We start from the raw sequence: 90721 nt of genomic DNA, 5'->3' as shown, positions 1-90721 counted from the left end.
CCTATCTCTAGGACGGTCAGGGGCATGTCAAGCCCTGGTAAGGTTCTTCGCGTTGCTTCGAATTAAACCACATGCTCCGCTGCTTGTGCGGGTCCCCGTCAATTCCTTTGAGTTTCATACTTGCGTACGTACTCCCCAGGCGGAGTGCTTAATGCGTTAGCTGCGGCACCGAGGTTTGACCCCCAACACCTAGCACTCATCGTTTACGGCGTGGACTACCAGGGTATCTAATCCTGTTCGCTCCCCACGCTTTCGTGCCTCAGCGTCAGTATAAGTCCAGAAAGTCGCCTTCGCCACTGGTATTCCTCCTAATATCTACGCATTTCACCGCTACACTAGGAATTCCACTTTCCTCTCCTTAACTCAAGCCTTTCAGTTTCAAATGCTTACCACGGTTGAGCCGTGATCTTTCACATCTGACTTAAATGGCCGCCTACGCACCCTTTACGCCCAATAAATCCGGACAACGCTTGCCCCCTACGTATTACCGCGGCTGCTGGCACGTAGTTAGCCGGGGCTTCCTCCTTGGGTACCGTCATTATCGTCCCCAAGGACAGAACTTTACGACCCGAAAGCCTTCATCGTTCACGCGGCGTCGCTGCATCAGAGTTTCCTCCATTGTGCAATATTCCCCACTGCTGCCTCCCGTAGGAGTCTGGACCGTGTCTCAGTTCCAGTGTGGCCGTTCACCCTCTCAGGCCGGCTACCCATCGCAGTCTTGGTGAGCTATTACCTCACCAACTAACTAATGGGACGCGAGACCATCTTTCACCGCTTTACGCTTTGACTTAAAAGTCATGCGACTCTTAAGTGTCATAAGGTATTAATCCCAGTTTCCCGAGGCTATCCCTTTGTGAAAGGCAGGTTTCTCACGCGTTACTCACCCGTCCGCCGCTAAGATAATCAAAGTTTCATTCCGAAGAAATCTACTTTGAAAACTTCGCTCGACTTGCATGTGTTAGGCACGCCGCCAGCGTTCGTCCTGAGCCAGGATCAAACTCTCATTTAAAAGTCTGATTAGCTCAAATTTGCTGACTGTTGTTTCATGTGTTACTTTTTATAATTCAAAGTTTCTCACACTGTTTAGTTTTCTAGGTTCTCGTTCCTCTCTCGAGGGAACTTTCTTATAATAACATTTTTGTTTATTACTGTCAACGGTTTTTTATAAGTTTTTTATTTTATTTCAAAACTTAATTTCCATCAACTTTCCAGCCATTTTTGACTGGATATTTAGTATACCATGGTTTTTTATGATTTGCAAACAAATTTTTAAAAATATTCAAGGTATATTTATCCATATATGTCCATGGACATATATTGGGAATATTTTTTATCATATAGGCAGAGAATAAATATATTGAAATTTCATATATGGAGGATAATATAATGATTAATAATAAAAAGTATTTTAAAAATACACCTGCTTCCTATTGGATTCTATCTACTTCATTGGCTGAATACCCTATTTTAAATGAAGATATTAATGTAGATGTAGTCATTATAGGTGGGGGGCTGACAGGTATTCAATGTGCTTATCAACTACATAAAGAGGGACTAAGCACCGCTGTTTTAGAAGCAAATCATATAGGTCACGGTACCTCTGGCCACACAACAGGAAAAATCACTTCACAGCATCACCTTATTTATAATAAATTACAATCGCAGGTAGGAAAGGAACTAGCTCAACAATATGCTACTGCAAATGAAACTGCTATTCATGAGATTAAAAGAATTGCTAATGAATATAATATAGATTGTAATTATATTTCTCAATCATCTTTTATATATACCCAGCAAGATGAATATATCGAAAAAATTCATGATGAAGTTAAAGCAGCATTAGAACTAGGAATTAAAGCTTCTTACGTACAAGATATTCCATTTTCAATACCTATTAAGGGAGCAATTAAATTCAATAACCAAGCACAGTTTCATCCTCTTAAATATTTGTATTCTTTAACAAAGAATATAAATAAAAAAGGAGTTCATATATATGAACAGACCATGGCAGTGGACATTGAAGAAAATAATGATAATTACATTATTACGACTATAAATGGGAGTAAAGTAAATGCAGAGAAAGTTATTATCGCATCTCACTATCCCTTTTATAATAAGCATGGAATGTATTTTACTCGAATCTACCCATCAAGAACTTATATTACTGGAATTAAAGCAAAAGAGAAATATCCAGGTGGAATGTATATAAATGCAGAAGAGCCTTCTCGTTCAATCAGATGTGAAAATACAGAAAATGGCGAACTTATACTTATAGTAGGAGAGGGTCATAAAACTGGTCAGGGAGAAGATATGAATAAACACTATGAAGTATTAATGAATTTTGCAAATGATTTATTCACTGTGGAAGATATACCTTTTAGGTGGTCTACTCAAGATTGTATGACCTTAGATAGTATTCCCTATATAGGAAACTTTACTTCAAATACACCAAATCTTTATATCGCTACTGGTTTTCAAAAATGGGGTATGACAAACAGTACTGTTGCTTCTATCATTATTAGAGATTTAGTTATAAAAGGTGAAAGTCCCTGGGCAGATGTATACAATCCGTCTCGTAAAACAATTGCAGCATCTTCAAAAAACTTTATAGTGGAAAATACCGATGTTGCAAAACATCTTTTAAAAGGAAAATTATCATCCTCAGATAATGATATTAATTTACAAAATGGAGAATCTAAGATATTTGAATTTCAGGGTAAAAGAGCAGGAGCCTATAGAGATTACCAAGGGAAACTCCATATAGTAAATACTACTTGTACCCATATGGGATGCGAATTAAATTGGAATTCCGCAGAAAATTCCTGGGACTGTCCTTGCCATGGTTCAAGATTTTCCTATGAAGGAAAAGTATTAGAGGGACCCGCAACAAAACCTTTAAAACTTGAACATGATGTAAATACTATTGAAAAACTATTTAAAGACGATTTTTAAATATAAAAGAAGCTTAGATATATCTAAGCTTCTTTTATATTGCAATTTTATGACTCCATTTTCCACATCTATCTCCAAAGCAACCAATATCATTATTATTTTCATTGATTTTAACAACTTCACATCTATTTGTACAATCATTACATTCAAAGCTTGTAGATGTAAACTTACTTTCTGCAAGGTTAAGCCCTTTAAATTTTGTCATACCTAATTTTTCTGCAGATTCTCTTCCAATAATTGCAGCACCTATTGAACCCATTACATTATAATGCTCTGGGACAAACACTTCATAACCCAGTGCATTTTCAAAGGCCTTCTTTATTCCCCTATTGGCAGCTACTCCCCCTTGGAAAAATATCTTAGGTATAATTTCTTTTCCTTTACCTATATTATTAAGATAATTTCTAACTAAGGCATCACATAGACCCCTTATAATATCAGATTTATTATACCCTAGTTGTTGTTTATGTATCATATCAGATTCTGCAAAAACTGCACATCTTCCAGCAATCCTTACTGTAGTATTGGATTCTAAGGCATAATCTCCAAACTCTTCAATGGGAATATCAAGCCTTTCTGCTTGTCTATCAATAAATGAGCCTGTACCTGCTGCACATACTGTATTCATTCCAAAATCAGATACTACTCCATTTCTCAAAATTATTATCTTTGAATCCTGTCCCCCTATTTCAATTATAGTCTTTACGTCTTTATCAATTTCAAGAGCTGCAACTGCATGGGCAGTTATTTCATTTTTTACTGCATCTGCACCTATTAGTGTAGACGCTATATGCCTACCACTTCCAGTAGTTCCAACTCCACCAATTTTCATATCATTATAATTAGCCTTTAATATTTTAAACCCATCTTGAACTGCTTTAATGGGACTTCCCTTAGTTCTTAAATATATTTTCTCTACAACATCCATTTCTTCATCTAAAAGTACAATATTTGTACTTACTGAACCTACATCAACTCCAAGATAATGCATCTACCTTTCTCCTTTCAAGCAAATCTACAAATGCTTCAATCCTAGTAACATATCCTGCCTCACCTGTCATTTCATCAACAATAAGAGACATTATGGGGAAATCTCTATCCTTTGAAATAGTTGGTAAAATTGCCTTTGATACAATTTCAGGCATACAACCCATGGGAAATATTTGAATAGCTCCATCAAATCCATTTTCATGGGCCAATACAGCCTCTCCGATACACTCTCTTCCATGACCTCCAACCCCTATGGATAAATATTCTTTTCCTGCATTTTTTATATCCAATGAATTTAATTTAACAGGGGATAATGCCATATTTTTTACCCACCAGCTAGGAGTTAATTTTTTTTGAGTTGACACCCCATAATCCATAAGCTTATCTTCTATATATAGATTTGAAAATGGTTCTATTATGGTGTATATTTCTCCAATTATGGCAATCTTCACAGGATTTTTACTTTTATCTAATTTGATATTATTTAATTCCATCTCATATTCCTTCAATACTTGTATCATTTCTTGAGGATTATTACATTTCAATGCTTCTCTTATACAACTATTTAATATTTTTTTACACTTACCTTTTTCTTCCTCGTATCCCGTAAGGTATCTAGCCTCTCCTTCTATTTTATCAATTAAATTCATAATCTTTATAGCATCAGATAAGACCTTTATTTTTTGACGTCCCGATTTATTGCTTTTTGTAGATATTCTATCGATTCGATTGAATAATTCTTTAATTCCGATATCTCCTGGAGAATCTATCAATATAAATTCTAAATCATATCCTAATTTATTCAATAGATTCATTTGCATTTCTCCGTATTCTCCAAACCTACAGGGTCCGCAGCTTCCAGGAATTATTACTGTATCTGCCCCTTTTTCGATCGCCTGTATATAATTCCCCACCATTATCTTAAAAGGTAGACATATTTCTTCTGGAGAATACAAAGACCCTATTTCTATAGCTGACTTATTACTTAAGGGAGGCATAATATAATCTATTTCAAGTCCATCAAATAACGCCTTAGCTGCTAAATATACATTTCCCAAATGTGGTGCTGTTATTTTCATCCTAGCAACTCCTTTCTAACATATCAGCAAATGCCTCTACCCTTGTATCAAGACCTGCTTCACCAGTATGTTCATCTATCTTTAATATCATGAAAGGAAATTCATCTATTTTATCTTTAATAAGTTCAACTACAACAGAATCTATACCACAGGCAAATGATGATATATATATAATTCCATTTACTTGCTTTTCCTTAGAAATATGAGATGCAAATCCATAAGAGTTTCTTGCAAAAGTCCAAAATGGTCTTTTGTATAAATCGTCAACTTCTTTATTTATTAAATCTTCACTTAGACACTCTTCAGTTATAACTCCTATACCTAATTTATTAAGTTTTTTTACTATATTCATATTTATAAAATCATCATATATATTATATGGATGTCCCACTAAGGCAATATTTAATCTATAATTCTCATCTTTTATTCCTGAATCATAACCTTTTTGCTCTATTAAAGCTCTGTTAAATGCCTTTTTAATCTTTGATTTATCTTTAGTTATAATACTCCCTGCATTTTCTGCCCAATTATAAAGTTTTCTCTTTGATATGGCGTAAATAGGTTCTGTAATTGTTTTAGGCATATCTGGAATACTATTTATAATCATTTCAGGAAGTCCGCAAAATTTTGGACATATATATTCTCTTTTTTTAACCTGCATTATTCTTGGAATTACAATAATATCACTTTTATCCCTCAATGAAAAAACGTGTCCATGAAACACCTTTATTGGAAGACAAGCTTCATCCACCGAATATTTAATACCTTCGTTTAGTATTTTTTTATTAGTGTCTTCAGAGGTAATTACTTCAGCTCCAAGTTCACTAAAAAATGTTTGTAAAAAAGGATTATATTTGTAATATAAAAGCCCTTTTGGAATTCCTACTATCATTTTATCCTCCTTATGTAAATTAATATCACATTTATGGAGTATCACCTATGTATATCAAAAATATTCCAATTTAAGCTTTTTTATTTTTTAACCATTAGTACTTACACTAAATTCTCTAACATAAACTGGAATATAAGTTAGTTTTCCATTTATTCTTGTACTTTCCATTATTGACACTTTATCTACAGATATTATTCCATCGATGATTTTAGCCTTCATTTCTAATTCTTTAAACTCCTCTGCAATAACTACTTCTCTGCCCATGGTAATATGGGGAACAAAACCTCTTCCCTCTTTTTCATAACCTTGTTTTTCTAATTCATTCTCTAATTTAAAATATAATTTATCCATCATTTGATTTGCTTCTATTCCTAACCATATTATTCTCTTTTCACCTCTAGGAAATTCTCCTAATCTGCTGAAATTCAATTCAAACTCCTCTTGATTTAAAGCTACATTATCAATAGCCTTCTTTAGATTATTTAACTGCACTTCTGTAATTTCTCCTATGAACCTAATAGTTAAATGAAAATTATCCTTATCAGTAAATTTTCCTGAGATACTATTTTTCTTTACTATCTCCTGTATATTGTGTAAATATTTTTTTATCTCATTTGAAAATTCTACTGCTATAAATATACGCATTATTATCCACTCCAATTCTAGTTATATACCTTATGTTTTATTAAATTCATTTATAATACCAACAGAAAAACCCAATGTCAATTTATATATATTCCCCATAATCCACAAATTATCACTTACTTAGATTTAAAAAGATATTATATTTCATACTTATTTATAATATTTGTAAAAATACCAATACTAAAATTAATAAAACATAGGAGTGATAAAAATGGATTTCTTAGAAACCACTTACGATAAAGCATTAAAGACAGTTTTTGACATGGCTAATCCTATTAAAAAATCTATTATAAATACTCATTGTAGGGTTCATAAATTTATTAATATAAGGGCTTTGAAAATTCTTAAGAATGATGAATATGTTAAAGAATATGAATTCTTTACAAGTTATATTTATCATATTAACGAAGGAGCTGTATGGGCAGACCAAGATTTTAAAAGCTCAAATCATTTCTATAATCCAACTACAAAGAAAGGATTATATGGAAGAAAAAGTGCTATGGATTTAGGAGTTGATTATTATAATGAATCCATTAACCTATGGAAACAAGGAGACTTTAACAAATCATTATTCTATTTTGGTGCATCTTTACACATTATTCAAGATATGACTATTCCTCAACATGCTAATATTCGTTTACTAGATAACCATCATCAGTATGAAAATTATGTTAAACGTACTCATGAATATATGAAAGATTTTCAGGTAGAAACAGGTGCCTATTTACTTGACTCCATAAGAGATTATATAAGATTCAATGCTAGAGTAGCCATTAGAGTATATAAGAAATTTAAAAATATTTCTGATGATGAAACTAGATTTTATCGGACTAGCAGATGCACCCTCCCCTTAGCCAAAAGAACTACAGCTGGTGCCATGATTTTATTCTATAAAGATATATTCACTAAAGAATTAAATCAACTTAATTAGATATAAAGTTGATTTAACAAATAAATAAAGGTATTATATTAATATGATACTGGAAGGAGGGTGACTATGAAGGCATTGATTACTTTTAAATATGCTGAAGAAGAAATAAAAAAACTAGAAAAACTAGGTTATGATATAATTTTTAGAGATGAAAGAGATCTAATTTTTTCTGATAATATAAAAGATATAGATTTAATGGTATGTTTTAATCCATTTAATAAAATAGATATATCTTTATTTCCAAATCTTAAATGGATCCAACTTTCAAGTGCAGGTATTAACCATGTGCCAATAGATAAAATATTATCGCAAAATATTATACTTACAAATAATCGAGGTGGATACAGTATTCCAATAGCCGAATGGATTGTTCTTAAAATATTGGAGATGATTAAAAATACTAAGGAATTCTATAATAAACAAAATAAGAAAACATGGAAAATAGATACTTCTCTTATGGAGCTTCAAGGAAAAACCATAGGATTTATAGGAACTGGCTCCATTGCCAGTGAAGCTGCTAAAAGATTAGAACCCTTCGATGTAAACATAATTGGTATCAATTCCAGCGGAAAAGAAGCAGAACATTTTCATCAAACCTTTAGTATTGAGAAAATTTATGATGTAGTACCTAAATGTGATTTCTTAGTAATTGCTACTCCATATACAGAAAAGACCCACCATCTCATGGATGAATCGGTATTTTCTCATATAAAGGATGGAACATATTTAATCAATATTGCTAGAGGTAGTATTATAGATGAAAAAGTTCTTATAGAGAATTTAAAATCTGGTAAAATAAAAAAAGCTGCTTTAGATGTATTTGAAGTAGAACCTTTACCTGAAAACAATCCATTATGGGAAATGGAAAATGTAATTATATCTCCCCACAATTCTTGGGTATCAGAAATGAATAATAATAAAAGATATGAAATAGTTTATAAAAATATGGAAAAGTATATAAATGGCGAAAAATTAATTAATATTGTTGATTTAAAAAGAGGATATTAATATCCTCTTTGAATACATATTAAGATATTTTGAAGAAAGGAAGAACTTATGAAAAAAAGAGTAATTTTAGGTATGAGTGGTGGAGTAGATTCATCTGTTGCTGCTTTACTGCTTAAAGAAGCTGGATATGAAGTGATTGGACTTTTTATGAAAAATTGGGATGAAAAAGATGAGGATGGCGTTTGTACTGCTACAATTGATTCCGAAGATGCAAGACAAGTTGCTGACCAACTAGAAATTCCTTTTTATACTATAAATTTTGAAAAGGAATATTGGGACAGAGTATTTACTTATTTTCTTGATGAATATAAAAAAGGTAGAACACCAAATCCTGATGTAATGTGTAACCAAGAAATAAAGTTTAACGCTTTTTTAGATTATGCTCTTAAATTAGACGCTGACTATATAGCCATGGGACATTATGCGCAAGTAGAGAAAAGAGATGGTAAATCTTATTTGATTAGAGGAAATGATAATAATAAGGACCAAAGTTATTTTTTATCTCGAATAGATCAAAGTGCTCTTTCTAAGACTTTGTTCCCAATAGGGCATTTGGAAAAGAAACAGGTTCGTGAGCTAGCAGAGAAACACAATTTAACTACAGCCTCAAAAAAAGATTCTACTGGAATATGCTTTATAGGTGAAAGAGATTTTGATGAATTTCTAGACAAATATCTTCTAACTAAAGAAGGAGATATAATAGATATAGAAGGTAATAAAATAGGAAAACACAGTGGACTCATACATTATACCTTAGGTCAAAGAAAAGGTATTGGTATTGGAGGAGTAGGAACTGGAGAGCCTTGGTTTGTAGCTGGAAAGGATTTAAAGAAAAACATCTTATATGTAGCTCAAGGTGAAAAAAATCCTGCTCTTTATTCTACTTCATTGATTGGAGAAACACCTAAATGGATATTAGGAACTGCTCCTTCTATGCCTTTAAAATGTACTGCTAAATTTAGATATAGACAAGGAGATATACCTGTAACAGTAAATATATTAGAAGATGGAAATCTTTATATTAAATATGATTATCCTGTAAAAGCAGTAACTCCTGGGCAAGTAGCAGTATTATATCAAGATGAAGTATGCCTTGGTGGTTGTATAATCAAGTCTATAGAACCTTTAGAACAAAAGTATTTATATTTAAATACAATATAATCTAATATTTTTTATAAAGAACACCTTTAAAGCCTAAGCTTTAAAGGTGTTCTTTATTTTATAATAATTATATATAAATCTATCATACTTCTTCTAACATCCTGTACCCTACTCCCATTTCTGTTAAAATATACTGAGGATCTGCCGTATCTTTTTCAATTTTTCTCCTTAGATTTGCAACATTAACTCTCAGTGCCTTACTTTTGTTCACATAAGGTCCCCAAAGTTCACGGCATAAGAATTCATGAGTCAATACAGTACCTGCATTCAGAGATAATAAAACAATAATCCGATATTCTATAGGAGTTAAATGTACCACTTCTCCATCTACAGTTACTATTCTCTTATCATAATCAATATATAAATCGCCTAAAATAAAAAATTGGTTCACCTTGCTGCTTTTTATTTTTGATATATGTCCCTTTCTTAAAGCTGTTCTAATTCTTGCCATTAGAATAGCATTGTTAAAGGGCTTTGTAATATAGTCATCTGCACCACTGTCAAGGGCTGATATAATAAATTTTTCTTCATTTCTTGCCGATACAATAATCACAGGAACCAAACTCCAACTCCTAATGGATTTAAGTACTTCCATTCCATCCATATCTGGCAATCCCAAATCCAGTAAAATTAAATCTGGACAATGAGATGAGGCAAGAGAAATTGCTTCTTGTCCATTGACAGCTTTCAGTGTCCTATAACCTTGTAGTTCTAATTTTATAGAAATGAATTCGATGATTGCCTCCTCATCCTCCACTATCATAATAACAGGTTTATTTTTCATATCAATACCTTTCTATTAATCTGTTTAATCTTGTTCTTTGCAAATGGGTATTGTAAACATAAATTCTGCTCCACCTTCTGGTAGATTATTTGCATATATCTCTCCTCCATGGGCTTTGATTATGGTTTTACAAATGGAAAGTCCGATTCCCAAATCTCGGGTTGAATCTTTACATGGATTCTCAGATGTAACTGCAAAGTTAAAGAGTATGGGAAGAATCTTTGGATCTATTCCCGGACCAGTATCTGTTATAATAAAGCCTACAAAACCATCCATTTCTCTTACTTCTATTACTACATCTGACTTTTGTCCTTGGGCATGTTTTTGTGTATTTTCCAAAAGATTAGCGAGAACTTGAGAAATCAACATCATATCTATAGGAAGTAAAATTACATTTTTAGGCTGTTTTACAGTAATTTCAGTATTAGGAAAACGTTTTCGGAAGGTTAATACGGCACTTTCTATAACTTCTTCTACAATTTCTTCTGATTTATCAATTATCATATCATTTTTCTGAACCCTTGTAATGGATAATATATTTTCAATCATATTTAAAAGCCATTGGGAATCATTTTGTATGCCCTCTATTAATTTTTTCTGTACTTTATAAGGTATTTTTTCTCCTTCTTCCAGTAAAGTAGAGCTGGCACCTATTATACCAGTAAGCGGAGTTCTTAAATCGTGAGATATACTTCTTAAAAAGTCATTCTTTACCTTTTCTGCTTCAATCATTACCTTAACTTTCTGCTGCTCTACTGTAAGATGATACATTCTAAGTGCTTGCCCCATTTGCTCTGCTATTAATTCTAAAAACATCTTTTGCTTTTTGCTCAAATCTTTCTCTCTAAAAGAAAAAGCAAATACTCCGTAAGTAATATTCTGTGTAACTATGGGTAAAAAATAGCCATAGTCCTTATTATCTAAGATTTCTTGCCTATCTGCAGCAATCCTTACTAAGTGAAATATTTCATCTTTGGTAAAATACTCAATACTTACATCATCTTTTACATATCTAAAATATGGATTCAGTTCTCCTTTTGGCCTTATATCTTCAAAAAAAGCTATGGAATGTATTAATTCATCTTTCAAGTATTCCATAGCATACCTTACTATCGTATTCAAATCCCTTGTAGAAAGAAACTTCCTATTTATACTATATAGCAATTCAGCATGTTGATGTTTTTGTCTAGCCTGTTTTGCCTGTGTCTTAATCCTAGCAGTAATAGTACTGCTAGTAAAAACTACAATCAACAGTATAATAAGAGTTACTGGAAAATCCACAGTAAAACTAAAACCGAATCTTGGTGAAGTTATTAGAAAATCATAAGTAAATACTCCTATGACTGCTGACAGGATCCCATAAATATATCCTTCTGTGACTGCTGTAATAATAAATATTGCCATAGACATTACAATATTTATATTTTGATGTCCTAAATCATAACGATAAAGAATTTCACAGATAAGCAATGTACTACAAAGAATACAAATAGAGAAAGTAATATTTTTAGCTATTTTCTTATTCAAATTAATCCACCTTACACTTTTTATAATTATAACTGATAGATGAACGCTTTCATCTTCATATACTATAATCTATTATATCATAGTTTTCAAAATAGCTTCTACATTAGTATTTTACTATCCAAACATGGTAATAAAAATTCCTGCTATAATTGCTGAACCTATGGTACTTGCTACAATAGGTCCCATTGCGTGCATTAAAAGATAGTTTGAAGGATTATATTCTTGTCCTAGCTTTTGAGATATTCTAGCAGCCATAGGCATAGCAGATACTCCTGCATTTCCAATTAGAGGATTCACTTTTCCTCCTGTTAATTTGCATAAAATTTTTGCTACTATTACTCCCCCAGCTGTTCCCATGGCAAATGCAAAAAGTCCTAAAACAATAATCAAAAGTGTTTTAATATTTAATACTCTATCAGCTGTTGCACTTCCTCCAATAGACAAACCAATTAATAAAGTAAGTAAATTCAATAAATCTCCTTGAAGCATTCTAGATAATCTTTCTGTTACACCACTCTCTCTAATAAGATTGCCAAGCATTAACATTGCAATCAATGTGGCTGCAGAAGGTACTAAAATTAAAACTACCAAAGTTGTTACAATAGGAAAAAGAATTTTCTTGGTTTTAGACACCTTTTTAGGAATAGGCATAACTATCATTCTTTCCTTTTTAGTAGTAAGTGCTCTCATTATAGGTGGCTGAATAAGAGGTACTAAAGCCATATATGAATACGCTGCAATGGTAATTGTTGGAAGCAAATGACTTGCCAACTGTTTTGTTATATAAATTGATGTTGGTCCATCTGAACTTCCTATAACTCCAATTGCTGCTGCTTCCTGCATAGTGAAATTTTCAAATCCAGGAATAAAATATGAAAATACATATCCTAAACCTAATGCTCCAAACATCGCTGCAAAAATACCAAGCTGACCTCCAAGACCAATTAATGCTGTCTTAGGTGATGAAATTAATGGACTAAAATCTGTCATTGCACCAATACAGATAAAAATCATAGGAGGATAAATCCCAAGCTCAATTCCCTTATATAAATAATAAATTAATCCACCTTCATCATAAGAAGACAAACCTGCAATAGGTATATTAGCAATAAGCATTCCAAATGCCAATGGAAGAAGAAGTAATGGTTCATACTTTCTTTCCACAGCCATATATGCAAGAGCAAGTGATAAAACTACCATTATTATCTGAGATAGGGTTAAACTGTCTATTATATTAGTTATGTAATTAATTTACATCATCTCCTAATCTTTTGTATATTACACCATTGTGTATCCATCGTGATTAACAATTGCATCTATCTTTTGTTTGTCTTTACACATTTTACATTCCGATGGTTTTGACACTTCATAATTTGGTATATCATCAGTACTGAAAATGGCATTGATTTCTTGACCTGCTATTTTAGCTCTTGCAGAAAAAATAGCAGATATTCCCTCTAGATTTCCTCCATAATAGCTGATACACTCCAATGCCTTTAAAATTGTTTTTCCAGTAGAAGCAGAGCTTATAAGTAGAACAATGTGTTTATTGTAAACAAATTTTTGAGTACTTTGCATAAAAATCAATTGTCCACCTATAGAAACTGTAGGACGTACCACATGAATATCTCTATCACTATTGACTACCATGGAGCCATTTTCCAGAAGTTCTTCAGCCATATATGCACCAATAACCTCAGTATCTTCCATACAAATAATAGTATCTACAAGGCTTTTTGATAAATAAGGAATAGCCATTTCTCTTGCTACATCTCTTGCTACTAGTGCATTTGCTTTTATTCGGCTCATATTCAAGTAATAATTTAAATGTGCATTTCCTGTAGTAAAGTGACCTGGAATTACATCTAGGGTTATCAACTTATTCTTCGGAGACTCAATAGTAAAAACGCGTTCTTCTAACATATATTCCTCCTTTTTCATTCTAATATTTTACTAGTCACACTAATTATAAAAGAAATATGTATAAAGAAGTTGTTAAGAAAATCAAAAAGTCGAGAAAATTGATTAATTCTCTCGACTTTCCATGACTACTTATTTAAATTTAGATAAAACATAATAATTAACTATTCTTTTGTTAAATAGACAGTCATACATTTAAAATATTCTTCATTTTCAGTATCCATCATCTTTTCAACAAGAAACTCTGCTTCTTTTAACTCTCTTTTATGTTCTTCCCAATTAACAGCTCTATAGGAAGTACTTGCTACCTTAAATGTTCTTCCCGTCAACGTATGATTTCTCTCTTGCAATACAAATGCAGCTGAGACATCCGTTTTTCTTTGTATTTTCCCGTCTCCCATACTAACTAACAAAAATTTCCCTTTAGGTCTAAGTAGTGAATTTATTGTCTTTAAAAATTCTTTTCTATCCTCGTCTTCTACTAACATATGTAGAGTTCCTATTGAATAAATCCAATCAAATTGTCTATTAAGCTTTTCTCTTAAATCTAAAGCATCTGAAACCATCCACTCTGCCAAAACTTTTCTTTCTTTAGATAACTCTTTACATTTTTTTATAGCTTCTTCTGAAATATCTACACCAGTGATGTTATACTTTTGTTCTGCAAGATATAGAGCATCTCTGCCTTCTCCACATCCTATTTCGCATATATCATCATTTATAGGAATATTGTAGTGCTGTATCCAATTAATTAATTCCATAGTAGGTTCCTTAGAAAACCACAACAATCCTTCTTCATGTATTTTCTTATATCTTTGTTCATATGCTTGATAATATTTTTTCAAATTAACCACCTCCAAAAAGCTTTTATTTGTATAGAAATCTTAGAAAAATTACTTAGAAAAGATACTATTGTAACCCAGCACCCTTTCATCAATCCTTCTAGTATAGCCATAGGTATAACTATCAAAATATTTACTCCAAAACCTAAGAGCAGTAGGATTTAACGTTTCACAATCAACCCCTAGATACTCTTTTCCTTCCTTCTCAGAAATTTCGCAGATGTATTCTAATAATTGCTGTGCTACACCCTCACTCCTATACTCTTCATCAACATATGCTCCGCAAATATTATAAATATTATCACTTTCAGAAACAAAAGTTTCTACCTCTGTATCTAATTCCATATATCCAATAACTCTATTTTCTTGTTTTACTGCAAATACTCGAGTTCTATGATTTTCAAACCAATTATCATCTTGAGCCATGCTGGTAGGAAAAAATATTGGTGCACTGGCTAAATGCTTTATTAATTCTTTCCTTAGACTTGATATTTCTCTTTTATCACCCTTCACTAACTCTTGAAATCTAATATCTTTATTAAATTCACTTATTTTTGTACGAGTATTAAGTTTCATAATAGCATCACTACACCTAATGCCAAATCCATTCATTATAAAAGATCTACCGACTTCTTCATCATGAGCATATCTGCTTAATGAAAAACTACATATTCCATCAGTAACCAAGCTTTCTGTAACTTTTTGTAGTAATTTTGAAGCAAGAATATTTCTATTCTCACCTGCAAATGCACTTCCTCCTAATGGGGAAAATACCCCTTTTACATTCCCATGAAATCCATCTCTAGGCTCTTGAAATCCTAAATATCCTATAACTTTTCCATTTTCAACAGCCACTTTTCCATACTTATTTTTAAATAATCGTTGAATAAGAACTTCCAATTCTTTTTCAAAATTTACCCTCATTAACTGAGGACATTTTGTACACTCATTACTGTATTCTTCAAGTGCTAATTCAAGTGCTTCTTTTACATATTTTGGTTCCATATTATAGAATTTCATTTTTTATTTTCCCCTTTTTATCTTATTCTCTAACTTTCCTTTTTTAGTATATATGGATTTATTCTTGCCCCATTGATTTTCATTAGACAACTGGCAATATGTTTTCCATCTCTCTATGGAAAGTATATTATTTTCAATAGCTTGATTTACTGCACATCCTGTCTCCTTGCTGTGACTGCAATTACGATATTTACATTTATCAAAGAGTTCAATTATATCTGAAAATGTATGGTTTATACCATTCTCAGCATCCCACATTCCAAGTTCCCTAATTCCTGGAGTATCAATAATTATTACTCCTGATGTAAGTTCAATTAACTGCCTATGAGTTGTAGTATGTCTACCTTTAGAATCATTTTCACGTATATCATTTACCATCATGATTTCTTTTCCTGCAATTGCATTTACAAGTGTGGATTTCCCTACCCCAGAAGATCCTATAAAAACTATAGTTTTTCCTGCCTCCATATATATATCTAATTGTTTCATTCCATATCCTGTTTTGGCACTAATAGCAAAGACATCAATCTGTTTTGATATGCTTTTTACCTGTGTTACATAAGTATCTGGGTTGTGACATTCATCTGCTTTTGTCAAAATCACTATGGGTTTTCCACCACTTTGTAAAGCCACACTAATATATCTTGTTATTCTGTTTAAGTTAAAATCATGGTTCAGAGATGAAAGAATAAATATATAGTCAAAATTGGCTACGATTACCTGCTCTTTCACTGTTTTTACATACCCAGCACCATGTCCTGAAAAATCTGTTCTAGAAAAAATACTTTTCCGCTCACATATTTCTTCAATTAAAGAATTTCCATTTTCATTATATTGCATAAGAACATAATCTCCAACTACAGGATATTCTTTATTATTTTTATATTTATAAAAAGTACCTTTTAACTTTGCATTGGTTTCTCCATATTTACATATTACTTTGAATAATTCTCTCTGTACCTCGCTAACACGTGCCATAATTAAATTACCTTTTTCTATCTTATAAATCTCTTCAAATCTCACCGTATTACCTCCAATTTTTTGCACAAAAAAACTTGCCCATTGGCAAGTTATGTTTATACATTATTTACAAAGGGTTGTTTTTATAGAGTATACGAAAAGCCTCTGCTCTAACGTACACCCAAATATTAAATTATTGATTCATCACCATATTCATGTTTGCCATAATTTAATCAACTCCCCTCGAAATAAAATTGAAAGCTATATTACCTTTGATTATACTAGAATAAAATAAAGAATACAACTGTAATTTTAAATTATATAAATATAATTCTATCATCACAAACTAACTAATTCCCCGCCTAAAGGACCAAACTATTAATCTTATTAACAGCTATAATAAATAGTAAAATTGAAAGAACCAATACACTGGCCAAAGGAACAATAGTATCTACTAAACTTCCTCCTTTTTGTAATGTTTCTATAGCCAAGATAATCCATCTTTGCGGTAAAAGTGCTCCTATTGTCTGCATTGTTTTAGGCATCGCATCATATGGAAATAAAGCTCCAGATAATATGGAACTGGGAAGTAAAACTAAAACTGAAAAGTTCCAAACATGATTCTCATCATTGATAAATGCAGATAAAACTAAACCAAAGGCAATGGTGAAGATTGCTAATACAGAAAAAACAACTATTAAATTAAAAGGATTTTTCATTGCAAAATCAAATTTAAATATCTTTGATGTAATAAAATAAACAAAAATAAATAAGACTAAATTCATAAAAAATGCACTACCACGTCCAAACAGATAGGCGGACATTTTTGTTTTGCTCATATAAATTCTATTTAGAATCCCATTCCTTTTTTCTGCAATAATCAATCCAGCAAGCAAAGAGCAGGAACCAATCATTTTAAAAATTACCATACCTAAAGCATTATTTATAGGCACTCCCTTTTTGGGTACTTCATTTTTTCGTATTTCAAAATCATGAACACGATTATTGCATTTAGCATTTATATTGTTATTTAATATAGTTTCCATGTAATCGGCTAATTTAGAATCTTTTGCCTTTATTATTTCAATGGGTTTCTCTTTTGTTAAATCTATACTTTCTCCATTGCTTTTAATTACAACGGCAAATTCAATTTTATTATGAATAATGCTTTGATTTACTTCATCTAAATCCATAGCAATTATATGAAACAAATCCGTATTATTAAGAGTATGTTCCACCATAGACCCTATTTCACTATGGTCTTGATTAATTATTGCAATATTAACCTTTGATTGAAAAGAAAGGATAAAAGAGAAAACTAAAAGCATAATAACAGGAGCAACTACTATTGTTGAAATATACTCCTTATTTCTTATGAAAATCATCCAAGTATTTTTGAAAATATTATTCATAAATGGTCACCCCTTTTCTCTGCTCTTCTCTCTTTTTCAATAAGTAAATAATCCAAAGAGAAAGAATGATGATAAAGCACATAGCTAAAGATACGAAAAAGTTGTTGGTAAGCATACCCCCTGATAAATCCAATGCGGAATTTGTTACCCAATATAATGGACTTATTTTACTCAATATAGACACTATTTTTATGGATTCTAAGTATGATAAAGGAGTAAGCCCTCCACCCATGAGAACTAATATAATAGAAATCATTAAAATATTGTCATTTAAGGCTGTTCTCTGTTTTGTAAATAGACCCATTATTCCACCTAGGGTAGAACTAAATAAAGCCAAGACTAGATAAAGTGCAAAAATAAATGGAAAATATTTTCCCCAATGTACATCTAATAAAATAGTAGACATAAGATAAACAAGCACGATTTGAATTGCACCAATTGTAGTACCAAATAAAACTTTGCTTAACATCAGTTTATTTATGCCTATTTTAGAAATATAAATTCTCTCAAAAGCCTTTATTTCTTTTTCACTGAATACACTCTGCCCAACAATTAAAGCAATATACATTATAATTAAACCTAATTCTGCAAAAGTGAAATAAGTATAAGAATCAATAGTTGTTTTTTCTACTTGTTTAGATGTAATATAATCATCAGAAGATATACTTATATTTCCTAATAAATTTTCATAAGAAGCTCTTATTAATTTACTTAAACTTGTTTCATTATAAGGGGAGCGATAATAATAGAAACCATTGTTAGATAGCTTAATAAGTGCTATGGACTTATGTTTATCCACCTTTTCACAACCATTTTCATAATCATTTACTTTTTTAAAGGTCACATTAAGTTTGTCTTCTACTGCTACTTGAAACTGTTGAAATTCTCTATCATATCTTGAATGGTAATTATCTTCTAAGTAATAGAGAATGCTTTCTTCGGATTTTGTTTCCATTTTTATTCCTGTTACTCCTATTATGTTAGACATGGCATATCCCATAATCAGAATAAGAATCATTGGGACTACTAACATAAATACAACATTAAATGGTTTTCTAAAGAATTGTTTTAGTTCCTTGGTATACATATTTCTTATCATCAATCTCTAAGCTCCTTTCCTGTTAAAGATAAAAAGATTTCTTCAAGGGTAGGAACTGTATGCTCAATACTAATTATAGAGATATGGAATTGCTTTAGTATATTAAAAACAGTATCATAGTCATTCATATCTTTCCTACAATGGATATTAAAGCGTTGGTTTTTCATATTTACCTCTGTTACCCCTGTTATGTTCAATATACTCTCTCTTACTTTTGCAAAATCTAGGGTTTCTGCTTGAAATGATACCGTCAGTATTCTGTTATTTTTATACAATGCTTTTATCTCATCTGTAGCTCCAGATAAAATAATTTGTCCATGATCTATGATTAGGAGCTTGTTGCAAATTTCTTCCACTTCTTCCATGTAATGTGAAGTATAAATTATGGTTGTTCCTTGATTTTGAAGTTTTTTAATACTTTCTAAAATAAAGTTTCTTGATTGTGGATCAATTCCTACAGTTGGTTCATCCATAATAATTAATTTTGGCTTATGAGTAATTGCACAAGCAATATTGAGTCTTCTTTTCATTCCTCCAGAGAAGTACTTTGCTTTTTTATCTTTTTGTTCATGTAACCCAACAGAAGTAAGTGACTCATTAACTTGCTTTTTTAAATTTTCCCCATTTAAACCATATAGAGAAGCAAAGAATCTTACATTTTCCTCAGCAGATAAATCAGGATAGATTGCTAAATCTTGAGGTACTAATCCTAAGTTAAAATGCCAATTTTTAAAACTTTTATTTTCTTCAAATAAAATCACTCCTTTATCAGGTATTAGTAATCCTGAAATCATTTGAATAGTAGTACTTTTACCAGCACCATTTGGTCCAACTAATCCTAAAATGTCACCTTTTTTTACTTCAAAACTTACATTATCTACAGCAGTAATATCTTTGTATTTTTTAGTTAAATTTTTTACCCTTACTATATTCATGTAATTCCCCTTTCAGCACTTCATAGTTAGATATAACTAACTCAAAAGTACATTTTTATTTTTATTTAAATATATACAAAGATTAGATATGACACGCTTGTGCCACAAGTATAAGTTTAGTATAATATTACTGAATGTATAAGACAATAGATTCTCAAGAAGTGATACATAATATTGGTTTTGTGCCATTAATATATAGAGGTGATATTTTATGAAAGCCACGGAAGTAAATCAAACTAAAGACTGGGTAGTTGAAGCTATTTTAAAGTTATTAGAAAAAAAGGAGTATCGAGATATAACAATTTCTCAGATTGTTAATAAAGCAGATATCGGTCGAAGAACTTTCTATCGATACTTTAAATCAAAGGACGATATTTTCAATTATATTGGTCTAAATTTAGCAAATGATTTTGCACAGACAATTTTAAATGATAAAGCAGATTCATTATTTACTATTTCAACATCCTACTTTAAGTTTTGGGAAAACCATATAGATACATTACTTTTAATGAAAAAAGCTCATCTTCTATATTTTATTGAGGATAATCTATTTGAAATTATTTATAAAGTAGCAATTAAAATAGGGCATATTGAAGAGCAAGATGTAGATGAAAATTTCATGAATAAATATAAATACGAATTCGAATTTAAGCTTGCTGGCTTCTGGAAACTAACTTTACTCTGGTGTATAGAGATGCCTAGAAAGACTCCAGAAGAAATAGCTAAAATTATTCTTTCTATACTAAAATAAAGATTATCTTCTCTTCCTATCATTCAAACCCAGTAATATGAGTTCATTTTTTATTTCATAATTCTTTAATGATTGCATAGTGTAAATAGGAGTCATTAGCTCCATCTTACCAGTTACTTTTAAAGCATTATTGCTTACATTCCATAGTTTTATTAAAGTTTACTGCTATCGAAACTCTTTAGAAAGGCGAATTTAAGTTCTAGAGAATTATTTAGGTAAAAATTTATAAGTCTTATGTCTTTAGTATAAAGAAGAGACCAAGTCTATAGATCATCTAATTTGACCTAAGGCTTAGTCTCTTTAAAATTCTTTATTTAATTTTATATCAAATTTCATATACACAATCTAATTTATCTATAATTTCATTATGCAGATTATGAGTAATTAATATTATTGTCAAGTTTTTATCATCCATAAGATTCCTCTCAATTTCTAAAGCACTTTCTTTATCAATTGCAGAAGTTCCTTCATCTATGATTATAAACTGAACTTTTCGTATAATTGCCCTTGCTAAAGCTAAACGCTGTCTTTGACCACCTGATAAATTCTTCCCATTTTCTTCAATTATAGTGTCTAAACCTTGAGGCAAGTTATTAATAAAATCTAGTAAACTACTTTTTTTCAAAGCTTCATATATTTCATTATCAGAAAAATCTTCACCAAGATTAATATTATTTCTAATCGTTCCATTAAACAAATAAGTATTTTGATCAATATAAGTAATTTGTCGATAAATACTTGATTGTAATACTTCTTTTAGTTCATTATTATCAAACAAAACCTTACCAGAGTAATTTGATAGAAATCCTAACAAAATTTTTGCTAATGTTGATTTTCCCTTTCCACTTGCTCCTACTAAAGCATATTTCTTACCTCTTTCGAATTTAATATTTATATTTTTCAAAACAGGAGTATCAGAATAAGAAAAAGATATATCTTCTAATGTAATACTTTCAAGTGTATTTAAATCAACTTTTGAAGTTATTCCATTTTTCTTTAATTTAAATTTTTCAAAAACTATTTTTGATGCTTTTAATGAAATAATTGAATTTACACTAGCTCCTACACCTGAGAAAAATGATCCTGCCAAGTTCCCAACTGATAAAACTGCTCCGACAGGCGTTAAATTTTCAATAGCTAAATAAAGTGTCACAACAATTAAAACAACCTGTCCTATTAAATTAACTCCTGCAACAAAAGTCTCTACAAGTGACTGTTTTCGACTATATTGGAAATTTATATTTTCAATTGTATCCGAGCTGTGGTTAACTCGTTCAACAAAAGCTGAAAATAAATTATATAATTTAAATATAGTATATCCCATAACTGTTTCTTTTGTTTTTTCAACAAATTTTTCTTGCCCTATTGATAACTCTTTTGAAACTTTAGTCATTAATTTTCCTAAAAGCTGTGGTATTACAGATATAAAAACAAATAATCCAATAGCTGTTAATCCAATAAACAAATTTAATTTTATCATTGCAATTAAGGAAAAAATTGTTGTAGCAATATTCTCTACAATAGTAAAAAATGGAATAAATGCCTGTTGTGTAATTTGCTGAACATCGCTTGTTAACCAAGAAACATAATTCCCAGAATCTTTTTTATGAAATTCTTCATAATTTAATTCTACAATCTTTAAGGCTATATTATTTCTTAAGTTTTTTCGAATTTTTCGTATCATATTAGCTTTAGCTATATTTTTTATATATAGTAAAATTAATGCTATAATCCAAATTATAGTAACATTCAATGCATCGTTTAATAGTTTATTTAGAGCATTTCCCGAATAGTTTATAGCTCTGAACAAAAAAGAAAGTGAATAACCTGCATATACCATCATAAGAGATGATAGAATTATACACAGTGAAGTAAATAAAACCCACCATTTGTTTTTATATAAAATACTCCTTAACATTACTTATGCCCCCTTTTTTAAATTATATTAGTAATTCATCTAAAAAGAAACAAAAATTTTGGGATTTATCTTTAACTAATCGTTCAAAAAACATCAATATACCTATAGTTCCATATCCAAAGTCAGTGGATAACTTATTAATATATAAATCGGGAAATAAAATTCCATTCTCGTACTTAATTTGATGCAATAAACATCCTCTCGAAAAATCATATGCCTGCTTCTTATATTTATCATCACCCAATATATAGTAACTATCTAGCAAAACATTTCCCATTCCTGATAAACCACTATATAAAGTTGGTGATATTGAATATTTAGATATAAAAGAATTTGCTAATTCTACAGATTTCTCAAGCAAATAAGGCTCCTTCAATATTTTGTAATATCTTAGCAATACTGATAATATTCCACTAGTTCCTTCTATAAAATAAGGAGAAGCTATATTTGAGCCTATAAAACCTGGAAAATCAATTGTTGCATATATATTTGAGCTAACTTGATAATTGAGTTCTAATAACAAACTATCTTTTCCATATAAAATATATCTATTATCTCCACTGACTATATATAAATATAATAAAAATAAAGATATTCCACTAAGCCCTTTTTTATATCCTATATTTTTAATTTGATCTATTTCTAGATCTTTGATTATATTATCTCCAATTTTGACGGCTAGCTCTAAATACATCTTATCTTGTGTAATTATATAAAACTTCAAGCATAATAATCCGATTCCACTTTTACCCGAAAAAATACTGTAATCCTGACCTAATTTATAAATGTCTATATGCTGATCGAATAACATCTCTGCTTTCTCCAACTCTTTAATATCCAATAATGTCCATAAGACTCCAGCTATACCAACATATAACCCCATTGGTTCATTTTGGGGAAATTTTAGATGTGAATTTATGAATTCCTTATTAAAAGCTTTAACTCCCAAATAATTCAATCCTCTTATAATTCCAAAAAGACCTGTAGATACATTTAGTTTGCTATTCAATAATGGAGTATTTGGGAATATACATAGTGATGTCTTATTTTTAGATGATAAAATCCCTTTAATTCCTAATTTAATACTTTCAGCCAAACTATCTTGAATTTGTACATTTTTAAAATTTATATCTTGCCTTTCTATTTGTTTGTTTTCAAGTTGATATAAAATATCTTTTAGCTTATAAATTACCTCTTCAATACATGGACGTTGATTATATTCAGAACTTGTCATATTTAAAATCAATAACTTTAATTCAACTGGCACATTATATTCTTCTAAAACACTATCTAGAAAAACTTCAAAAGTATCTTTTTTAATATCAATCATATTATTCTTTTTAAGAATACAACTAAATAATAGGCATCCCAGCGAATATATATCCGATTCATATAAGTTTTGATGACGCATTGTTTCAAAGAAACCTTTTGTTCCAGCTCTTTGTGTTAATGAACCTTCTCTATTACATCCCTCCAAATCTATAGCTTTAATATCTAAATCTAGAGTTATCATAAAATTATCTAAAGCAAAATCACCAAAAATATATTTATTCTTGTGGAGAATACTTATAAAATCAGATAATTTAATAAAAATTTTAATAATCTTTTTCAAATAATCCTGTACTTGCACCCCTGTACCCATTCTATAAATCGGGTTATTTCTTATTACAAACTCGTCTAATACTTCTCCATCAATATACTCTACGATAGTAAAAAAGTGCTCCCAATCATAAAAATAGTCAATAACTTTCGGTACATATCCTGTTAGTTCGAATTCCTTTAATCTCTTCACTTCTTCTTTTCTTATGTAAATTGCATCTTTACCATCACCTATTAAAACAGTATGAGGCCGAGCTTCTTTTATAACAACTAATTCTTTTGTTTTTATATCCTCTCCTAAATATACTCCCCCAGCATTGGTAAATCTAATAGCTTTAATAACTTTATACCTTTCTGTTAGTTGAGATTTAGAATTGTTTTCAAAATTAGTAAAAACATCATTTATACCTGGTGGTAATTTAAAATATGGTACTCTTAGATCTTCTATTTTTCTATTATAACCATCTATAATACATGGTTTAGAGTTACCCTCATTATCATATTCATAGTTTGATAAAAATCCTCCATATCTATAATAAATAACTTTACAATCCTTATATCGTTTATCTGACAAAATATATGGACCCTCAAATTGTCTTAATCTTATATATAATAAATCAATAACTTGTTTAAATTCATTTAAATTTTTAGGATAAATAGTTATAAACTTACCATATGATTGTCTAGGAAATGATTTTTGAGAAGTTACTTTTAAAGTTTCTATATCTAATAAAACTTTAAAAGCTATTTTTTTGGGGATTAAAATAGAAGCTACAATATCTAAAATATCTTCAGCATTTTCCAACGTAGCTGAAATATGTATCTTCCAACCTTGTGAAGGTAATTCTAAGTTCTGATATATGATATGATAGATTCCTCTTTTTTCTATCTTCCAATCACAATCTATTTTATGAAGAAGAATATCAATAAATTCTTTATTGATATTCTTTTTTGAAAAATCCTCATAAAACTTATTATTTTCTATAGAATATAAAAGTAAATCAGTTATCATAAATATTCCTCCTAGTATAATAATGTCATAGTCATTAGTGACTATGCAGTTAATACATTTCTATAAAAAAATATTTCTATTATCTAGCAACAGAAGAAGGAGTTCTTCCTTCATCAGATGTTACTTCTATATTTAAGATGTCTGACGGTTCCCAGTAGACTCCAGACTTTTCATAATGTATAATCCTTAAGGATAGGACAAAGAATGTTTGCATCCTTGGGAAGTCAGTTTCTACTGACCTATACCTACTAAAAAGTCAATTAGTCCATTCAATGAAGTTTTTTTGATTAGGCTGGTTGGGAGCCTCAGGCTATACCCGTATCTCATGCTAGGTTGTGTACTCATTAGATGGAAATGGATTACTATCGGAAAGGAGCCTTAGCTTATGTCAAACTTTATCTTTGAAAGTTTATTTTTATCGGTTGATATTTATATAGGTGCTGATTTTAGCTGGATGTCTATAGCTCTACTAACCAAACCTTTGTAGGAAAGCCTTTTAAAATGATACATTCTTATCTTAATTCCCTTGCACTTGCTGTTTCTAAAATAAAAGAAGCAGAAGAGCTGTATTCTTTGGAAAGCCATATTTTCCTCGAATCAACGGGAATTTATCATTACTCACTCTTCTGCTATCTTCCTGATAAAGGATTTCATGTCTCCGTGATTAATCCTATCACCACTAAGAATAGAACAAGCATTAACATTAGAAAAGTACATAATGATAGATTTGATTCAAAAAAAGCTACTTTAATCAGTTTGAAACCCGATTTGAAGGTTTCTCTTATTCCATCAGATCTTGCTCTTAATTTAAGAAATCTTTCAAGAAAATATTATTATCCGATGGATAATTGTTTTGCTTATGTGAATAAGCTTCAGGATGAACTGCGTATGGTATTTCCTCAGTATTTAATTTTTTTTCTAAAGTAACTACGAATACATAAATGACATTACTAGAAAAATATACTTCTCCAGATGCATTTTTAAGTGCTGCCAAGAATGAATTTATTGCTTCCATACGCCCTACTGCACGTTTTGGTCTTACTTATGCTCAGAACAAGTATACTTCTATTATTCAAGCCGCAAATGATGCAAAAGCTTTTGGTCATGCTGTAAGCAGTAACTTTAAACGAATTCTTCTATACATCCGTTTTATTCGTCAGTTTGATAATGAAATATCATCTATACTTTCTGATATGCATGAACTTGTGGATGAAATCGGAGATTTCTCTGCTTTTCGTTCACCAAAACAGCTTTTTGTCTATTTTGGCTTGGATCCTGTAGTAAAGCAATCTGGTAAATTCAACAGTACGAAAATAAGTATGTCAAAACGAGGTTCCAGGATTACACGAAGAGTCATTCACACTATGGCTTTAATCAGTATCAGCAAGAACAAAGATGGTTCTTCCAAGAATTCTGTGCTTCGTTGATTACTACATTAAAAAATATCAGAGCAAACCTAAAATGGTGGCTCTTAGAGCTATTATGCATAAAGTATGCAACATTGTATTTGCTATTTTGCGTGATTAAAAAGAATTCGAAATCATCACACCGGAAGTACACCAAAAGAATTACCTGAAAGCGAAATGCGACGTCGCCACGTAGTGTAATTCCATAATCCAACCGTTGTTTTTTGATGAGTAGTCAAAAGGATTATTAAGGTTACCCATTTTAAATTTCAAAAAACAGAAATTTTTTTTTATTTCCTATTGACATTTCTTAATTGGACTTATTACTAGAGCCCCTTCATAGCTAATATAATTAAATTATCGGTGAAAATAGGTTGCTTTTACATAACACAAAACTGTACATTAGTAAAGAAAGTGTGAAAATTTCACACTTTCTTTACTAAGCTTTATGAAATATTTTTAGCTAACCTCATCTGCCTTACAAAAAACACTAAGTAAACTAGCCCAACTTGTTGGTGTAACCTCTATATCTAATTTTTGTAGTTCCAATACTGACATTCTATACCCCCCTTTCTTTGTAATGCTTATAGCTCGTTGCAAAACTCTACAACTCACATTAGTATTACATTTTTATATATTGAAATGGCTGGATTCCCCCCATTTTGGGTATATATTCATTGACAAAATGTATATAACTCAAAATAAATTTAGAAAGTAGAATCCTATGCCAGTTTCAGCTAAACAATTAAACCTTTGTGATATTTCTACTAGTTTTGATAAATTTTATAATCAAAATCAAGGTAACTTACTTGATTTGCTAAACCTATCCATTAATATTAGTGATTTTATTCCCTTTTCTTTCTACCAAAAATATTATTCTCATTTTGGCAGAAATAGAGATTACTCCCTTGAATCTATGTTATCTGCTTTTACTCTTAAAAAAATTCTATCTATACCTTTTAATCATGCACCATTATTTCAATAACTCGAACTTTGCACTTGATTTATCTAATCAAACCTTATAATTTCAATAACTGACTAAACTTAACTTCAAGTTTATAGATAAACAAGCTTATTTTAATCTATACAGGATTTATATATCTTAAGCAATGAAATTTGGAATTACTTAGTAAACCTATAAGTTTATTTAACATAAACTTTAACATATGGTAATAGTAAAATCTACTTATTTCGTTTGACAAATACCGCAGAAATGCAAGTTTTGTCGAACTACTTGTTTTTGTTCTGGAAAGGGTTGCCTTTCCATTCTCTTACTTTGTAGTGATTGCATCCATAAAAACAAAAGGATAGATTTGACTTAATGGCCTATTTTGCTATTTTTTTTATATGGGATTATACTGTCTGTCATTTTACTTAGCATTTCTGCTGATATTTCTATTCCATATATTTCTTTTACCTGCTCATGAATATCTCTAGTCGACATACTTCTTCCATAAAGAGCTATTACTTTCTCTTCAATACTAGATATATCTCCTTTATTTTTAGTTATTACAATTGGCTCAAATTCACTATTTCTATCTCTTGGTACTTCTAGTGGTATCTCACCAAATTGAGTTTTTACAATTTTTTGAGTATATCCATTTCTTCTATTATCTGTTTGTTTATTCTTCTTATCTCCCTCGGAATATCCTAGTTCTGCTTCTAGCATCTCCTGGAGTACATCTTTAAACATATCTTTTAAATATGAATGAAGATCTCCTGCTGTTATTAATTTTCCATCACTTATCATATTTCTTAAAACTTCTTTTGGTAATGTTGACATAAAAAATTCTCCTTTCTAGTTTAAATCATATTTTGATTCTTTCCAGAAAAGAGAATTTTATTTCGTAAAAACACAGATTATTTTATACTACCTTCAGTTGACAAATACATTATCTTTTTTGTTTGTATTTATTTTAAAAAATCTTCTGCACACTTAATAAGCACTTTTCCTATTCCTCTATTTCTATGATGGATAGAAGCAAAAAACAATTACAAAGAACGTATCTTTATCAGATTCTATTTGCACTAATCCAACTACTTCTTTCTCCAAATAAGCAACCATAAGCATCTCTGATTCTAAGTCTAAGTCCCTTGAAAAGTACTCACTTACATCTTTATTTTCAGCTATCATCGTCATTATTGTATCATACTCATTTTATATTGTAATTCCATATATAGGCTCATCATCAGCTACATACCTTCTCTATCTTATTTGCAGCTGCACTGGGTCCTCCTCCTTGCTGCAAGGTTTTTGAAATTATTTCTGCATTTTTTTTATAGGATATGTCATTCAACATTTCTAAAACGATTTCCCTAATACTATTCGAAGTACATGAATTTAATCTTTTTCCAGCATTTAATTCTGCTACTCGATTTGCCACCATGAGCTGTTCACTATGCAATGGGAACAAAATAGATGGAACGCCAAAATATAAACTTTCACTTATACTATTCATTCCACAGTGAGTAATAAACAAATCCGTCTGCTGTAGAACTTTTAATTGTTCAACTTTAGTATAAACTTTAAAATGGTCTGGCAACTTACCAAATCTAGAAATATCCGTCTTGTCTCCAACAGACATAATAACTTCACAATCAACATCAGATAATGCCTGAATACAATTTTGATAAAAATCTCTGTTTTGGTTTAGCACCGTCCCTAATGAAATATAAATCAGTGGATATTTCTTTTGAGTTTCTTTAATTTCTGGAACTTGAAAAGAAGGTCCTACAAAAGCATACTTCTCTGAAAATGTTTCTACCATAGGCTGAAATTCTCTAGATGTATAGACAATTGTATCTGTATCATTATCATTTTGAATAATATTTATAATATTTTTTACCTTATATCCTTTTTTCTGAAGTAGCTTTATCTTTCTATTGATTCTTGGAATGCCCATAAACATACGGAATATTTCTTTTGGACTTTGCTTCATCAGTTTCGCAGTGTATTTATTCATTGCAAAGGTCGTAGTAGAACAGATATAAGGTATATCTAATTTTATTGCAAATAATTTCCCCCATATACATATGGAGTCAGATACAATACAGTCTGGATTAAATTCTTTAAGTTCTCTACATACCTTTTCATCTAAATTCATTGTTGTATCTGCTGTCATCTCAATAAGGGCCGCAAAATCCTTTCCAATTTTCCGTTCTATATCTGGAGTAAATTCTGGCAAATAGTCATCACATGGTATAAATTTTGCCCCTACATTTTCAATTTTCTCCTGAAATTCATAAAACGAATAATACCAAACTTCATGACCACGTTTTACCAATTCATCTACTACTGATATAGTAGGATTAGTATGTCCATAAGCTGGGATATTGAAAAATACCATTTTACTCATTATCTTTTTCTCCAGACTCAGTTAATTTTCTTATTTCTTTAGCAAAAATAAGCGAATCTTCTTCTGATTCTGTTGGATAAATTTCCTGTGACTTACCTGCAAAAATTGCATCAGCAATCTTAGAAAATACATCATACCTTTCTATTGCAATACCTTTTTGGGCATCTGCAAGTAGAATTAGCGTATCTCCTGATGAAATATTAAACATATCTCTAACTTCCTTCGGAATAACAATCTGTCCCTTTGAACCTACCTTCACAGAACCCATATATTTATCTTCCAGATTTTTATTATTCATAGTTCACTTCCTTTCAGTATTACTTTTCATACTTGTTATACTAATTATATTCTTGTATTGAATTTTTGTCAATGTAATAAAAACGTTTTAAAAAGAGACTAAGTCTATTTGGTCTTTTAAGTCGACCTAAAAACTTAGTCTCTTTTGGTTTCTATATCATTAGTATAGTTAGGTATTTTGTAATACCTTTGATATTTCCTTGAATCGCTTATCAGATATACCTAGTTTTTTCTTGAACTTTTCATCATTCATTCTTTCAACAATTATATTGTCTGGAGATAATTCGCTAATAATACTTTTTATCTTGTCAATAGATTCCTCTGTATCGTTATATCCCTTAATAATTGTTACTTCTAAAATAAATTTTCCTTTATATTGCTTGTTAAATGAAGTCATATTTGAAATATATTCCTTTAGTGTATATCCTTCAATTGGTCTTTGTATTTTTTGAAAATCTTCTTCTTTTATTGCTTTTATCTCACCAATAACTTCATCACATTTATTGGCTATTTGTATATATTCATCCCTACCTAACAAATAGCCATTAGATAGTAGCCTTACAGATACACCCTTACTTTTAATTAGTTCAATTATAGTACTAATTTTGCTGTTTATAAGGGCTTCTCCCTTTGAATTTATATACACTAATTCTACTTTATGGTTTTCTATCATATTTTCTAACTCTTTTAATGAATTGTCTATTTCATCAAAGGGCCGTTGTATATCTACTTTATTATATGACCTTCCAATAGGACAGAATATACAATCAAAATTACAATACTTTTCAGGCAATATATTTACTTCCAGTACTTTTTTACCATCTTCATTATAAATCTCTTTATAACTAAAACTCATTTAACTACCCCCTTAAATCACTATATCACTACTTCCTTATTATTAATATCTAAAATTGAAATTTTATTTATTCCACCTAAATTCTCTTGTACTTCTTGTGACAAGTCTTTTAGGGCATTCTCAAACTCTTCTAATCTACTTTCATCAACTAATTCAATACATAAAAAGGCATTGGTTGTACTTTCAGTAAGCATTGTCCTTACTGCTTCCCTCCAGTTCCAACATCTGCAAATTGCACCTTTATCATCTTTATAAACTATTTCACCTTCATATGGAGGTGAGTCTTCATCTGCTCCAAGAGGAATAAATTTCTCATCTCCAATAGCTGTAGTCAATCTTATATCACCTATAAATTCGTCTATATCCTCACCACCACAGGGCAATGCGTATCTTAATGAAATAGAGTTATAAATATCAACTAGTGGGTTAATAGTTCCTATATGATTACCATTATTAATTCTCTTTAATAATGCTTCTATGGATGCTCTTGCACCTTTCTTCGTTTTAAATTTTTGGAATGCTTCTCTCCATACTTTTATTACGGAATTCTTGCTAAATTCTGCATTTTGAAGATACTTTAATGCCTCCTTTTCTGCCTCTAAAATTAGCTCTGCATATTTCTCATTATGTTTTACTGTATTATCAATACCATTACAAATAATAACTCCAATTTTTGCGTTAGGAAATATATTCCAGAACGAATCTTCAATAATGAATTTTTGCATTAGATTACCTCCTTGATTTAAATTAATAAACTTATATAAATATTATTAATTATCTATAAACATTTTATCCTTATTTAGATATGGATGACTGTGCCATTACACTATTCTTTGGATTACACAATATATAAGCTATAGGTAATGTTAATATTTCTGCAAATGGCACTGATACCCATATACCATTATCTCCTAAAACCTTAGGTAATACTAGCAATAATGGAAGCAATAAAATTAAGGACCTACATAGAGATATTGATACAGACTCCTTCCAATGTCCTATGGATTGCATATAGGATGCTAACAGAATGTTTATACCTGATACAAATAAAGCTGGGAAATAGTAAATGGTTGCAGTGGTAGCAGCTTTAACGAGCTCAATATCATTATCGGCAAATATAGATACTGGAACTTCTGTATATTTAAACAATAGTAAGTATGCTATTATTCCTATAGCTATTGATATACGCAAACTAATTTTTAAAATTACTTTCATATTCTTATCTTCATTGGCTCCATGGTAAAAGCTTATTAATGGCTGTGAACCTTCTGCCATACCTAAAAATAATGATAAAATTATTAAAGCTATATATCCTACTATACCGAATGCGGCAAACCCTAAAGCTCCCATGTGTATTCCAATTGCAATATTAACACATAATGTTGTTATACCCAAAGCAAATTCCATAGCAAATGATGGTATACCCTTTAATAACATATCAGAAATGATTTTAAAATCCATTTTTATTTTTTCAAAATATAAATTACCTTTCTTTGATATAAAATGTGGCAACATTATTGTCATACTGAATACAGGACCCAAGCCAGTAGCTAATGCTGCTCCACCTATTCCCATTTTTAAAGGTCCCATGAAATACCAATCAAGAAACACATTTGATAATGCTCCAACAATCTGAGCAAACATTGCAAGTTTCGGTTGTGAATCATTTCTTAACCATGTACACATGGCATAGCTAAACATGAAAGCAGGGCTGAATGCAAAGAAATATTTCATATATTCAACTACCAAATCCATTATATCAGGAGTAGCCCCCAGCATCTTTGCAATAGGACGTATAAATATCAATGCACCTACTGCTATTAATATAGACACTATAGCTAATAGTCTAACGGATATATTAAAAATACCTCTTGCTTCTTTATATTCTCCTTTACCATTTTTACTAGAAATCAGTACACCTGCTCCTACTGATATAAGCATACTTAAAGCTAACAGTATTTCTACAACAGGAACACCAACAGTTACTGCCGCCAATGGTTCTCTTCCAAGCATCCTTGCCACGAAAAGACCATCAACAACAATATATAGGGAATTAAATAGAAGCCCTGCTATTCCAGGTACAATATAGGACAGTAATAACCTAAACATGTTCTTTGATTGATTTTTAACTGCTACTTCATTATTTTTCATACTTTCTCCTCCTCTTAGAATATAAATAAAAAAAATAAATAAAAAAGGTAGACCTGACGCAACCTCAGGCCTACCGATGCGATTCTTTTATCTCTTTATAGATGTATTATTCTCCGGCGAGAATAATACTATGAGATCTATTCATTTTCCTTGTATAATATCAAAGTGGAATTTCTTTGTCAAGCTATTTACAATAATAAATTCTTATTGTCTATTTGTTTGTATTAGTAAATACTATACCATACTTAATTTTTTAATGGCTTCTTTTTCATCAGATAAGAAAAATATATCCTTTCCTTTGTTACATTCATAGATAAAATCCCTCAAGCTCTTACTTGTATATTCAGAAAAATCTCCTACAATAGCCATTTTTACTTGATAAGTAACAAATTTTTGTAGTATTTCACCAGCAATTTTTGTACTTAAATTAAAAAATTCTTCACATATTGCCGATTTGTTCAAAACTATACGATTACAGTTAGTTTTATACTGTATCGTCATCATAAAATCCAATGCTGACTGAACATCTGTTATTAATATATCCTTACTATTTACAACAGCAATGTCAATATTATTTTCTTTTATAGTATTTATTTTCATAACTATCCTCCATCTAAATAAATAATTCTTATACACTATAATATAAATAATTCTTAATTTATATAGATTATATCATATAATTCATCTATTAATCTATCAACATATAAAGTAAAACTTTCAAATCAATATTTATTTGAAGGCATTGTATGTTCCTGTTTAAATTCCAAAGTGAATAATATATTTATTTTTTCTTTTGGCTTGCTCAAATAATTCAATTATCTCATTATACTGTTCTGAAGGCTGACTGTTAAAAACAGATATAAAGTTACCCATAGATTCAGGGGGTATTAGTGTTATACCATAATATGCAAGGTTAGTTTCTGGGTGTTTTAATGTATGCCAATAACAAGGGATACTCTGAAATTCAGCCAACAATGGCTCAATGAAATCATCATCTATTTTAATATGCTTATATTTTTTTGGATCATATTCATCAAACCTTTGGTTCTCTTTAGGAGTAGTTTCCATAATTCCAAATTCATGATTTGCCATTTCATTCTCCTTTTCTAATATAATAGGTTTGCCTTAACCGTAAACCCCAAACATCCAATGGTCATAATTAGTTTTAATTTTCATTTTCAAACTTCCTTTCTTTATTTTGGCTATAAAATGCCCAAAGTAAATAAGTGACCATTAAAATTATATAACCTATGATTAAAATCACAGGAAGTATACGGAAAATAAGAGCAAATGGTAGTTCAAATAAATATGCTTTCCAAAATTCCATGCCACTTTTCTCCCAGAGACCAGGTGTAAGAAAAGCATATCTAGGTTCCATAATCATTCTTATATCAAAATATCCATATAGTATTGCTACAACCAAGTAAGTTAATAGATACCCTATTCCTTGAATACTATTTATCATCTTCTTTTTATAACGATACTGGGAAGACTCTCTATCTGAAAAGATGGATACATCTTTGTCTTCATTTAATAAGGAAATAAAATACTGCTCTCCAGATAAACGGCTTCCCGCTACATGTATCCAACCAGAATCTTGAAAAAGATTGAGATAGTCTTGATAACTATCTTTGTTTTTAAAAATACGATAATCAACTGCATATACTGATGAATTTTGTGTGTTTTTATGAAAAGTATAAAATAACTTTTTTTTCACCAATTTCCAACCTAAATTGGATTGTTCATTTAACCATTTTTCTTCTGCTGAATAACTTGAAAATAACTTAAATTTTTTCATCTTCTTTTCCTCCTGCTTCTAAAGCCTGCTTTGTAACAGTTATCATATGTTCCATACGACTCATATCCATCAACAAAATTTCTTTACCTTTCTCTGTAATTTGATAAACCTTTCTCCTTTTATCCTCAGAAAAAACTGGCTGTATATATTTAAGCTTTAGTAGATTTTCAATAGCACCATACAGTGTTCCCGCTGCCATACGGACCTGTCCATTACTCATGTCTTCAATTTTTTGCATAATCATGTACCCATGCAATGGTTCAAATAATGAAAGTAAAATATAATATACTGTTTCCGTAAGTGGTAAATTTTTATCACGCTTCATAACTAACCTCCTTAATATTTTGATATCGTATACTTAACTGAATTCCTCAATAAAATTAAACTTTAATAGTATTCAGTCTAAATATATAGTATAACTGTATATCGTTATTATATATAGTTCAACTGTATATGTCAAGATTTTTTTTACTATACTTTAATTTCTAATGTAAGCTTATATACAAAAAATTAAAAAGTGTTGCAAACTTGTATCAAGTGCAACACTTTTTTATAAAATTAAAACTCTGATACTATCCATTCCCTTCGCAACTCCCATAGAGCAGCTTGATTTGGCTTTGATAAGTCTATATTATCCTCAAATAAAAAATCCCAGCTTTTTCTTACCTTTTGTTTCAAATGAGGATAAAAATTAGTCATATAAATACTAGCTTCATTTTTAATTCCTTGTTTTTCTAGAGAGTCATTATATTCCGCCCAATCCTTTTCATCTTTCGGTATATAAGCTAAATTTAATATTCTATTCCATTTGAATGGATCAAATAGAATTACATTTTCAATATCAACCTCTATCTCTAAAACTTTACTATCCTCATGGTTTTCAACATATCTTAAATCCGTAAATAGCCATATGGGATATTCTGCCCCCTCTGGCTTAGGTACTATATTTACTGCTTTTCTAATAAACCAATTATAAGGTTCTAAAAAGACATTAGCTACATTTTCATATTTTTTAATTATGAATTCTTTTTTAACATGGTATATCCCTTTTTCTCTAATAGTATCTAAGACTATTTCCCTCTGAGATGTATATAACTTTATCTTTTTATTCAATTGAGACATCTACCCCCATCTTTTAAATTTACCATTTATCCATGTATAATATCTACTACCCATTCCTTTTTTATTTCCCATATAGTTGCTTGTACTAGTGTGCTTTCCTCACCTAACGGTTCAAATAGTCTTTCCCAACTTTTGATTATCTTATTTTTAAGTAATGGATAGAAATTACCTTTATCACCTGTAATTAGAGCAGACTCATCACTTATACCAAATTTTTTTAGCTCTTCATTATGTCTTTCTTCATCCTCTGGATCAATAGGTAAATAAAAATAGTTCACTACATATCCCCATTTATCTACATCAGTATAAATAACATTTTTTCTATCTACTTCTATTTCCAAAATAATAGTATCCTCTGTAGGCTGCAGCATCATATCTGAAGATATAGAAAGCCAAATAGGATATATTACACCTTCTGGTTTAGGCACTACTTTAGCTGCATTTCTTCCATACCATTCATATAGATTTAAGTAATAATCTGATATGGTATCCATCTTTTCTAGAATATACTCCTTCTTAACTCTATAAACTCCATATTTTTCTAACTCTTTAAGAACATTTTTATGCTGTCTTGTCCAAAGTTTTACTTTATCACTAAGATTATATAAATCAGTTGTCATATCTCTACGCCTCCTCTTTTGACTTTCTTATTCTGTATTAATTTATTATGATATGAAAATTATTAGAATATTTTTCTTCTAACTGGAGATTTAACTCCAAATTTTTCAAGATCAGTTATATAAGTCTTTAATTTATTAATATTAAAATGTTTAACTTTGTTAATTTATATAATATCATAACCATGATTGTAATACAATCATGGTTATGATCGCTTGCCACTTACGTTATTCTTAATTATTTCAATTAATGTTTTAAAACTCTTTGTTTGAATTTTATTTTTATGGAATACAATATGATTTACATTAATTAATTCAAAATCATTTACCTTTATTTCAAAGATTCCACCACTTTCGATTTCTCTTTCTATTAGAATTTTAGGCAGCACACTTATTCCTAAATTTTGTTTTACCGCATAAATAAGGGCTTGTGAATTTATACTTATCCATTCTGGATTTGCTTTTAAATTATGTAATAACAATGCACTATCAAAAACATCACGGATTGCACTGCCTTTTTCTCTAAGTAATAATCTTTCTTGGATTAACTTATTGATATTTATAGGTTCATCTAAAGCTAATTTATGTTTGGGAGAACATATTATTGCTAATTCATATGACGAAAATGGAATTTTTATTAATTCTTCATTATAAATAACACCTTCAATTAAACCTAAATCAATCTCATTATTACATAACATCTCTTCAATTTTTCCAGCATTTCCAACTATAACTTTTGTTGGAGTATTCCTATAAATTTTTTCAAATTTTACTATTGCTTCAGGTAAAATAAAGTTGGCTATAGTTATACTTGATCCAATTTTAATAGTTGCATTATCTTCTAACTCTTTAATATTTTGTTCTAAGTCATCATATAAATCTAACAATTTTATTACCTTTGTTAAGAATAATTTACCTGTTTCATTTAAATAAATCTTCCTTGAAATTCTATCAAATAAATGAACCCCTAAATAGCTTTCTAATTCACTAATTGCACTAGAAACTGCTGGTTGTGTCATAAATAATTTTTCTGCTGCCTTTGTGATACTTTCTTCCTCACACACTATTTTAAAAATACGTAAATGTCTTATTTTCATATTTAACCCCTTATTCATTATCATTTAGTTATGTATTATATAAAATAATACTATTATACTTATACTGATTCAAGGTATATAATAAACAATGTTGAAAATAAATGTATTGGAGGGTTCACTATTATGAAGATAAAAAAATTGAAGTTATATCTTTCACTTTTTAGAATCACATTTTCTATTAGTGCTTTTACTTTTGGAGGAGGATATGTAGTTATTCCTATGATGCGTAAGTATTTTGTTAATGGCCTAGAGTTAATTAGTGAGCAGGAACTACTAGATATGGCTGCAATTGCACAATCAACTCCAGGTGCTATTGCAGTTAATATTGCTGTATTAGTGGGTTATCGAATCTCTGGAATTATAGGTGCAATTATTTCTTGTATTGGAACAGTCTTACCTCCCTTGTTAATATTATCAGTTATATCCTCATTCTATAAATCTTTTAGGGATAATAGGGTTATTTCTGCAATCTTAAAAGGTATGGAGGCAGGAGTTGCTGCTACAATTGTAGATTTAGTAATTGATATGGGTCAGGGAATTTTAAAAGAAAAAAATTTGCTGTTAACTTTAATGGCTCCCATTGCATTTTTAGCTAGTTTTATTTTTAATATCAATGTATTAGTTATTATTATTTTCTGTTCTATTTTGTGTTTTATCCAAACTTATATAAAAAGCAGACAAGGAGGAATCCAAGATGAATAAAACTATTTTTACATTATTTATTACATTTTTACAAATTGGATCATTCAGTATAGGTGGTGGATATGCTATTATACCATTGATACAGGAACAGTTAGTAAATTATCATAGTTGGATTACGCTTCAAGAATATACAGATATTATCACAATCTCCCAAATGACACCTGGACCTTTAGTTGTGAATACTGCTTCTTTTGTAGGAATACGTATAGCTGGAATATCTGGGGCCATATTGGCTACCTTAGGAAGTATTATATCTGGATTCATTATTTCTATCTTTTTATATAAGTTTTTTAAAAAACATAAAGAAATAGATAGTATTTCCAATATATTAAAAGGATTACGTTCTAGTTCTGTGGGACTAATTGCTTCTGCTGCATCAACTATTGTTTTAATTGCTTTTCTCGGGACTTCATCTTACAATATTAAAGATATTAGCATAAATATTACTGCTATAATTATATTTATTATTTCTTTATTTTTATTGAGAAAGTACAAACTAAATCCTATACTGATTTTGGTTTTAACGGGTTTTGTAGGTTTGCTTTTTTATTAACCATTAGTCTAAGGAAATTTATTTGCATAAGCCACATTTATTATAAATATCTAGAATTACAGATTCCTTTCCTTTAATATACAAATCTATATCTTCTGGATATTTCAAAGCCATCTCTTTTTTTATTGAACCATATCTATCTCTATCCTCTTTATGCTGTCTTAAATAATTTCTAAATGTTATATGACGATACAATTCTTTATTGTCTTTATTACATACATATAAATGGTGTACCATTAAATGTGGTTTATTTTTATAATCAAATGCTTCTCTACCAGATATACCTAGATCTCCTTCATATATATATCCAATAGATTCTAATGCCTTTTTTACTTCTTCAAAATTTTTGTCAATCACAATGTCTATATCGATAATTGGTTTTGCAGCTAATCCTTCAATAGATGTGCTCCCCACATGCTCAATTGAATTTATTTTTTCAGCCAAAACTGTTAATAATTCGTTTTTTATACGTTCAAATTCATTTTTCCATTCTGGATTATAATCTTCTACTACTACATATTTTGTTTTCATTACATTCTCCTTTACAATTTACTATTTATAGAAAAGTTTATTCTAATATTTCAACCAATATCAAGGTAACGTAATCATCTCGATTGTTTGTACCAATCTCAAAAATAAGATATTCTTCATAAGCATGTTTTCCTAGCTTAATCTGATGTTTTTCAGCATATTCAATAATCTTGTTATACATTTCACTAATATTTTGATAACTTCCCTTATAATAAACCTGAAGATACCAACCTTCTCTCCGTATTAAAGTAGTATCTTTGTCATGGATATTTTCACCTTTAGTATATAAATAAGAAAAGCTATTAAATCTTTTCTCAAGAATATTATCAATAGTAAGAACTCCCCCTAGAAAATCAATCATACTAGCATTACTACTTTCACGAAAAGCAATTATGGAAGAAATAAAATCAGGATAAGAATCATCCATCCCATTATCCATCAATGAACTTCGTAGAGCATATACTTCTTTATGGTAAGCTAATTCAATTTTATTATATTCTAAATTTAAGGCTTCTTCTGTTAAATCTTTTAAGGCATCAATTTCATGTTTAATTTGCTCTAGCCTAACAAGTTCTTCCACAACTTCTTTTGATTTTTGATCTAATAAAGATATTAAAGCATTTGGATTTCGCCTATCCATAAATTCTTTAATTTCCTTCAAAGGCATACCCAATCTTTTTAAAGCTGTAATAATAGAAAAGGTATCATATTGACGAAATGAGTAATATCGATAACCATTTTCTTTAATAATTTCAGGTTGAAATAATCCTATTTGGTCATAATGAAATAAAATATGTTTTGGAATACCACAAAGTTTAGCAAATTCACCTGTGGTTAAATATTCGTTTTTACTACTAGACATGATCACCCTCCAAAAATCTCATAATATTTTATGAGTTATTTTCCTTGGCTATAATATAACCTTATAGTTTATAATAATTCAAGTATTCCCTAAAATCAAGAAATCTTATATATAGATAAACAAGCTCAAAAATAAAACAATTTATAATAATATCTAGCATTAACAAGAGATTTAATTTCAAACTATTTTAATAAGATCCTTAATTTACACTTCTATTGAAAAATAATCATCTCAAAATCTTAAATATTCATCTTTTATCTAATATTAGACTATAGTTACAGATAATTGTGTCGATAAATAATCTAAGTGAAATGTCAATCTATTATTAAAAATTATTTTGAATTATAAATATAAGACTGTCTCTTATATTTATAATCACAGAAAACAGAGGTGAATTATGCAAGATATATTTCGTTTTAAAGTAAACTTAGGTGGAATGATTGATATATTAGGAAATCATTTGTATAGTAGTCAAGATGTATTTATTCGAGAACTACTTCAAAATAGTGTAGATGCTATAAATGCAAGAAGACTAATAGAAAAAAATTGGACTGAAGGAAAGGTATGTATCAGCTTAGTGCAAAGTGAAGATACAAATACTATTGTATTTGAAGATAACGGAGCAGGGCTTACTGAAGCTGAGATACATAAGTTTCTTTCCATAATAGGAGAATCCTCCAAGAAGGATATACTGGAAGGTATAGTAGATGCAAATTATATAGGCCACTTTGGAATAGGTCTATTATCTTGTTTTATGGTATCTGATGAAATAGATGTTATAACTAGGTCTATAAAGGATAATATTTCATATCATTGGAAAGGAAAACCAGATGGAACTTATACTTTAAATAAGTTAGAAACCAGTATAGCAGTTGGAACTTCAATTTACCTTAAATGTAAGAAAGGAAATGAAAAATATTTCACGAAAGATAAACTTATTAGTTTACTAAAATATTATGGGCTTCTTTTACCAGTACCTATCTATTTAAATGTAGACGGTAAAGATATAAAGTTAAATATCGAAATCTCCCCTTGGGATGATATGACCTTATCACCTCAAGAAATATTAGAATTCGGAGAAGATATATTTTCAGAAGAATTTTTGGATTATATTCCAATACACTCTAAAACTGGAGGAATTAATGGATTTGCCTATATTATACCTCGTAAAGTAGTGAGTAGTGAGAATAGAACACATCGAATATATTTGAAAAACATGTTACTTACAGAAAAAGGTCAAGATCTACTTCCAAATTGGGCATTTTTTGTTAAATGTACCTTAAATGCAAATGAATTAACTCCTACAGCTTCTAGAGAAAGCTTTTGTGAAGATGAAACTTTAGATAAAACCAGAGAAGAATTAGGAGAATGTATAATTAACTATTTATCGAGATTATCTAAAATAGCACCTAAAAAACTTTCTTATATTATAGATATACATAGTTTAGCTATTAAATCATTAGCGGTAGAGGAGGATAAGGTGTATAAAGCATTTATAGACTACTTAACCTTTCCTACGTCTCAAGGAAATAAAACGGGCTATGAACTGAGAACATCCTCTGAAAAGATAATATATACTTATTCTGTTGACGAATTCAGGCAGATGTCTAGTATATTTGCAGCACAAAATAAATTACTTGTAAATGCAGGTTATATATATGATAAGGAGCTTCTAGAAAAGCTGCCTATTCTATTTAATGATGTATCTGTAGAACTTATAATAGGTATGGATTTATATGAAATTATGGAAGATATAACTTTTGAAGAACAAGAGAGATCATATATGCTTTTAAAGATTGCAAATATTACTCTTAATGAATTTAAATGTGAAGTTGATATAAAAAAATTCAGTCCACAGGAATTGCCGGTTTTATACACAATAAATGAAGATGCTATGACATACAGAAATATATTAAAAGACAAGGAAGATATAGACAACAGCTTTGTAAGCATATTAGATGGATTTGCAAAAGAAATGGAAAACAACTCTTATGCAAAACTATATTTTAATATAAATAATCCTTTAGTAAATAAACTTATATCTTTAGAAGATAAATTAGCTCTTAGTAACTGTATAAAATTAATATATGTACAAGCCCTTTTAATAGGACACTTTCCTCTTAGAAATAATGAAATGAAAACTTTAAATAATGGTATAGAATCTTTGATAGAATGGGGACTTAGTAAATGAGTGAAAGGTTAGATAGATTAATAGATATGATGAATAAGTCACCAAAATATTCTAAAGAAAGGCTTTTAATTTGTGAAGAATTAGTAAAAGTAGCAGATTCAGAAAATAATATGTTATATTCCTTTGAAGGAAGAAAAGAAATCATACGTATAGATAAGTTTACTGGTGATGGATTTAAAGGTATATTAACATTTCCTAAGCTCTTATGGGCAGGAGATGAATATCTTAAAAAATCAAATAAACAGAGAAAATATGTACAATTTTATATAGTATGGGTACTAGAGAGTATGATGTATACATGTGATGATTACTATCAAATTGAGTATGAAAAATTAAATGAAATAATAGAGGAGTACAAAGTAAGGTGTATAGAATATGGGTATTCATTGAGAGTATATTATAAATATATGACCCTTACTTACATGGATTTAGAAGATGTAGAAAAAGTAAAAGAGTCATTTGAAAAATTCAAGTCCTGTCCTCGAGATGAGATTAGTGACTGTGAAGTTTGCGAATTAAGGTTTGAAGTGGAATATGAACTGTTTTTAAATAAATATGAGAAGGCATTGGAGTTAGCTGATCCCATATTTAAAGGTCAAAAAAAATGCACTACAGCTCTTCCCCTTACCTACGAACATTTTCTTGAATATTATATAAATAATAATATGTTGGAAGAGGCAAAAGAGTATAGGGAAAAGATGTATAGACTTATAAGTAAGGATGAGATTTATCTTAGTAATATGAGAATTCAATTTATATATTTTGCAATAACCGAACCTAAAAAGGGAGTGAAAATTTTTACTAAACATTTGAAATGGGCATTATCATCAAATAATGCAGACGATAATTTCAACTTCTATATAGGGGCATGGATGTTATGGGAAAGTTTTAAATTCAAGGAAAAAAGAGAGCAATGTAAACTTATATTACCGGAAGATACTCCATTTTATAAAGAAAGCGGTATCTATCTAGTTGATGATATTATCAATTATTGTAAAGATCAAGCACTAAGTATCGGAGAAAAGTTTGATACACGTAATAGAAATACTTTTTATATGAATTTTATTAATAAAATGAAAAAATTAGTATTTTAATATATAGGTAACCTGAATATTCAATAAAAAACTAATTTCTTTATATTTATAAAGAAATTAGTTTTTTATCTTTTATTTTACTCTTGCTCAAATATTCATTTTTATTATTGGACATCATAACCTCCTTAAAATCATTATTATTTTTATGAATTTATCTTGACTATAATACAACCTTATAGTTTATAATAATTCAAGTGTTCCTTAAAATCAAGAAATCTTAAAATATATTATTAAAACAATGTTATTAAATGGAGGTTATTATGAAGTTAATATTAAAGTATCTTAAAAAATATCCCAAATTAATTCTATTAAATATCTTGGGAATATTTAGCTTTGTTGCAGTTCAATTAGGCATTCCTACAATAATGGGAGCAATGATTGACAAAGGTATTGGTAACAGTGATATCGATTATGTTAAGAAAATGGGAATGGTCATGCTACTTGTAAGTATTATAGGTGGTGCAGGAACGATTTTGATTTCTTATGCTTCTTCAAGAATTTCAACATATATGATTCGTGATATTAGAAATGATGTTTTTGCACAATCACAGAAATTCTCTCATACAGAATATAATAAATTTGGTGTGTCATCAATGATTACACGTACAACTAGTGACGCATTTCAATTGATGTTATTCTCGAACTTGCTTTTTAGAACAGCATTATTAGCACCAATTATGATTTTCATAAGTGTATTTATGACAATGAAAACAAGTTTAAGCCTATCTTTAATTATTGGGGCAAGTTTTCCATTTATTATTCTAGGTGTAATTATAGTTGCTAAAGTAACTAATCCCATTTCTGATAGACAACAAAGAGGAATGGATCGTTTAAATAGGATTTCAAGAGAAAATTTAATGGGAACTAGGGTTATTAGAGCTTTTAGAAAAAGTAAATATGAGACAGAACGCTTTGCAGCAGTAAATGAAAGATATGCCTCTAGTTCAAAAAATTTATTTAAAATAATTTCCTTTACGCAACCAGCATTTTTCTTTTTATTACATTTATCTATGATGGCAGTGTTCTGGGTTTCTACCATTATGATTGATAAAGGAACTCTACAAGTTGGTCAATTGGTTGCATTTTTAGACTATCAGTTTCATGCCTTGTTCTCTGTTATGCTATTTTCCATGGTATTTATAATGTATCCTAGAGCCAGAGTTTCTGCAAATCGTATTCAGGAACTATTAAGTGAAGAACCAACTATAACAAATTCTAATAATGGAGCAAGAGATTTAAATGGCAAAATAAAATTAGAATTTGACCATGTTACATTTCAATATCCTAATGGTGAGCTTCCTATATTAAAAGATATATCATTTACAGCAAATCAAGGTGAAACAATTGCTTTTATAGGTAGTACTGGAAGTGGTAAAAGTACATTGATTAATTTAATTCCAAGATTTTACGATGTTACAAAGGGAACAATAAAAATAAATGATATGGATATTAGAGATTACGATATAGACGTACTTCGTAAAAATATTGGATTTATTCCACAAAAAGCGTTTTTATTTCGTGGAACTATAGAGGATAATTTAAAATTTGGTAATCCAAATGCAACAATAGAAGAAATGAACCATGCTATTGAAATAGCTCAAGCAAAGGATTTTATAGAAAATAAGCCAGATAAATTACAAGAGCATATTAGTGAAGGTGCTAAAAACTTTTCTGGTGGACAAAAGCAAAGAATCTCCATAGCAAGAGCAATTATTAGAAAGCCAGAAATTTATATTTTTGATGATAGCTTTTCAGCACTTGATTATAAAACAGATGCTACATTGCGTAAAGCCTTACGGGAAGAAACAAGAGAATCTATTGTATTAATAGTGGCACAAAGAATTGGTACAATAATGAATGCCGATAAGATAATTGTTCTAAATGAAGGTGAAATAGTCGGAATAGGAACTCATAAAGAATTATTGAAAACATGTAATGTATATTATGAAATTGCAGAATCACAGTTAAGAAAGGAGGAATTAGAGCAATGAAAAAATTATACCCTTATATGAAACCCTATTTGAAATTTTTTATAGCTTCAATTCTTCTCTTAGTTATATATTCAGGCTTTCTAGCAGCAGCACCAATGGTAGAAGGATTGATTACAACTAGATTAAAGGATGATGTTGCTAATATTGCTAATAATATTCCTGGAGCAGCCATTAGTTTTTCCTATATCCTTAAGATTTTAAAAATATTATTTGCTATCTATATAGGAAATATAACTTGTGGATTTTTATCTCAATATTTTTTAACTGATGGTATTCAAAATACTATGCGTGATTTAAGAAATGAAGTTCAAAAGAAGATTACAAAACTTCCAATTAGTTATTTTGATAATCGTACAGTTGGAGATATTTTAAGTATTATATCTAATGATATAGATACAATATCAAATGCCTTACAGCAATCTTTATCTAGAATATTAAGTTCGGTTTTATCCATAACTTTAGCTGTTTCCTTAATGTTTTACATTAATCCTACTATGGCTATAATAGCTATTTTAATTGTTCCATGTAGTATCTTTATAATGAGATTCATTGTAAAACGTTCTAATGTTATGTTTGAGAATCAGCAAAATGCCTTAGGAACTTTAAATGGATATATTCAAGAAAGATATACAGGTTTAACAGAGATTAAATTATATGGGAAACAAGCAGAATCTATTGAGGAATTTAAAAAAATTAATAATAATCTAGCCGAAAATGGATTTAAGGCACAATTTGTATCAGGGCTTATGTCACCATTAATATCCTTAGTTACTTATATTGCAATGGTATCAGTTATTTTTGTAGGAGTAACTTTTGTAATTTCTGGTGCAATAACTGTGGGACAGCTTCAAGCATTTATACGTTATATGTGGCAGTTAAACGAACCACTGGAACAAGTAACTCAACTATCATCAGCTATTCAGTCTGCCATTGCTGCCTCAAGAAGGGTCTTCGATTTTCTTGAAGCAGAAGAAGAAATACCAGAGTTAGTTAAACCTCTTAAAATTAAAGATTTAAAAGGAAATGTTACTTTTGAAGATGTATCTTTTGGTTATACGAAAGATAATATATTAATTAAGGATTTGAATTTAGATGTTAAAAGTGGTCAAATGGTAGCAGTTGTAGGGCCTACAGGTGCTGGGAAAACAACACTGATTAACCTTTTAATGCGTTTCTATGATGTAAATAGTGGTGCTATTAAAGTAGATGGTGTAAACATAAAAGATATGAGCAGAGATGAACTTCGTTCTATTTTTGGTATGGTTTTACAAGATACATGGTTGTTTAATGGAAGTATTGCTGATAATATCAAGTATGGTAATGAAAATGCAACTAGGGAAGATATTATAAATGCTGCTAAAATGGCAAATGTACATCACTTTATTAAGACACAGCCAGATGGCTATGATATGATATTAAATGAGGAATCTTCCAATATATCTGCTGGAGAGAAACAATTATTAACTATAGCAAGAGCGTTCTTGGCAGATCCATCTATTTTAATCCTTGATGAAGCAACAAGTTCGGTAGATACAAGACTTGAGTCAATGCTACAAACTGCCATGAAGAATATTATGAAAGGCAGAACAAGCTTTGTTATTGCTCACCGTCTATCTACAATTAGAAATGCAGATTTAATCCTTGTTATGAATAATGGAGCTATTGTTGAACAGGGTACTCATGATGAATTAATGATAAAGAAAGGTTTTTATGAAAGTTTGTATATGAGTCAATTTCAGAAACTACCATAAAATAGATCTTATCTTACTATAAACAATAACTAAAAGGGTCAAAATAGTGTTTGTCACTGATTTTGCCCCTTAATTTATACTAAACTACTAAAATAAAACCTAATCTTTTCTGTCTATCTTAAATTGTTTTAATTAAGTTCCCACCTTAGTTTTTTAAAAATAATAACAAAGGTGTTATAGTATTTTTCTCTGTAAAATCTACTTTTTTTCCATAAGTAGACAAAAGTTCTTTATCATCGTCTGATAACTCATTAGAATCTTTCCTAGAAATTACAGTCTTTAGCATTGCCATCATGGATTTATGTATTATTCCTAATTTCTTATAATCAATACTACCACGTAGATGAAAAAATTTTATATTTTCCCGCATTTCCTGTGAAAACCACTTTTCTGTAATTGGAATAAAAACTTCTTCTCTATCAGTTGAGGCTAATCCTACAGTAAAAACTATTATTTCCTTATCTTTTAGTACCTCAAAATTTTTAGTTATGATAGAAATTCCAGCAATTCCACTTGCATATAATCCACCACCATAAATAATAGTATCATATGTCCTTAATTTATTAATATCTATTTCTGAACACTCAAATAAATCTCCTTTAGTTTCTTCTGCTATCCATTGAGCATATTTTTTAGTACTGCCATATTTAGATTTATATACTATAGCTATATTGTTCATATACTATCATCTCCTATTCCCCTCAAAATCAAGATAATTTCTCTTCAATATTTTGGATACTATCCATCAACCTAAATAATATTTCATCAAGTTCTTTAATCTCTCTGTCTTTTAACACTCTAAAAAAATCTTCAATAAATTTATGATCTTTATCTTGGCGTACTCTTACATATTCCTCCATCTTCTTTGTAGGAAATATTCGTATCGCTCGATTATCCAATTGATCTTTCTCAATAGTTAAAAAACCCTTTTCTTGAAGTCTTATGGCCAATTGTTTTGAATTCTGGTGAGATGTTCCCATTTGTTTAGCCAATTGACTAAGTGTGGGAGGGCTTTCGAAAAAAGTTGTTAATGTCAGCATAAAGAACCATTGCTTAGTAGTAAGTTCACCAAGGAAACTATTTCCAATGGTCTCCAGCTTATTGGATAATAAAAATATCATTCCAAAAATACGATACCTTTTATCAATATCATATAATTTTTCTAATTCTTTCATACTAACCTCCATAGAATAAAATAAAGGTAATATATTACCTTTATTTTATTCTATATTAGTTTGATAATCATGTCAAGTTAAATTATGGAACTAGAATATTTCACAAGCTACCCTATTTAATACTAATAATATTTTTATCATATTGATGTATCTAACAATTATTTAAAATTTTATTTATATAAAGCTAATTTTCTATCTGTATCTATCTACTGCGATATAATTTATCTATTTTATCTTGCTCTTTCATTAGCTTTGAATATGAGTTATTGACCAATTTTTTCTTTTCATCTGATACACCTATTACGAAATATTGGAACACCTTTAACCATTGTTCATAACTTAAACAAGTTGGACTATCTGTCATTTTAAAACCTATATCATTGGATAGCCGTTTAATCTGTTTATAAGAAAATATATGTTTACATCTAAGTTTCATATCTTTACCTGTATTACTAAAGATGTATGCAATAAAATCAGAGTATAAGTTTCCTTTATCCTTTCTTATTAGTCTATTCTCTCTTTTTTTAATTTGTAAAAATACACTATCGACACTAGTAACTGGATTGAAATCTGTTCTCTTAAGATTCCTTATAATTTCAAAATCAAAATATGGTTTAAGAAGTAAAGAACGCATACTTTCTCCATCATAAGGTTTACCAGCATATTTTTCTGCTGCTTCCTTTTGAAGTATAATATATATATCATCAGGAGGATTGTCAGCAAATATTAATTTTGATAAAATAGCTGAAGTAATATTGTAAGGAATATTAGAAAAAATCTTATATCTATATTCTTTCGGCAACTCAAATTCTAAGAAGTCTCCATGAATTATTTCCACATTTTTTATATCATAGAACTTATCCTTTAGACTTTTATATAAGTTGAAATCATATTCTATAACATATACTTTCTTACACTTTTTTACTAATTGTTCGGTGATAATACCTCTACCTCCTCCAATCTCTATAACAATATCATCTTTACATATATTGCTTTGACCTATTAAATCGGACACTAGTTTTTTGCTGTATAAAAAATTTTGTGAGTACTGTAATTTTATCTGATTATCTTTATTTAACATTAAATCCACCACCTTAAAAATATTTGATGTGGATTCATGTATATTGAATAATCCATGACAACAAAAAAAGCTATAAATGAATAAACTATCCATCTATAGCTCTATAAATTCAACAATATTTTTTTATACAAAATTTATATCAAATAATAAATTTACTTGATAAATTATAATCTTTTAGCTGTTATAAAAAAGCTCAAAAAATATCCTATTTTAAGGATATAATAAATTAAAATATAGTTAGCTGCATGGGTTTTTCACTATTAGAATCCACTAATACAAGGTATGATAAATAAAACCTAATTTTTAGGCAGATTACCTTATATTAATTTTATTTAGTTGTATTTATTTAACAACTAAATTACGAATTCTTATTGAAGCTATACCCATCTTGCAACTCTCCTTTCTATTAATTAAAAGCATTATAGCATAGTTATATATATTTAACAAGTATTAATAGCAACTATTCTAAAATAAAACGTTTATATGCAATGTTTTTTCCTGTATTTGTTTTGAAGTTTTCATCAATACATTTCTTTATTTCATTCTGTTCTTTCTGTATATCCATAACTGTTAAATTTTCCAATAAATCTGCTTCCCATTGTATTTGAAAATCAATCCCATTAATTTTAGAAGGGGTATGATGATTAGCAATTATAAATAGTATCCTGTCAATGTTTTTGTCATAGCCTACTTTTTCTAATATTTTTTGTGCTACTGCTGGCCCTTCTTTTTCTTGATATTCGCCATCAATTGAACTATACTTTTTTTGAGCTTCAACTGCACCAATATCATGCAATATAGCCACAATTGTAATTATTTCCTTTTCTTCTCCTTCTACATTCTCACCCTTCATTATTTCTTCTGCGTTTTCCAATACCTTAAGAGTATGATCTATCCCAAAAGGTATTTCTGTAAATACTTCTTTCATTTCTTTAATTATCTTTTCTTCGTACATAAGAACCTCCATATTTTTCGCCGTATATTATCCTACTTATATTCATAGCCCTGTTATCACTTAAACTATCATATATTATCAAATTTTATCGACTTTCTACTTATTTTTGTCTCCATGCTATAATCCTACTTTTGATATAACATTTCAATATGCTCTATTCCATCCTCTAGATATATATCAGATGTTGACTTAAATCCAAAACTCTCATAAAATTTTTGCAGATATGCCTGTGCAGAAATCTTAATTTCTTTTTCTTCCAAAGTATCTATAATAAAATCTATTGCTTTTTGTACTATTTCTTTCGACAGTCCTTTTTTTCTATAGGGATTTTTTGTCAGTACCCTACCAATTGATGTTTCTGGATATGATATACCCTTTGGAAGAACCCTTAAATATGCTATTATTTCACTATTATCCTCTAAAAACACATGAAAAGATACCTCATCTTTTGAATCTAAATCTTGATATATACAATTCTGTTCTACAACAAAAACTTCTACTCTTACTTTTAATATTTCATACAATTCTTTAGTTGTTAATTCACTAAACTTTTTTATTTTATAATTCATTTTTCTTAAATTTCCTCCATAAATTCCTGTTTATTTTTCCCCAAATCAATATATGCTATTAAATCCATTGTAACAAATATTAATAACAAAAAGCAAATTAATGATATTTAATCCATTAATTTGCCTTTTTAGAATTTATGATTGCCAATCAGCTGGATAGGTTATATAGATAAAACTTGCCTTTCCTTCAACTGAAAACTGAATACTTGAACCCCTTGGAATCAAAATCAATTCTCCTGCATTGGCAGTTATATGCCGTCCATCTATGATAATAGTCAGAGTTCCTTCAATAATATAATCTATTTCATCATATCCTAAAGTCCAGTCGAAGGTAGTATCCTCCATTACCATTAGGCCACAACCCAATCTAGGGCTTTCAGTAAGTGATACTAAATCCTTTGTATACACTTTATGGTTAGGGTTCCCTGTGTCCAGTCGATCTTCTTCACTTACAGAAAACAACGGCAACGAGATTGCCATTACGCCACTAGGATCAACATGTCTCTTTGAAGAATCATTTAACTTATTACTGTATTCTTCCATTATGATACTACGAACTAAATTTTCAATTTCTGATCTGTCTATATTCAATATCTTGCCTCCATCCCTACTTAAATCTCTATAGTATTAGCTTTATTCAATCCTAAAGACACGCTTAGATAGAAATATAGCAACAAAAATGGCAGAAATACCACCGACTAACTTACCAATAATCATTGGAACAATCAATTCTGGTGCAACACCAGCTGTAAATCCTAAATGGTCACCAAATGTAAAAGATGCTGAAACTGCAAAAGCAATATTAATTACCTTTCCACGTTTATCCATGCTCTTTACTGTTTGGAACATGGCGATGTTATTGGCAAGAGATGCAATTAGACCTGCTGCAGCAACATCATTCATTCCTAACAATTGCCCTAGTTTCAGCAATGGTTTCTTAAATAGTTTTGTAATCAAGAATACCAATCCATAAGCACCAGCTAAAGTAATGGCAATACTACCAACTGTTTGGAATCCAACTTCAAGTGTATCTTGATTTTCAAATATCTTAATACCTAATAGCAAATCTAATCCGCCGATTGCTAACCCAATGGCTGCAACAGCTACTATAATTTTCCCAAATATATTGAACCCTTTAATCATTCCTTCAGGGATTTTAAATAGCCCAATTGAAATTAAAATCGCTACAGCTATTATAGGTATTAAATTCATAAAGACTTTAACTATTGGCATACCCATTACAATTCCCGCAACTAATGCTCCGATTGGAATAGTTACAATACCACATAATACTCCTTGTGCCAGATATTTTGTATCTTCCTTACTGATAATACCTAATCCCACTGGGATTGTAAATACAAGGGTGGCTCCCATCATTGCTCCTAAAATACCACCTGAGAAAAGTGTAATTAGCGGGTCAGTAGTCATCTGTTGTGCTAAGAAAAACCCGCCCATATCATTTGCTAGTAAAGTTCCTGCAAACATTGCTGGATCTGCTCCTAACAATTTATATAATGGAACCACTATAGGACTCAACCAATCTGATAACTTGGGTGCTATAACAATTATACCCGCCATTGAAAGTGCTAAAGAACCCATTGCTAGTATTCCTTCCTCAAATTGTTGACCTAAACCAGTTTTATTACCCAGTGAACGGTCAATTGCACCTATGACCATTATAATTGCCATAATCCAAATTATTATTTCATTTATACCCATTTATTTCACTCCATTCTATTTATAAATAGCAACTTTCATCATTACTCTGGATAGTCCACTGTATCTATAATACCGACAATAACCATATCAACAGGAATACTTTTACCATCAAAAGACAGACGACCAGAGCTACCAGTCGTAATCAGTACAGATTCTCCGATTCCAGCACCTACCCGATCAACTGCAACGACTAGAGCAGTATCCACCTCATGTTTGTTTAGTTGTTTTTCAATGAGTAGAAACTTTGAACCATTTAATTTTTCATCCTTACGAGTAGCCCATAAGCTACCGACAACTTTCCCAATGAACATAGTATGCTCCTTTCTATACTATTTGAACACCTAAATCACGCATATAATCTCTAGCCAATGCTGTAATAATGATGTTCTTATCTGCTTCAAAGATATCTCCTGCCTGTAAGTTCAATTTTCGTACTTTTGCTATGGTAAAAAGTTCCTTCTTATCACTTTTATGAATTACATCTTTTACTTCCTTATTTATAGTTTGATCTTTTTCTTCAAAATTCTTTAATGGAAGTATAGAAGCACCATACCTTACCAATTGGTTTTTATAATTCACAAGAACCTGTAGCAGTGCTCGTGGAACCACATGTTGACTTGCTTGAATCTCCATTCCGTCTTCTAAAAAAATAACATCCTTCTTATTCAATAACCTCTCCCAAATAGTTACTTCATCTTCTGTTTGAGGGAGTCCTAGTGCTATACGATTCATATTTAAAATAGACAGTTCAGTAACAATTACTATATCTGGATTAAATTTATCTTTAACTGGTACTATTTCATAACCTCTTCTTTCGTAGTAAGTTCGAATACTTAAATATTCTTTCCCTAAAAATGTAACTGTCCCTCTGGATTCTTCCTTCTGTAAACGTTGAATAATAATATCTGTGATTTTTTGAACTAGTATTTCAACATTATCCATATATGTCACCTCTTAACAATACGTCCTCGTACGCCTTTCTTATAACCACAGGCATTTGCTTCATCGTAATCGATGTGCATATAAGTCTCAAACTTGGGACTTACTCTCACTATAACGTCATCAAATATAAGTGGTCTTTCACTAAACACCTGAACGGATACCCTTTCTTGATCTTTGACACCTAGCCTTTGGGCATCTATATCTTTTACATGAACATGGCGTTTTGCCACTATGACACCTCTATCTAAGACAAAAGACTTAGAACCATTCATCAAAATAATTCCTGGGGTATTTTCAATATTTCCACTTAATTGAACTGGAGCATTTACACCTAGTAGACGTGCATCTGTTAATGAAACTTCCACTTGACAGTTTTTTCGCTCTGGTCCAAGAATTATAACATTGTGAATAGTATCTTTAGGTCCTTTAATACTCACTCGTTCTTCTGATGCAAATTCTCCTGGCTGTGATAGGTATTTGGATGGATGTAATTCATAACCCTCTCCAAATAGGGAATCTATTGCCTCTCTATTTAGATGGATATGTCTTCCACTTGCTTCAATTTCAAAAGTTTGGTCCATTACTTCGTATATACGAGAGACAACTATATCCACGATTGTATCAATATTGTTTTTAGTCATATTCTCACCTCTATTCCACTGAATTTTCTTTTGACTGTACCATTAAAACCCAACAATAATCCTTTAAAATAGTCACTATTGAAATGCAATTTATATAGTCTTCAGATTTTAGAAAATCCTTCATTTCTTTGGAAATAAAATGTTCTAGTTCTTGTAAATATCCATGTAACTTAAATAAATCTATGACCCATTCTTCATCTTTATAAGTTGGAATAAAAGAACCTTCAGGATATAGACTGGCAACATATGACTTTTTGTCTTCCAACCAATTTTCAATTTCCTGTATCAGATCCAACTTGTCTGAAGCTAAAGTCTCCATAGTCATTGTCTGAACTATAACTAAGATAGTATTTAAAGCCCCTACTAACTCCATCTTTCCTATATGATGGCTTTTCTTTTGCAAAGTCAGAATATGGCTTATTATAATATCAAATTTACCTTGATAAGCTAAATGACTTTTCCATGTTTTCTGTTCTTTTATATTTTCTGCTTCGCTTACTTCCAACTGGCTCATTGGGAAGGCTGCTTCTTGATTCTCAATCTCAGATTCTTCTGGTATTTCCATATATTCAATAGTAATGTCCCTTAGATATTCTTTTGCAGAAGGTGTAATTACAGTCCCAGGTTCTAAAATCAAGAATTTTGTTTCTTTTAATTTTGTCGTACGGAGTAGTTTTTTTATTTTACTTTCCGTTAAAATGGCCATTAGTATTCACTTCCCCTCCATAAAGAAAAGGCTGGGCATAAGCTTTTATTATGCCTCAGCCTCACTTTGTATCTCCCAACTTTAAGCTTTCATCATTAGTATTTGAATCTGGTTATGATTGGGTATCGTATTTTGGTAAAATCACATCTACTTCCATATGTGGACGTGGTATTACATGAACAGATATTAATTCACCAACTGCTTCTGCCGCTGCTGCTCCAGCATCTGTTGCAGCTTTAACAGCTCCTACGTCTCCACGAACCATAACTGTTACTAATCCACCACCTACTTGTTCTTTTCCAATTAATGTCACATTTGCTGCTTTAACCATTGCATCTGCTGCCTCTACTGCTGCAACCAATCCTTTTGTTTCAATCATACCTAATGCGTTTGTATTAGCCATTATAATATCCTCCTAGATTTTTTATATTTTCATTTTATTACCAATGTTATTGTACTTTTCTTTACTTACTTTAATCTTTGTAAAACACGTTCAACTAATAAATCTACCAATTGATCCTTACTAAGTCCTAAATCTCCAACAGCTATAGAACTAACTTCTTCAAATATATCTTCTCCGCGTATTTCATCTAATGTCCTAACGCCATAAACTACTCGGCGAAGATTAAATAAATTTTGTGGTCCAACATTGTCGGAAGTAGAACTCCCTCCTACAGCTCCACAACCTAGTGTCAATGCAGGCATAAGGTTTGTAGTTGCTCCTATTCCACCTAATGTAGCCGAACAGTTTATTAGTAGACGTGAAACTGGTACTCTTAAGGCAAACTCTTCTGTAACTTTTTTGTTTGTTGTGTGAATAACCATGGTGTGTCCTGCACCTTCAAAATTTAAAATCTCAATACTTAGATCGCAGGCTTCTTCCCAAGTATTTACTGTATAAAAAGCTAAAATTGGTGATAATTTTTCCCTTGAAAAAGGTGCAAGATTACCAACACGTGTTTCTTCAGCAATGAGAACCTTTGCATTTTCTGGTACAGAAATGCCAGCTAATTCAGCAACAACTTGGGCAGTTCTTCCAACAATCCTCGGATTCATTGTACCGTTTGGTCGTAGAATATACTTTTCAAGTTTTAGGGCATCTTCTTTTGATAAAAAATAGCCTCCTTGTTTCTTGAATTCTGCAATTACTTTTTCTTTACTAATTTCTTCAACAATAATAGACTGTTCAGATGCGCAAACCGTACCATTATCAAATGTCTTAGATTCAATAATAAGCTCAATTGCTTTTTGAATATCTGCACTACGTTCTATAAATGCAGGTCCATTGCCTGGCCCAACTCCAATTGCTGGTGTTCCAGAGGAATATGCTGCACGAACCATTGCAGAACCACCAGTAGCAAGAATTAAGTCTGTATTTTCATTTTTCATTAATTCATTTGTTGCCTCTATTGTAACTGTTGTAATTACACTAATAGCACCATCTGGCAATCCAACATTTTTTCCTGCTTCATTTATAATGCCAACTGTTTCCTTGATACAATTTACTGCACTTGGATGAGGTGAAAATACAATAGCATTTCCTGCCTTAATGCTTATTAGTGATTTATAGATGACTGTTGATGTGGGGTTTGTTGAAGGAATAAGACCTGCAACCACTCCTACCGGAACAGCTACTTCCATATATTTAGCTTCTATATTATTTGTGATTATACCAACTGTTTTCATATTTTTAATTGCATTTAATAAATCTCTTGATGCAAAGGCATTTTTAAGGACTTTATCCTGCCATCTTCCAAATCCTGTTTCTTCTTGTGCCATTTTAGCTAACTTCACACGGTTATCAAAAGCTGCCTTTGCTATAGCCTTGCAAATGGTGTCAATTTGCTCTTGAGATAACTTTGCTATTTCTTTTTGCGCTTCTTTTGCTTTCTTCAGCAAATCTCTAGTCTCCTGAACCGAAACAAGGTCTTTATCTATCAATCCCATTAATACTCAACTCCTTTATCTAGCAATGCTTCAATAAGTACTGCTTTATTAGCAGATTTAATTTCTGATTCCTTTATGGTAGAAAGATTTAATTTATATGCAAGTGAACGTAAATCCGCCACTCTCATTTTTTCTAATTCTCTTTTATTAAAAGATGAATCTATAATTGTATCTCTTCCATGTTCCAAATTTTCTTGCAAAATTTCTTTTGATTCACTCAAAGGTCCCAGTAAAGTATCCTTTTTTTCTTCAATTATTTCATTTTTCCCTACTTCTTCTATAATGGGCTGATTTGATTCTCTTGAATCTGAAGGATTATCTTCTTTTTTGTCAAATGATTTCATCAACATCTGCTCAACTTGGTCATCCAAACGTGGAATAACATAGCTACTGATTAGACAATTCTTATCTGCCACTGCAATTTCACCTGCCTCCACTGATGATTTTACTGCTGAAACATCTCCAATAATATAAATCGTTGTCAATCCTCCACGGATTACTTCTCCTCCAAGTAGAATTACATTTGCCGCCTTTACAGCTTCATCTGCTGCTAGAATTGCTCCTAACTTTCCACGTACTTCAATTAACCCTAATGCTTTAGCCATATTAATCACCACCTAATAACTGGTTGGGCTATCAGCAACAGCTTCCACTGCTTTAGCAAATGCTTCACAGGCCGCCTTACAAGCAGATTGTGACCCTGTTAGTAATGCTCCTGCAAAGTTTGTTTCAGATGGTGGTCCATAAAATACACTCATTTTTACATCAGCAGCTTTCAAAGCCGCATCAATAGCTACAATTGCTTCAAGTGGTGGTGCTATTAAATAAGCAATAGCTTCTCCTTCTTTAACATTTGCTCCCTTTGAAAGATAAGAACCTGTTCTGGATACAGGATGAGCAAAATAAATTATTGAATTATCATCATTTGCACTATAAAAGCTAGCTTCATTTTCTATTACCTCAATAGCTCGGTCTAGACCACTTCGTATTTCTGATGGACTTGGACCTGCTAAAATTCCAATAACTTCTCCTGCTAATTTTGTAGAAGCATTAGCAGCTCCAGCATACATACTTCTTGCATATACAACTGCTACATCTGATGCCTTTGTAGCTTCATCTAGTGCTACATATGTTACATCATCAGAATCAGATGTGATAATCCCTAAACTTTTTTGGTTTGGTGCTAATTTTAATTCCTTTGCCAATCCATCATCAACATTTGGAATGATTTTTACACTTAGAACATTTGCACCTAATCGTTCGTTTTTCATTAGGAAACCTCCTTTTTAAATCTGGCAATCTTTATTTTTCCTTCAAATCTAATCCAGACGCTTTATTATCTAACATTCTCTTGATAATTTCAGCAATATATGCTCCTGCTTCTACTGCTGGAGTTCCTTGTCTATGAATATTGGAGACTACCGTTCTTCTAGCTTCTGGCATGCCAATTGTTGGTTTATAAGCTATATATGCACTCATGGATTCTGATGTAACAAGGCCTGGTCTTTCTCCGATTAAAAGACAGACTACATCTGCTCCTGTTGCTTCTCCAATTTGATCCATAGCTGGTACGCGACAATGTTTTATAAACACAACCTCTCCGAAATCAAATCCAAACATCTTAAGTCCTTGCCGTAAAGAAGGTAAAATATCTCTAATATTCGCCTCTATTGCTGCCGAACTTAAACCATCCCCAACGATAACTTGTATCTTCTGATTTGGCTGCACAGTTTTTTTTATTGTATTTATTGCTTCATCTGAAAACTTACGACCTAAATCTGGACGTGTAAGATATTCATCTTTATCCTTGCATTGGGTGCTAACCTCCACAAACCCAAGTTCTTTAACTAAATCTTCATTAACATAAGAGAATACAGCATCCTGAGCAGCAGCATGGTCAGCACGGAATCGAAGACTGGGTTCCGTCATATATCTTGTACCTGCCCTCCATAATCCCAAGCGAGCTGGTGTATATGATTTCATTTTTAAATAACCTTCTTTATCTACTGGATCTGGTACTAAAAATTGCTTCCGAATATCTACTTCTGTAATGTCTGGTATAAATCCCTCTTCAACTTCCTGAGGCTTAATAGATTGTATTGTACTTATACTTGCTTTTGTAGTATCATCATTTATAACTGGTGATACTTCATCTACCATTTCATTTAAAATTGATTTAATCATTTCTTTTAAGTTTAATTCGTCCATTAGTTATCCCTCCTCTTAGAAATATTTAATGCTTCAAGAATACAGATGCATCACCAGCTTTAGAAGTTAAACGTCCATTTTCACTGAATCCCATTTTTTCTAACCATTGGTCAAATTCTTTTATTGTTCGTTTATTCAATAATTGCCTAATTGATGCACCTTCATGGTAGCCTGTGGTTTGATAATTCAACATAATATCGTCACCATTTGGAATAGACATAATAAAGTTTACACCAGCTGTTGCAAGTAAAACTGTTAAGTTTTCAGCATCATTTTGATCGGCTTTCATATGGTTGGTGTAGCAAACATCACAACCCATTGAAATACCAGTTAACTTACCCATAAAGTGATCCTCCAGACCTGCACGAATAACCTGCTTAGAATCATACAGATACTCTGGTCCAATAAATCCAACAACTGTATTAACAAGGAATGGATCAAAATATTTTGCAAATCCATAACATCTAGCTTCCATAGTCAGCTGATCTACGCCATGATGTGCATCAGAGGAAAGTTCTGAACCTTGACCTGTCTCAAAGTACATAACATTTGGACCTACTGCAGTACCCAACTTCAAAGCCATATCCTTTGCTTCTGAAAGCATTTTTGCAGAAATTCCAAAGGCTGTATTTCCTTTTTCAGATCCTGCAATAGATTGGAATACCAATCCTGTTGGAGCCCCTTGCTCCATTGCCTCCATCTGAGTAGCCACGTGGGCTAAAACAACATGTTGTGTTGGTATTTCCCACTCATTAATAAAATCATTAAATTTATGAAGAATACGCTTTACACTTTCAGTTGTATCGTCTACTGGATTTAAACCTATTACTGCATCTCCAGATCCCATAGATAAGCCTTCCATAACTGAAGCCATGATGCCATCCACATTATCAGTAGTATGATTTGGTTGTAGACGAGTTGAAAAAGTTCCTGGAATACCAATTGTAGTATTGGCAGTCTTAGTTATTGTAATCTTTTGAGCACCTAGTATTAAGTCTAAGTTAGACATGATTTTTGTAACTGCTGCTACCATTTCAGAAGTCAAACCATTTGATATACGATGAATATCATAGTTTGTCGTATTACTATTTAAAATCCATTCTCTTAATTCAGCTACTGTCCAATTTTTAATCTTTTCATAAGTTTTAAGATTAATATTATCAATAATAATGCGCGTTACCTCATCCTTTTCATATGGCACTGCAGGGTTGTTAAATAAATCTGAAAGTGTTAATTGCGATAAAACAACTTTAGCTGCAACTCTTTCTTCAGCACTCTCTGCCGCAACTCCAGCTAAATTATCACCAGATTTTTCTTCATTAGCCTTCCCCATAACTTCCATTACAGATGAAAATTGATAGGTTTTTCCAAAAAGCTTTGTCTTTAAAATCATTGTACATCCTCCTTTTATCTTTAATTAAATACTAATGTCTTTACTACTACTGGTAAAACAGAACCTTCTGCAATGGGTTTTCCAATGTCGATATAATCTCCATTTCGCACATGAATACTATCTATACATACAAATGGATAATCTTTAGGCAGATGTTCATATAAGCTATGACCCAGTGCCTTCGCCATATCTTCTTTCACTATAATAACCAGTGGCAATTCCTCATGAATCAATAAATCTAAACCTTTTATTATTTCTTTTGCTAAATCTTGAATAAATTTGAAGGAAGGACTATGTACACCTTCTACGCCTAATCCAATAATTTGTACTTCTTCGTCTACTATGAACCATTTTACTTTTTCCTGAATAATATTTCCTAAATTCCCACAATTATACGTGCTTTCATCATCTTTGGATAACTGTAAAATGGGAATATTTTTAAGTGGAAGTATATCTTCTTTATAGGTGATTGTACTTCCAGAAACATCAGTGGTGTGTGATCCTGCTCCCACTACAGTTGCACGAATGGTTTCTACAGTTGGAATTACCTCAAGAGCTGTCATAAGGAGTGAACCGCTTATTTTCTTACCTAACAAAAGTCCAATATCACCATATACAAAAGGATTTTGTAAACTTTCTTTTGTAATGCCGTCTGCTACGCCACCTGAAAATGAAATACATTTAATTTTTAGATTTGTATTCAATGGTTTGTTAGTTATTAATAAGTCAAAATAAGGACTCTTTTTACCTAATCCAACGCTGTTTTCCAGCACCTGTACAAATATATCTAAAAGTTTATCTAATTCCTTAAGATTCATCTTTTCATTTAGATAAATATCTAAGTCTTCTTTTTTAATGATTTCCTTTACTTTTGGAGAAATATAACGAATGATTTCATTGCCGTCCACTTTTATCAAACGACCTCCAATATCAAAGCAAGCTGTATCCTCAATATCACCATCGTTAAATACTACTAAATTTGTTGTCCCACCTCCAATATCAAGGTTTACCGCAGTTGTATGTTGTCTCTCAGAATAGGAATAAGTGCCTGCTCCTTTCCCAGCAATAATACTCTCTAAATCAGGTCCAGCTGTTGCCACAACAAAATCTCCAGCAAAACCACTTAAAGCTTTAGCAACTGTCTGGGCATTTTCCCTTCGAACTGTTTCCCCAGTTATAATGATTGCCCCAGTCTGAATATCTGATTTTATAATACCTGCTCTTTTGTATTGCTGCTCTACAAATTCCTTTATACCATCAGAATCTATTAGATTATTTTCTAATATAGGAGTAAAGATAATATCACTTTTAAATATCACCTTTTTATCCGTAATGGAAACTCTTGGAATTGTAAAAACTGATGCCATGTTTTCAATTGAAAGTTCTGATAAAATTAATTGTGTTGTTGATGTTCCAATATCAATACCAACACTTAATAAAGTTTCTGCCATCTTATCTACTCCCTTTAAATATGTTGTATATTTAAAAACTTTTTTAAAAAATAAACGCTTAATAAAAGGTCTATAATTGTCCCCTTATTAAGCTCCTTTGCTTTTATCTATGACATGATTATCATAGTTTATATATTTATTTTAAATGTAATTTAGGTACTAGATAAAGGTACAACCGTAAAATCTAAAAGACTTTCCATAGTTTCTAAAATGTTTTCTAAAGCAATCTTAACTGAAGAAACATCCCCAATTATAACTACTGCACCTGAGAATCTATCAACAAAACCAATTTCTATTTCAGCAGACTTTGTTGCTATATCAACAGCGATAATTGATGCTTCGCTTGGTGTTATAGTTAAAATTCCCACTGCTTCATTTCCAGATTGTACTATCCCCATCTTTTGATATAATTCTAAATCAGCCTTTGCAATAACATGAGCAACAGTGATTTGTTTGCCAGGAACATATTCCTGTATAATTCTTTCATTTCCCTCCAAGTAATCACCTCATTTAATTAAAGTTTATATAAATGATTTCCCTAGAATACTAATTACATCTTCTCTAGTTGGAGTAATAGGGTTGGTTTCTGTACAACGATCTGCCAAAGCAGCTTCTGCTATTACATTTTTATCTGATTCAAATTGTTTCTTACTAACTCCCCATTCAGAAAGACTCTTTGGAATGGAAAGTCTCTTTTCAAGTGCAAGAATTGCATTTACTAGACTTCGTACACCCATTTGTGTATTTCCAGCATTTAATCCTAAAAATTTAGCTATTTCTGCATACCGATTTGCAGCGGGGGTAGTATTCTTAGTATAATTTCCTTTGATAACTCCTGCATTATAGCAAATAACATTTGGTAATAAAATACCATTTATTCTTCCATGTGGAATATGCCAACGTGCTCCTGCTGCATGTGCTATACCATGGTTTAACCCTAGTGAAGCTATGTTAAAGGCCATTCCAGCCATTGTTGATGCCATATGCATTTTTTCACGTGCTTCTTTATCGTTTCCATCTTTATAAGCCCTCTCTAAATAAGTGAATACATAGCGTATAGCTTTTTCACTTAAAGCATCAGAAATATCATTGGCACTAGTAGAAACATAAGCTTCTATAGCGTGAGTAAGAACATCAATACCCGTATCAGCAGTTTGCTTAGGTGGTAAACCTGCAACAAGACCAGAATCTAAAATAGCTTCGTCTGGCAATATTTCATCTGTAATCAATGGATATTTTGTTCCCTTTTCATCATCGGTGATAATGGAGAAATTTGTAACCTCTGAGCCTGTTCCACTTGTTGTAGGAATAGCAATAAATCGTATCTGATTAAATCTCTCGGTCAATTTACCAAAATAAAACATAGCTTTTGCTGCGTCTATAGCAGAGCCACCACCTATTGCTAATAAAATGGTGACTGGAAAATCCTTACTATATTCTAACCCAGCAACAATATTATCAATTGGGGGATCTGGAATAACTTCAGAAAATACCATTATTTCTGTGCTGCTATCAATATAACTTTTAATGCGTGAAAGTAAATCTGATGAAGCAATAAAAGAATCGGTTACTATCAAAATCTTTTCATTCTTGAAATCTGATAGTCTTTCCAGACTCTCTTCACCTATATATAACGTTGTTCCAAATCTTATTTTTTGCATAGCTACTACTCCTTTCCAACAAAAAATCCATAGGAAAATATATTTTTAGTTATTATAAATCTTCTTTTTTCAAATTTATATGGAATACCTTTCCACTTCTTTCATAAAGTACATCTTCTATGCCTTCATTTGCATTTACAACACGTGCTAATGAAAAAAAGTAATCTGATAAGCGATTAATAAATATCAAAACCTCTTCATTCATATCATTAGTCCATTGGAATGTTACTATCTCTCTTTCTGCCCTTCTAGCAATTGTTCTACAAATATGTAAAATACTTGCTACCTGTGAACCACCTGGCAAAATAAACGACTCTACTTCTTTGGGAATACCTGCATAATCATCAATACATTTTTCAATCCACTGTGTCAAATCAGATGTAACTCTATATATTCCTTTTCCTGCTGGTGTCGCTAAATCGTTGCCACAATCAAATAAATACTGTTGAATCTGTGTCAATTCGTTTTTCAAAGAATCATTATTCTTTATAAGTGTAATAGCATATCCTACGAAACTATTTAGTTCATCAATAGTTCCATATGCTTTTATACGTTCACTATCTTTTGCTAATTGAATACCACCAATTATCTTAGTATAACCTTTATCACCAGTTCTAGTATAAATTTGCAAATTTATTCCTCCTCTTTAGAAAGATAAGCTATCAACTCTGCTATTCCTTCATCTTCAACAGCTGAGAGACGAAAGATTTTGTCAACACCTGCTAGCTCTAATCTTTTCTCAGCATTTATAATAGCTTCTTCATTTGGTGCTAGATCTATCTTTGTAATAATCCCTATACATGGTTTCGTAAAATTTTGTGCAAAATAGGGAGAAAATGTCTGTCCTAATTCTGTAACGCTGCAGACAAACCCAATAACATCTGAACTAGCAGCCATCATTTGCAAAGCACTATAAAATCTTCTATGCAGGACAAACTCACCTGGTGTATCTATCATCTGAGAATAGAACTCAACTGATTGTGTTTTTTTATATTTAATTGTCTCTCCTTGAATTCTTTGGCAAAGGGTGGTTTTCCCACTTCCAACTGATCCAATTAACATGATTTTTTTCATTTTTTATACCTACCTATTAAGTTCTTGTTATTTTGGGGACAGAAAACTGCATAAGATCTCTTAGAGAAGTGACAACCTGTTCCATAGCAGATTGTATAGCTGATACATCTCCTAAAATAAATACTGAACCACTGAATCTATCAACAAATCCTATTTTAATAGGTGCAGTCTTCTTAGCTATATCCACAGCAATGATTGCAACCTCTGGTGGAGTTATGGTTAAAATACCAATTGCATGATACTTTTCGTCATTTAAGCCTAATTTTTCAAAGATTCGATCATCTGGATTTGCTATGATATGTGCCAACGTCACTTGTTTTCCTGGTACTGATTCAAATATCTTTCTTTCTAATATATTCATTGATTCCCTCTTTTCATAATAAAAGCACAACACCATTGTTTATACTATATTTTTTGCTTTATAATGCAAAAATAAATATCTCTTTTTAACTCTAAAATCTTTTATATAAAGCATAGGGTAACCAAGTTTATATCTCATTATTCTTTTTCAAGACATTTTATCAGTATTTGGTTTTGGATTAATATAAAACAAATGCACTAGGACTTTTTTGTCTTAGTGCATTTATAGTTTTAATTTTATATAATTTTCACATATAATATTTAGCATGTTTACAATGTATGAAATGAACAAAATGCTACTGATCCCTTGACTAGCTAGATAGGCACAGATGTGTCTGATATGCAGGTAATTCTGATTTACATTCACTTTTATTAGCATAAGAAAAACGTATAAACCCCTTATTTTCTAAATATATCATTATATCGACAAATGTATACAAACCATGTAATACATGCTGTTAATAACGTCAGTGAAATTAAAGCTGTAATAATACTATATGTTTGCCAAATAAGTATCGTTGACCAATTGTATCCCATAAACATTGGGAAAACCCAGCATATTATAGTAACTATTAAACAAATAACAGCCACGATTATGCTCTTTTTTGGTATTGGCTGCTGCTTATTCATTTTCTTTCTGCGTAATCCTAAAAGAAAGAACAGAACAGCCAACATACAGCAAATAATTGTGGCAAACGACAAAGTGATGTCAAAAAACTGTGTGCTGCTTATTTCATAGGACTGAGACATATTACCATCCAATATCTCCTTAACTTTTAACACTAAATTGGTGTTAGTATTTGCACCATTGGTCAACAAGCATATGCCCGTGCGTTGGTTTGGCAGTATTACCACTTCAGTTGCAAAATTGGGATTACCTCCCGTGTGTTCAATAATTGTTTGGTCAGAATTTACTGACCACCCTGCCCCATAAAACATTCCGTTGACATCCGAAACTGACATATCTCCCTGATGTGATGTCTTAACAACATCACAGAATACTTTGGGTATATCCTGCACAATACCCATCTGTATGCCCATCCAACGTGCCATATCTTTGGTGCAAGAAATGATGTAACCTGCAGGTTTATTCCCGGCATAATTCGGTGCATCATATGGGGTCGTCATAAAGAAGGAAGATCGGTAGCCCTGTGCCAATTGTCCAGTAGCTTGAGCATCTTCTTTATAAACATACGTCTGGTGTAGTCCTAACGGCTGAAACACTTGTTTTTTCATGTAGTCTTCATAGCTCTGACCCGACACAATCTCAATAACCATACCTAATACGTCATAATTAACAGTTCCATAATTATACTGCTCACCAGGATAGAAAGACAATTCAGCATCTACAAGCATTTCTATAGTTTTTTGCAACATATCTGGAGTATTTCCTTGTGGGATGTTTTGAAAGTGACTTTCATTTGTTAATCCACTAGTATGATGTAAAAAATTATTTAGTGTAATACTTCCCATATCAATAGGTTTCCCCTGATACTTTAATGTAAACCAAGGTAAATACTTTTGGATGGTGTCAGTCATTGACAGTAATCCTTGTTCTTCCATTAGCAGAATACCCATACCAGTAAAAGCTTTACTGACTGAAGCCAGCTCATATAGAGTATTCTCGCTTGCTGACTGTCCCTTTTCACGATCTGCATATCCTGAAGAAAAGTAGAGTACTTCATCCTTCACAAGTATTGAAATTGACATTCCTGGAACACCTGATATACGACAAGCATCATCCAACAATGTTTGTATTGAATTAGATTGCGAATCTGACAACGCATAACTTGGTGTTGCCAATCCTGAGAATAGTATAATTGACGCTATAACAAAAACAATAATATTTTTCATAGACCCTCCGTTTTGGAAAAATAATATGAGGATAATATAAATACTCTACGTTCACAGTTTACACCCATACTGAATAATTTGGGTTGCTTTTGCTAAGTCTTATTTATCTATATCGTCTGAAATTAGAGATAGTTATTCAGACATATCAGCAAGTTCCTCTGATGTATGTGTCTTGGCAATATTAAATTTTGTACCAACAACTGATGCACCGACCAATGCAATTAGTGAGCCTAGTGAAATAGCTCTTAATACAATAATTAATATGTTTATTTTACTCATTTCTGCATCATGTGATTTTACAATATCATCCAATGTTTTTGTTGGCATACCTACAAACAATAACCCTATTACATTGTTATTTTTATCTTTTATAGGCTGGTAGGCCGTATAATAACTTTCACCTAGTATTGCTGCCTCCCCTATATACAACTCACCATTTATTACTGTTTGATACGCATTATGGTCAGTACCTAAAAATGTATCTATTGCCCTTTCGTTTTCATCAGACATAATGTTTGTTGAAATTCTTTTAAAGTCATCTTTAACTTTAACAAAAATAGTAGACTTATCTCCTAAATCTTCTAATACAGAGTCTACCACACCAAATCTACCTTCTATACTGTTACCATCACTATCAAGTAAGGTTCCATCTCCTTGAGTTAATGTACCATAAGAGTTATTGATATATTTCATTGTTAAATTTATATTATTTTCAACATGCTTTTTTAGCAATTGATTTTTAATATCATTTATATTTTTTGTACTGTTTGAAAATCCTAATAAACCAACAATCATACTAGCTAACAAGGCTATCATCCCACAATATGCTATTAACTTTGTTTTGTTGATTTTCATAAATTATTCCCTCCCTTTTACCATTTACATTTCCTGCTTTGTATAACAAATGTTTAGCCTTCAGATTTTTCATCTAATCCTACAAATACTTTTTTAAATCCCAGCCATGCAAAACATGATATAGCAGCTATTGTACCGAGCCTTCCACCAATACCTATATATGCACTTTTAGCAGCTATAAAGAGTATTCCTGTCATTAAAGATATTACAGCCATTTCTAAAAGATTTAGTGCATTTTCAAGAGAAATCATTCCAGCATAAGAAGAACAAGCTGCAGCCGTTGCCAATACACCACCCGTTAAAGGAAAAAAATAGGGAAGCATAAGTCCCGATACCAAAGTTATGATAGCTGAAGCAATAACTGCACCTCTCTTTAAAATATTGGCTACTATATAAGTAGCCATGCCTGCAACTATTGATATTATTAAAATAATCACTTCTTCCATGTAATACCTCCTAACTAAAAATTCTGATTATTGTTTTCGTAATTATTGTAGACAATGCTGCTGTAGTTCCACCTTTTCCACCAATACCTGCGTAAATTTCCACAGTAGTTAAAAGAATTAAGCCCACTATTAAACCTCCTAGTGCAGCTGCCCCCATAGAGGGTATCACTGCCAATGAACTCATTCCAACAAATGATGATGTATATGTTATGCCAGCCAAATCGTTTGGAAGAAATATGGCAGCCATTACACCTACTAACCCATTGGCAATAACTGCTCCATATCCCATTTCATGATTTATAAACCATGTTAAAGTAACCCCTATAAATGAACATATTAAAACATATAAACTTTTCTTATTAACCTCGATTTTATCGTCTCTTCCTATTAAATTTTTAAAGTGATCTACTAAACTTATGGCAAAGAAACATCCAAAAATTATTAAAATTTCTGTCTTATAAAAATTTTCTTCATTAGCTGCTGTTGAAATAATTAAGCCTCCTCCAGTTGCAATAAATGCCATTAATCCTAATAACATTGTACTCCTTTTACCAAATAACTTTTTATTCATTTTACCGCTACCAAAGATTTACAAAAATCTATAACTTGAATGCTTTTGTAATATCTCCATTCCTTGGTAACTTCCCTCCTTTTATTTGTTTTATATTCTCCAAACATGATTATCAAATGTGATTATGCTATGTACCTTTAGTTTAATTTATATTCGTAATGACATTAAATTAGGAATACTGTAAACTATTAATATTTTAATTTCATTTTTAAATATCTTTCTAAAGTAGTAATGTGCATTGGATAAAATAGACCTTTATTACTTTCTAATAATCCTTTTAATTCTATTAACGGCATCCATCTAATATTTTTCGTTTCATTACTTTTGTTTAATAATTCTCCATCAGCATTACATATAAATATTTGCACCATTATTGGATATGTTCCTTGAATATTTTGGCTACAAGAAAATGGAGTATAGTTTAACACCTTATATCCATTAGATTCTTATAATATCTAGCAACAATAATATCTATTTTAACTACCAAGGTGTTTTTTTATCTAACCAACCATTTTCTTTCCAATAGTTTTGATCAACCTTATTCCAATTATTTGATTTTTGCATCATTCCCATTATAGTAAATATAAATTTTAGTCTAAAATTTGGACTTACCTTCCCTACTTTAGACTGTACCTTCGTAGAAAGTTTAGAAATATCATGTTCAATTGATTTTTTAACTTTATTTGGAACCATTTCCCAATTGGAAGCACTTACATTTTTACTATATTGGAAAACCTTAGGTATTCCAAGCCAAAACATTTGCTGTGCTAATGCTTTGGTAACCTTCCTAGCTCCTGCCCCTGCTGCTGTTGAAATCACAATCCCCACTTTATTAAACATAACTTGCTTTGGTCGATGGGAGAGCCACATATACCCAAAATGGTCAAATAAAGTTTTCAGTTGTCCTGTCATTTCAAAGCAATACGTTGGTGAATCAATAACAATAATATCAGATATTTCCATAGACTTAACAATTTTTTGTACCTTTTCTGCTTGTGGACAGGAATTCTCACTTTCATTAAAGCAATTATAACACCCAATACAATAGTTTGGTGTATCTCTTGGCATAAAATACTCATAAATTTCTTTGTTAGTATCTAAGATTTTATCAATTATTTGTTTGGTAATATTATAAGTACTCCCTTTATGTGATTGTCCATGAATTACTGTAATCTTTATCATCTCAGGGCCTCCAAATATCTATTTTATAGTTTCTTACCTTTCTACTTCTACCATTTTATCATTTAATTTATCTTATTTTAATATTTAATTAATTCCACTGCCCTGGAAATCTTAATTTTTGCAGTTGTGGAAACTTTTTATTATATTCTTCTACTTCTTCCTTTGGAAGATTCTCAAAGACTTCAGATCCATAGAATTTTCCTTTTATATCTTTCATACTACCTTCTACTAATTCAATTCCCATAAATGCATCAAAATTTTTACCATTTGAAGTTGTAATATTAAAATTATCACATGTTTTAAATCCTATTCTAGGATAATAATCTGGTTCTCCAAAAATTATAATTCCTTTATATCCTCTATTTGCAGCTAATTCCATTGTTTCTCTTAATAGCAACTCACCAACTCCACATCCCTGCCATTTAGGCTCTACACAAAGAGGTCCAAAGGTTATAATCTCATGTATATCTGATCCATCAATGACTCGGGCCTTTGAATACATTATACACCCTATTACCTCTCCATCTTTTACTGCTATTCTGCTTAACTCTGGAAGATAGTCTTTATCTTGGCGTAATTTATGCACAAGATAATGTTCATCACATCCCAGATGATGTTTATTCCAAAAAGCATGTTGTGTCATCAACTCTACACTATACCAATCTGATCTTGTCTCCATTCTAATTTCTATATCTTCTCTATTTAATCTTTTCTTTTCTTCAGGAAACCATCCAAATTCTAACCTTACTTCTTTTCTCTCCAAATCATTATTTCTGTAACAGCAAGTATCCATACCAATTAAGGTAAAACCTTCATGCTGATAAAAATCTATTGCATTAACATTACAAGATTGTGTTTCTAGTATAACGGCACGACGTCGTTCTCTTCTTGCTTGCTCCTTTGCCATCTCAATTAACCTATGACCTATTCCTTGCTTTTGATATTTTTCTGATACCCAAAGTTCTGTAATTCTTAGACGATTAGACCATAATTCTTGATTCGTTTCAATTGCAGCAATTAATTCATCCTTAACTAACACTCCCCAAGCATAAGCATTATCCCAATGATCCTCATATAACTTATCTGGAAAATCATATTCTTCTGGTGTATGAGTTACTGACTTGTTAAAATCTTTCTTTTCTATGTTAATATCAAATCCTTTATCTGTTTTATTAACTAAAACATCATAATATTTGTCTGTTGTATATCCTATTGGAATAACAGTCCCCTTCCATTTCTCTTTTGGTAAATATATAATTTCATATTCCATAGCTTCACACCCTTTATCTCATTGTCTTGATATAATTATATCTTTATCTTTATATAAAATAAAGTATACTTTCACTTTTCCTCTGACTAAGAACCACTTTGTTTATTATTTTTTGCATAAAAAGAAACGAAGTCTATGGATTATAAGTTAACAGAGTACTTCGCTTCTTCGGATTTTTATATTTAGTTTTATATTACCTTTAGTCCTCGGATCTTAGTATATTTATATCTTTTCCTTCCATAATCCTATTCATATTTCTCATAGAACACATTTTTCCACACATAGTACAACTATCTTGATGCTCTGGAGTAGATTCTTTTCTATATCTTCTAGCTTTTTCATCATCTATACTCAAATTAAACATTTCTTCCCAGTCTAATCTCTGTCTAGCCCTACTCATCTTTAAATCCCATTCATCTGCACCTTGTATTCCTTTAGCTAGATCCCCTGCATGTGCTGCTATCTTTGAAGCTATAATTCCTTCTTTCATATCTTCTAATGTAGGTAGTCTTAAATGCTCCGCCGGTGTCACATAACATAAAAAATCTACCCCATGACTTGCAGCTACAGCCCCGCCTATTGCTGAAGTTATATGATCATATCCTGGCGCTATGTCAGTGACTAGTGGACCCAATACATAGAAAGGTGCTCCATAACATAGTTTCTTTTCTAATAATACATTTGCCTCAATTTCATTTAATTTCATATGTCCTGGTCCTTCTATTATAATTTGTACATTTTTCTCCCAAGCTCTCTTTGTTAACTCTCCTAACACCATTAATTCTGCAATCTGCGGTGCATCTGTACCATCTGCTATACTACCTGGCCTCAAGGCATCGCCTAAGCTTATGGTCATATCATATTTTGCACATATATCTAGTAATTCATCATAGTATTCATAAAAAGGATTTTCCTTATTGTTTAATTCCATCCATGCATATAATAAAGAACCTCTGGATAGGTTACAATAAACTAGACAACTAAATTAAGGTCATGTAAACTAAAAATAGAAAAAGGAGAGAGTTTATATGACGAAAAGAGAAAGAAGAACCTATACCCCTGAATTCAAAGAACAAATGGTAAAACTATATGAAAGTGGTAAGTCTAAGAAAGATATTATAGCTGAATATGACTTAACACCTACTGCCTTTAATACCTGGATAAAAAGAAGCCAAACTACTGGATCCTTTAAGGAAAAAGATAATCGTTCCCCAGAAGAAAATGAATTAATAAAATTAAGGAAAGAAAACCAACAATTAAAAATGGAGAATGATATTTTAAAGCAAGCGGCGCTGATATTAGGACGAAAGTAGTTGTGATTAAGAATAATTCCCACAAATACAGTATATCAGCAATGTGTAAAGTCCTACAAATCCCTAGAAGTACTTATTACTATGAATCGAAAGTTAAAGAACCTACAGATGAAATAACACCAAAAGTAATAGAAATATTCAAAGCAAGTAGAAATAACTATGGTACCAGAAAAATTAAAGTAGAGCTTAAGAAAGCAGGTTATATAGTATCTAGAAGAAAAATAGGTAGAATAATGAAGCAAAATGGCTTAGTATCTAACTATACAATCGCCAAGTATAGGCCACATGTGAATAAATGTAATGAATCAAAAATTGCCAATGAACTAAATAGAGAATTTAATACAGATAAACCTTATTCAGCTGTAGTCAGTGATTTAACATATGTTAGAGTTAATAGAAAATGGAATTATGTATGTTTCTTAGTCGACCTATTTAACAGAGAAATAATTGGTTATAGTGCTGGTCCTAATAAAGATGCACCCCTAGTTTATAGAGCCTTTGCAAGGGTTAAAACTAGGTTAGATAATATTACTTTATTTCATACAGATAGAGGTAATGAATTTAAAAATAAAATAATAGATGAAGTCCTTGACACCTTTAATATTAGGCGTTCTTTAAGTATGAAGGGCTGTCCTCATGATAATGCCGTAGCCGAAGCAACATTTAAGATATTTAAAACTGAATTCGCCAATAACTATCATTTTGAAACCCTAGAGCAATTAGAAATTATGTTAGCTGATTATGTAAATTGGTTTAATAATATTAGGATACATGGAACACTAGGATATTTAAGCCCTAGACAGTATAAATTACATAACCTTAAAAAAACTGTCTAAATAAGTGTTGCCTTTCCAGATCTTTATCATATTCTTTTCTTAAGTGATGAATTAGTAAAATAGCTATTCCATATTTATCTGCTAGATTTTTTAATATGGTTAACTCATTATAGTCATTGGCATAATTATGATCCTTGCTTGTATTTCTTATCATTTGTAAGGTATCAATAATAATCAAAACAGTATCTGGATGTTCTTTTATGAAGTTTACTATCCTTTCTTCTAAATCACCACCCAGCATTGCATTTTCCGTACAGAAGTTTACCCTGTCTGTTACTTCATCTGTAATATCAAATAGTCTATTTTGAATTCTTATTTGACTATCTTCAAAACAAAGGTAAAGGGTAGTCCCTTCTTTAACCTTATTCTCCCAAACCTCCTCTCCTTTTGCTACTGCCACTGATAACCATAAAGCAAGCCAAGACTTTCCCACCTTTGGTGACCCTGCCAGAATATGAAGGCCCTCTGATAGTAGGTTTTCAATAATGAAGTTAATTGGTTTAAGTGGCATCGTCATTAAAGTTTCACCATCAATTGTATTAAATTTTTTTGTCATCTAAAATTCACCTCCTTACTTGTTTCCACATTTGAAGTCGATTTTTCAAGTCTAATTGGAATTTTTTTAAAAAGATGTCCCTTCTATCTGTTTCCACATTTAAACCTTGATTTTGAAGTCTAATCTAAAAAGTTTTTCAAACAAAAATATCCCTCTATATGTTTCCACATTTAGAGGGTCATTTACGAAGTCTAGATTTGAAAAAAGGTAAAAAAATAACCCAGATATTTTTTGCATCAAGGTTACCAAAAATATTTATCTTGGTTTAGATAATCTGTTTACTATTAATTAAATTTAAGCTATGCTTAAATACTCACTTTAACTATTCGGAAATATCGAATAGTTAAAGTGAGTATTAATACTAATTAAATATCTCATCAATTTTTCTTTTCAGAATATCCCTATCCCATAGTACAATATTATTTGATTGAGCTAATTCCAAAGCTGATTCTGTAAAATAGTTATTTGTTATTACCATTCCTTTGTTACAATTATAGTAATTCAACGATGTAAAAATTTCTTGTACTGCTTTATTTGTTACTTTACTAGAATAGCATTTTGCTTGAATTCCAATTCTACTACCATTTTTCTCTGCAATGACATCCATTCCTTGATCACCAGAGCCTTTTGTTATTTCTGTCATATAACCCATCTTTGTAAAAAGGAGACTAACAAATCGTTCAAACTCATGTCCATCCATTAAATCCACATCGTTAATTGAGTACTTTACACTTTTTTGTACCTGTCTATTAGTAAGTCTATTTTCAAATATTTCTAATTCAAGTTCTTCAATTTTTTGTAATATCTTTTCTATGAGGTAGATATTACACTGTACAAAATTTCTTTCTATCTCCGTTGGAAACATGTCTCTACCCATTAAATAATAGGTAAAAGAGCCTACAGTAACAATATTTTTAGTAGGAATATCTAAGCATCTACAATATGCATCCACATATTCACTCAGGTCAGTTGCTTGAATATCATCCTTAATATAAATACCATATTCGTTCTTCCAATACTCAGATATGAATTGAAGAGATGACTTTCTAATCAATTTCCATATAACCGAAGAATGATACTCCTCTGCGGTATTAATATATTTACCTGCAATTTTAACAAGTTTTTTGTAGTTCTCGTCAATAAAACTTTGTAAATTATTATAAAAATTAGCATCTCCCCTTAACTTGTCTATAATATTATCTCTCTGTTCCGAATTGCTATCTAGTAATTGTTGTGCAACAAAACTATTAAATGAAATTAAATGTTCAAAAGCAATATACAAATCCCTATCTAACAAAATATTTAACGGCATTATATTTAGGAAATTTTCAATTACTGCAATTAACTCTAAGGATACATTTTCAACTTCCTTAACTATTGTATTAACCTTTTGATTTACTTCTTCTAGGATTTCGTCATTAACAAAATTAAAATAATTGAGAATTTTATCCCTATCCCATGCATTTGTCACGAATACAGTACCATCTATATTTAGATTAAACAAAGTATTATTATTAATTGAAGTTACATTTATATACATAGGCCCTTCTTTTAAATTAGAAATAATATGGACGAAACCTTTTGTCTTAACCATTATATATCTTCCAATAATCAAGATTTCACACCTATAAAACCTTTCTTCATCTTCCTGCCAAAATTCTGTATCTTTAATATTTAAAATCCTTTGTTTCAAGTAGCTTCCAAAATAATTATCTTCAGTGTCTATTTTTGACAAATCCATGTCTTTTATAACCCTTAGTAATGATCTAAGAAACACAACCGAGTCAATTGCTTCTACTTCATAATGAAGAAATAATGATATTAATAGTCTGTCAATGTTCGCATCTTGCCCAGCTTGATGTAGCTTATGTATTTCATCTTTAAAATGCAACTTAATTTCAGAATAAAGTTTCCCGTTTAATATATTATTATCATCTAGCATAACTGTATCATCAACTTTACGGTCTCCTGATAATCGTTTTGCCAGTAATGACTTTAAATCTTTAATGTTTAATTTATCATTGCTTAAACCAGTATTAAAAAGATACATGCTAACATATCTTAGACGTATTTCTTCCATCATATCATTAGAATCGGTGTATTTTAAATAAGTATCCAATACGTCGTTAATGCTTTTACAATTTACAAACTTGTCCTTATAAAATAATTTATATTTAATTAGTTTTTCAGTAGATTTTTGAGCTGGCTTTTCAAGAGTTAAATTATCATCGTTAACAGATGCACCTTTAGTAATTTGAATTTCCTCATCTAGCCCTTGTTGCTTTAATTCATTTTCTATATCTGTTTCTGATAACCTTTTTGTCAGTAATGACTTTAAATCTATGATTTCTAATTTATCATTACTCAAACTAGTGTTAAAAAGATACATGCTAACATATCTTAGACGTATTTCATCCATAATATTATCAGAATCTGTGTATTTTAAATAGGTATCTAATACTTCATTAATACTTTTACATTTTAGAAAATTGTCCCTGTAGAATAGTTTATATTCAGTAAACTTTTCAGTAGTTTTTTTAGCTGGCTTTTCAAGAGTTAAATTATCATCGTTAACGAGTGTACCTTTAGTAATTTGAATTTCCTCATCTACATGTTGCTTTAATTCATTTTCTATATCCATTGACATGTTATTTTCATGTGTAATTAAGCTTTGTAACTCTTTCTTAGGCACAGCATTGGTCACCAACTTTTTTTCTCTATTTCTCATATTTTCATTATTTTTACTAAGACCTTTAAATAAGTTTTTAAACATAATATCTCCCCCTGTTTATCCTCTTATATTTAAGAAGATTCAAATAATCCAATATGATCTCCTATATTTATTTTATTCTAGATGCAAACTAATTCCATTAACCCTTCATACATTTGTATATGGCACTCATGGATACTTAAATTTAACTAGCCCCACTGATACTCTCCTAACTAATTAAATTGTTACCTTTATTAATACCATTCATAAGTCCAATTACCCTGTGAGCCATAAATTTCAAGATAATACCAACCTACATAAGGTACAATAAATGTTTTATCCACTATATAGTCTCCAATTTCATTAACTAAAACCTCCATCAGTTCTTGATTTGAGTTTGAAAGTTTAACTATAAAGTTCCCACTACCTTTATATGTGCCTTTAAGATGTAAACTACCTTCTGATATATATATCTTCCAAATCTGTTTCCCATCACTATCAACTATCTTTTCAGGTTCGTATTTTTTTACTTCTTCCTTAGCCTCAATCTTGGCTTCTTCTTCAGCTAATTTTTTTGCTTCTTCCTCTATTATTTTTTGTTTAACTTGCAAATCATCAGTAATATTAAGTGCAACTTCTGCCTTTGGCTTTAGAATATCAAGATTTAGTTTTAAATCGTTTGACATTGTTTGCCCTATTTGTTCAAAAAAATAATCCATGTTATTAAGTCTTTCATTAGCCGCATTAACAAAGTTTATTATATGGTTATCATTTATATACTCCTTCTCTTTTAACGCTGATATGTCTATATTTTGCTGAATGTCTTCTATAATGCCTTTTTCTAAATCTTTTTCGTTCATTATATATATTTCACCGATACATTCTTTCAAAATATCCCCATAACTATCTTTATAAGTGCCAACAGCCTCATACATATTAAAAAAGGCATAACTAAAATTTTCTTTTGAAATTTCCTCCATAATATCCTTATAATCTTTTTTACTACTATAAATCATATCAAGATCTTTCTCCATCTCATTCAGCTTCGCTTTTTGTGAATTATCTATATTCTTAACACTTCTTATTATATCTGATACTTTAGATCTAGCACTTTCCAGTGTCATGTCGGTCAAAAGTAATTCTTTTTGAATGCTATGTGCTTCTTTCACTGCTTCATCAAAACTTATCGGTTTGGAACATCCAGTAAAAGAAATTACAAGTAAAACTAATAAGAATATAATAGACATAGACTTTTTCATAAATTAAGCCTCCTTAAGATTTTTTTACAGTAATCTTTATTCTTTGTTTCAATGTTATCTAATTCTTTCTTCTGAAGTTTCTAGCTAGAATACTAATTTATTTTAATATAAGCTTATACAAAAAGAGGTTCATAATTAATTATAGATAAACATAATACTCTGTACTCATCAGACCTTTATTTATATCAATTGATACATTATCTTTAAGGTCAGGCTTATTTTCAAAGTTAAAATTGGATACTAAAGTTCCTATATCTAAACCTGTTAATTTTTTCAAATACACTATATTTACTCCATTATTTAGCATGTCCAAAATTGCTGTTATTTTATAACTCTCAGGTGGATATACATAATGAATCTTTTTTCCTACTTTTTTTTGCTTAAGCATTTCATCAATGCCAAGTATTTTATATGTTGTGATAAATGACTCACTAATTCTTGATGAACTTATATCAGTTCTATCTAATGCATTATATAGAAAATAGAACAATTTATCATCATCTAAATAGACTTTATTATAGTGTCTTTCTATAAATTTAATTGATTCTATAATTTGCTCCCTTAAGCTATTTGGAATCTTAATTAGAATTCCGTTATGTTCTATGGTTCTAGTTAACCCATCAGTTATATCAAATAATTGGAGCTCTAACATTTCATTTGGCTTAAGTGGAAGTATTAAACTTAGTTTTGCATATAATCTCGAAATTAATATATTTACAAATCTATTTTTTTCACTTTTAGTTTTAAATTTATTATTAATATTATCACTTATGTATAAATCAAACCTATATAAAATAGAATTTAATAAAGTCTCATTAATAACAGGTTTCTGAAAACTCTGTTCTAGTTGTTTACTTAGTTTCTCTTTAAAACCAACAGTATTTATGTAACCATATAGGGTATTGAAATCAAACTTTCTATTAATAAGAAAATCAAATAATCTCTTTAATGCAGCTATATGACTAGTTAATGAAGGTATTGAACCGATTTTAGTATCATATGAATATACAAAATACTCGTCAATGTGAGTAACATTTAAGTTGAAAACCTTTTCCTCGAGCATTCTATCCTTCAAATACTCTTGAAAATTCTTTAATTCACTTTTATACTGTGGACTTTCAATTAATAATTCATTAAGCAAATTTCTAAATATTTCACTATTTTTCACTTAAATCCCCCCTACTGTTTTCTATAAGGTTCATATTTACAAAATTAATAACAAAAATTTATTACGTTTCAAACTTCTCCCAATTTAATTTCCATTATACCATAATAATCCAATATATTGCTTTAAATAAGCATAAAAAAGACCAGTCAGAATTATATCTTCAAATCCCAACTGGTTCTGTTATAAGACCATTATTCAACTGTGAATTATTTCTAATTTCTTAAGATGCTTTTTTATAATTATTACTTGTTTATAACCTTTTAGTAAAGATAAAATTTAGTCTTGCCAGCCAACTAATTTATCATTTTCAAAATAGTAGTATTCACTTGATATTCCATAACTCCAGCTATATACCCATTGTTCACTTGTCACTGATTTTACAACCGTCCTGTTAATTTTGTTTGGTTGTCTACCCATGTGTACAATTAGCATGTCTTTGGTCATTCCTATCCACTTTTTCCCCTGTCCCAAATCTTTCCACACAGATTCTTTCCATTTAAAGATTGTTTTTGGATCCTTATCAAAAATACGATATTTCCCTTCGCCTGATTTCTCCTCTTTTAATAAACCTGTAATTCTATATGTTGAAGTTACAGCCTTTATTTCATCATTAATTACACCTTTAATTAATGTATCTGTATGATATATTTCTTTGCCGTCTGTAACTTTTTGTCCTCTTTCTTTAAAAATCTCGTCCTTATCAAAATAATGTTCATCAATTCTAATTTTAATATATCGAGCATCTCTATCATGATTAGTCAAAAGGTTTTCTGAATATTCTTGTCCTGTATCAGGATTAATTATTGCATACCTACCATATGATTCAATTCTAACCCAATAAGTTTTACCAATAAGTGGAGATTTGGTATACCATCCAGCACCATAATTAGCAATTTTATCTTCTCTTACATTTGGTATAATTCTTCCATCATCACTATACAAATTAACAGTTTTAAATACATGGTTCTTACCATTATATCTAGTCTCATCTGATTTTACACCATTTACATATTTTCTTTCATATTCTTTAAAAGGTTCTGTGCCTTCATATCCTTCGTACTTCCACTCTAGAATATCATCTTTACTTATTTTAACTGTCTTACTTTCTTGATTCCATACAACATTCATATCCAAGCTTTCTGCAATAAACCTTACTGGCACTAAAGTTCTCCCATTGATGGCTTTTGCAGGAACATCAAGCGTTTTATCTACGCCATTAACTTTGACTTCTTTGCTATCCAGTTCTAATATTATCTCTTTACCTTCTGCCACTCCAGTTATTATTCTTGTAGCATCGTCCCAACCTACTTCTAGTCCTAAAGCTTCAAATATTGCTCTTAGTGGAAGTAATGTCCTACCTTCAATTATTTGTGGTGGTACATCGAATTTCAATTCTTGCCCCTCTAATAATACTTTGATACCACTAGATGCATTTATAGTTTTGGGTGATGCAGCTATAAATCCTATAACTAATACAAATGTTAATAATATCTTTAAAGTTTTTTTCATTCCCATTTTCCCCCTTTATTTTTAAAAAAGATCCTTAATCTTACTTACATATTACCAAACCCCTCCATATTAAACAAGCAATAAAGCCAGTCAGGACTATGGCTTCTAATCCCAACTAGCTCTAAACTCAATCCCTAATCTATTCAATTACACACTCAATCTTTGTAACATCATGCATTCCAATAATTATCCGACCTTCAAATACTGTCATCTTTTCTATCATTTTGAAATAAGAATCTATATCAAATTCTTCAAATTCCATTCCATCTTCTACAATTCAAAAAAACTCCTAAGTTCATCTCCATCTTCAGCTTTCCACTTCTCTATGGAATCCTCTTTGTTTTCCCCCAAGGCGTTGAAGCTACAAACAAATGCTTTATATATAACTTCTTCATATATATGCTGATTCTTACATCTCACTTATCCTTTTTTCTCATATTTCCCATTATACTGTCACACCCTTCGTTTTAGTCATTCATTTGTAGGGTTCCAGGTCTTTCTTCCAAATGAACTACCACAACTTCCCACATTTCATTTTCTATAATTCCAAGATGACTTTTTTGAACATCATACTATGAAATAAATAGCAGGTCTTATGGCAGGAGTGACCGTAAGAATAAGAGTAGTAAAATTCGCTTGATATCAAGTTTTATGAATAGGGGAATATGTACCACACTACTAATTAAACTGTGTACCACATTTTGCTAAGAATCAAAACTATGTATTTCATGCAATCATAGCAATAATAACCTCAACCTCATCAAAAACCTCTTTTATTCTTCTGCCCTTCCCTACATCTTTAAAAATGATATGCTTTTCATCATGAGTAAATTTCATAATAACATATCGTTTTCGTTGATAATTAGCCATTTTTCGGTCTAATTCTACTGTTAAATTTTCTGTATTCCTACCACGCATTCCACGTGCCTTGAAGAGACGATTCAGATGCAGGAAGTATATAGTCCCCCCTTGGTGGCAGTACTTGTTTCAAAACTAACAGACTATTGCTATTATTGTGATTGTCTAATCATCCTTGTTAACTTGTAATATATTTACAATCATTTAAATTGTAAACAACAAAACCCTCAAATACAACTTGAATTCATGAGGGCTTTATTAATTACAATTTTTATTTTAGCTTAAACAAATATAACCGTTTAATTCCATTAGTATTTATGGTTGCAAAGTTTTTGATACATTTATTTATTATTAATAATCTAAAGTTCTTATCTTTTCTTGAGTAAAAAAGTTCTTGATATTATTAGGTGTTAGCTTACTATCTTTTAGCATCTTTGTGGTTTTTTCTTGCCATAAATAATCTTGAGAACCTGAGAAAGCTTTTGTTATTTCTTTTAGAACTAATATTGCTTGGTTAGACCATAATATCAATCTTTCTTGACTAACGTAATAAATATCAGGAGTTAGTTCCTTAGTTTTTTTATCTTTAAAAGTATTTGCATTAGATATAAATACTACAATAATATCACTATCCGAAAATAGTTCAAGTTTTTGTTTGTTATTTTTAATATATTGTTCATGTGTACTTGTCTCCCTAATATGTCGCAATATAATTTCAGGATCCCCTTCATATATCTTACTTTCTGTAACAATGCAAGTATTAGAATTAATTATCCAAATAGGATCAGGTGAACCTGTATCTTCGTAATTATAGGTTTTATACCCCAACCAGGTTCCAAGATTAGTTAAAGCATCTTCAAATATACGTCCTCCTTGAGTAATTGAACTTTCAATATTATCCAATTCCCTAAGAATACTATTTTTATCTGTTTTTAATAATTCATCCACAATTTTATTCTCAATGTTGGAAACAATATTAACAATCTCTTCTGTCTCTTCATTAGAACTAGTTTCTATAAGCTTAGTAAACCACTTTACAGACAATGTATTTTCCGAAGCTTTTTTCAACTGTACATTTGCTTTAGTTTTATTACTATTGCAAAAATGTGCATATGCAGAAAGGTAATACCAAAACCCTAAGTATCCTTTTAATTGCTCATCTTTACCCAAAAGTTCTATAATTTTATCAGCCTCTACGATTGCCTCTTCATAGTTTTCTATCCATAAACAATTATGAAATCCTACTTCATGTTGAGCTGATTTTTCCAATATTTTATTAATATCACTATTTATAGAAACCTTGGAAGCTATCTTTTTTGCTTCGTTTTGAATATATCGTTCTACCTCATCCCATTTTTCTCTATTATCTAAAAATATCTTTATCATACTCATTATTTCTTCTACAGACTTTTTGGAGTTGCCCAAAAATTGTTGCTTTGAAAAATTTAATTCTGCATGCAATTCGGGAATAAAAGAATCTAAATTTTTACTTTCTAAAACATACCTACTAAATTTTTCACCTATAATACACACTATCGCATAATCAGTATATTCCCTTGTACATCTACCTACTGCTTGCATCATCTTTATTTTCATTAATTCAGAAAACAAAACAGAAGAACCCATTCTATGACTTATAAAAAATTCTTGCGCATCTGTATTATCTTGAAGTTCAGTTAAAATAAGCAATCTACACTCATCATTTGGAAAGTTAATTCCATCCGGTCTATTGGATATAACTGCAATTGCCCTTTCTTGTTTAACAAATTCTTCTTTAAGCTTTTCTAAGTCTTGAGCATTATATGTCTTTTTCCCTCTATCTTCAAAATGTTCTATAAACATTTTTTCTGTTTTTTTATCCTTCACCATCATTAAACTTCTTGGAACATAATCAACAAGTTCATCCATAAAAACCTTAATTTCTTCTTTTTCGAAAAGTAGGGCAGGGAAGAGAAAAAACTTCCTTCCCATTGTTAATGTTTGAAATTTTTCATCATATATTTTAATCGTTTTTCGAATTCCAAAAGCTCTTTCTAACTCCCCACTTTTCCCTATTGTCGCAGACATATATATTCTTTGTTTTGAGTTTAAAAAAGGGGCAAAGATCTTTGTTGGCGAAATGAATGGTTTAATTAAAATATGATCAGTTGTTATAAATGTATTACAAGCAGATAAATTTTCCTTAATTTGTCCCCATGCAAATTTAAAATCAAGTTTATCATAATTATCTATATTCTTATCAATATAATCTTCTATCATTTCTTTGAAAATACTTTTAATATTTAAAAAAGATATATTAGGTATTTTATCAACATCTTTAATTGCAAATCCAATATCATCTACACACAAATCATAAATGGATTCTGATATGTACTCCCTTGATAATTCTATAAGATTATTATATAGTTCATTGTGAGTAATCCTAGATATCTTAACAGACCAATTGCTAGATATTAGATCATTTGCCGAATGAGAATCATCAAATATTATTATATCTGGGTCACAAAAGTATGGATTTGAATTAAAAAAGGAACTATAAGACGAAACTGCAATACTTCTTGAAAATTCATAATTATTTTTATCCTCTAATGTATAGTTTTTTTTAGGACCAACAAATGCTGTTGCGTTAATTCCATATTCATTACTAGCAAGTAATGAAACTTGATATACTAACTGATTCGTGGGACATAGATACAATACCTTATAGTTTCTTTCACTTCTTAAATAATCCCCAATCAACATGCCTACTAATGTTTTTCCTGAACCAGTTGGTAACTCCAAAACAACATCTTTTTCTTCAATGTTTTTCATATACTTGTCTATAATTGAACTTTGGTAATCATATAGACTTTTAATTTTCCGATTCTTATTACTATCAAATAATTCCTGAGGTGTACTATAAGATACATCCTCCTCGTTTCCAAAATTAAACAAGCTCATAAACTTACCCCTATTCAACTGAATTGTTCTATTTATCAAATCTAGTTCCTTACGACCGCAGCAAATTAGCATGGACCCGGGCTAATTGAGCAAAAATATAGCTCTGTATAATAAATTTATTAAGGCTCTGCCCTCAAACTCCCAGGGGATGCAAACAATTTAAAAAAACATTTGAAGTCAGTCTAATAGGCTCATCTCACCTAGTAGCCTTCCAAATTAAGCGGAGCAGGGAGGAATCGAACCTCCCTTGTACTCTAACATATTATTAATAGACAAACTTTTGGTTCACTTCTTCTATTCTCATGGCTTTAGTCGCACTGACCATCTGCTCCAGAAGTACAGCTACCGCCACCATACCTATATATAAAATAATTATTTTCATAAAATCAGCTCCTTTTTCTAGCTTTGCTTCGATATTCAGAGTTATTGTTTTACTAATCATCATTAAATAGACAGAGATCACCATCGAGTTTAATCCTAAACATGTTCATTATCTTTTGCCCAAATTATACCATAATTTTATAGTTAATACATCTTAAAACACTTCCAACCGTATTTTACCGTTCATTCCCCTTGGACATCTCTAGTCATAAGACATACATCTCTTCCTCAATCTTTTCACTCTTGTTTCTTTACGATAGAAGAATTATTCTAATAATTCTTCTATCGAGTAATATGTAAAACCTCCACCACCGTTCCAGTTATTGTTTTGAGAAACTTGGTTATTATCTTGTCCATTAATTACGGTCTCAAGTCTTGGAACGCAAATATCGTCAAGCTGGTTTCCATTTTCAAGTCCAATCCATTGTCGTCCTAACTTATGTGCAACTGCGCAAGTTGTTCCTGAACCTAGAAAAGCATCTAAAACAATATCATTTTCACTAGTTGATAACTTTATAATTCTTTCAATTAATCTTTCTGGTTTTGGAGTAGTAAAAATCGCTTGGTCTAAATTAATAATCTTTTTTAATTCTCTTTTTCCTTCTGCATTATCACCAACTTCGTCAATAGTCCAAATTGTTTTTGGAACTATGCCTTCTTGAACTTCTGATAAAAACCGTTTAAGTCTAGGCATTGCGTTCCCACTTTTCCCAAACCAAATTCTATTATCTTTTACCAATTCCTGAAACCGTTCCTCAGTAACACCCCAACTTCTACTTGAGGCAGGAACAATAATTCTTCCACTAGGTAGAGTAATTTCATATATTAAATGTTCCGACGGCGTTTTTACAGTTAAATCACTAGATGTCCATGGCCCCCGTGGGTCATTATCAATATTTTTGTATCTACTATTCTGTATTTCAGTACGTTCGAGTTTATGCATGTTAAATTTCATATAATCCTTAGCATATACAAGAATATAATCATGCACGTCCGAAAAAAATTTAGCATCATTTTGTGGAGAGCTTTTCTTTTGCCAAATAATTGTTGCTATATAATTTGAATGAGATTTATATTTATTAGAATCGCAATTAAAAATTTCATCCATCAAAATTTTTAAATAAGGCATCTCACTATCATCAATGTGAACAAAAATTACACCATCTTCTGATAATAAATTATACATAAGCTCAAGTCTGATTTTCATCATTGACAACCATTGATCTCTATCAAGAGCATCAGCATAGTGGTCAAAGGTTTTACCAGTATTAAAGGGTGGATCAATGTATATACACTTTATTGATGATTGATGTGTTTCCTGCAATTTGAATAAAGATATCACATTATCACCTTTAATTAACATGTTCTGTTTTGAAGAAGATTTTTCTCCATATTCATATTTCTTATTCAGTTGATACTTCTTTAATAATTCTAGTGAACCATAAATAGGTTCTCTAGACTCGTTAAAGAATAGAAGATTATTATTTTTATTATTCCAATCTAAATTAATCATATTTATTCCTTTCTACTTCAGGAGTATATCTGCTAGCTCTATTGATTTTATAAATCGGCACACGAACTCTGCAGGAATAATGATTTCAAAAAAACTATCTAAAGTTTCTTTTATAGTTGAGTTCGTAGAACCACCGATATGATATCGTTGTTTATTTGGATAATTCTCAGCATCAACATAAGCCATTTTACCTTGTGCAACCGTATTTATATGATGATAATAAACAGAACAACTCACTGGAAATCTAGTTAATGGCTCCACTTTACCCAGAGGAATTCCTTCACTATGCTCAGTTCCAGTCGGATTTAACATCTGAAACGATTTTGTATCCATGATTAATCCATGATTTTTTGCGTATTTATCTAAATCATTCAAGACACCCTTAAGTATATCTTTACCAAAGTGAATATCAAATCTCTCTTTAGCTCCTTTATTAGGATCTGACAACATATTTTCAATTTGAATACCCTCTTTTACCTTCAGAATAATATCAAAGTTACTATTATAATAAATATCAAGTATAGGAGAATCTCCACGGCTACTGTCCCCTCTTAGAACTAAACCTTTCGAACCTAACAAATGATTAATGTACTTTATGTTGTAGCTATTAATTAACTTCATTCTTTAACCTCCAATCTTCTAATTTTTTTTGCCATACATCTTTTTGAACAAACATACTGATATTAAAATTCATCTTTTGCCTATTTTCAATTCCAATCGCTTTATATAAACTAGGAGTATATTTTAAGTTAGTAACTAAAAAGTCTTCCTCAAATCCCCATTGAATCATTATTTCAGGTAAAATAAATAACTCTTTCAACAATAAAATAATATCATTAAATTGATTGGGTGAAATTTTTATAATATTACAAATATTTTTAATATCTTCCAAATTATTAAAATATATTCCTCCAAAAATATTTATAAAATATTGTAGAAATTTAGGTATGAGAACAGCAATTTCAATTTTAGAAGCTAACTTTGTCACCAAATTATTAAATCCAATATCCTTAACATCGTTAGTATCTATCTTTAAAATAGCGCATTCAACCGCACATACAATATATGCTAGTTTTATATCAAGAACTAATGCTCCTGCAGCTTGGCAAATTTCATTAGAGTCTATGTAATATTGAGAATTTTTATTTGCTGGACTAAGTTTTTGAATTCTAGCTACTTTTCTTACAAAATCTTTATGTGAAGTTAATAGGTCTGTAAAAGATTGAGCTCTTAAAATTAAATTGGGTTCTCTCCAAACCTTTCCGTTTATTAGCGAAAGATATGCCCTCACTTCATTATAAGCATTTTGTTGATATCTCGAAAGATTATTCCTGGGTGCCAAGCATAGTTTTATAAAATCTTTAGACATTATCGAATATTTTATTTCATTCCATAAATAAAACATTGAAAAAATTGCTTCTTGATTTGGATTAATTTTATTATATAATTCAAGTGGTTCTAGTACTGTAACATTTAATTTGTCAGCTTGAATTTTTATGTCCTCTAATTGTTTACTTAAAGCAACCATTATATTATTGTTTGCATTGATTAGATTGGAAATTCCTACAAATAGAAATAAATCATTAAAGGTACATCCTCTTTTACACTCTACTAAGGTAGTATTTACAGAAGTACTATCAAATACTTTTGCATATATATCTAATTCTAAAACATCAACTTTCCCTGAATTATTCACCTTTTCTTCTATTACTTTTAGATTAGTATCAATATAATAATCTAGTGTTTGGAAACAAGAATTCGTAAATAATTCCATTTTATGTCCTGTGTCATATAACGAATTGATATCCATAATATTTATCTCCTATTTAATTCACCATTCTAAATATAGTATTTTTATTAATGATAGATCTACAGCAATCAAAGCGAAAAAATAAAATAGATTCTCATTCTACTTGAAATTAAACTTTTCATTTTATTCTTAGCGATATCCAAATCTCATGGATGTTCGATATATTATAATTTTCAAAGTAGATAACAGTTATATAGAAAATATTGTTATCATTAGTTTATATCATATCTCTAAATTTCTCAACTAATAATTCTATAATTTGACAAATTCATAGATTGTTCTGATTATTTATTTCCACCAAACATACCAACACTAAAATCCTCAGCATCCTCTGAGGACTTTAATCTTAACATATTCTTACTAACTTCAGGGCAGTAACCTCCCCCTATATTCTAGTTACTGCTCCCATATTCCTATTCATAGTAATCTACTATCTGTTCCATAACTATTCCTGATTCAAACTGTATCTCTAGTCTTTCACCTTTACTCACTTTGGTGGTTTCAATTAACCTTCGTACCAAGTCCTCATCATACTCTCTTACCTGTGGACTTACGGTCTTTAAGGTGCTATCCGCTTCTGTTAATCGCTGTTCGTACATCTCATCCTGTTTCTTTTCTTGTACAAGCCTTATTTTTGCCTTTTTAAGCTCGTTTATCTCTTGGGATATCCTTTTGTACTCATCATCAAAGTCCCTTGCCACTGCTCCTTGTTTTGCGTTTTCTTCGATTAATGATAGCATTTCTTTTTGCAGATTTTCTATTTTTTCATCATATTCTGTTGAGGTGTTTTTTGTAGAATAATTACCTATGACCCTGATAATATTTTCTCTGAATGCTCCTATAAAGTCTCCATTATTTTCTACTACATTATTAATAGCTGTCATTAATGTATGATGTAGGGGTTCTTCTTTAAGGGTAGGCGAGTTTTTACAAGTTGCCTTTATACCATTTTTTAGTCTGTTTTCACATCTCCACACTGCACTTTTTTGTCCATATTTTGACCAGACTTGTCTTCTATATGGATGTCCGCATTCGGCACATACCAGTATTTCTGTTAATGCATATTTAGAGCTGAACTTACTTTTTTCCTTTTTTAGCTTGTTTGCTTTTCTTGTGACTGCTGCTTTATTCAGGCTGGCGCGTCTTGTTTTTTCTTCCTGTACTCTATAAAATATTTCCTTTGGTATAATAGCCTCATGGTTATCTTCGATATAGTATTGAGGTACGATTCCGTTGTTTTTTACTCGCTTCTTTGTCAGAAAATCTACGGTATAGGTCTTCTGCATTAAGGCATCTCCCATATACTTTTCATTAATTAACATTCTTTCAATTACGCCAGGATGCCATTTATCTTTTCCAGTTACTGTTTTAATTTTATCTTCTTCTAAGGCTCTAGTAATCTCTAGGATACTAGAACCTTCTAAATACATTCTAAAAATACGTCTTACTATCTCTGCTTGCTCAGGTACTATGACCAGCTCACCACTTTTTTTATCTTTGGTATATCCCATAAACTTTTTATGATTTACTGAGATGATTCCATTTTCATATCTTCTTACGATTCCCCATCTTGTATTTTCGCTTATATTTCTGCTTTCTTCTTGTGCCTGACTGCTTAAAATGGTGATTAGTAATTCTCCTGATCCTTCTAAGGTATTTACACCTTCTTTTTCAAATAATATACCTATATTTTTTTCTTTTAGCATTCTTATTGCTTGTAAGGCATCTACGGTATTCCTTGCAAATCTGCTGACGGACTTAGTGATTATCATATCTATTTTTCCTGCCATACAGTCTTCTATCATGGCATTAAAATCGTCTCTTTTTTTGGTATTGGTTGCAGATATACCATCATCTGCATAGATACCTGCCAGTTTCCAATTAGGATTACTATTTATCTTCTCTGTATAATAAGCAATCTGGGCCTCATAACTGCCTTCTTGTTGTTCTAGTTTTGTACTAACCCTGCAGTAGGCTGCCACTCTTAGGACTTTTA

General features: G+C 30.6%; 89 protein-coding genes, 1 tRNA gene, 1 rRNA gene and 2 pseudogenes. 15 read left to right on the top strand and 78 right to left on the bottom strand.

Going from position 1 to position 90721, the window contains the following annotated elements; translation table 11 throughout:
• A 16S ribosomal RNA gene (locus tag FYJ83_RS07445) occupies positions 1–1009 on the bottom strand; the annotation flags it as partial.
• Positions 1010–1386: 377 nt separating this feature from the next.
• Between FYJ83_RS07445 and FYJ83_RS07440 the strand changes: the two genes are divergently transcribed.
• The gene (locus FYJ83_RS07440) at positions 1387–2952 is read left to right on the top strand and encodes an FAD-dependent oxidoreductase (RefSeq protein ID WP_154439700.1); all 1566 of its coding nucleotides are present in this window, start codon (positions 1387–1389) and stop codon (positions 2950–2952) included.
• A gap of 34 nt (positions 2953–2986) precedes the next feature.
• Here FYJ83_RS07440 and FYJ83_RS07435 read toward each other — a convergent pair whose 3' ends face one another.
• The 4 genes from FYJ83_RS07435 to thpR form a co-directional block, all read right to left on the bottom strand.
• Positions 2987–3943 (bottom strand): acyl-CoA dehydratase activase, encoded by a 957-nt coding sequence (locus tag FYJ83_RS07435; protein WP_154439699.1) that lies wholly within the window; start codon positions 3941–3943, stop codon positions 2987–2989.
• Positions 3924–5021, bottom strand: coding sequence for a 2-hydroxyglutaryl-CoA dehydratase (locus FYJ83_RS07430; RefSeq protein ID WP_154439698.1), 1098 nt, complete (start codon positions 5019–5021; stop codon positions 3924–3926). The genes FYJ83_RS07435 and FYJ83_RS07430 overlap by 20 nt, the downstream gene beginning before the upstream one ends.
• Before the next feature lies 1 nt (position 5022).
• Positions 5023–5913 carry an acyl-CoA dehydratase activase-related protein gene (locus tag FYJ83_RS07425; protein ID WP_154439697.1) on the bottom strand — a complete coding sequence of 297 codons (891 nt, stop codon included), beginning with the start codon at positions 5911–5913 and terminating at the stop codon, positions 5023–5025.
• Positions 5914–6000: 87 nt separating this feature from the next.
• The gene (gene thpR, locus FYJ83_RS07420) at positions 6001–6558 is read right to left on the bottom strand and encodes an RNA 2',3'-cyclic phosphodiesterase (RefSeq protein WP_154439696.1); all 558 of its coding nucleotides are present in this window, start codon (positions 6556–6558) and stop codon (positions 6001–6003) included.
• Positions 6559–6769: 211 nt separating this feature from the next.
• Between thpR and FYJ83_RS07415 the strand changes: the two genes are divergently transcribed.
• From FYJ83_RS07415 to mnmA, 3 genes are all read left to right on the top strand, one after another.
• A complete protein-coding gene (locus tag FYJ83_RS07415; protein ID WP_154439695.1) occupies positions 6770–7489 on the top strand; it encodes a zinc dependent phospholipase C family protein in 720 nt (239 codons plus the stop codon).
• 66 nt (positions 7490–7555) lie between these two features.
• On the top strand, positions 7556–8497 hold the full coding sequence (locus tag FYJ83_RS07410) for a phosphoglycerate dehydrogenase (protein ID WP_154439694.1): 942 nt from the start codon (positions 7556–7558) through the stop codon (positions 8495–8497).
• Between the two features lie 48 nt (positions 8498–8545).
• The gene (mnmA, locus tag FYJ83_RS07405; protein ID WP_154439693.1) at positions 8546–9658 is read left to right on the top strand and encodes a tRNA 2-thiouridine(34) synthase MnmA; all 1113 of its coding nucleotides are present in this window, start codon (positions 8546–8548) and stop codon (positions 9656–9658) included.
• An 82-nt stretch (positions 9659–9740) separates the two neighbouring features.
• On the opposite strand, the gene FYJ83_RS07400 is transcribed toward mnmA, so the two are convergent.
• From FYJ83_RS07400 to FYJ83_RS07355, 10 genes are all read right to left on the bottom strand, one after another.
• Positions 9741–10442, bottom strand: coding sequence for a response regulator (locus tag FYJ83_RS07400; RefSeq protein ID WP_154439692.1), 702 nt, complete (start codon positions 10440–10442; stop codon positions 9741–9743).
• Between the two features lie 24 nt (positions 10443–10466).
• Complete coding sequence (locus tag FYJ83_RS07395) at positions 10467–11969, bottom strand: ATP-binding protein (protein WP_154439691.1); 1503 nt, start codon at positions 11967–11969, stop codon at positions 10467–10469.
• A gap of 114 nt (positions 11970–12083) precedes the next feature.
• A complete protein-coding gene (locus tag FYJ83_RS07390) occupies positions 12084–13169 on the bottom strand; it encodes a sodium ion-translocating decarboxylase subunit beta (RefSeq protein WP_154439690.1) in 1086 nt (361 codons plus the stop codon).
• A gap of 78 nt (positions 13170–13247) precedes the next feature.
• Positions 13248–13892 (bottom strand): hypothetical protein, encoded by a 645-nt coding sequence (locus tag FYJ83_RS07385; protein WP_154439689.1) that lies wholly within the window; start codon positions 13890–13892, stop codon positions 13248–13250.
• 161 nt (positions 13893–14053) lie between these two features.
• Entirely contained in the window at positions 14054–14734 is a 681-nt protein-coding gene (locus FYJ83_RS07380) for a class I SAM-dependent methyltransferase (RefSeq protein WP_154439688.1), read from the bottom strand.
• 48 nt (positions 14735–14782) lie between these two features.
• Entirely contained in the window at positions 14783–15751 is a 969-nt protein-coding gene (locus FYJ83_RS07375) for a GNAT family N-acetyltransferase (protein ID WP_154439687.1), read from the bottom strand.
• A gap of 3 nt (positions 15752–15754) precedes the next feature.
• Complete coding sequence (gene rsgA / locus FYJ83_RS07370) at positions 15755–16774, bottom strand: ribosome small subunit-dependent GTPase A (protein ID WP_326828317.1); 1020 nt, start codon at positions 16772–16774, stop codon at positions 15755–15757.
• A gap of 299 nt (positions 16775–17073) precedes the next feature.
• Entirely contained in the window at positions 17074–18123 is a 1050-nt protein-coding gene (locus tag FYJ83_RS07365) for an ABC transporter permease (protein WP_154439686.1), read from the bottom strand.
• Positions 18116–19222 (bottom strand): ABC transporter permease, encoded by a 1107-nt coding sequence (locus FYJ83_RS07360; protein ID WP_229768526.1) that lies wholly within the window; start codon positions 19220–19222, stop codon positions 18116–18118. The genes FYJ83_RS07365 and FYJ83_RS07360 overlap by 8 nt, the downstream gene beginning before the upstream one ends.
• Positions 19222–20157, bottom strand: coding sequence for an ABC transporter ATP-binding protein (locus FYJ83_RS07355; RefSeq protein ID WP_154439684.1), 936 nt, complete (start codon positions 20155–20157; stop codon positions 19222–19224). Before FYJ83_RS07355 ends, FYJ83_RS07360 begins: the two co-directional genes overlap by 1 nt.
• A 211-nt stretch (positions 20158–20368) precedes the next feature.
• Between FYJ83_RS07355 and FYJ83_RS07350 the strand changes: the two genes are divergently transcribed.
• Positions 20369–20908 carry a TetR/AcrR family transcriptional regulator gene (locus FYJ83_RS07350; RefSeq protein WP_154439683.1) on the top strand — a complete coding sequence of 180 codons (540 nt, stop codon included), beginning with the start codon at positions 20369–20371 and terminating at the stop codon, positions 20906–20908.
• Positions 20909–21233: 325 nt separating this feature from the next.
• Here FYJ83_RS07350 and FYJ83_RS07345 read toward each other — a convergent pair whose 3' ends face one another.
• The 3 genes from FYJ83_RS07345 to FYJ83_RS20250 all read right to left on the bottom strand — a co-directional run bounded on the left by FYJ83_RS07345 (position 21234) and on the right by FYJ83_RS20250 (position 25651).
• Positions 21234–22826, bottom strand: coding sequence for an ABC transporter ATP-binding protein (locus FYJ83_RS07345; protein WP_154439682.1), 1593 nt, complete (start codon positions 22824–22826; stop codon positions 21234–21236).
• A gap of 22 nt (positions 22827–22848) precedes the next feature.
• A complete protein-coding gene (locus FYJ83_RS07340; RefSeq protein ID WP_154439681.1) occupies positions 22849–25437 on the bottom strand; it encodes a class III lanthionine synthetase LanKC N-terminal domain-containing protein in 2589 nt (862 codons plus the stop codon).
• 79 nt (positions 25438–25516) lie between these two features.
• Entirely contained in the window at positions 25517–25651 is a 135-nt protein-coding gene (locus FYJ83_RS20250) for a hypothetical protein (protein ID WP_268233512.1), read from the bottom strand.
• Between the two features lie 287 nt (positions 25652–25938).
• Here FYJ83_RS20250 and FYJ83_RS19935 point away from each other — a divergent pair, with 287 nt between their 5' ends.
• From FYJ83_RS19935 to FYJ83_RS19640, 3 genes are all read left to right on the top strand, one after another.
• Positions 25939–26364 (top strand): IS110 family transposase, encoded by a 426-nt coding sequence (locus tag FYJ83_RS19935; protein ID WP_229768525.1) that lies wholly within the window; start codon positions 25939–25941, stop codon positions 26362–26364.
• 14 nt (positions 26365–26378) lie between these two features.
• Positions 26379–26864 (top strand): IS110 family transposase, encoded by a 486-nt coding sequence (locus FYJ83_RS19930; protein WP_229768524.1) that lies wholly within the window; start codon positions 26379–26381, stop codon positions 26862–26864.
• 703 nt (positions 26865–27567) lie between these two features.
• Positions 27568–27828, top strand: a complete 261-nt coding sequence (locus tag FYJ83_RS19640; protein WP_195837945.1) for a hypothetical protein — start codon at positions 27568–27570, stop codon at positions 27826–27828.
• 284 nt (positions 27829–28112) lie between these two features.
• On the opposite strand, the pseudogene FYJ83_RS07330 reads toward FYJ83_RS19640, so the two are convergent.
• From FYJ83_RS07330 to FYJ83_RS07265, 14 genes and pseudogenes are all read right to left on the bottom strand, one after another.
• Positions 28113–28626, bottom strand: a pseudogene (locus tag FYJ83_RS07330) (transposase); the annotation flags it as partial.
• Positions 28627–28809: 183 nt separating this feature from the next.
• Complete coding sequence (locus FYJ83_RS07325) at positions 28810–28983, bottom strand: hypothetical protein (protein WP_154439680.1); 174 nt, start codon at positions 28981–28983, stop codon at positions 28810–28812.
• A gap of 49 nt (positions 28984–29032) precedes the next feature.
• Positions 29033–30199: a macrolide family glycosyltransferase gene (locus FYJ83_RS07320; protein ID WP_154439679.1), complete on the bottom strand. Its 1167-nt coding sequence runs from the start codon at positions 30197–30199 to the stop codon at positions 29033–29035.
• Positions 30192–30497 (bottom strand): AbrB/MazE/SpoVT family DNA-binding domain-containing protein, encoded by a 306-nt coding sequence (locus tag FYJ83_RS07315; RefSeq protein ID WP_154439678.1) that lies wholly within the window; start codon positions 30495–30497, stop codon positions 30192–30194. Before FYJ83_RS07315 ends, FYJ83_RS07320 begins: the two co-directional genes overlap by 8 nt.
• 168 nt (positions 30498–30665) lie before the next feature.
• The gene (locus FYJ83_RS07310; protein WP_154439677.1) at positions 30666–31352 is read right to left on the bottom strand and encodes a radical SAM protein; all 687 of its coding nucleotides are present in this window, start codon (positions 31350–31352) and stop codon (positions 30666–30668) included.
• 20 nt (positions 31353–31372) lie between these two features.
• Complete coding sequence (locus FYJ83_RS07305; protein ID WP_154439676.1) at positions 31373–32077, bottom strand: B3/B4 domain-containing protein; 705 nt, start codon at positions 32075–32077, stop codon at positions 31373–31375.
• 70 nt (positions 32078–32147) lie between these two features.
• Positions 32148–33503, bottom strand: a complete 1356-nt coding sequence (locus FYJ83_RS07300) for an MATE family efflux transporter (RefSeq protein ID WP_154439675.1) — start codon at positions 33501–33503, stop codon at positions 32148–32150.
• Between the two features lie 234 nt (positions 33504–33737).
• Entirely contained in the window at positions 33738–34103 is a 366-nt protein-coding gene (locus FYJ83_RS07295; RefSeq protein ID WP_154439674.1) for a DUF4180 domain-containing protein, read from the bottom strand.
• 156 nt (positions 34104–34259) lie between these two features.
• Positions 34260–34595: a hypothetical protein gene (locus FYJ83_RS07290; RefSeq protein ID WP_154439673.1), complete on the bottom strand. Its 336-nt coding sequence runs from the start codon at positions 34593–34595 to the stop codon at positions 34260–34262.
• Positions 34596–34668: 73 nt separating this feature from the next.
• On the bottom strand, positions 34669–35301 hold the full coding sequence (locus tag FYJ83_RS07285; protein ID WP_154439672.1) for a DUF2812 domain-containing protein: 633 nt from the start codon (positions 35299–35301) through the stop codon (positions 34669–34671).
• Positions 35288–35626: a PadR family transcriptional regulator gene (locus tag FYJ83_RS07280; RefSeq protein ID WP_154439671.1), complete on the bottom strand. Its 339-nt coding sequence runs from the start codon at positions 35624–35626 to the stop codon at positions 35288–35290. Before FYJ83_RS07280 ends, FYJ83_RS07285 begins: the two co-directional genes overlap by 14 nt.
• A gap of 233 nt (positions 35627–35859) precedes the next feature.
• Positions 35860–36414: a DUF3841 domain-containing protein gene (locus FYJ83_RS07275; protein WP_195837944.1), complete on the bottom strand. Its 555-nt coding sequence runs from the start codon at positions 36412–36414 to the stop codon at positions 35860–35862.
• 35 nt (positions 36415–36449) lie between these two features.
• Positions 36450–37043: a DUF3841 domain-containing protein gene (locus FYJ83_RS07270; RefSeq protein ID WP_154439669.1), complete on the bottom strand. Its 594-nt coding sequence runs from the start codon at positions 37041–37043 to the stop codon at positions 36450–36452.
• A gap of 203 nt (positions 37044–37246) precedes the next feature.
• The gene (locus tag FYJ83_RS07265) at positions 37247–38137 is read right to left on the bottom strand and encodes a LysR substrate-binding domain-containing protein (protein WP_154439668.1); all 891 of its coding nucleotides are present in this window, start codon (positions 38135–38137) and stop codon (positions 37247–37249) included.
• A 123-nt stretch (positions 38138–38260) separates the two neighbouring features.
• Between FYJ83_RS07265 and FYJ83_RS07260 the strand changes: the two genes are divergently transcribed.
• Both FYJ83_RS07260 and FYJ83_RS07255 read left to right on the top strand, forming a co-directional pair.
• Positions 38261–38839, top strand: a complete 579-nt coding sequence (locus FYJ83_RS07260) for a chromate transporter (protein WP_154439667.1) — start codon at positions 38261–38263, stop codon at positions 38837–38839.
• Positions 38832–39392, top strand: a complete 561-nt coding sequence (locus tag FYJ83_RS07255; RefSeq protein ID WP_154439666.1) for a chromate transporter — start codon at positions 38832–38834, stop codon at positions 39390–39392. Before FYJ83_RS07260 ends, FYJ83_RS07255 begins: the two co-directional genes overlap by 8 nt.
• Positions 39393–39410: 18 nt before the next feature.
• On the opposite strand, the gene FYJ83_RS07250 is transcribed toward FYJ83_RS07255, so the two are convergent.
• Entirely contained in the window at positions 39411–39923 is a 513-nt protein-coding gene (locus FYJ83_RS07250; RefSeq protein ID WP_154439665.1) for a GrpB family protein, read from the bottom strand.
• A gap of 37 nt (positions 39924–39960) precedes the next feature.
• A complete protein-coding gene (locus FYJ83_RS07245; RefSeq protein WP_154439664.1) occupies positions 39961–40785 on the bottom strand; it encodes a MerR family transcriptional regulator in 825 nt (274 codons plus the stop codon).
• Between the two features lie 397 nt (positions 40786–41182).
• On the opposite strand from FYJ83_RS07245, the gene FYJ83_RS07240 reads away from it, so the two are divergent.
• The 4 genes from FYJ83_RS07240 (at position 41183) to FYJ83_RS07225 (ending at position 47812) form a co-directional block, all read left to right on the top strand.
• Complete coding sequence (locus tag FYJ83_RS07240) at positions 41183–42976, top strand: HSP90 family protein (RefSeq protein ID WP_154439663.1); 1794 nt, start codon at positions 41183–41185, stop codon at positions 42974–42976.
• A complete protein-coding gene (locus FYJ83_RS07235; protein WP_154439662.1) occupies positions 42973–44070 on the top strand; it encodes a hypothetical protein in 1098 nt (365 codons plus the stop codon). The genes FYJ83_RS07240 and FYJ83_RS07235 overlap by 4 nt, the downstream gene beginning before the upstream one ends.
• Before the next feature lie 260 nt (positions 44071–44330).
• Complete coding sequence (locus FYJ83_RS07230) at positions 44331–46061, top strand: ABC transporter ATP-binding protein (RefSeq protein ID WP_154439661.1); 1731 nt, start codon at positions 44331–44333, stop codon at positions 46059–46061.
• On the top strand, positions 46058–47812 hold the full coding sequence (locus FYJ83_RS07225; RefSeq protein WP_154439660.1) for an ABC transporter ATP-binding protein: 1755 nt from the start codon (positions 46058–46060) through the stop codon (positions 47810–47812). The genes FYJ83_RS07230 and FYJ83_RS07225 overlap by 4 nt, the downstream gene beginning before the upstream one ends.
• A 145-nt stretch (positions 47813–47957) precedes the next feature.
• On the opposite strand, the gene FYJ83_RS07220 is transcribed toward FYJ83_RS07225, so the two are convergent.
• The 31 genes and pseudogenes from FYJ83_RS07220 to FYJ83_RS07065 all read right to left on the bottom strand — a co-directional run.
• The gene (locus tag FYJ83_RS07220; RefSeq protein WP_154439659.1) at positions 47958–48491 is read right to left on the bottom strand and encodes a flavodoxin domain-containing protein; all 534 of its coding nucleotides are present in this window, start codon (positions 48489–48491) and stop codon (positions 47958–47960) included.
• 28 nt (positions 48492–48519) lie between these two features.
• Positions 48520–48987, bottom strand: coding sequence for a MarR family winged helix-turn-helix transcriptional regulator (locus FYJ83_RS07215; protein ID WP_154439658.1), 468 nt, complete (start codon positions 48985–48987; stop codon positions 48520–48522).
• 202 nt (positions 48988–49189) lie between these two features.
• Positions 49190–50068 (bottom strand): 23S ribosomal RNA methyltransferase Erm, encoded by an 879-nt coding sequence (gene erm / locus FYJ83_RS07210; protein WP_154439657.1) that lies wholly within the window; start codon positions 50066–50068, stop codon positions 49190–49192.
• A 460-nt stretch (positions 50069–50528) separates the two neighbouring features.
• Complete coding sequence (locus tag FYJ83_RS07205) at positions 50529–51023, bottom strand: HD domain-containing protein (RefSeq protein WP_154439656.1); 495 nt, start codon at positions 51021–51023, stop codon at positions 50529–50531.
• Between the two features lie 125 nt (positions 51024–51148).
• On the bottom strand, positions 51149–51592 hold the full coding sequence (locus FYJ83_RS07200; RefSeq protein ID WP_154439655.1) for a GNAT family N-acetyltransferase: 444 nt from the start codon (positions 51590–51592) through the stop codon (positions 51149–51151).
• Positions 51593–51727: 135 nt separating this feature from the next.
• A complete protein-coding gene (locus FYJ83_RS07195) occupies positions 51728–52183 on the bottom strand; it encodes a cupin domain-containing protein (protein WP_195837943.1) in 456 nt (151 codons plus the stop codon).
• Between the two features lie 42 nt (positions 52184–52225).
• A complete protein-coding gene (locus FYJ83_RS07190; protein WP_154439654.1) occupies positions 52226–53311 on the bottom strand; it encodes an ethanolamine utilization protein EutH in 1086 nt (361 codons plus the stop codon).
• A 41-nt stretch (positions 53312–53352) separates the two neighbouring features.
• Entirely contained in the window at positions 53353–53622 is a 270-nt protein-coding gene (locus tag FYJ83_RS07185) for a EutN/CcmL family microcompartment protein (protein WP_154439653.1), read from the bottom strand.
• Between the two features lie 13 nt (positions 53623–53635).
• Positions 53636–54253: a hypothetical protein gene (locus tag FYJ83_RS07180; protein WP_154439652.1), complete on the bottom strand. Its 618-nt coding sequence runs from the start codon at positions 54251–54253 to the stop codon at positions 53636–53638.
• A 5-nt stretch (positions 54254–54258) separates the two neighbouring features.
• The gene (gene eutD, locus FYJ83_RS07175) at positions 54259–54894 is read right to left on the bottom strand and encodes an ethanolamine utilization phosphate acetyltransferase EutD (protein ID WP_154439651.1); all 636 of its coding nucleotides are present in this window, start codon (positions 54892–54894) and stop codon (positions 54259–54261) included.
• Positions 54895–54904: 10 nt separating this feature from the next.
• On the bottom strand, positions 54905–55600 hold the full coding sequence (locus FYJ83_RS07170; RefSeq protein WP_154439650.1) for a hypothetical protein: 696 nt from the start codon (positions 55598–55600) through the stop codon (positions 54905–54907).
• 112 nt (positions 55601–55712) lie between these two features.
• On the bottom strand, positions 55713–56003 hold the full coding sequence (locus FYJ83_RS07165; RefSeq protein WP_094899924.1) for a BMC domain-containing protein: 291 nt from the start codon (positions 56001–56003) through the stop codon (positions 55713–55715).
• 65 nt (positions 56004–56068) lie between these two features.
• Positions 56069–57547, bottom strand: a complete 1479-nt coding sequence (locus tag FYJ83_RS07160; protein WP_154439649.1) for an acetaldehyde dehydrogenase (acetylating) — start codon at positions 57545–57547, stop codon at positions 56069–56071.
• Positions 57547–58152: a BMC domain-containing protein gene (locus tag FYJ83_RS07155; protein WP_154439648.1), complete on the bottom strand. Its 606-nt coding sequence runs from the start codon at positions 58150–58152 to the stop codon at positions 57547–57549. The genes FYJ83_RS07160 and FYJ83_RS07155 overlap by 1 nt, the downstream gene beginning before the upstream one ends.
• Positions 58153–58164: 12 nt before the next feature.
• Positions 58165–58818: an ethanolamine utilization microcompartment protein EutL gene (gene eutL, locus FYJ83_RS07150; RefSeq protein WP_154439647.1), complete on the bottom strand. Its 654-nt coding sequence runs from the start codon at positions 58816–58818 to the stop codon at positions 58165–58167.
• A 31-nt stretch (positions 58819–58849) separates the two neighbouring features.
• Complete coding sequence (gene eutC / locus FYJ83_RS07145) at positions 58850–59755, bottom strand: ethanolamine ammonia-lyase subunit EutC (RefSeq protein WP_154439646.1); 906 nt, start codon at positions 59753–59755, stop codon at positions 58850–58852.
• 25 nt (positions 59756–59780) lie between these two features.
• Positions 59781–61148 (bottom strand): ethanolamine ammonia-lyase subunit EutB, encoded by a 1368-nt coding sequence (locus tag FYJ83_RS07140; protein WP_154439645.1) that lies wholly within the window; start codon positions 61146–61148, stop codon positions 59781–59783.
• A 20-nt stretch (positions 61149–61168) separates the two neighbouring features.
• The gene (gene eutA / locus FYJ83_RS07135) at positions 61169–62599 is read right to left on the bottom strand and encodes an ethanolamine ammonia-lyase reactivating factor EutA (protein WP_154439644.1); all 1431 of its coding nucleotides are present in this window, start codon (positions 62597–62599) and stop codon (positions 61169–61171) included.
• Between the two features lie 152 nt (positions 62600–62751).
• Entirely contained in the window at positions 62752–63096 is a 345-nt protein-coding gene (locus tag FYJ83_RS07130) for a BMC domain-containing protein (protein WP_154439643.1), read from the bottom strand.
• Between the two features lie 24 nt (positions 63097–63120).
• Positions 63121–64260 (bottom strand): 1-propanol dehydrogenase PduQ, encoded by a 1140-nt coding sequence (locus FYJ83_RS07125; RefSeq protein WP_154439642.1) that lies wholly within the window; start codon positions 64258–64260, stop codon positions 63121–63123.
• Positions 64261–64312: 52 nt separating this feature from the next.
• Entirely contained in the window at positions 64313–64891 is a 579-nt protein-coding gene (locus FYJ83_RS07120) for a cob(I)yrinic acid a,c-diamide adenosyltransferase (protein WP_154439641.1), read from the bottom strand.
• Between the two features lie 2 nt (positions 64892–64893).
• A complete protein-coding gene (locus FYJ83_RS07115; RefSeq protein ID WP_154439640.1) occupies positions 64894–65334 on the bottom strand; it encodes a EutP/PduV family microcompartment system protein in 441 nt (146 codons plus the stop codon).
• A 16-nt stretch (positions 65335–65350) separates the two neighbouring features.
• Positions 65351–65695 (bottom strand): BMC domain-containing protein, encoded by a 345-nt coding sequence (locus FYJ83_RS07110; protein WP_154439639.1) that lies wholly within the window; start codon positions 65693–65695, stop codon positions 65351–65353.
• A 398-nt stretch (positions 65696–66093) separates the two neighbouring features.
• On the bottom strand, positions 66094–67548 hold the full coding sequence (locus FYJ83_RS07105) for a serine hydrolase domain-containing protein (protein ID WP_154439638.1): 1455 nt from the start codon (positions 67546–67548) through the stop codon (positions 66094–66096).
• Between the two features lie 132 nt (positions 67549–67680).
• Entirely contained in the window at positions 67681–68403 is a 723-nt protein-coding gene (locus FYJ83_RS07100; RefSeq protein ID WP_154439637.1) for a Cache 3/Cache 2 fusion domain-containing protein, read from the bottom strand.
• A gap of 53 nt (positions 68404–68456) precedes the next feature.
• Entirely contained in the window at positions 68457–68849 is a 393-nt protein-coding gene (locus tag FYJ83_RS07095; RefSeq protein WP_154439636.1) for a hypothetical protein, read from the bottom strand.
• A 10-nt stretch (positions 68850–68859) separates the two neighbouring features.
• Positions 68860–69420 (bottom strand): hypothetical protein, encoded by a 561-nt coding sequence (locus tag FYJ83_RS19635; protein WP_195837942.1) that lies wholly within the window; start codon positions 69418–69420, stop codon positions 68860–68862.
• A gap of 188 nt (positions 69421–69608) precedes the next feature.
• Entirely contained in the window at positions 69609–69791 is a 183-nt protein-coding gene (locus FYJ83_RS07085) for a hypothetical protein (protein WP_229768523.1), read from the bottom strand.
• A 109-nt stretch (positions 69792–69900) separates the two neighbouring features.
• Positions 69901–70602 carry a flavodoxin family protein gene (locus tag FYJ83_RS07080; RefSeq protein ID WP_154439634.1) on the bottom strand — a complete coding sequence of 234 codons (702 nt, stop codon included), beginning with the start codon at positions 70600–70602 and terminating at the stop codon, positions 69901–69903.
• A gap of 88 nt (positions 70603–70690) precedes the next feature.
• Positions 70691–71872 carry a GNAT family N-acetyltransferase gene (locus tag FYJ83_RS19925; protein WP_216585094.1) on the bottom strand — a complete coding sequence of 394 codons (1182 nt, stop codon included), beginning with the start codon at positions 71870–71872 and terminating at the stop codon, positions 70691–70693.
• 199 nt (positions 71873–72071) lie between these two features.
• A pseudogene (locus FYJ83_RS07065) lies at positions 72072–72824 on the bottom strand (phosphomethylpyrimidine synthase ThiC); the annotation flags it as partial.
• Between the two features lie 76 nt (positions 72825–72900).
• Here FYJ83_RS07065 and FYJ83_RS07060 point away from each other — a divergent pair.
• Positions 72901–74021 (top strand): IS3 family transposase gene (locus FYJ83_RS07060; RefSeq protein ID WP_154439633.1). Its coding sequence is split into 2 segments (ribosomal slippage): positions 72901–73150 and positions 73150–74021, totalling 1122 coding nucleotides; the frame shifts between segments, so codons are not numbered across the junction.
• On the opposite strand, the gene FYJ83_RS07055 is transcribed toward FYJ83_RS07060, so the two are convergent.
• The 13 genes from FYJ83_RS07055 to FYJ83_RS06995 form a co-directional block, all read right to left on the bottom strand.
• Positions 74005–74577 (bottom strand): AAA family ATPase, encoded by a 573-nt coding sequence (locus FYJ83_RS07055; protein WP_229768522.1) that lies wholly within the window; start codon positions 74575–74577, stop codon positions 74005–74007. The genes FYJ83_RS07060 and FYJ83_RS07055 overlap by 17 nt on opposite strands.
• A 361-nt stretch (positions 74578–74938) precedes the next feature.
• Positions 74939–77350 carry a restriction endonuclease gene (locus FYJ83_RS07050; RefSeq protein ID WP_154439632.1) on the bottom strand — a complete coding sequence of 804 codons (2412 nt, stop codon included), beginning with the start codon at positions 77348–77350 and terminating at the stop codon, positions 74939–74941.
• A 191-nt stretch (positions 77351–77541) separates the two neighbouring features.
• Entirely contained in the window at positions 77542–78546 is a 1005-nt protein-coding gene (locus FYJ83_RS07045; RefSeq protein WP_154439631.1) for a hypothetical protein, read from the bottom strand.
• Between the two features lie 139 nt (positions 78547–78685).
• Positions 78686–79714: a hypothetical protein gene (locus tag FYJ83_RS07040; protein WP_154439630.1), complete on the bottom strand. Its 1029-nt coding sequence runs from the start codon at positions 79712–79714 to the stop codon at positions 78686–78688.
• A 276-nt stretch (positions 79715–79990) separates the two neighbouring features.
• Positions 79991–81223, bottom strand: a complete 1233-nt coding sequence (locus FYJ83_RS07035) for a copper amine oxidase N-terminal domain-containing protein (protein WP_154439629.1) — start codon at positions 81221–81223, stop codon at positions 79991–79993.
• A 270-nt stretch (positions 81224–81493) separates the two neighbouring features.
• On the bottom strand, positions 81494–81643 hold the full coding sequence (locus FYJ83_RS07030) for a hypothetical protein (protein ID WP_154439628.1): 150 nt from the start codon (positions 81641–81643) through the stop codon (positions 81494–81496).
• Positions 81644–81949: 306 nt separating this feature from the next.
• A complete protein-coding gene (locus FYJ83_RS07025; RefSeq protein ID WP_154439627.1) occupies positions 81950–82141 on the bottom strand; it encodes a hypothetical protein in 192 nt (63 codons plus the stop codon).
• A 291-nt stretch (positions 82142–82432) separates the two neighbouring features.
• Positions 82433–85021 (bottom strand): DEAD/DEAH box helicase, encoded by a 2589-nt coding sequence (locus FYJ83_RS07020; protein ID WP_195837941.1) that lies wholly within the window; start codon positions 85019–85021, stop codon positions 82433–82435.
• 221 nt (positions 85022–85242) lie between these two features.
• A tRNA-OTHER gene (locus tag FYJ83_RS07015) sits at positions 85243–85353 on the bottom strand.
• Between the two features lie 314 nt (positions 85354–85667).
• Positions 85668–86915 carry a site-specific DNA-methyltransferase gene (locus tag FYJ83_RS07010; RefSeq protein ID WP_154439625.1) on the bottom strand — a complete coding sequence of 416 codons (1248 nt, stop codon included), beginning with the start codon at positions 86913–86915 and terminating at the stop codon, positions 85668–85670.
• Positions 86916–86927: 12 nt separating this feature from the next.
• The gene (locus FYJ83_RS07005; RefSeq protein ID WP_154439624.1) at positions 86928–87536 is read right to left on the bottom strand and encodes a hypothetical protein; all 609 of its coding nucleotides are present in this window, start codon (positions 87534–87536) and stop codon (positions 86928–86930) included.
• Positions 87523–88611 (bottom strand): hypothetical protein, encoded by a 1089-nt coding sequence (locus FYJ83_RS07000; RefSeq protein ID WP_195837940.1) that lies wholly within the window; start codon positions 88609–88611, stop codon positions 87523–87525. The genes FYJ83_RS07005 and FYJ83_RS07000 overlap by 14 nt, the downstream gene beginning before the upstream one ends.
• A gap of 527 nt (positions 88612–89138) precedes the next feature.
• Positions 89139–90721 (bottom strand): recombinase family protein (locus FYJ83_RS06995; RefSeq protein ID WP_154439622.1); only part of this gene is annotated, 1583 nt, incomplete at its 5' end.

Source organism: Tissierella pigra (assembly GCF_009695605.1).
Taxonomy (GTDB): domain Bacteria; phylum Bacillota; class Clostridia; order Tissierellales; family Tissierellaceae; genus Tissierella; species Tissierella pigra.
This window is presented reverse-complemented; position numbering and strand designations above follow the sequence as displayed.

Coding starts and splice junctions, on each gene's coding strand:
- FYJ83_RS07185 (WP_154439653.1), bottom strand. CDS start 53,622: ATGTTCATTGGGAAAGTTGTCGGTAGCTTATGGGCTACTCGTAAGGAT.
- FYJ83_RS07005 (WP_154439624.1), bottom strand. CDS start 87,536: ATGAAGTTAATTAATAGCTACAACATAAAGTACATTAATCATTTGTTA.
- FYJ83_RS07170 (WP_154439650.1), bottom strand. CDS start 55,600: ATGGCCATTTTAACGGAAAGTAAAATAAAAAAACTACTCCGTACGACA.
- FYJ83_RS07440 (WP_154439700.1), top strand. CDS start 1,387: ATGATTAATAATAAAAAGTATTTTAAAAATACACCTGCTTCCTATTGG.
- FYJ83_RS07205 (WP_154439656.1), bottom strand. CDS start 51,023: ATGTACGAAGAAAAGATAATTAAAGAAATGAAAGAAGTATTTACAGAA.
- FYJ83_RS07400 (WP_154439692.1), bottom strand. CDS start 10,442: ATGAAAAATAAACCTGTTATTATGATAGTGGAGGATGAGGAGGCAATC.
- FYJ83_RS07290 (WP_154439673.1), bottom strand. CDS start 34,595: ATGGCAAATCATGAATTTGGAATTATGGAAACTACTCCTAAAGAGAAC.
- FYJ83_RS07025 (WP_154439627.1), bottom strand. CDS start 82,141: ATGCGTGGTAGGAATACAGAAAATTTAACAGTAGAATTAGACCGAAAA.
- FYJ83_RS07200 (WP_154439655.1), bottom strand. CDS start 51,592: ATGAATTATAAAATAAAAAAGTTTAGTGAATTAACAACTAAAGAATTG.
- FYJ83_RS07045 (WP_154439631.1), bottom strand. CDS start 78,546: ATGAAAAAGTCTATGTCTATTATATTCTTATTAGTTTTACTTGTAATT.
- FYJ83_RS07235 (WP_154439662.1), top strand. CDS start 42,973: ATGAGTGAAAGGTTAGATAGATTAATAGATATGATGAATAAGTCACCA.
- FYJ83_RS20250 (WP_268233512.1), bottom strand. CDS start 25,651: ATGCAAACATTCTTTGTCCTATCCTTAAGGATTATACATTATGAAAAG.
- FYJ83_RS07300 (WP_154439675.1), bottom strand. CDS start 33,503: ATGAAAAATAATGAAGTAGCAGTTAAAAATCAATCAAAGAACATGTTT.
- FYJ83_RS07390 (WP_154439690.1), bottom strand. CDS start 13,169: ATGGTAGTTTTATCACTTGCTCTTGCATATATGGCTGTGGAAAGAAAG.
- FYJ83_RS07250 (WP_154439665.1), bottom strand. CDS start 39,923: ATGAAAACAAAATATGTAGTAGTAGAAGATTATAATCCAGAATGGAAA.
- FYJ83_RS07320 (WP_154439679.1), bottom strand. CDS start 30,199: ATGAGTAAAATGGTATTTTTCAATATCCCAGCTTATGGACATACTAAT.
- FYJ83_RS07155 (WP_154439648.1), bottom strand. CDS start 58,152: ATGGCTAAAGCATTAGGGTTAATTGAAGTACGTGGAAAGTTAGGAGCA.
- FYJ83_RS07430 (WP_154439698.1), bottom strand. CDS start 5,021: ATGAAAATAACAGCACCACATTTGGGAAATGTATATTTAGCAGCTAAG.
- FYJ83_RS07055 (WP_229768522.1), bottom strand. CDS start 74,577: ATGACAAAAAAATTTAATACAATTGATGGTGAAACTTTAATGACGATG.
- FYJ83_RS07190 (WP_154439654.1), bottom strand. CDS start 53,311: ATGGGTATAAATGAAATAATAATTTGGATTATGGCAATTATAATGGTC.
- FYJ83_RS07085 (WP_229768523.1), bottom strand. CDS start 69,791: ATGGTGCAAATATTTATATGTAATGCTGATGGAGAATTATTAAACAAA.
- FYJ83_RS07020 (WP_195837941.1), bottom strand. CDS start 85,021: ATGAGCTTGTTTAATTTTGGAAACGAGGAGGATGTATCTTATAGTACA.
- FYJ83_RS19640 (WP_195837945.1), top strand. CDS start 27,568: ATGCCAGTTTCAGCTAAACAATTAAACCTTTGTGATATTTCTACTAGT.
- FYJ83_RS07080 (WP_154439634.1), bottom strand. CDS start 70,602: ATGATAAAGATTACAGTAATTCATGGACAATCACATAAAGGGAGTACT.
- FYJ83_RS07050 (WP_154439632.1), bottom strand. CDS start 77,350: ATGTTTAAAAACTTATTTAAAGGTCTTAGTAAAAATAATGAAAATATG.
- FYJ83_RS07225 (WP_154439660.1), top strand. CDS start 46,058: ATGAAAAAATTATACCCTTATATGAAACCCTATTTGAAATTTTTTATA.
- FYJ83_RS07345 (WP_154439682.1), bottom strand. CDS start 22,826: ATGTTAAGGAGTATTTTATATAAAAACAAATGGTGGGTTTTATTTACT.
- FYJ83_RS07415 (WP_154439695.1), top strand. CDS start 6,770: ATGGATTTCTTAGAAACCACTTACGATAAAGCATTAAAGACAGTTTTT.
- FYJ83_RS07265 (WP_154439668.1), bottom strand. CDS start 38,137: ATGAAAATAAGACATTTACGTATTTTTAAAATAGTGTGTGAGGAAGAA.
- FYJ83_RS07295 (WP_154439674.1), bottom strand. CDS start 34,103: ATGAAAATAAATACTATAAAAGAAAATAATATTGACATTGCTGTTGTA.
- FYJ83_RS07230 (WP_154439661.1), top strand. CDS start 44,331: ATGAAGTTAATATTAAAGTATCTTAAAAAATATCCCAAATTAATTCTA.
- FYJ83_RS07115 (WP_154439640.1), bottom strand. CDS start 65,334: ATGAAAAAAATCATGTTAATTGGATCAGTTGGAAGTGGGAAAACCACC.
- FYJ83_RS07385 (WP_154439689.1), bottom strand. CDS start 13,892: ATGTTAGAAGAACGCGTTTTTACTATTGAGTCTCCGAAGAATAAGTTG.
- FYJ83_RS07095 (WP_154439636.1), bottom strand. CDS start 68,849: ATGGAAGAAGTGATTATTTTAATAATATCAATAGTTGCAGGCATGGCT.
- FYJ83_RS07220 (WP_154439659.1), bottom strand. CDS start 48,491: ATGAACAATATAGCTATAGTATATAAATCTAAATATGGCAGTACTAAA.
- eutL (WP_154439647.1), bottom strand. CDS start 58,818: ATGAAAAACGAACGATTAGGTGCAAATGTTCTAAGTGTAAAAATCATT.
- FYJ83_RS07100 (WP_154439637.1), bottom strand. CDS start 68,403: ATGAAAATCAACAAAACAAAGTTAATAGCATATTGTGGGATGATAGCC.
- eutC (WP_154439646.1), bottom strand. CDS start 59,755: ATGGACGAATTAAACTTAAAAGAAATGATTAAATCAATTTTAAATGAA.
- FYJ83_RS07435 (WP_154439699.1), bottom strand. CDS start 3,943: ATGCATTATCTTGGAGTTGATGTAGGTTCAGTAAGTACAAATATTGTA.
- FYJ83_RS07325 (WP_154439680.1), bottom strand. CDS start 28,983: ATGACGATGATAGCTGAAAATAAAGATGTAAGTGAGTACTTTTCAAGG.
- FYJ83_RS07215 (WP_154439658.1), bottom strand. CDS start 48,987: ATGAAAGAATTAGAAAAATTATATGATATTGATAAAAGGTATCGTATT.
- FYJ83_RS07355 (WP_154439684.1), bottom strand. CDS start 20,157: ATGAATATAGTAAGGGTAAAAAATTTAACTAAAAAATACAAAGATATT.
- erm (WP_154439657.1), bottom strand. CDS start 50,068: ATGTTAAATAAAGATAATCAGATAAAATTACAGTACTCACAAAATTTT.
- FYJ83_RS07180 (WP_154439652.1), bottom strand. CDS start 54,253: ATGGATAATGTTGAAATACTAGTTCAAAAAATCACAGATATTATTATT.
- FYJ83_RS07010 (WP_154439625.1), bottom strand. CDS start 86,915: ATGATTAATTTAGATTGGAATAATAAAAATAATAATCTTCTATTCTTT.
- FYJ83_RS07270 (WP_154439669.1), bottom strand. CDS start 37,043: ATGACAACTGATTTATATAATCTTAGTGATAAAGTAAAACTTTGGACA.
- FYJ83_RS07340 (WP_154439681.1), bottom strand. CDS start 25,437: ATGATAACTGATTTACTTTTATATTCTATAGAAAATAATAAGTTTTAT.
- FYJ83_RS07125 (WP_154439642.1), bottom strand. CDS start 64,260: ATGCAAAAAATAAGATTTGGAACAACGTTATATATAGGTGAAGAGAGT.
- FYJ83_RS19925 (WP_216585094.1), bottom strand. CDS start 71,872: ATGGAATATGAAATTATATATTTACCAAAAGAGAAATGGAAGGGGACT.
- FYJ83_RS07350 (WP_154439683.1), top strand. CDS start 20,369: ATGAAAGCCACGGAAGTAAATCAAACTAAAGACTGGGTAGTTGAAGCT.
- FYJ83_RS07365 (WP_154439686.1), bottom strand. CDS start 18,123: ATGAATAATATTTTCAAAAATACTTGGATGATTTTCATAAGAAATAAG.
- thpR (WP_154439696.1), bottom strand. CDS start 6,558: ATGCGTATATTTATAGCAGTAGAATTTTCAAATGAGATAAAAAAATAT.
- FYJ83_RS07240 (WP_154439663.1), top strand. CDS start 41,183: ATGCAAGATATATTTCGTTTTAAAGTAAACTTAGGTGGAATGATTGAT.
- FYJ83_RS07360 (WP_229768526.1), bottom strand. CDS start 19,222: ATGATAAGAAATATGTATACCAAGGAACTAAAACAATTCTTTAGAAAA.
- FYJ83_RS19635 (WP_195837942.1), bottom strand. CDS start 69,420: ATGAATAAAAAGTTATTTGGTAAAAGGAGTACAATGTTATTAGGATTA.
- eutA (WP_154439644.1), bottom strand. CDS start 62,599: ATGGCAGAAACTTTATTAAGTGTTGGTATTGATATTGGAACATCAACA.
- FYJ83_RS07245 (WP_154439664.1), bottom strand. CDS start 40,785: ATGTCTAGTAGTAAAAACGAATATTTAACCACAGGTGAATTTGCTAAA.
- FYJ83_RS07410 (WP_154439694.1), top strand. CDS start 7,556: ATGAAGGCATTGATTACTTTTAAATATGCTGAAGAAGAAATAAAAAAA.
- FYJ83_RS07285 (WP_154439672.1), bottom strand. CDS start 35,301: ATGAAAAAATTTAAGTTATTTTCAAGTTATTCAGCAGAAGAAAAATGG.
- FYJ83_RS07260 (WP_154439667.1), top strand. CDS start 38,261: ATGAAGATAAAAAAATTGAAGTTATATCTTTCACTTTTTAGAATCACA.
- FYJ83_RS07315 (WP_154439678.1), bottom strand. CDS start 30,497: ATGAATAATAAAAATCTGGAAGATAAATATATGGGTTCTGTGAAGGTA.
- FYJ83_RS07305 (WP_154439676.1), bottom strand. CDS start 32,077: ATGCAAAAATTCATTATTGAAGATTCGTTCTGGAATATATTTCCTAAC.
- eutD (WP_154439651.1), bottom strand. CDS start 54,894: ATGACTAAAAACAATATTGATACAATCGTGGATATAGTTGTCTCTCGT.
- FYJ83_RS07140 (WP_154439645.1), bottom strand. CDS start 61,148: ATGATTTTAAAGACAAAGCTTTTTGGAAAAACCTATCAATTTTCATCT.
- FYJ83_RS07160 (WP_154439649.1), bottom strand. CDS start 57,547: ATGGGATTGATAGATAAAGACCTTGTTTCGGTTCAGGAGACTAGAGAT.
- FYJ83_RS19935 (WP_229768525.1), top strand. CDS start 25,939: ATGATACATTCTTATCTTAATTCCCTTGCACTTGCTGTTTCTAAAATA.
- FYJ83_RS07425 (WP_154439697.1), bottom strand. CDS start 5,913: ATGATAGTAGGAATTCCAAAAGGGCTTTTATATTACAAATATAATCCT.
- FYJ83_RS07035 (WP_154439629.1), bottom strand. CDS start 81,223: ATGAAAAAAACTTTAAAGATATTATTAACATTTGTATTAGTTATAGGA.
- FYJ83_RS07255 (WP_154439666.1), top strand. CDS start 38,832: ATGAATAAAACTATTTTTACATTATTTATTACATTTTTACAAATTGGA.
- FYJ83_RS07105 (WP_154439638.1), bottom strand. CDS start 67,548: ATGAAAAATATTATTGTTTTTGTTATAGCGTCAATTATACTATTCTCA.
- FYJ83_RS07310 (WP_154439677.1), bottom strand. CDS start 31,352: ATGAGTTTTAGTTATAAAGAGATTTATAATGAAGATGGTAAAAAAGTA.
- FYJ83_RS19930 (WP_229768524.1), top strand. CDS start 26,379: ATGACATTACTAGAAAAATATACTTCTCCAGATGCATTTTTAAGTGCT.
- FYJ83_RS07110 (WP_154439639.1), bottom strand. CDS start 65,695: ATGAATATATTAGAAAGAAAGATATTTGAATCAGTACCAGGAAAACAA.
- FYJ83_RS07165 (WP_094899924.1), bottom strand. CDS start 56,003: ATGGCTAATACAAACGCATTAGGTATGATTGAAACAAAAGGATTGGTT.
- FYJ83_RS07375 (WP_154439687.1), bottom strand. CDS start 15,751: ATGAAATTCTATAATATGGAACCAAAATATGTAAAAGAAGCACTTGAA.
- mnmA (WP_154439693.1), top strand. CDS start 8,546: ATGAAAAAAAGAGTAATTTTAGGTATGAGTGGTGGAGTAGATTCATCT.
- FYJ83_RS07280 (WP_154439671.1), bottom strand. CDS start 35,626: ATGAAGCGTGATAAAAATTTACCACTTACGGAAACAGTATATTATATT.